The organism is Mucilaginibacter sp. P1_A3, from assembly GCF_056406855.1.
This window is the reverse complement of sequence record NZ_JBFTZJ010000017.1, coordinates 55056-168296: the sequence shown is the minus strand read 5'-3', so window position 1 is coordinate 168296 and position 113241 is coordinate 55056. Positions and strand designations below refer to the sequence as shown.

106 protein-coding genes, 2 tRNA genes and 1 riboswitch (1 of these 109 cut by a window edge) are annotated in these 113241 nt (G+C 41.4%); of the genes, 61 read left to right on the top strand and 47 right to left on the bottom strand.

The annotated features are described in order from the left end of the window. Window positions 1-278 precede the first annotated feature (278 nt). The gene (locus tag AC1D0K_RS29260) at window positions 279-1919 is read right to left on the bottom strand and encodes an FMN-binding glutamate synthase family protein (protein ID WP_477396387.1); all 1641 of its coding nucleotides are present in this window, start codon (window positions 1917-1919) and stop codon (window positions 279-281) included. Window positions 1920-2102: 183 nt separating this feature from the next. Between AC1D0K_RS29260 and AC1D0K_RS29255 the strand changes: the two genes are divergently transcribed. Further along, complete coding sequence (locus tag AC1D0K_RS29255; protein ID WP_295712437.1) at window positions 2103-2645, top strand: YceI family protein; 543 nt, start codon at window positions 2103-2105, stop codon at window positions 2643-2645. A 182-nt stretch (window positions 2646-2827) separates the two neighbouring features. Here the strand turns inward: AC1D0K_RS29255 and AC1D0K_RS29250 are convergent, their stop codons facing one another. The 7 genes from AC1D0K_RS29250 to AC1D0K_RS29220 form a co-directional block, all read right to left on the bottom strand. Then, the gene (locus AC1D0K_RS29250; protein WP_477396389.1) at window positions 2828-3184 is read right to left on the bottom strand and encodes a hypothetical protein; all 357 of its coding nucleotides are present in this window, start codon (window positions 3182-3184) and stop codon (window positions 2828-2830) included. Between the two features lie 225 nt (window positions 3185-3409). Next, the gene (locus AC1D0K_RS29245; RefSeq protein ID WP_295712432.1) at window positions 3410-4099 is read right to left on the bottom strand and encodes a response regulator transcription factor; all 690 of its coding nucleotides are present in this window, start codon (window positions 4097-4099) and stop codon (window positions 3410-3412) included. A 97-nt stretch (window positions 4100-4196) separates the two neighbouring features. Continuing rightward, window positions 4197-5357: a redoxin domain-containing protein gene (locus tag AC1D0K_RS29240; protein ID WP_477396392.1), complete on the bottom strand. Its 1161-nt coding sequence runs from the start codon at window positions 5355-5357 to the stop codon at window positions 4197-4199. 1 nt (window position 5358) lies between these two features. Beyond that, on the bottom strand, window positions 5359-6828 hold the full coding sequence (gene gatB / locus AC1D0K_RS29235) for an Asp-tRNA(Asn)/Glu-tRNA(Gln) amidotransferase subunit GatB (protein ID WP_477396394.1): 1470 nt from the start codon (window positions 6826-6828) through the stop codon (window positions 5359-5361). A 423-nt stretch (window positions 6829-7251) separates the two neighbouring features. Then, entirely contained in the window at window positions 7252-10017 is a 2766-nt protein-coding gene (gene alaS, locus AC1D0K_RS29230) for an alanine--tRNA ligase (protein ID WP_477396396.1), read from the bottom strand. Between the two features lie 578 nt (window positions 10018-10595). Then, window positions 10596-12830, bottom strand: coding sequence for a hypothetical protein (locus AC1D0K_RS29225; RefSeq protein WP_477396398.1), 2235 nt, complete (start codon window positions 12828-12830; stop codon window positions 10596-10598). After that, entirely contained in the window at window positions 12827-14671 is a 1845-nt protein-coding gene (locus AC1D0K_RS29220) for a transglutaminase-like domain-containing protein (protein ID WP_477396400.1), read from the bottom strand. Before AC1D0K_RS29220 ends, AC1D0K_RS29225 begins: the two co-directional genes overlap by 4 nt. Window positions 14672-14888: 217 nt before the next feature. Between AC1D0K_RS29220 and AC1D0K_RS29215 the strand changes: the two genes are divergently transcribed. The 5 genes from AC1D0K_RS29215 (at window position 14889) to AC1D0K_RS29195 (ending at window position 20401) form a co-directional block, all read left to right on the top strand. Beyond that, window positions 14889-15089 carry an addiction module protein gene (locus AC1D0K_RS29215; protein WP_295712419.1) on the top strand — a complete coding sequence of 67 codons (201 nt, stop codon included), beginning with the start codon at window positions 14889-14891 and terminating at the stop codon, window positions 15087-15089. Between the two features lie 162 nt (window positions 15090-15251). After that, window positions 15252-15587 carry a MerR family transcriptional regulator gene (locus tag AC1D0K_RS29210; protein WP_295712416.1) on the top strand — a complete coding sequence of 112 codons (336 nt, stop codon included), beginning with the start codon at window positions 15252-15254 and terminating at the stop codon, window positions 15585-15587. 42 nt (window positions 15588-15629) lie between these two features. After that, window positions 15630-17741 carry a ComEC/Rec2 family competence protein gene (locus tag AC1D0K_RS29205; RefSeq protein WP_477463142.1) on the top strand — a complete coding sequence of 704 codons (2112 nt, stop codon included), beginning with the start codon at window positions 15630-15632 and terminating at the stop codon, window positions 17739-17741. 66 nt (window positions 17742-17807) lie between these two features. Next, window positions 17808-18452 carry a DUF4412 domain-containing protein gene (locus AC1D0K_RS29200; protein ID WP_295712410.1) on the top strand — a complete coding sequence of 215 codons (645 nt, stop codon included), beginning with the start codon at window positions 17808-17810 and terminating at the stop codon, window positions 18450-18452. Between the two features lie 68 nt (window positions 18453-18520). Continuing rightward, entirely contained in the window at window positions 18521-20401 is a 1881-nt protein-coding gene (locus AC1D0K_RS29195; RefSeq protein ID WP_477396408.1) for an LTA synthase family protein, read from the top strand. Window positions 20402-20494: 93 nt separating this feature from the next. Here the strand turns inward: AC1D0K_RS29195 and AC1D0K_RS29190 are convergent, their stop codons facing one another. Genes AC1D0K_RS29190 through AC1D0K_RS29175 form a run of 4 tightly spaced genes read right to left on the bottom strand, consistent with a single transcriptional unit; the run spans window position 20495 to window position 23781 of the window. Then, the gene (locus AC1D0K_RS29190) at window positions 20495-21100 is read right to left on the bottom strand and encodes a hypothetical protein (RefSeq protein WP_477396410.1); all 606 of its coding nucleotides are present in this window, start codon (window positions 21098-21100) and stop codon (window positions 20495-20497) included. 1 nt (window position 21101) lies between these two features. Then, a complete protein-coding gene (bioA, locus tag AC1D0K_RS29185; protein WP_477396412.1) occupies window positions 21102-22367 on the bottom strand; it encodes an adenosylmethionine--8-amino-7-oxononanoate transaminase in 1266 nt (421 codons plus the stop codon). Then, entirely contained in the window at window positions 22364-22807 is a 444-nt protein-coding gene (locus tag AC1D0K_RS29180; RefSeq protein ID WP_477396414.1) for an NUDIX domain-containing protein, read from the bottom strand. Before AC1D0K_RS29180 ends, bioA begins: the two co-directional genes overlap by 4 nt. Further along, window positions 22807-23781, bottom strand: a complete 975-nt coding sequence (locus AC1D0K_RS29175) for a cation diffusion facilitator family transporter (RefSeq protein WP_477396416.1) — start codon at window positions 23779-23781, stop codon at window positions 22807-22809. Before AC1D0K_RS29175 ends, AC1D0K_RS29180 begins: the two co-directional genes overlap by 1 nt. Before the next feature lie 90 nt (window positions 23782-23871). On the opposite strand from AC1D0K_RS29175, the gene AC1D0K_RS29170 reads away from it, so the two are divergent. Continuing rightward, the gene (locus AC1D0K_RS29170; RefSeq protein WP_477396418.1) at window positions 23872-25065 is read left to right on the top strand and encodes a pyridoxal phosphate-dependent aminotransferase; all 1194 of its coding nucleotides are present in this window, start codon (window positions 23872-23874) and stop codon (window positions 25063-25065) included. A gap of 156 nt (window positions 25066-25221) precedes the next feature. Here AC1D0K_RS29170 and AC1D0K_RS29165 read toward each other — a convergent pair whose 3' ends face one another. The 4 genes from AC1D0K_RS29165 to AC1D0K_RS29150 all read right to left on the bottom strand — a co-directional run bounded on the left by AC1D0K_RS29165 (window position 25222) and on the right by AC1D0K_RS29150 (window position 32027). Next, window positions 25222-25794 (bottom strand): hypothetical protein, encoded by a 573-nt coding sequence (locus AC1D0K_RS29165; RefSeq protein WP_295712393.1) that lies wholly within the window; start codon window positions 25792-25794, stop codon window positions 25222-25224. A 409-nt stretch (window positions 25795-26203) separates the two neighbouring features. Continuing rightward, the gene (locus AC1D0K_RS29160; protein WP_295712390.1) at window positions 26204-29383 is read right to left on the bottom strand and encodes an efflux RND transporter permease subunit; all 3180 of its coding nucleotides are present in this window, start codon (window positions 29381-29383) and stop codon (window positions 26204-26206) included. A gap of 70 nt (window positions 29384-29453) precedes the next feature. After that, window positions 29454-30629, bottom strand: coding sequence for an efflux RND transporter periplasmic adaptor subunit (locus AC1D0K_RS29155; RefSeq protein ID WP_477399488.1), 1176 nt, complete (start codon window positions 30627-30629; stop codon window positions 29454-29456). Between the two features lie 51 nt (window positions 30630-30680). Continuing rightward, the gene (locus AC1D0K_RS29150) at window positions 30681-32027 is read right to left on the bottom strand and encodes a TolC family protein (RefSeq protein WP_477399490.1); all 1347 of its coding nucleotides are present in this window, start codon (window positions 32025-32027) and stop codon (window positions 30681-30683) included. A 368-nt stretch (window positions 32028-32395) separates the two neighbouring features. Here AC1D0K_RS29150 and spt point away from each other — a divergent pair, with 368 nt between their 5' ends. The 10 genes from spt (at window position 32396) to AC1D0K_RS29100 (ending at window position 44835) form a co-directional block, all read left to right on the top strand. Then, a complete protein-coding gene (gene spt, locus AC1D0K_RS29145) occupies window positions 32396-33601 on the top strand; it encodes a serine palmitoyltransferase (protein ID WP_295712383.1) in 1206 nt (401 codons plus the stop codon). Window positions 33602-33718: 117 nt separating this feature from the next. After that, window positions 33719-34837 (top strand): GNAT family N-acetyltransferase, encoded by a 1119-nt coding sequence (locus AC1D0K_RS29140; protein WP_295712380.1) that lies wholly within the window; start codon window positions 33719-33721, stop codon window positions 34835-34837. After that, window positions 34834-35820 carry an NAD-dependent epimerase/dehydratase family protein gene (locus tag AC1D0K_RS29135; RefSeq protein WP_477398915.1) on the top strand — a complete coding sequence of 329 codons (987 nt, stop codon included), beginning with the start codon at window positions 34834-34836 and terminating at the stop codon, window positions 35818-35820. Before AC1D0K_RS29140 ends, AC1D0K_RS29135 begins: the two co-directional genes overlap by 4 nt. A gap of 214 nt (window positions 35821-36034) precedes the next feature. Beyond that, on the top strand, window positions 36035-37360 hold the full coding sequence (locus AC1D0K_RS29130; RefSeq protein ID WP_477398917.1) for an inositol-3-phosphate synthase: 1326 nt from the start codon (window positions 36035-36037) through the stop codon (window positions 37358-37360). Window positions 37361-37972: 612 nt separating this feature from the next. Then, window positions 37973-40534: a DUF5686 family protein gene (locus AC1D0K_RS29125; RefSeq protein WP_477398919.1), complete on the top strand. Its 2562-nt coding sequence runs from the start codon at window positions 37973-37975 to the stop codon at window positions 40532-40534. 26 nt (window positions 40535-40560) lie between these two features. Beyond that, the gene (locus tag AC1D0K_RS29120; protein ID WP_295712371.1) at window positions 40561-41286 is read left to right on the top strand and encodes a CDP-alcohol phosphatidyltransferase family protein; all 726 of its coding nucleotides are present in this window, start codon (window positions 40561-40563) and stop codon (window positions 41284-41286) included. A gap of 262 nt (window positions 41287-41548) precedes the next feature. Further along, window positions 41549-42172 carry a sterol desaturase family protein gene (locus tag AC1D0K_RS29115; RefSeq protein WP_477443519.1) on the top strand — a complete coding sequence of 208 codons (624 nt, stop codon included), beginning with the start codon at window positions 41549-41551 and terminating at the stop codon, window positions 42170-42172. Window position 42173: 1 nt separating this feature from the next. Continuing rightward, window positions 42174-43112 (top strand): phosphatase PAP2 family protein, encoded by a 939-nt coding sequence (locus tag AC1D0K_RS29110; protein ID WP_477443521.1) that lies wholly within the window; start codon window positions 42174-42176, stop codon window positions 43110-43112. 236 nt (window positions 43113-43348) lie between these two features. Then, entirely contained in the window at window positions 43349-44119 is a 771-nt protein-coding gene (locus AC1D0K_RS29105; RefSeq protein WP_477443523.1) for a hypothetical protein, read from the top strand. A 167-nt stretch (window positions 44120-44286) separates the two neighbouring features. Continuing rightward, window positions 44287-44835 carry a CAP domain-containing protein gene (locus AC1D0K_RS29100; RefSeq protein WP_477395545.1) on the top strand — a complete coding sequence of 183 codons (549 nt, stop codon included), beginning with the start codon at window positions 44287-44289 and terminating at the stop codon, window positions 44833-44835. Between the two features lie 169 nt (window positions 44836-45004). Here the strand turns inward: AC1D0K_RS29100 and AC1D0K_RS29095 are convergent, their stop codons facing one another. Then, on the bottom strand, window positions 45005-46069 hold the full coding sequence (locus AC1D0K_RS29095) for a polysaccharide deacetylase family protein (RefSeq protein WP_477395547.1): 1065 nt from the start codon (window positions 46067-46069) through the stop codon (window positions 45005-45007). Window positions 46070-46185: 116 nt separating this feature from the next. On the opposite strand from AC1D0K_RS29095, the gene AC1D0K_RS29090 reads away from it, so the two are divergent. Then, a complete protein-coding gene (locus tag AC1D0K_RS29090; RefSeq protein ID WP_295712357.1) occupies window positions 46186-46458 on the top strand; it encodes a hypothetical protein in 273 nt (90 codons plus the stop codon). After that, entirely contained in the window at window positions 46455-47216 is a 762-nt protein-coding gene (locus AC1D0K_RS29085) for an MBL fold metallo-hydrolase (protein ID WP_477395550.1), read from the top strand. Before AC1D0K_RS29090 ends, AC1D0K_RS29085 begins: the two co-directional genes overlap by 4 nt. 19 nt (window positions 47217-47235) lie before the next feature. Here the strand turns inward: AC1D0K_RS29085 and AC1D0K_RS29080 are convergent, their stop codons facing one another. Next, window positions 47236-47658: a hypothetical protein gene (locus tag AC1D0K_RS29080; RefSeq protein ID WP_477435631.1), complete on the bottom strand. Its 423-nt coding sequence runs from the start codon at window positions 47656-47658 to the stop codon at window positions 47236-47238. Window positions 47659-47820: 162 nt separating this feature from the next. Next, window positions 47821-48798 carry a glycoside hydrolase family 5 protein gene (locus AC1D0K_RS29075; protein WP_477395554.1) on the bottom strand — a complete coding sequence of 326 codons (978 nt, stop codon included), beginning with the start codon at window positions 48796-48798 and terminating at the stop codon, window positions 47821-47823. A 193-nt stretch (window positions 48799-48991) separates the two neighbouring features. Here AC1D0K_RS29075 and AC1D0K_RS29070 point away from each other — a divergent pair, with 193 nt between their 5' ends. Both AC1D0K_RS29070 and AC1D0K_RS29065 read left to right on the top strand, forming a co-directional pair. Beyond that, a complete protein-coding gene (locus AC1D0K_RS29070) occupies window positions 48992-50623 on the top strand; it encodes an amidase (RefSeq protein WP_477395556.1) in 1632 nt (543 codons plus the stop codon). A 75-nt stretch (window positions 50624-50698) separates the two neighbouring features. After that, entirely contained in the window at window positions 50699-51613 is a 915-nt protein-coding gene (locus AC1D0K_RS29065; RefSeq protein ID WP_477443145.1) for a DUF72 domain-containing protein, read from the top strand. On the opposite strand, the gene AC1D0K_RS29060 is transcribed toward AC1D0K_RS29065, so the two are convergent. The 4 genes from AC1D0K_RS29060 to argH form a co-directional block, all read right to left on the bottom strand. Then, the gene (locus tag AC1D0K_RS29060) at window positions 51610-52308 is read right to left on the bottom strand and encodes a DUF1345 domain-containing protein (RefSeq protein ID WP_477395560.1); all 699 of its coding nucleotides are present in this window, start codon (window positions 52306-52308) and stop codon (window positions 51610-51612) included. The two genes, AC1D0K_RS29065 and AC1D0K_RS29060, sit on opposite strands and share 4 nt — an antisense overlap. A gap of 74 nt (window positions 52309-52382) precedes the next feature. Beyond that, a complete protein-coding gene (locus AC1D0K_RS29055) occupies window positions 52383-52586 on the bottom strand; it encodes a YwbE family protein (RefSeq protein WP_477395611.1) in 204 nt (67 codons plus the stop codon). Window positions 52587-52621: 35 nt separating this feature from the next. Next, entirely contained in the window at window positions 52622-53071 is a 450-nt protein-coding gene (locus AC1D0K_RS29050) for an HAD domain-containing protein (protein WP_477463141.1), read from the bottom strand. A gap of 14 nt (window positions 53072-53085) precedes the next feature. Continuing rightward, window positions 53086-54420: an argininosuccinate lyase gene (argH, locus tag AC1D0K_RS29045; RefSeq protein ID WP_477395564.1), complete on the bottom strand. Its 1335-nt coding sequence runs from the start codon at window positions 54418-54420 to the stop codon at window positions 53086-53088. A 345-nt stretch (window positions 54421-54765) separates the two neighbouring features. Between argH and AC1D0K_RS29040 the strand changes: the two genes are divergently transcribed. Further along, complete coding sequence (locus AC1D0K_RS29040) at window positions 54766-55140, top strand: hypothetical protein (RefSeq protein WP_477395566.1); 375 nt, start codon at window positions 54766-54768, stop codon at window positions 55138-55140. Window positions 55141-55205: 65 nt separating this feature from the next. Here AC1D0K_RS29040 and AC1D0K_RS29035 read toward each other — a convergent pair whose 3' ends face one another. Then, window positions 55206-55634, bottom strand: coding sequence for a hypothetical protein (locus tag AC1D0K_RS29035; protein WP_477395568.1), 429 nt, complete (start codon window positions 55632-55634; stop codon window positions 55206-55208). Window positions 55635-56006: 372 nt separating this feature from the next. Between AC1D0K_RS29035 and AC1D0K_RS29030 the strand changes: the two genes are divergently transcribed. Continuing rightward, the gene (locus tag AC1D0K_RS29030) at window positions 56007-56873 is read left to right on the top strand and encodes a CHAP domain-containing protein (protein WP_477395570.1); all 867 of its coding nucleotides are present in this window, start codon (window positions 56007-56009) and stop codon (window positions 56871-56873) included. 206 nt (window positions 56874-57079) lie between these two features. Here the strand turns inward: AC1D0K_RS29030 and AC1D0K_RS29025 are convergent, their stop codons facing one another. From AC1D0K_RS29025 to AC1D0K_RS29015, 3 genes are all read right to left on the bottom strand, one after another. Further along, a complete protein-coding gene (locus AC1D0K_RS29025) occupies window positions 57080-58408 on the bottom strand; it encodes a HAMP domain-containing sensor histidine kinase (RefSeq protein WP_477395571.1) in 1329 nt (442 codons plus the stop codon). Window positions 58409-58653: 245 nt separating this feature from the next. Beyond that, the gene (locus AC1D0K_RS29020) at window positions 58654-60021 is read right to left on the bottom strand and encodes an amidohydrolase family protein (protein ID WP_477395573.1); all 1368 of its coding nucleotides are present in this window, start codon (window positions 60019-60021) and stop codon (window positions 58654-58656) included. Beyond that, window positions 59972-60100, bottom strand: a complete 129-nt coding sequence (locus tag AC1D0K_RS29015) for a hypothetical protein (protein ID WP_477395575.1) — start codon at window positions 60098-60100, stop codon at window positions 59972-59974. The genes AC1D0K_RS29020 and AC1D0K_RS29015 overlap by 50 nt, the downstream gene beginning before the upstream one ends. 673 nt (window positions 60101-60773) lie before the next feature. Between AC1D0K_RS29015 and AC1D0K_RS29010 the strand changes: the two genes are divergently transcribed. After that, entirely contained in the window at window positions 60774-61319 is a 546-nt protein-coding gene (locus AC1D0K_RS29010; RefSeq protein WP_477395577.1) for an REP-associated tyrosine transposase, read from the top strand. A 162-nt stretch (window positions 61320-61481) separates the two neighbouring features. Continuing rightward, window positions 61482-62201 carry a tetratricopeptide repeat protein gene (locus tag AC1D0K_RS29005; RefSeq protein ID WP_477395579.1) on the top strand — a complete coding sequence of 240 codons (720 nt, stop codon included), beginning with the start codon at window positions 61482-61484 and terminating at the stop codon, window positions 62199-62201. A 561-nt stretch (window positions 62202-62762) separates the two neighbouring features. On the opposite strand, the gene AC1D0K_RS29000 is transcribed toward AC1D0K_RS29005, so the two are convergent. Continuing rightward, on the bottom strand, window positions 62763-63236 hold the full coding sequence (locus AC1D0K_RS29000; protein WP_477395581.1) for a glycine-rich domain-containing protein: 474 nt from the start codon (window positions 63234-63236) through the stop codon (window positions 62763-62765). Window positions 63237-63421: 185 nt separating this feature from the next. Here AC1D0K_RS29000 and AC1D0K_RS28995 point away from each other — a divergent pair, with 185 nt between their 5' ends. After that, a complete protein-coding gene (locus AC1D0K_RS28995; RefSeq protein ID WP_477395583.1) occupies window positions 63422-63859 on the top strand; it encodes a hypothetical protein in 438 nt (145 codons plus the stop codon). A 1270-nt stretch (window positions 63860-65129) separates the two neighbouring features. On the opposite strand, the gene AC1D0K_RS28990 is transcribed toward AC1D0K_RS28995, so the two are convergent. Then, a complete protein-coding gene (locus AC1D0K_RS28990) occupies window positions 65130-65951 on the bottom strand; it encodes a universal stress protein (RefSeq protein ID WP_477395585.1) in 822 nt (273 codons plus the stop codon). Between the two features lie 312 nt (window positions 65952-66263). Here AC1D0K_RS28990 and AC1D0K_RS28985 point away from each other — a divergent pair, with 312 nt between their 5' ends. From AC1D0K_RS28985 to AC1D0K_RS28970, 4 genes are all read left to right on the top strand, one after another. After that, a complete protein-coding gene (locus AC1D0K_RS28985) occupies window positions 66264-66851 on the top strand; it encodes a TetR/AcrR family transcriptional regulator (RefSeq protein ID WP_477395587.1) in 588 nt (195 codons plus the stop codon). 108 nt (window positions 66852-66959) lie between these two features. Then, window positions 66960-67412, top strand: coding sequence for an organic hydroperoxide resistance protein (locus tag AC1D0K_RS28980; RefSeq protein ID WP_477395589.1), 453 nt, complete (start codon window positions 66960-66962; stop codon window positions 67410-67412). 102 nt (window positions 67413-67514) lie between these two features. Continuing rightward, window positions 67515-68474 (top strand): alpha/beta fold hydrolase, encoded by a 960-nt coding sequence (locus AC1D0K_RS28975; RefSeq protein WP_477395591.1) that lies wholly within the window; start codon window positions 67515-67517, stop codon window positions 68472-68474. Between the two features lie 281 nt (window positions 68475-68755). Continuing rightward, window positions 68756-69640, top strand: a complete 885-nt coding sequence (locus tag AC1D0K_RS28970; RefSeq protein WP_295712302.1) for a cation diffusion facilitator family transporter — start codon at window positions 68756-68758, stop codon at window positions 69638-69640. A gap of 100 nt (window positions 69641-69740) precedes the next feature. On the opposite strand, the gene AC1D0K_RS28965 is transcribed toward AC1D0K_RS28970, so the two are convergent. The 5 genes from AC1D0K_RS28965 to AC1D0K_RS28945 all read right to left on the bottom strand — a co-directional run bounded on the left by AC1D0K_RS28965 (window position 69741) and on the right by AC1D0K_RS28945 (window position 73858). Continuing rightward, complete coding sequence (locus AC1D0K_RS28965) at window positions 69741-70124, bottom strand: nuclear transport factor 2 family protein (protein ID WP_477442652.1); 384 nt, start codon at window positions 70122-70124, stop codon at window positions 69741-69743. Window positions 70125-70136: 12 nt separating this feature from the next. Next, window positions 70137-70889, bottom strand: coding sequence for an SDR family oxidoreductase (locus tag AC1D0K_RS28960; protein ID WP_477395596.1), 753 nt, complete (start codon window positions 70887-70889; stop codon window positions 70137-70139). Window positions 70890-71223: 334 nt separating this feature from the next. Then, window positions 71224-72048, bottom strand: a complete 825-nt coding sequence (locus tag AC1D0K_RS28955; protein WP_477395598.1) for a hypothetical protein — start codon at window positions 72046-72048, stop codon at window positions 71224-71226. Window positions 72049-72191: 143 nt separating this feature from the next. Then, entirely contained in the window at window positions 72192-72638 is a 447-nt protein-coding gene (locus AC1D0K_RS28950) for a tetratricopeptide repeat protein (protein WP_477395601.1), read from the bottom strand. A gap of 95 nt (window positions 72639-72733) precedes the next feature. Continuing rightward, window positions 72734-73858, bottom strand: a complete 1125-nt coding sequence (locus AC1D0K_RS28945; protein ID WP_477395603.1) for a GAF domain-containing protein — start codon at window positions 73856-73858, stop codon at window positions 72734-72736. A 258-nt stretch (window positions 73859-74116) separates the two neighbouring features. On the opposite strand from AC1D0K_RS28945, the gene AC1D0K_RS28940 reads away from it, so the two are divergent. From AC1D0K_RS28940 to AC1D0K_RS28920, 5 genes are all read left to right on the top strand, one after another. Further along, complete coding sequence (locus AC1D0K_RS28940) at window positions 74117-74440, top strand: putative quinol monooxygenase (RefSeq protein WP_477395605.1); 324 nt, start codon at window positions 74117-74119, stop codon at window positions 74438-74440. A gap of 4 nt (window positions 74441-74444) precedes the next feature. Continuing rightward, the gene (locus tag AC1D0K_RS28935) at window positions 74445-74819 is read left to right on the top strand and encodes a nuclear transport factor 2 family protein (protein ID WP_477395607.1); all 375 of its coding nucleotides are present in this window, start codon (window positions 74445-74447) and stop codon (window positions 74817-74819) included. A gap of 47 nt (window positions 74820-74866) precedes the next feature. Then, window positions 74867-75442 (top strand): C40 family peptidase, encoded by a 576-nt coding sequence (locus tag AC1D0K_RS28930; protein ID WP_477442647.1) that lies wholly within the window; start codon window positions 74867-74869, stop codon window positions 75440-75442. 135 nt (window positions 75443-75577) lie between these two features. Further along, a complete protein-coding gene (locus AC1D0K_RS28925; RefSeq protein WP_477391817.1) occupies window positions 75578-75931 on the top strand; it encodes a hypothetical protein in 354 nt (117 codons plus the stop codon). A gap of 2 nt (window positions 75932-75933) precedes the next feature. Then, on the top strand, window positions 75934-76296 hold the full coding sequence (locus AC1D0K_RS28920; protein WP_477391816.1) for a hypothetical protein: 363 nt from the start codon (window positions 75934-75936) through the stop codon (window positions 76294-76296). A 304-nt stretch (window positions 76297-76600) separates the two neighbouring features. On the opposite strand, the gene AC1D0K_RS28915 is transcribed toward AC1D0K_RS28920, so the two are convergent. The 5 genes from AC1D0K_RS28915 to AC1D0K_RS28895 all read right to left on the bottom strand — a co-directional run bounded on the left by AC1D0K_RS28915 (window position 76601) and on the right by AC1D0K_RS28895 (window position 82163). Beyond that, complete coding sequence (locus tag AC1D0K_RS28915; protein ID WP_295712273.1) at window positions 76601-77245, bottom strand: START domain-containing protein; 645 nt, start codon at window positions 77243-77245, stop codon at window positions 76601-76603. A gap of 209 nt (window positions 77246-77454) precedes the next feature. After that, window positions 77455-77589 carry a hypothetical protein gene (locus AC1D0K_RS28910; protein ID WP_477391815.1) on the bottom strand — a complete coding sequence of 45 codons (135 nt, stop codon included), beginning with the start codon at window positions 77587-77589 and terminating at the stop codon, window positions 77455-77457. Then, the gene (locus tag AC1D0K_RS28905; RefSeq protein ID WP_477391814.1) at window positions 77582-81277 is read right to left on the bottom strand and encodes an ABC transporter permease; all 3696 of its coding nucleotides are present in this window, start codon (window positions 81275-81277) and stop codon (window positions 77582-77584) included. The genes AC1D0K_RS28910 and AC1D0K_RS28905 overlap by 8 nt, the downstream gene beginning before the upstream one ends. A gap of 106 nt (window positions 81278-81383) precedes the next feature. After that, window positions 81384-81797 (bottom strand): NAD(+)--rifampin ADP-ribosyltransferase, encoded by a 414-nt coding sequence (gene arr, locus AC1D0K_RS28900; protein ID WP_477391813.1) that lies wholly within the window; start codon window positions 81795-81797, stop codon window positions 81384-81386. 15 nt (window positions 81798-81812) lie between these two features. Beyond that, window positions 81813-82163 carry a DUF2200 domain-containing protein gene (locus AC1D0K_RS28895; protein ID WP_477391812.1) on the bottom strand — a complete coding sequence of 117 codons (351 nt, stop codon included), beginning with the start codon at window positions 82161-82163 and terminating at the stop codon, window positions 81813-81815. 213 nt (window positions 82164-82376) lie between these two features. Between AC1D0K_RS28895 and AC1D0K_RS28890 the strand changes: the two genes are divergently transcribed. Continuing rightward, a complete protein-coding gene (locus tag AC1D0K_RS28890; protein ID WP_477391811.1) occupies window positions 82377-83060 on the top strand; it encodes a hypothetical protein in 684 nt (227 codons plus the stop codon). 160 nt (window positions 83061-83220) lie between these two features. On the opposite strand, the gene AC1D0K_RS28885 is transcribed toward AC1D0K_RS28890, so the two are convergent. From AC1D0K_RS28885 to AC1D0K_RS28875, 3 genes are all read right to left on the bottom strand, one after another. Continuing rightward, the gene (locus tag AC1D0K_RS28885; protein WP_477391810.1) at window positions 83221-85896 is read right to left on the bottom strand and encodes an alpha-L-rhamnosidase; all 2676 of its coding nucleotides are present in this window, start codon (window positions 85894-85896) and stop codon (window positions 83221-83223) included. 394 nt (window positions 85897-86290) lie between these two features. Beyond that, a complete protein-coding gene (locus AC1D0K_RS28880) occupies window positions 86291-86845 on the bottom strand; it encodes an arylesterase (protein WP_477391809.1) in 555 nt (184 codons plus the stop codon). Between the two features lie 24 nt (window positions 86846-86869). Continuing rightward, the gene (locus tag AC1D0K_RS28875; RefSeq protein ID WP_295712247.1) at window positions 86870-87079 is read right to left on the bottom strand and encodes a YtxH domain-containing protein; all 210 of its coding nucleotides are present in this window, start codon (window positions 87077-87079) and stop codon (window positions 86870-86872) included. Window positions 87080-87199: 120 nt separating this feature from the next. Between AC1D0K_RS28875 and AC1D0K_RS28870 the strand changes: the two genes are divergently transcribed. The 9 genes from AC1D0K_RS28870 to AC1D0K_RS28830 all read left to right on the top strand — a co-directional run bounded on the left by AC1D0K_RS28870 (window position 87200) and on the right by AC1D0K_RS28830 (window position 95701). After that, window positions 87200-87955, top strand: a complete 756-nt coding sequence (locus AC1D0K_RS28870) for a YdcF family protein (protein WP_477391808.1) — start codon at window positions 87200-87202, stop codon at window positions 87953-87955. Between the two features lie 177 nt (window positions 87956-88132). Continuing rightward, window positions 88133-88831, top strand: coding sequence for a response regulator transcription factor (locus AC1D0K_RS28865; RefSeq protein ID WP_477391807.1), 699 nt, complete (start codon window positions 88133-88135; stop codon window positions 88829-88831). Next, window positions 88815-90173, top strand: a complete 1359-nt coding sequence (locus AC1D0K_RS28860) for a sensor histidine kinase (protein WP_477391806.1) — start codon at window positions 88815-88817, stop codon at window positions 90171-90173. Before AC1D0K_RS28865 ends, AC1D0K_RS28860 begins: the two co-directional genes overlap by 17 nt. 321 nt (window positions 90174-90494) lie before the next feature. Beyond that, window positions 90495-90974, top strand: a complete 480-nt coding sequence (locus tag AC1D0K_RS28855) for a hypothetical protein (protein ID WP_477391805.1) — start codon at window positions 90495-90497, stop codon at window positions 90972-90974. A gap of 21 nt (window positions 90975-90995) precedes the next feature. After that, entirely contained in the window at window positions 90996-91928 is a 933-nt protein-coding gene (locus AC1D0K_RS28850) for a bestrophin family protein (protein WP_477391804.1), read from the top strand. 418 nt (window positions 91929-92346) lie between these two features. Next, entirely contained in the window at window positions 92347-93084 is a 738-nt protein-coding gene (locus tag AC1D0K_RS28845) for a proteasome-type protease (protein ID WP_295712229.1), read from the top strand. A 4-nt stretch (window positions 93085-93088) separates the two neighbouring features. Then, a complete protein-coding gene (locus tag AC1D0K_RS28840) occupies window positions 93089-93934 on the top strand; it encodes a transglutaminase-like domain-containing protein (protein WP_295712227.1) in 846 nt (281 codons plus the stop codon). Window positions 93935-94150: 216 nt separating this feature from the next. Further along, window positions 94151-94537: a hypothetical protein gene (locus tag AC1D0K_RS28835; protein WP_477391803.1), complete on the top strand. Its 387-nt coding sequence runs from the start codon at window positions 94151-94153 to the stop codon at window positions 94535-94537. A gap of 288 nt (window positions 94538-94825) precedes the next feature. Further along, window positions 94826-95701: a hypothetical protein gene (locus AC1D0K_RS28830; RefSeq protein WP_477391802.1), complete on the top strand. Its 876-nt coding sequence runs from the start codon at window positions 94826-94828 to the stop codon at window positions 95699-95701. Between the two features lie 95 nt (window positions 95702-95796). On the opposite strand, the gene AC1D0K_RS28825 is transcribed toward AC1D0K_RS28830, so the two are convergent. Continuing rightward, window positions 95797-95867: transfer RNA gene (locus tag AC1D0K_RS28825), tRNA-Cys, on the bottom strand. Between the two features lie 50 nt (window positions 95868-95917). Then, a riboswitch (SAM riboswitch) is annotated at window positions 95918-96028 on the bottom strand. A gap of 662 nt (window positions 96029-96690) precedes the next feature. Here AC1D0K_RS28825 and AC1D0K_RS28820 point away from each other — a divergent pair. Genes AC1D0K_RS28820 through AC1D0K_RS28810 form a run of 3 tightly spaced genes read left to right on the top strand, consistent with a single transcriptional unit; the run spans window position 96691 to window position 99403 of the window. Beyond that, window positions 96691-97431 (top strand): (Fe-S)-binding protein, encoded by a 741-nt coding sequence (locus AC1D0K_RS28820; RefSeq protein ID WP_477391801.1) that lies wholly within the window; start codon window positions 96691-96693, stop codon window positions 97429-97431. After that, entirely contained in the window at window positions 97428-98813 is a 1386-nt protein-coding gene (locus tag AC1D0K_RS28815) for a lactate utilization protein B (protein ID WP_477391800.1), read from the top strand. Before AC1D0K_RS28820 ends, AC1D0K_RS28815 begins: the two co-directional genes overlap by 4 nt. Further along, the gene (locus tag AC1D0K_RS28810) at window positions 98810-99403 is read left to right on the top strand and encodes a LutC/YkgG family protein (protein ID WP_477391799.1); all 594 of its coding nucleotides are present in this window, start codon (window positions 98810-98812) and stop codon (window positions 99401-99403) included. The genes AC1D0K_RS28815 and AC1D0K_RS28810 overlap by 4 nt, the downstream gene beginning before the upstream one ends. Before the next feature lie 76 nt (window positions 99404-99479). On the opposite strand, the gene AC1D0K_RS28805 is transcribed toward AC1D0K_RS28810, so the two are convergent. Continuing rightward, entirely contained in the window at window positions 99480-99956 is a 477-nt protein-coding gene (locus tag AC1D0K_RS28805; protein ID WP_477391798.1) for a rhodanese-like domain-containing protein, read from the bottom strand. Window positions 99957-100006: 50 nt separating this feature from the next. On the opposite strand from AC1D0K_RS28805, the gene AC1D0K_RS28800 reads away from it, so the two are divergent. From AC1D0K_RS28800 to AC1D0K_RS28750, 11 genes are all read left to right on the top strand, one after another. Continuing rightward, a complete protein-coding gene (locus AC1D0K_RS28800; RefSeq protein ID WP_477391797.1) occupies window positions 100007-100630 on the top strand; it encodes a class I SAM-dependent methyltransferase in 624 nt (207 codons plus the stop codon). A gap of 105 nt (window positions 100631-100735) precedes the next feature. Further along, window positions 100736-101476: an SDR family oxidoreductase gene (locus tag AC1D0K_RS28795; RefSeq protein WP_477391796.1), complete on the top strand. Its 741-nt coding sequence runs from the start codon at window positions 100736-100738 to the stop codon at window positions 101474-101476. A 71-nt stretch (window positions 101477-101547) separates the two neighbouring features. Beyond that, window positions 101548-103089: a DHA2 family efflux MFS transporter permease subunit gene (locus AC1D0K_RS28790; RefSeq protein ID WP_477391795.1), complete on the top strand. Its 1542-nt coding sequence runs from the start codon at window positions 101548-101550 to the stop codon at window positions 103087-103089. A gap of 168 nt (window positions 103090-103257) precedes the next feature. After that, complete coding sequence (locus AC1D0K_RS28785) at window positions 103258-103863, top strand: TetR/AcrR family transcriptional regulator (protein WP_477442750.1); 606 nt, start codon at window positions 103258-103260, stop codon at window positions 103861-103863. Between the two features lie 94 nt (window positions 103864-103957). After that, window positions 103958-104347, top strand: a complete 390-nt coding sequence (locus AC1D0K_RS28780; protein ID WP_477391793.1) for a response regulator — start codon at window positions 103958-103960, stop codon at window positions 104345-104347. A 387-nt stretch (window positions 104348-104734) separates the two neighbouring features. Continuing rightward, window positions 104735-105070 (top strand): hypothetical protein, encoded by a 336-nt coding sequence (locus tag AC1D0K_RS28775; RefSeq protein WP_477391792.1) that lies wholly within the window; start codon window positions 104735-104737, stop codon window positions 105068-105070. Between the two features lie 10 nt (window positions 105071-105080). Next, complete coding sequence (locus tag AC1D0K_RS28770; RefSeq protein ID WP_477391791.1) at window positions 105081-105437, top strand: DUF1801 domain-containing protein; 357 nt, start codon at window positions 105081-105083, stop codon at window positions 105435-105437. Between the two features lie 5 nt (window positions 105438-105442). After that, window positions 105443-105811, top strand: coding sequence for a DUF1801 domain-containing protein (locus AC1D0K_RS28765; protein WP_477391790.1), 369 nt, complete (start codon window positions 105443-105445; stop codon window positions 105809-105811). Between the two features lie 98 nt (window positions 105812-105909). Further along, entirely contained in the window at window positions 105910-106500 is a 591-nt protein-coding gene (locus tag AC1D0K_RS28760) for an SGNH/GDSL hydrolase family protein (RefSeq protein WP_477442752.1), read from the top strand. Between the two features lie 69 nt (window positions 106501-106569). After that, a complete protein-coding gene (locus AC1D0K_RS28755) occupies window positions 106570-107298 on the top strand; it encodes an esterase family protein (RefSeq protein WP_477391788.1) in 729 nt (242 codons plus the stop codon). Between the two features lie 103 nt (window positions 107299-107401). Further along, window positions 107402-107473: transfer RNA gene (locus AC1D0K_RS28750), tRNA-Arg, on the top strand. Window positions 107474-107879: 406 nt separating this feature from the next. Here the strand turns inward: AC1D0K_RS28750 and ychF are convergent. Beyond that, window positions 107880-108983: a redox-regulated ATPase YchF gene (gene ychF, locus AC1D0K_RS28745; RefSeq protein WP_477391787.1), complete on the bottom strand. Its 1104-nt coding sequence runs from the start codon at window positions 108981-108983 to the stop codon at window positions 107880-107882. Window positions 108984-109210: 227 nt separating this feature from the next. On the opposite strand from ychF, the gene mgtE reads away from it, so the two are divergent. Then, the gene (gene mgtE / locus AC1D0K_RS28740; RefSeq protein WP_477391786.1) at window positions 109211-110584 is read left to right on the top strand and encodes a magnesium transporter; all 1374 of its coding nucleotides are present in this window, start codon (window positions 109211-109213) and stop codon (window positions 110582-110584) included. A gap of 87 nt (window positions 110585-110671) precedes the next feature. Then, entirely contained in the window at window positions 110672-111169 is a 498-nt protein-coding gene (locus AC1D0K_RS28735) for a DUF5362 family protein (protein WP_477391785.1), read from the top strand. A 108-nt stretch (window positions 111170-111277) separates the two neighbouring features. Here AC1D0K_RS28735 and AC1D0K_RS28730 read toward each other — a convergent pair whose 3' ends face one another. Both AC1D0K_RS28730 and AC1D0K_RS28725 read right to left on the bottom strand, forming a co-directional pair. Continuing rightward, complete coding sequence (locus tag AC1D0K_RS28730) at window positions 111278-111610, bottom strand: DUF3276 family protein (protein ID WP_295712463.1); 333 nt, start codon at window positions 111608-111610, stop codon at window positions 111278-111280. Between the two features lie 245 nt (window positions 111611-111855). Then, window positions 111856-113241 carry the 3' portion of an ABC transporter ATP-binding protein gene (locus AC1D0K_RS28725; protein ID WP_477391784.1) on the bottom strand. 402 nt of this gene lie beyond the right edge of the window, so 1386 of the gene's 1788 nt are visible here — the last part of the coding sequence; its start codon lies beyond the right edge, outside the window; the stop codon is at window positions 111856-111858.

The following is a 113241-nucleotide window of genomic DNA, read 5'->3' as shown; positions in this document are numbered from 1 at the left end:
GATCAGTATCATGTGCTGAATAGAAATCCTTGGCAAACCTAAAAATGGAGTGCTCTCCGCGTTTTACCTGCTCATATTCTGTAATTAGAAAACGATACTTATTCAGGTAGTTCCGCTTTAATGTAAGGTCATTGTTAATGTTTCGCATAACATTTAGCTTTATTCCTTAAAGCTAATTCTGTTACCGAATTAGTTGACCTTTACAGCAATGACATAGTTTAGCGGCTCTGCTTAGTTGGGGATTGCTTCGTGCCTCGCAATGACGGGTGGGTGAAATCTCAACTCATATACGAACTCACATTGCTATAATCCACATTAGTGACCACGGTATAATCGGGTACGAAGGTGTTTTCACTGCTGAGGGCCATATCCAGCTCGAAGGTTGATGGGTATGGAGTATTGAGCAAACTTCCTTTAGGGATATATGGAAACAGTTCGCCATAGGTCAGGATCTGACTGTGGTTAATGCGTCGATAGATGAACATACGGTGCAGATCGCAGGGTTTAACCAACCCAGCGGCCCCAATCATCTGGATAGCACTGCCTACAGTAGCCTTATGAAAGTTGGCTACACGTACTTTTTTATCCTCAACCACCAGGCCGCGCATCAGGTTTTTATCTTGGGTGGCTACACCGGTTGGACAGGTATTCATATTACACTCCAGGGCTTGTATACAGCCCAGGGCAAACATCATTCCACGGGCACTGTTACACATATCAGCACCCAAAGCAAAATTCTTCACCAGGTCGAAACCGGTGGCTACCTTGCCCGATGCTATAACCTTGATATACCTTTTAATATTAAAGCCGGTTAAGGCATCGTAAACAAACGCAAGGGCCTCGCGCAGCGGCATACCTACCGAGTTTGAGAACTCCAGCGGAGCGGCACCTGTACCACCCTCGCCCCCGTCGACAGTTATAAAATCAGGATAGATCTGAGTTTTAACCATGGCTTTACAAATAGCTAAAAATTCGCTCTTATGCCCTACGCATAATTTAAAGCCTATAGGTTTACCGCCCGAAAGCTCGCGCAGCTTTTTAATGAACGTGGTAAGTTCCATTGGATTACTGAAAGCGGTATGAAATGGCGGCGAAACTACATCCTGCCCCATCTCCACCAGCCTGATGCGCGCTATCTCGGGTGTTACCTTGGCAGCGGGTAAAATACCGCCATGCCCCGGCTTTGCCCCCTGCGATAGTTTAATTTCAATCATCTTAACCTGCGGCAATGCTGCACGCTCGGCAAAGGCCTCGTAGTCGATAGTTCCATCCTTATGCCTGCAGCTAAAGTAACCCGTACCAATTTGCCAGATGATATCTCCGCCCGGTTCAAGGTGGTGATCGCTTAGGCCGCCTTCACCGGTGTTGTGGGCAAAACCGCCCAGTTTGGCGCCACCGTTAAGGGCAAGTATTGCGTTCTCACTTAACGAGCCAAAACTCATGGCCGATATATTAAACACACTTGCCATATAAGGCTGCTTACAATCCGGACCGCCAACTTTCACCCTCGGCTCCATATTTAATTGATGATGATCAATAGCAGATATACTGTGGTTAAGCCATTCGTAACCGCTTTCGTAAACATCAAGCTCGGTACCAAAGGGGCGGGTATCATCAACCATTTTTGCACGCTGGTAAACTACCGTGCGGTTTTGACGATTAAAGGGAGTTCCATTAGTGTCACTCTCAATAAAGTACTGGTATATTTTGGGCCTTAGATCTTCCATTACAAAGCGCAGGTGCCCAAAAACCGGGAAATTACGAACTATGCTATGTTTTTTTTGCGCCAGGTCATAAAAGCCCACCACATATATGGGTACCATTATAATGAACGACCAGGCCGCTGGTTTCCAAATAATTGTCCACGCAGTGAGCACTGTAAAAATAATAATGAACGACGCTATAAAGAGCTTTCTCATGAGCTGTTAATTTTAAATGAACCGGATATTAATTTTTGATAAAATTAGATTTATAATTAAACAATAAAGCAATTGTAGGGTTTAACTTCTTACTCTATGTCTGCGAATTGTAATTAAAGCAAAATAGATGTTTAAACATCTATTTTTGTATTATCTTTGTATCAACAAAAAAAAATAAAAATCATGTCAACACAAACAGCAACAAAATGGATCATTGATCCAATGCATTCAGAAGTACAATTTAAAGTAAAACATTTGGTTATTTCAACCGTGAGCGGCTTTTTCAAAAGCTTTGCCGGTGAATTAACCACAGATAACGACAATTTTGAAAATGCCGAGATTGATTTCACATTGGATATCAACAGCATCGACACTAATCAAACTCAACGCGATGAGCACTTAAAATCAGCCGAGTTTTTTGACGCTGAAAAATATCCGCAAATCAGCTTCAAATCTACCTCATTTACCTCAACCGGTGATGAAGAGTTTGCTTTGAAAGGTAATTTAACTATTAAAGATGTAACCAAACCAGTAACTCTTGATGTTGAATTTGGTGGTTCAGCAGCAGATTTTTATGGCAACACTAAAGCTGGTTTCGAAATCACCGGTAAAATAAACCGTAAAGAATTTGGTCTTACTTGGGACGGCGTTACCGAAGCCGGTTCAATCGTTGTAGGCGAAGATATAAAACTGTTAATCAACGTTCAGTTTGCTAAACAAGCTTAATTGTTTTAATGCTGTTGCTGTATTTTAATAATTAAAATGCCGCTGTTGTTAAGTATACGTAACAGCACGGCATTATTAAAACCACCGGCACATTTAAAACACCAATAACACAAAAGCCATCCTTAATTGGGGTGGCTTTTGTGTTATATAATAAATTGAGCGATAGTTATAGATTGTGAATATCAATTAACGCGCAAAAGAGTAGCGGCCAGGTGTTGCCCCTGGTAAACAAGGTGCATTTTTATAGAATCGCCGTAGAGTTTGCCGGTATGCGGCGCATTGCCATTTGGCACAGGTACGTTAAAAGAGAAATCATCACCGTTGATCATCCCATCGGTAATAGCTACCTCGCCCGCCGGTGTTAGCGCGGTACCCGTAACCTTACTGCTATCTACCTTTAAATTATAAACCAATTGAAAAATACTATTATCAGGAAGCTTTACAGGACCAGTCCATTTACCGGTAAGGTTACCTGCTGCAACAAAGCCTACCGTGAGTAAAAGTATACATATGGCGGTGATAGAAATTATTTTTTTCATCGGGAGCAAATTTGTTAACTGGAATACAAATTTCAGGAGAATTGGTTTTAATTATTTCCCCCGTCGATCAAAACACAGATTGCCTGACCAGTCCACCTTTACTACAACTCCCCTCTTCATCTGCCCCTCAGCGCGGGCAAAACAAAGCCCCGATCTTGTGTTAAAAGACCGGGGCTTTATTTAAAATATACTATTCAAAATTCCTTATTGCGGAATATTTGATAATTAAGCTTCAAACTTATATCCTACACCTTTTACGGTGGCTACACAATCGTCGCCCAGTTTTTCGCGCAGTTTGCGGATGTGTACATCAATGGTACGGTTGGTTACCACTACCGAGTCTTCCCATATGTTTTTAAGGATCACTTCGCGGGTATACACTTTACCTGGTTTTGAGGCTAGCAGGTACAGCAATTCAAATTCTTTTTTGGCTAATACCACCTTAACACCTTTCTGGTAAACCAGGTATGCTTCGCGGTCGATTATTAAATCGCCAATTTCTAATTTGTTATCAGGTGCTTCTTCGGCAGGTGCATTGCGGCGCAATATGGCGTTTATACGGCTTACCAGTGCACGTGGCTTAATTGGCTTGGCTATATAATCATCAGCGCCTACATTAAAGCCGGCAATTTCTGAATATTCTTCACTGCGGGCGGTTAAAAATACCATAAAGGTGTTTTTAAACTCAGGCATGGTGCGCATAATGCGGCAAGCCTCGATGCCATCCATCTTAGGCATCATAATGTCAAGTACAATAAGATCAGGTAGTGATTTCTTGGCTTCAGCTACAGCTTCCTGGCCGTTGCGTGCCAAAAATACCTGGTAGCCTTCTTTTTTAAGGTTGTATTCAATCAACTCTAAAATATCCGGTTCATCATCAACAATAAGTATTTTCTGTTTTGGAGAGCTGCTCATGATGCGTTAATTTTTTTGTATAAAAGTATACACTTTACAAAAGCTTAAAGTTACCATAATATTAACAAATTGTTAAAGGTTACTTTATGTTAACGATTTATTGAACCTTATTGAACGTTTTGTTTAAAAAGGCCTCCAAATCGGCACCTGTAATATTTTTGGCAACAATATTTCCCTGCGGATCGATGATGAAATTTGATGGAATTGCTTCTATATGGTAAAGTGTTTCGGTAGGGCCTTCAAAACTATTCAGATCAGATCCATGTGCCCATGTCAGCTTATCATCGTTAATTGCCTTTTGCCATGCAGCCTTATCCTTATCAAGCGATATACCCAATATATTAAAACCCTTTGAGTTAAAGGCAGCATATTGTTTTACCACATTAGGGTTTTCCTGCCTGCAAGGCGCACACCATGAAGCCCAAAAATCAAGCATTACGTATTTACCTTTATAATCGGCCAGTTTAATTGGTTTGCCATCAATGCCGGTAACCGTAAAATCTGGCGCTTTGTGACCAATAGACACTGGTTTAATCTTCTCCATCTGCCTTACAAAAGTCTGCACGCCCGGGTTATCCTTAAAATTCGCTTTGATATCATCAGAATAAGCTACCAGCTGCGGTTCAAATTTATATACGTCCAATGATGTTGCCGCATAAAAACCTGCCAGTGATGTTTTATTATCGTTTACAAATTTTAAAACAGCAGCACCGTAATCGGCCAGGTTTTTCTGAAATGTAGGCATGTATACCTTCAGCAATGAATCTGATTGTTTGCCCAGCTTTTGTGATTTCTCCTGGTATTCGGCAACCAGTTTGGAATTTTTTTCTCCGTAAAAATTGCTGATCTTGTTAAACTCCTTTATTTTTTCAGAGTCATCAGAGCCTTTAATGATATATGTATGGGTATTATCGTTATTATCGGTGCTAAACTCAATATCATCACCGTTTTTTGCTATCAGATCAAATACATTGTTTGCCCCTGCAGATTGCTCGCCACCGCCCGCGCTACCAATGCGCAATTTGTACAGGTTAGCATACGGCGCAATATGTTTAAACTGAAATTTGCCGTTCTCGCCCAATGTGGTGGAGTCAACAACTTTTATCTGGGTGCTATCGGCCTCAATTAAATAAACCAGCTTTAAACTGCCTGGATTTTTAATGGTACCGTTGATGGTAAACTGCGAACTATCTTTACATGAATAAACAAACGCTGTTAAAAGCAGCAAACTGTAAACTGCCAAACTCTTTAATTTCATTCTACTTTGATTCTAATTCCTTGATCAATAATTGGTTTGTTTTCTGCGGATCGATCTTTCCTTTTGATAGTTTCATGATCTCGCCCATAAACAAACCTAAAACACCTTTTTTCCCTTTCTGATATTCCTTTACCTTATCGGGGAATTTGGCAATGGCAGCTTTAATAAACTGGCTTACATCGTCATTATCCGCACTAATTAAAAGGTTAAGCTCTTTAGCCAGATCATCAGCCTTTTTGCCTGGTTCTCTGACCATGGCAGGGAATAATTTGTGCGAAGCTACAGAATTATTTATCACCCCTGCGTCAATTAGTTTGATAAGACCGGCCAGTTTTGCCGGGGTAACAGCAAAGTTACCAATAGCCACATCATGATCATTCAGGTATGATTTTACCGCGCCCATCAGCCAGTTTGCAGCGGCTTTATAATGATCGGTTAATTTTATCAGTTCTTCAAAATAATGCGCTACGTCCCTGTCAGCTGTTATTACAGATGCATCATAGGCAGAAAGCCCCAATTGTTCTACATATTTATGGTAAAGCTGGTTGGGTAATTCGGGCAAGCCTGCACGTATTTCTTCTACATACTCTTTGTTCAGCATCAGGGGCATCAGGTCTGGCTCCGGGAAATAGCGGTAATCATTAGCCATTTCCTTTGATCGCAATACTGATGTTTCGCCGGTATCGGCATTAAAATTTAGCGTATTTTGATCTATGTGACCGCCATTTTCGATGACCTCTACCTGGCGGGCAAACTCATGCTCAATAGCGCGCTGTACGTTACGGATAGAGTTCAGGTTTTTAACCTCGCAGCGGTTACCGTACTCGGTAGCGCCTTTTAGCCTAACCGAAATATTAGCATCGCAACGCATGCTGCCCTCTTCCATGTTACCATCACAAATATCAAGGTAACGCAGTATTTTACGGGTTTCGGTTAAAAACTGACCTGCCTCTTCTGCACTGCGCATATCCGGCTGGGTTACTATCTCAATTAATGGAACACCGGCGCGGTTAAGATCTATCAGTGAATCGGCATGATGCTGATCGTGCATGCTTTTACCAGCATCCTCTTCCAGGTGAATATGATGAATAGCCAGTCTTTTTTCGGTGCCATCTGCCAGTCTTACCGGCACATATCCGCCCAGGCAAATGGGCGCATGATCTTGTGTTATCTGGTAACCTTTAGGCAAATCGGCGTAAAAATAATTTTTACGGGCAAAATTATTACTCAGGTTGATGGTACAGTTACAGCCCAGGCCCATTTTAACCGCGTACTCAACCGCCCTTTTATTTAAAAAAGGCAAAGTACCTGGATGCCCAAGCGAAATGGCGCTAATGTGGTGATTAGGTTCGGCACCAAAAGCTGCAGAATCTGGCGAAAACACCTTACTTAAAGTGGATAACTGGGCATGTACTTCAAGGCCAACAACCAATTCGTACTTTTCACCTATCCCGTTTGTGAGTACTGTCATAAAAATAAAATTCAGCTGTGATGTGCTGATTGAATTCCAAATATATAAAAGTTAATACACTATAAACAGGTTTGGCTTTTAAACAAATGCAAAAAATATAATGCAGATGTGTTTGATAGGGTAAAGGAGGGTGGAGAATTTTGATAAGTGATGAAATTTCGCGAAACTCCGAAGGATGAAAATGACGCTCAAAAAAGGGCTGTCTTGCTGAGCCTGTCGAAGCATGTGGGCAAAGGGCTCTGCGCGCGAGTCTTCGACAGGCTCAGACTGACAGGCCCACACGCCTCAAAATCCAATACGTCATTGCGAGGTACGAAGCAATCTCCAAATTCTACAGAGGGCACTATGCAAGTTCGACCTGCCTATGTAGAGATTGCTTCGTTCCTCGCAATGAAGTGTGAGGGATGGTTTTATTTGTCAACCTTACACAAAACTTTTAGCCTTTGCCAAAGCATTATCCAATCCACTTATATCGCTGCCGCCGGCTGTGGCAAAAAACGGCTGACCACCGCCGCCACCTTTTACTTCTTTAGCCAGTTCTTTTACGATGTTACCCGCATGTAAACCTTTTTCTTTCACCAGGTTTTCGGCTATCATTACGGTTAAGCTTGGTTTGCCATCAAAATCGGCGGCAAGCACCAGGAACAGGTTGGGTACAATATCTTTTAACTGGTAAGCCAGGTTTTTAACCGCTTCGGCGTTTGGCAGGGCCACCTTTTGGGCAATGAAGTTGATACCATCTAAAGCTTCCACTTTTTGAGCCAGTTCATTTTTTAAGCCCGATGATTTTTCAAGGATTGATTTCTCAATCTCTTTTTTCAGCTTGCTATTTTCATCAAGCAGGCTTTCAACGCTTTTAGGCAAATCTTTAGGGTTTTTAAGCAGATCCTTTAACTGATTAAACATGCGGCTTTGGTTGGTGATATACACCTCGGCACCTACCCCGGTGATAGCCTCAATACGCCTAACCCCAGCGGCTACTGCACTTTCGGTAATAATTTTAAAGAAGCCGATTTGCCCGGTAGCCTGTACGTGCGTACCGCCACATAGCTCCTTGCTAAACTCATCTTCGAAAGTAATTACGCGGACATACTCGCCATACTTTTCGCCAAACAGGGCGGTAACGCCACTGGAAATAGCCTCGGCATATAATACACTGCGTTCTTCTTTCAGCGGAATATTCTGGCGTACTTTTTGGTTAACTATAGCTTCTATTTGTGCCAGTTCCTCATCGGTAACTTTGGCGAAATGCGAAAAATCAAATCTTAAATAGTCACTATTTACCAATGAACCTTTTTGATTAACGTGGCTGCCCAAAACCTGTTTCATGGCGGCATGCAGTAAATGCGTAGCCGAGTGGTTGGCATTGGTTTGGCCGCGCAAACCAGGATCAACAATAGCGGTTAGGGCATCGTCAATATCCTCGGGCAGTTGATCTACATAATGAACCGTTAGACCGTTCTCTTTTTTAGTATCCGTTACCAAAACAATGGTACCATCCGGGAAAACAAGCTCGCCCCTGTCTCCTACCTGCCCACCACTTTCGGCATAAAAAGGTGTTTTATCCAACACAATCTGGAATTGCTCTTTACCCTTGGCTGTTACCTTGCGGTATTTAACAACATGAGCAATGGTTTCGGTTTCGTCATAGCCGGTGAAAATGGAGCCTTCGTCTTCTCTTAGGGTGATCCAATCGCCGGTATCTATGGCACCAGCAGACCGGGAACGAGTTTTTTGCTCGGCTAAAGCTTTGTTAAAACCATCTTCATCAACATTAAATCCATATTCCGAAGCTATAAGTTTGGTTAAATCAATGGGGAACCCATTCGAATCAAATAGTTCAAACGCGATGTCTCCATCAATAGTTGGTTTAGTCTCTCCATACGTTGCTTCAAGGCCTTTCTTTATTTCATTTGGATTATCAATCAGATAATCCATTAAAGACGCAGCTGACAATTCCGGTTTTTCATCGACCACAGTTAACGCCACATAGCGAACCGAATCTTGCCTTGAGATATAATCTCTAATTTTATTCAAACCCCTTTCCAAAGTACGTAAGAACGACAGCTCTTCTTCCAAAATCACCTTCTGCACAAAATCTTTCTGCGCATACAAATTATCAAATACTCCTTTAAACTGCTCAGCCAATAAAGGCACCAACTGGTTAAAGAAAGGTTCTTTAAAACCTAAGGTTTGATAGCTGTAACGCACTGCCCGGCGTAAAATACGGCGGATTACATAACCTGCTTTATTGCTTGCCGGCAGCTGCCCATCGGCAATGGCAAAACTGATGGCGCGGATATGGTCGGCTAATACACGCATAGCAACGGCTTCGTTCCAATCGGTATCACCAGGTTTGGCTGCACTGTTATATTTCTTACCGCTTTTTTCAGCAATGAACTGGATCATTGGCTGAAAAACATCGCTATCATAATTTGAAGTTTTGCCCTGCAGTACGCGCACCAAACGCTCAAAGCCCATACCTGTATCCACGTGCTTGGCAGGCAATGACTGTAGTGCGCCGCCTTTTAAGCGGTTAAACTGCATAAACACGTTATTCCAGATCTCTATTACCTGGTCGTGATCAGCATTTACAAGGATTGCTCCGCTTACTTCGGCACGCTCGTTGTCGGGGCGGCTGTCGTAATGAATTTCAGAACAGGGTCCGCAGGGACCAGTTTCTCCCATTTCCCAAAAGTTGTCTTTTTTGTTTCCGGGCAGGATATGATCTTCGGCAACCAGTGCTTTCCACAGGTTGTAAGTATCGGTATCTTTTTCAAGGCCTTCCTTTTCATCACCCTCAAAGTAGGTAACATACAGGCGGTCTTTAGGTAATTTATAAACTTCGGTAAGCAGCTCCCAGCTCCAGGCAATGGCTTCTTTCTTAAAATAATCACCAAAACTCCAGTTGCCCAGCATCTCGAACATGGTATGGTGATAGGTATCAATACCCACCTCTTCCAGATCGTTATGCTTGCCGCTTACGCGCAGGCAGCGTTGGGTATCAGCAACACGCGATGCTTTTGCAGGTGCTTCGCCCAAAAATATATCTTTAAACTGGTTCATCCCCGCGTTGGTGAACATCAGGGTTGGATCGTTTTTTATTACAATTGGCGCAGAAGGAACAATCACGTGTCCCTTAGAAACAAAAAAATCAAGAAAAGCCTGGCGTATTTCGGTAGCTGTCATAGTATGCAAATGTAGTTATTAGTCCGAAAGTGGGAAAGAAGGAAAATCACAAATTGGGATACAGATTTTCGGGAGGTTATTTAAAAGTGAAAAAGTGATCGTTATTGACGTTATAAAATCCGGTGGACACTGAAAAGGAAATGTCGTTTTGAAAGATTTGTCATCCTGAGGCACGAAATCCGCGGCCTCTGAAGATGGAAATGACAAAGCAATTTAAACCCAATGTCATGCTGAACTTGTTTCAGCACCCCACTTGCTAAGTATATAACATGTGGGCTACCTGTCCTGTGGGGTCCTGAAACAAGTTCAGGATGACTTCATTTTTGTAACTTGTCATAGGTAACGTGCGAAGAATCTATTCGCAAGACTTACCGGGAGGAGAAGCATGGCGAATAATAGATCCTTCACTGCGTTCAGGATGACAAAAGGTTGTTTTCAAACATGTCATAGGTAGCTGATAAAATTTGGAAAACTCTAAAGGTGGAAATGACAAGCGGCGAAAGACTTACGAAGTTTTTAAAACTTCGTAAGTCTTGGGTTTAATAGCTTGTCGTAGGTAGGGACGAAGCAATCCTTTTTTACTTCTTTTCCAGCAATATCTTTTGGCTCTCAAATCCCGAAGCGGCATCTATCATAGCTACAAGAAGCGGCCAATCGGTAGCTTTTTCAAAATTATGGTAATAGGCACGGTTTACAGTTATGTTTAAAACATTGCCATTTACTGTTGCCACTGATGAAAAAGAACCTGCTTTGTTTTCTTTTTTAATATTCAGCTCTTCCATACCCTTAGCGTTATATCCCGGCGGAACGGTTATGGCAATTGAGTATTTAAAGCTTCGGGCCTCGGGCATATAAACATCAAGCGTACGCTTGCGGTCTTTTTCCTGCAGTTTATAAAAAGTACCGGCCAGTTTGCCAGCATCAATAATAAAGTTATTACCGGCTTTTTTTACCAGGTTATCCAACACAAATGATTCGCTAAACTCAAAAACCGGGCTGCTTTTGTCAAGTGCCGCATTAATGATCTTACAATCTGTTACCTGTAGCGGCTCCTGCTCATACTGCGCTTTTATTTCGGCTGTGAACTTTTTTAATGATTTTTGCTGATCATCTGCAAAAGCGAAATCAAAGGCATCGCGCATTTTTTTCGTTTCGGGATTAGCTGCCAGGCGTTTTTCCAGCGGTTCGCTTTTAGATAGCTCCATCATATTGTTATCAATATCAATAACCGGCAGTAAACTGCGCTGATCATCTACCCTTAACGCGCCGGTTTGCTTAACTAACCTTTGCAGCTTAAGCCTTTGCATATTGCCCGGCAAAAGCGAAACTTTAATATCCTCTTTGATGGAATTATCCGCCGCCACAGAAACCGGTAATACCGTAGTGCCTTCGGTAAATGAATACCTGATAGCGTTTTCCCTTTTTGGTGTAAGCACTATTGCTTTTTCTCCCTGGAAACGGGCTGGTATTTCGTTAAAATGCGTGGTGGCATCATCAAAATACATATACAGCGGCTTGGTATCATTGATACGTATAAACGCATCAAAATCATCATAGGTAAATATGTTATCAAGTGTATTAGCATTACGCGAACATACCAGCAGCACATCATGATCAATTTTCATATCATTAAGCGCCATACTCATTAAAGCCGTGTTAAATTTAGTTTTTATACTCCTGTAATTTACCGCATCTATCTTTTCAACATCATCCTTATCGTAACTGCCCAAGATCATACCTTTCCTGATATTGTAAAGTACTTTCATTAAGCTATCAAGCGGAACGGCTTTCATGTTCTTTTTCCCATCGAAATACTTTTTAAGGCGATCAACCGGCTCGTTAAAAAATGGAAGTGCCCTTTCATTAAAAGTTTTTTCAAATGAGGTTTTATTTGCTTCAAGGCGCTCGGCACTGCTTTCGCCCAGTTGCCCACCACTAAGAAACCGGTTAAAGCCACTGGTATAGGATACGCTTATTTCAACATATGGAAACTGGCGATACTTTGATGTCCATAATTCACTTTGGTATTTGGGCAGGTTGCGCATTTTAAGGCTAAATAGCTGGTCGCCTGCATCGTTAGTGCTTTGTTCAAATTTAGGGGCCCCATTGGCGCTAATATTTTTTACAATATCTTTTTTGCTATACTGAAAATCAAGACTATAATAAAGTATTGGATATTCGCCGGCAAGCACAAATACCTCGTCATTTGCGGCAAAACTATCACCCATTTCTTTATCGCTTATATCAACTGTACTTACGTAATAGTCCAATATATCGCCAACCTGCAAATCGGATATAGCCAGCTTGCTTTTTTGATCGTTCTTTTCATTTTTGATCAGCACTTCCTCACTGGTATTAACAATAACTACCTTCCCATTAGGTTTAATAATTTTTGCACCTATGTAAGTATCATGTGTCATCACAAATTTGGCGCTCAGGATCCTTTCGCTTTCATCAAGTCTTTTTTGGTAAGATATGGTAGAAAAACTTTCTAACGCGGATTTGTCATTGATTTTAACTTTTTCATGAAAGGTGGCAAGCTTGGCTACACGCGTAGTTTTTGTAGCCGTAATGATCATAAATTTAAACTTACTGCTTAATGATCGCTGCATGCTGTATGAACGTGCAAAAACCACTGCACTTTCATTACTTAAATTGGCAGGTACCGTTGAGTTTAAAAACTCAGGCACTTTTGTACCCCAAACTTCCTTTTGAATTTCTGCTGCCTTTTGCGCATAGGTTTCGTTATCGTTTTGTGCAAATACAGCAGTGGTTAATGTTAAAAAAAATAAGAAGAGTAAAGTTTGCTTCATTGTGATATAGGTTTTATAATTAAATTTTCGTTGTAGGCTTTGTTTAACAGTTCAATATCCTGGTTCCATTGAACAAATTTTGCCTTTGCAAGTGTAGTATTCTTAATGATGAGCACTTTCTTGTACACCAGTTTACCCGGCAAGCTCAGGTAACTAATATGAAACTCATAATCCGGTTTAACAATGTTCAGATCGGCGGGGATGCTTGAAGCTTTATAATTGGCAGGTATGGCCAGTTCTATTTCGGTAGTTATATTTTTTTTACTTGAAAACCAATAGTCATGCTTTCTTTCTGCAATCTTGAAAGCCGATTCTGCAAACTCCTTACGGCTATCCAAATCAATATAGTATTCTTTGCTAAAGGTTGATATCCCGCTTTTGCGTTCAACATCATAAGCCGCGGTTAAATCTTTATCGGGGTTGCTTGTGCTGCTTAGTAACAAATTGCTTATTAAATAATCGGCATTATTAGCAGAAAGGTAACGCATGGTAGCCTCATCAACATTTTCGTGCTTAATACTGTTTAAGCCAGTTAGCATACCTTCCTTATCCTCCCCTTTCCATACCCTGTTAACCTTACCAACCAGCGCGTTATTAATAATGCTCAGTTTACTTACCTCCTGATCATTGTTTTGCAATGCCTTTGCTACAGGCACTTTACTTAAAATAAATTTATCGCCTTCTTCCATTAAAACCTCCCTACCCTGAATACGCTCGGCATATTCGTTAATACCCAGGTATGTTTCTGTAGCATCCAGGTAATAGGTTTTGCCTTTATAATTTAAGCCGCATATCATGTGGTTATCCACCGCCATTGATGGTGTTTGGTAATCATAGGCAATGTGCCTGGTGCCCAGCCAGCAAAGGCGGGCATCAAAACCCTGCGATACGAGCAGGGCCTTTGTAAGGTTTGCCATCCCCTTACAATCTCCATATTTTTTGCGCAGCACTTCATCTGCTTTTTCGGGTTTAAAGCCGGCCATACCATCTTCAAAAGCTATGTACCTTATATTGTCCTGCACATAGTAAAATAGCGCCTTTATGCGGTCCATATCATTGGTAAGCCCGGCGTTTAGTTCTTTGGCTTTTGCGCTAATTATGGCTTCATCCCCAACAACATTTTTGGCCAGTTCGCGGTACCAGGCATACTGATCTGCAAGAGTATTAAAATAAGTAAGCTGTTTACCGCCTGCATTAGCAGTTTTACATAAAATAAGCAGGTGTGGATATATATAGGTTGGCCCGGGACTATTGTCTTCGCGCTTCATAGCGGGAATGTTGCTGAAGGTATACGTTACCAGATCGGCATTTTCGGCAGTAATATACTCGCTTGTTTTTTTTATGCTGAAGGAGTTGAAATTAAGTTCTTTAATATCCACCCTCATCCAGCGTGGAATTTTAATACTTACTTCGCCTTGCTGAACAATGGCCGCATCAGAAAAATAGATATTGGTAAAATACCGGGGATCATTAAGCGTTTCTTCAAAAGTTACCGTACCTGTACTTCCCTTTTTTGGCAAAACAAGTGGAAAGTAACAAACCCTGGCATCAGAATAAAAGACATCATCCTGCCCGTAATAGGTGTAAGTAGGTTTAAGCCCACGTTGATTATGACCATCAACCTTACACGATACTGCATCAATGCTAATATTGTTGTTATAAAATTCAGATACTGTGTAATTTACACTATAAGCATTGCTGCTATAGGTGTTACTAAGCTTTTGCTTTACCTCAACCTTTGCCGTTTGGTTGTTCCATTTAAACTCGTACTCGTTTTTTAATGAGGTTATATTTACCAGGGAATCTCCCTGAAATGCAAATGCGCCAAGGGTGCACAACATACAGCAGCTGTATGCAATCAATTGTTTAATTGTCATATAATAATTAGGTGGATGAAAGATATTATTATTTTTTCACTTATTTATCATATTTCCAGAGGTGAAAGATGATAATATTATAAGCTTACCGCAATTTTCCTGACAAGAAAGCACTTTATTTTTTGAGATCATAACTTATTGCTTAATTGGACTTTAATTAAATAAAGATTAAATTTGCAACATGGAGACAGTAAAAATAGAGATTCAAAACGAACAAGAAAAGAAAGTACTTTTAGCTTTTCTTAAAAGTTTAAATTATCGATTCAGCATGGATAATGATGCCCCCATCATTTCAGATGAACATATGCAAGAATTAGCCCGCCGTAAAGCCGATCTGTTAAGTGGCAAAACCTCATCCCTGCCCTGGACAGAAACCAAATAACAGCCCGAAGATATTTGAATGGGATTATTTTCTCTTTTCCGCTATTTGTAATACATCAACCGGGTATTCTGCCGAAGAACCGGGATGATAAATAATTTAGGACCAGACAAAAAATCCGAAATCGAAAATCCCAAATTCGAAATCAAAAGAATACATTTGCATATGCCTTACAAAGACCGCGAGATAAGCAAGATGTATTATACCATGGGCGAAGTTTCGGCCATGTTTGATGTGAATCAGTCGCTGATCCGCTTCTATGAAAAGGAATTTGATGTACTGCAACCCAAAAAAAACAAAAAAGGCAACCGCTATTTTACACCCGAAGACCTTGAAAATTTCAAGATCATCTTTCACCTCATCCGCGATAAAGGATATACACTTAACGGGGCTAAAGATCATCTAAAAAACAACATGGGCGATACCCGCGAGAACCAACGCGTTATTGACTCCCTTGAAAATATAAAAAAATTCCTGCTCGAAGTACGCGACCAGTTGTAGGTACGGGCCTAAAACATATCTTTATTGCTTGCTACCGAATAAATGATCGCAAATCACAAAGGCGAGGTTCCGTTTGTTGTATTACTCCTGCCGTTTTTGCTGGGGATTGGTTTAGGTATCAGCTTTATTGACGCTGCTTACCTGCCTGTGCTTTGGGGTATTTTTATCGGGCTTTCTTTACTCTTTATCTTCCTCAATTTAACCTATCAACATTTTGCTGTTTACAAGGTGCGATGGCTGGGTGGTTTGCTGATGACTTTTGTTTTACTCTCTGCAGGTTGCATCAGCGCCGTTAATTATAACGAACTGGCTAATGAACGTCATTTTTCAAAGTCGGCCGCCCAATATTTTGTGGTAAAGGTCACCAACGAGCCGCAACTTAAAAACGGACTGTTGAGGTTCACAGCATCGGCACAGCAAAACATCAACCATAAAAAAGCTACAGGTACTAATGGCTCCTTGCTTATCACTATAAAAGATAGTGCATCAATAGCGCTGCAATATGGCGATGAGCTGCTGATACCTGCTAAGTATAACGCTATTGACCCACCGTTTAATCCCGGCGAGTTCAACTATAAAAAATACCTGGCACATCAAAATATTTACTACCAGGCATTTTTATACCCGGGCATGTATCGCGTAATAAAACATGATACGGGTAATCCGCTTATTGCCTTTTCACTTAGGTTGCGGCAACAAATGGTGATCAAATTTCGCCGGCAAATGCATAATCAGCAGGCTATTGCCGTGGCATCAACCCTAATACTGGGCTACAAAGCCGATTTAAGCAATGATATTTTGCAGGCTTATTCAAAAACAGGAACCATCCATGTGCTCTCTGTTTCGGGGGCGCATGTGGCTATAATATACCTGTTGCTACAATGGGTGCTGGGCTTTTTAAATACTTACCGTTATGGCAGGCATATCAAAGCCTGTATCATTATCCTGCTTATTTGGTACTACTCTATGCTCAGTGGCTTTTCGCCGGCAGTTTGCCGGGCCGCCGTAATGATCAGTATGGTTATTATAGGTAAAACTTATGCCCGGTACATCAATATGCTTAATATACTGGCTATATCGGCATTTATACTGTTGCTTTATAATCCGCTTTTTATTGTTGATGTAGGGTTTCAGCTCTCATACCTCGCCGTGGCAGGCCTGGTAATTTTGCAGCCTTTGGTGTATAAATGGTTTGAGTTTAAAAACAAATGGGCCGATAAGCTTTGGGCAGCCTGCTCCATATCTATAGCGGCACAGGTGATAACTTTCCCGTTGAGCGCGCTGTATTTTCACCAGTTCCCGGTTTATTTTTTGGTCAGCAATTTGCTTATCATTATCCCCACCACTATTATTATGTATAGTGGGATAGCCTGCCTTATGTTTTCGTGGGTACCGGTGCTATCGGGTGCATTAGCTTATGTATTGGAGCAAACCATCCTGTTCATGAACAAGGCATTGGCCTTAATAGAACATGCCCCATTTGCAGGCATCAGTAAAATATGGCTAACCATACCCGAGTACGTGCTACTTTATATCATTATCATTAGCCTGTTTTACTTTTTGTATGATAAAAAATCATGGCTGATAAAGCTGGCGATAGTTTGCCTGCTGCTGGTTTGTACCAGTATCAGCATAAAAAAATACCGTGCCGAAACCGCCAATTCCGTAGCCTTTTTAAACCTGCGTAAAAACACCGGCATTGTATTTAAAAGCGGCAACAGCGCGGTTATATTAACCAACCTTGCCGATACCGACAGAAACTTCAATTATTCGGTACGGCCACACCTGGATAGCACGCAGGTAAACGATGCTCAAATTATAAAACCGAATCAAAACATCGGTTTGCCTTACTTAAAAAAACAGGGCGCCCTTATCCAGTTTTACGATAAAAGAATAATTATATTTGATAAGCAATTACAAAACCAGCCGTTACAACAAAAATTAAAAACCGATTTTCTTTATATAATGGGCAATCCGCATTCAAGCTTATTTGCAATTAACAAGTACTTTGATTACCAAATGCTTGTAATTGATGGTAGCAACAGCAACCAAACTATTGTTAAGTTTGAAAGCGAAGCAAAACGTTTGCATATAAAGTACCAAATATTAAAACGTAACATTTCATTAATAACAGCATCTAATTACCAACATTAAACTAAACGCCAATAAATTTGTCTTTTAACTAAAAACAAGTAAATTGGTATTAATCAAACTAAAAAAATGAGGATAAAATTTTTAAATGTTGCCCTGGGTTTGGCCCTTACCGCAACCACCATGAGTGCAAGCGCACAAAAAAAATACACCGAAGGCGTAGTTGACTTTACTACATCAATGATGGGGCAACAAATAAACGCTAAAAGCTATTTCAGGGCCGATTCAAATGCGTTTGCTTTTTCAAATGGCCCGGCTAATATCAAGATCATTACCGACGCAAATAGCAAATCGATGGTGATATTAGTTGATGTTGCGGTTGCAAACATTAAAAAGGCAGCGATAGCCAGCCCCGATGATATTGACCAGGCAATAGCGGGTATGCCTAAATTTACCTTTGCACCCAGCACCGAAACTAAAGTAATCTCGGGCTTTAACTGCAAAAAGGTAGTAGCTACAGATTCAAAAACCAGCAAAACTTATGATATATGGGTTACCAATGATGTGGAGATCCCATTGGCAGGTATTGCAAAATATTACGCGGGTGTTGGCGGCTTCCCAGTTCAGTATACTTCATTTAGCGAAGGACGATCAACAGAGGTTACTGTAAAAAGTGTAACCGAGCAGAAAGTACCTGCAGGCACATTTAGCATTCCTGCTGATTTTGAAAAGATCACCATGGATGATTTGAAAGCGATGCGTGGAGGAAGATAATCCACTTCATTAACTATTCATTAAAGGTTTCTTAACATTGGGGTTAAAGTACTACTTTTGTACCCCTTATGTTAAGAAACCTTTTTAGTTTAATCAGATTTTTCGTTTTCTGGATATTGTTCTTTGCAATAACCAGGGTAACATTTGAATTATATTTTCTGCCTAAACTTAAAGTAGCCGGTTTGGGCGAAATACTGCAAACCTTTTACTATGGCCTAAGGCTTGATGCATCGGCAGCGGCATATATCAGCGCCATCCCCCTACTGGTATTTATTGTTAACTGGTGTTTCCCAAAATCATATATAAAACCCATTTGGCTTAAAGTATATGTTTGGTTTTGCCTGTTTTGTATCTCCCTAAATACAGGGCTTAACTTCAATATATTTCGCGAATGGGGCACCAAAGTTGTGTTCAGGGTATTTGCATCACTGTACAATGCCCCCTCAGAAGCACTGGCCTCTTCGGGATCGTCTCCGGTTGGCCGATGTATTATTATTTGCCTGGCATTGTTAGGAGCCGGCATATTGCTATCCAATAAGATAATTGACTACCAGTTTAAAAAGCCTAAGGTTGAACCCCGGCTTAAAGCGGTGCTTATTATCCTGCTGCTGTTCTTCAATTTCCTGCTGATTCGGGGAGGGCTTCAATCCGTACCTGTAAACCAAAACTCGGCCTATTTTTCCGACCATGAGTTTCTGAACCAGGCTGCCCTCAATACCGAGTGGAACCTGTTTAATAATGTGGTCGAAAATTTGCGTACCCCATACAATCCTTTCCTTTTTTTGCAACCGGGTAGTGCAACGCAAGTGGTAGCAGAAGCTTACAACGTTAAAAACGACAGCACCTTAAGGATATTAACCACCAATCATCCCAATGTGGTGATTATCCAGATGGAAAGTTATACCGCAGATGTTATTGAATCATTAGGAGGCGATAAAGGTGTTGCCCCTAACTTTGAAAAATTCATTAAAAACGGCATCCTGTTTAATAACATTTACTCCTCTGCCGATCGTACTGATAAGGGTATTATCTCTATCATGAGTGGCTTCCCCTCGCAAGCTATACGCACCATAGTTTCGGATACATTGAAACAGGCAAAACTGCCGGCTATAGCTACAACTTTAAAAAATGCAGGTTACGCAACATCTTACTTTTATGGTGGTAAAAGCAGCTATATGCACTTTAACACCTTTATGAAAAGCCACCAGGTTGATCAAATTACCGATGAGCTTGCCTTTACCAAAAGCCAGATTAAAACTCAATGGGGTGTATATGATGATGTATTGTTAACCAGGCATCTGCAATATGCGCAACAACAAAAACAGCCTTTTTTTACTTACCTGCAAACTTCAACCAATCACGAACCTTTTATATTACCCGTAAAAGGACATTTCCCTGAAGAAGATAAGGATGGCGACGCAAGCAACAAATTCAGGAGTACCGCTTACTTTACCGACTCATGCCTTAACGCTTATTTTGAGCAGGCCAAACAGCAGGACTGGTATAAAAATACGCTATTCATTTTAGTGGCCGATCATGGCCATCGCCTGCCTCATAATATATCAGAGGCCTACAACCCGGTAAAATACCATATCCCTCTTTTGTTTTTTGGCGATGTGATAAAACCAGCATACCGCGGCAAAAAGATCAGCAAATTAGGCGGCCAAACCGATATTGCCGCCACCCTGTTTGCGCAGTTGGATCTGCCCCATAAACAATTTAAATGGTCGAAAGATTTGCTTAACCCCGGCACGGCCGATTTTGCTTTTTTTAACTGGGATAACGGTTTTTGTTTTATGATGCCTCAGCAAACGGTATCCTATGATAACTCTGGCAAAAGGATAGTTTATACCGGCAATAAAAACGCCGATCAAAAAGACACTGAAAGGGCATTGCTATATGGCAAGGCCTTTTTGCAGGAGGTGTATACGGAGTATATGGGTTATTAACTGTCTGAATCAGAATTTACAGAATTTGAAAATTTACAGAATTTCTTATCATTCTGCTCATTCTAAAATTCTGTAAATTCTGATTCCGGCGCTTTACTTCAGCGAAGTCCCCAACTGCTCTACCCACATATTAAATAACCTGGTTTCAAACGCAACAGCTTTTTTGGCGTGCTTTTCCCAGTCGGGCGAGAATTTGTGCAGTTGGTTCAGCATTTCTTCCAGGTGGCCTTCTTCCTCCAGGATGATTGATTTTACATTCACTTTGCTGCCAGCTTCGTCAAGGGCGGCCTGGTAAATAGGGTAAAGTTCATCAGCACGTACTTCAATGGCGTAAGTTACCAGCAGGTAGGCGGCAAAGCGAAGTTCGGCACCGGTAAGGTTTAATTCGGTTTTAAGGTACCGGCAAACATCAATATCCAACTGGTTTAAATAATATTTGCTTGAACCGGGGGCCAGCAGGTATTCGGCAGCGTAGGTTGGTAATTCAACTCCCGTTTTTTCCAGCTGCTTTTTTAAATAGAAGGCATGGCGATGCTCCTCGGCAGCATGTTTCAGGATGATATAAGTCACCGTCAGCGGATCTTCGCTTGCCGAGATCTTGCGCGCACCGGTATTTTCCATCAGCGACAGCGTGTTTAACCACCGTGAGTGTAACTGATTATCGGCTATTATTTGAGGTAAAAGTTTATTTAACATCATGTTATAGTTCTTGAAGGGCCTGCTCTATTTTATTGTAAACATACTGCAGTTCACCGTCGGTAATGCAATATGGGGGTAAAATGTAAATTACGTTGCCCAGCGGGCGCAGTATAATACCGGCAGCTAAAAAGTAATGATATAGTTTATCGCGCAGCGAATTAAAATACGATGTATTATCCCCGGTTTCCCATTCCATAGCTAAAATGGTGCCTGTTTGCCTTACGGTTTTTATTTTAGGGTGATGTTTGATCTTGTTACCAAACTGAGCATGTGCAGCTACAATGCGTTGAATATTGGCTTCAGTATCCGGCTGCTGAAAAAGATCTAAACTTGCCAAAGCCGAAGCGCAGGCAATAGGGTTAGCTGTAAATGAATGCCCGTGAAACAAGGTTTTTAATCTATCATCCGATAAAAAAGCATCGTAAATCTGCATGGTGCAGGTTGTTAAACCCAGGGCCATTGTTCCGCCGGTTAAGCCTTTGGAAAAACACATAATATCGGGCTTGGTTTTCAGGTAATTACAGGCAAATGCCTTCCCTGTTCGGCCAAAGCCGGTAAATACCTCATCATCTATCATCAGCACACCCTCCTGTTTGCAGTGGGCCATTAGCTCATCCAGATACTCTGCTTCGTACATCAACATGCCGCTTGATCCTTGTACCAATGGCTCAAAAATAAAACAGGCTAATTCTGATTTCAGCTTGGAGATATGAGATTTAAGATCATCTATATTTTCCTTATTTGGCGTATCAATAAACTCTACCTCAAACAGCAGGCTATCAAAAGCTTTGGTAAACGCGCTGCGGCCGCTTACGGCCATAGCGCCAAAGGTATCGCCGTGATAAGCATTATTAAAGGCCAGTATTTTTGTACGCTGATCGCCTTTGTTTAGCCAATATTGCAGGCACATTTTAATGGCCACTTCAATAGCTGTTGAGCCATTATCTGAGTAAAATGCTTTTTGCTGATTATCGGGCAAAATTGCCAGTAAGCGCTCGGCCAGTTCAACGGCGCCTTCATGGGTAAAGCCAGCAAAAATTACATGCTCCAGTTTTTGCAATTGCTCGGCAACTTTTTTAGCGATGTAAGGATGCGCGTGCCCATGGATATTTACCCACCATGATGATACGGCATCTATATATTGTTTCCCCGTTTCATCAAACAACAAAGCCCCTTCGCCCCTCACAATAGGAATGGGCGGCGCGGCAGTTTTCATTTGGGTGTATGGGTGCCATATTATTCTTAAATCCCGTTCCTGTAAAGTCATAATTGTTCTCTTAATAATTCTACCACACGTTTATCAGCCGGGAAGGTTACATGTTCGGGATACAGATCGTCAAGTTTCACCCACCTAAAGGCCTGCAATACGTCACCCTCTCCATCAAAATCATACTCCACCGTTTTTATGGTGAAGTTAATAGGGCTGATACTTTTAACTTTATAATAAACACTGATTATTTGTGAGTTATTAAATGCCGAGAGCACATAAAAATCGGTTGTATAAAAGTGATCGATGATCTCTACCTGCAAATCGCATTCTTCTACAAACTCACGCTTTAATCCGTCTACTAAACCTTCTCCCAACTCCAATCCTCCACCGGGAAATTTGATAAAGCGCATACCGTACTCCTGCTCATCACTCACCAGCACCTCATTATTATCATTAATGAGCAAACCATAAACACGTACATTAAAATAACCTGCCATTACTCAAAGTGTTTTTTATTGCGTACAACAAGATCCAGGGTCCATTCAATAGTTTCTGTTTGCGGCTCTGAGCGTATAGGGCAATTGGGCATGCTGCAATAGTGGCAACAATTTGGTACGCAAGGATCTGTATGGATAAACAGTTCGGTTTTAATACCAACCTCCTGGTTAATCATCTTATCAACCAGCGATACTTCGGTATGCACTGTATTTAAATCAAAATAATTTGGTAGCGTAAGGTGGCAATCTATATGTAATTCGTTACCGTATTTCTGGGCGCGCAGGTTATGTACATCTATCCAGGCATCCCGGCGTTGATGGCCTAAAACTTTAACCACATCCCTCACCACCTGAAAATCGGCCTCATCCATTAATCCCGCTACCGATTTACGGATCAGCTTATAGCTGCTATATATAATATATAAGCCAACTAAAATAGATAAGGCGCTATCCAGCCATAGGATGCTGGTAAAATGAATCAGCATTAAACCAACTACCAAACCACTGCTGGTTACCATATCTGCAAGCAAATGGCGGCCATCAGCATCCAAAGTAATGGAATGCAGCGCCTTGCCTTTATGAATCATATAATAACCCAAAGCGCCGTTTACAACGCCGGTAGCGCCGATGATAGCCGCACCGATGAGCAGATCATGAATAATATTGGGATAAAATACGCTGTAGGCTGATTTAATGATAATGATAACGCCAGCAATGCCTATAAGGGCCCCCTCAATAAAAACCGAAAAATATTCAACCTTACCGTGCCCGTAGGGGTGGTTTTCATCTCGCGGCAGCGAAGAAAGGTAAATACTAAAAAAAGCGAAGGAGCTGGCTATTACATTAACTATGCTTTCGGCGGCATCTGTTAGTACAAAATTGGAGGCGGTTAAAAAGTAGGCGGCAAACTTTGCCATCATCAACACAATACCCGTTATCAACGAAATTAATATGATCCTTTTCTGTTCCTTCAAAGCAAATTGAATAAGGCGACAAATTTATAAATAACAAGCGTAAGTAGCAGTAAAGTTATTTTCTATATTTGCCGCGATAACATAATTTATATGAGCGCATTAAGTAACCGGATAAATAATCTGTCCGAATCACAAACGATTAAAATGGCCAAGATGGGCCGTGAACTTGCCGCAAAAGGCGTGGATGTGATCAGTCTTAGCTTTGGCGAGCCTGATTTTCATACCCCTGAACACATAAAGGAAGCTGCAAAGCAGGCCATGGATAAAAACTTTACCTACTACACCCCGGTAGCAGGTTATCCCGAACTGCGTAAGGCTGTTGTTGCCAAGTTAAAGAACGAAAACAATCTTGATTACGATGTTAGCCAGATAGTAGTTTCCACAGGTGCCAAGCAGGCTATTGCCAACGCGGTATTATGTTTGGTAAATCCGGGCGAAGAAGTGATCATCCCTACTCCTTACTGGGTATCATACAGTGAAGTTGTTAAGCTTGCCGAAGGCGTAAGTGTTTTCATCAACACTACTGTTGAACAAAACTTTAAAATTACTCCTGAGCAATTAGAAGCAGCCATTACGCCGAAAACTAAATTATTTATGTTTTCATCGCCATGTAACCCTACTGGCAGTGTTTACAGCAAAGATGAGTTGGAAGGCCTGGCCAAAGTGTTTGAAAAACATCCTCATGTTTATATCATGAGCGATGAGATTTATGAGCATATCAACTATATTGATAAACACGAATCAATAGCTCAGTTTGATTATATAAAAGATCGCGTGGTTATCATCAACGGATGGTCAAAAGCATTTGCCATGACCGGCTGGAGAATTGGTTACACCGCAAGCAATAAAGAGATTGCTACCGCCTGCGATAAAATGCAGGGACAGATAACCTCCGGAACCTGCTCTATCACCCAACGTGCCGGTATTGCCGCTTATGAAGGTGGTTTGGAATCAGTACTTGAAATGCGTGCCGCCTTTAAAAAACGCCGCGACATTGTGTATAAACTATTGAGCGAAATTGATGGTATTAAATTAAACCTGCCCGATGGCGCGTTTTACTTTTTCCCAAATGTTACCTCGTTCTTCGGTAAAAGCTATAATGGCAAAACAATTAAGGATGCTGATGAACTGAGCATTTTCCTGTTAGAGGAAGCTCATGTAGCCACCGTTGGCGGCGATTCATTTGGCGATCCTACTTCTATCCGGATCTCTTATGCTGCCGCTGAGGATAAACTGATTGAAGCTGTAAGAAGGATTAAAGAAGCGCTTGGGAAACTTTCTTAGATGTGCAGATTTTAAATGTGCAGGTGTGCAGATGAAAAAATCGAACAGATAAAATCCTGTTAATCCTTTAATCTGTTTAATCCAGGTTCAGATAATAACAACAAAGCCCCTCATCATCATGACGAGGGGCTTTGTTATTATTAGTGTTTTGGAATATTATAAACCGAAACCGTAAGCTATACGTAAACCTACCAGGCCGTAGTTATTACCCTGGCCAGAGAAGTTTTCATAACGTGCACCTACATCCCATGATTTGGTTGCATAACCTAAACCAGGAGAAAGAATAAGTTTGGTGTCTTTAGTACCACCGGCTACTGTAGGATGTACCTCAAATCCAGCACCCGCTTCGCCTGAAATATAAAAACCATCAGAAACAAAGGCTTTAATACCAGCCTTAACCGGGATCATCCCAAGTGACCTGCCTTTAAAAGATACGGTTGATGTACCTGTGCTGGTTGTTACAGATTGAGAATAAGTTTTACCAAAGAAATTATAATAACCCGAAGTAAGTGTTAATGCAACATTTTTATTTACACCATATTGCAAACGAGCGGTACCACCAAGTTCAAAATTCGATCCGTCATGGGCATTACCTGTTGGTATACCTGTCTCTAAACCTACACCAAAACGAAGCGCGTTAGCTGGAGTAGTTTGTGCTTTAACATTTGTTCCGATAAATATAGCTGCTGCTGTAAAAGCACTTGCTAAAATTTTTGTCATTGTTTTCATAGTTGTAATTTTTAGATTAACTCTACAATTTTTCCATTGTATTGATACCACCTTTACAAATACTTTGCCATTATGACAATATTTAACGCTTGTGAGATTGGCATGACCATTTGAATACCCTGTTTTGCATCCGTTATTTAAAGCAGGTTTTCAGCTTAAATATTGATTATCAATATTGTTTTTTGTATTAAAAGGATATTTATATACTATTTATTGAAACAAATTTAACATCAAATTAATGTACAGAAAAACAGAATCTACACAGTACAGAGAGTGTACGCAATTGAAGATTATTGTAGGATTTTGGCTAAAAATTATAAAATAAGGGTATCGAGATATGGGCTTATGGTTTGCCAAAAACAAAAAAAGAGAGGCTTTACCTCTCTTTTTTTGTTTTTATAAATTGATATTATAAGTGCGAATCATGTTTTGGATCAGCTTTGTAGTTTTTTTCCATCTCGGCCAGTTTATCTTTACCATAAGCAAATTTGGTAATTACATAATATAAAACAGGCACTATAAATATGGCAAGGGAGGTAGCTCCAAGCATACCGCCAAACACTGTCCACCCAATGGTTTTCCTGGCTTCGGCACCCGCTCCTGATGCTATCATTAATGGCACTACTCCCAATATAAATGCCATCGAGGTCATAATGATGGGGCGCAAACGCAGTCTTACCGCTTCAAGAGTAGCTTTTTCAAGGTTCATACCCTTATCTACACGTTCTTTGGCAAACTCCACTATCAAAATAGCATTCTTTGCCGCCAAACCAATCAACGTTATCAAACCTATCTGCGCGTATACGTTGTTGGTTAAATCGGGCCAGAATGTTAAGAACAGGATAGCTCCAAATGCTCCTAAAGGCACGGCAAGCAGTACTGAAAACGGAACCGACCAGCTTTCATACAGTGCGGCCAGGAAAAGGAATACAAAGCCTATGGAAAGGGCAAAAATGTAAACCGTTTTTGAGCCGGATAATAATTCCTCACGGCTAAGGCCAGAAAACTCATAACCAAAACCCTGTGGTAATGATTTTGCCGCAACCTCTTTCAAAGCTGTAATGGCATCACCGCTACTATAACCGGGTCTTGTGCTTCCATTGATCTCCGCCGACCTGAACAGGTTATAGTGGGCTATCAACGGGGAGTTTTCAATAACTTTATATGAAGTTAAGGTACTTAGCGGCACCATGGTACCAAATTGATTGCGCACAAAGTACTGCCCAATATTGCCGATGTTACTCCGGTAAGCGGTATCAGCCTGCGCAAGCACCCTAAAGTTTCGCCCGTAGATGGTAAAATCATTTATATAGGTACTCCCCATATAAGTTTGCAGTGCGCTGTTAACATCAGCTATAGAAACGCCTAATTTTTTAGCCTTCTCTCTATCAATAGTTAACTGGTAAGCTGGTGTACTCGCGGTAAAAAAGGTGAATGCTCTGGCAATTTCGGGCCGTTTATTAATCTCGCCTACAAACGTTTTCAGTGTTTTTTCAAAAACCTTTATATCGCCTCCCGCTTGTTTTTCTTCTAATATAAACGAAAAACCACCGGTGCTGCCTAAACCAGGTATAGCAGGCGGTTGAATTACAATAACATTAGCCTCTTTAAACCGGGCCAGTTTTTTTGTAAGCTTGGCCACAAGAGCAGTTATTTGTTGCGATTTTTCTTTACGCTCATCCCAGGGTTTAAGCTGAACAAACATGGTAGCACTATTGGCCTTACTGGCAAAACTGATGGCGTTCAACCCGCCTAATGCCGCGTAATGTGCAATTTCTGGAACGCTATCCAGGGTTTTCATCATCTGGTGCAGCACATCAACCGTTCTTACCGTTGATGACGCTTCGGGCAGATCATAGGTGATATAAACACGGCCATCATCCTCCAGCGGAATAAACCCTGATGGTTTACCCCTGAATAAAAGGATAGTACCTATGATAATGACCACCAGTATAATAACGATGAACTTTGAATTTTTTATACCTAAATCAACTGTTTTACGGTACCTGCCGGTTAGGCGGGTAAACCACTCATTAAACACAAAGAAGAATTTGTTGAGTCCTTTTGATTTTTCATCAATTTTATGCGGGCGAAGCAGTAATGTACACAGTGCAGGCGTTAGTGAAAGCGCCACAAAAGCCGAGATCAATACAGATATAGCAATGGTGATAGCAAATTGCTGGTAAAGACGCCCAACTATACCGGGCACAAACCCTACCGGCACAAACACCGCGGCTAATATTAATGCAATGGCAATTACCGGCGCCGATATATCGCGCATGGCGTGTTCCGTGGCTTCACGCGGAGTCATGCCCTCCTCATCCATATAATGCTGTACAGCCTCAACAACCACAATGGCATCATCAACCACAATACCAATGGCCAGTACAAAACCAAATAGCGTAAGCGTATTAATAGTAAAATGGAGTGGGATAAAGAATATAAATGTACCGATAATAGAAACCGGAATGGCTAAAACCGGGATTAGTGTAGAACGCCAGTTTTGTAGAAACAAAAATACCACCACAATAACCAACCCTAATGCTATAACGAGTGTATCAACCACCTCGCTCACGGATACCTTTACAACTGTTACCGCTTCAAAAGGCACTACATAATCAATATCAGCCGGGAAGCTTTTCTTAAGTTCCTCCATAGTGGCATATACATTTTCGGCAGTTTCAAGCGAGTTACTGTTTGGCGCCTGGTATACCAATAAGTAAGAGGCCCTTTTTCCATCAACAAATGAATTACCAGAGTAATTGAATTTACCCAATTCAATACGTGCAACATCTTTTAAATGTACAATTGCACCTGTACTTGGCACCGTTTTCACTATCACATTGCCAAACTCTTCGGGTTTGCTTAAGCGGCCTTTTACCAGTACAGAATATTCAAAGGTTTGCGCTTTTTGCTGGGGTGTGGCGCCAACTGTACCAGGGGCTACCTGGGCGTTTTGCTCTGCCAATGCCGCGGTAACATCACCGGCGGTCATCCCCAACGATGCCAGCTTATCAGGGTTAAGCCATATACGCATACTAAAATCATCGGCTCGGGTAACTACGTCGCCCACCCCTTTGGTACGTAATATGGCATCCTTTATAAAAACGTTGGTATAGTTATCAGTAAAAGTAACATCGTGGCTGCCTTTAGGCGCGTACATGGCCACCAGCATTAATATACTGGGGTTACGTTTACGCACAATCATACCTAAACGCTGCACCTCCTGCGGTAAAGTTGGCAATGCAATACCCACACGGTTTTGCACATCAAGCGCTGCTATATTAATATCGGTACCTACATCAAAGTTCACAGTCATGCTCATTTGGCCGTTACTGCTACTATTACTTTGCAAATAGGTCATTCCCGGCACACCGTTTACCTGCACTTCTACGGGGGTTGCAACAGTTTGCTCCACCGTTAATGCATCGGCACCGGTATAGGTACCGGTAACAGATACTGTTGGCGGAGTAATATCAGGATATTGCCCAATAGGTAAGCTGGTCATTGACAGTATACCCACAATTACAATCACTATGGAGATCACTATTGCGGTAACCGGTCGTCGTATAAAAGTATCTGCGATCATTCTTTTTTAAATTAAGTTTTTCGGGAATTGCCCCCGCTACTCGCTTAAATTCTCTTTTTTTATAACAAACTTATTTTTTAGGTGCAGCGCCTTGCGGTGGCGCGCCAGAACCAAGAGTTATTTTACCCCCATCGCGCAAACGTTGAAAACCATCGGTCACCACCTTGTCGCCAGCGTTAATACCATTCATAACAACAATATCAGTATTAACACGTGGACCAAGCTTTACCTTTATCTGTTTGGCAATGGTATCACGCCTGTCTTTTATAGTTTTATCCTGGGCGGTATCTTTAACTGTAGTATCCTTGGTCACAAAAACAAAAAACTCTCCCATTTGCTCAGTTACCGCCTTGTTAGGTATTTGTACTCTGTTACCAGACTGTTCGTTGAGCACCTGTAAAACGCAGCTCATACCATCCTTCAATACATCACCCTCATTTGGGAATTGGATCCTTACTTTAACACTTCCGGTTCCGCTGCTTACCCCCCTATCGATAGCTAAAACTTTACCTGTTTTATTGTAAGTAGTACCATCCGGCAACCGCAATTTAAAAGTGGTATCGCTACTTGTTTTTTGCAGGCCGTAAAAACGGTTGATGTCCTGCTCATTAATTACTACATCTACACCAATAGGGTGCTCGGCAGATATGGTGTTCATCAAAGTAGTACCCACAGCAACCTGTGTTCCCAGCCTTACCTGCGAAATCCCTATCCGGCCCGTGAACGGAGCCCTGATGGTGGCATAAGAAAGATCGGTAGCAGCCGAAGCAAGCCCCGCTTTGGCTACCGCTACCTGGCTTTTGTTGGTTTCATAAACCGCCGTAGCCTGGTCAACCGTTTGACGGGCAATAGCATCGTTTTTTAACAGCATATTATACCTGTCGATATCTTTTTGCGCTTTTATCAAATTGGCCTGGGCACTTAATACACTGGCCTGGGCCTGTTGGTAAGCTGCATCATATTTACGTTTATCAATTTCATAAAGCACCTTACCCTTTTCAACAACATCACCTTCCTTAAAAAAGATACCCGTTACAAAACCAGGAACCTGGCTGCGCAGTTCAACTGTATTGATGGATACAACTGTTCCCTGGTAACTGTCATAATATACCGCCTGGGCGGTTTTGGCTTCGGCAATTGCAACCGGTGTTGGTGGCAGTATGGCGCCCTTTTTCCCAGGTTTACCACATGACATCCATGTTAATAATACCGCGGGGGCCAACCAATATATATATTTGTGTTTCATTATAGTGATTTGTTTGTTTGAGTTCTTATTAAAAAAAGCGTGATCGTATAGCTATTGTACAGTTAATGTTCCCAATGATTTCTGCAGATCAATTTTACTGGCCAGCAGCTGGAACAAGGCATTATAATAGTTCAGTTCGGCAGTGCGCAGGTCTGATTGTGCTACAATAACATCAAGGTAAGTTTTAACACCTTCGCGGTATTGCAGACTTACTATTTTATATACATCCTTTGCCAGATCAACATTTTCCCTTACCAGCCTGTAACTGGTATAATTGCTTTTATAACTGGCCAAAGCCTGCACATATTCTGTATTGATACTGTTCCTGGTGTTTACTATATCCAGATCGGTACGCTCAACCTGTAACCTTGCTTTGGCTAAATTCTGAAGGCGCTTGCCACCCTGAAAAATGGGCAAACTTAAAGTAAGGCCTGCGTAGCCTGTTGGATAGGCATTACTATAAAGATTGTTAAAATCATGATTAAAGTATGCGTAATTATAACTGCCTACTGCTGATATCGAAGGCAAAAATCCGTAGCGGTAATAATTAATATTTAAATTTTTAAGTGCTTTTGAACTTTGCAGCAACCGATATTCGATGCGGTTATTTACATCCAGCGTTTGATTGGTATCGATAGAAGCTTCCTGTTCATACCGCGTTGAATCATATGCCAGTGTTAGTGGCTTTTCTCCACCAATACCCATGATCTGTTTTAAATAGGCCGTTTTACTTTTTATAGATTCTTCGGTTGCCTTGCGTGTAGCTAATGAATTATTCAGGGCGATGGTGGCTTGCTTATAATCTGTTTTGTCAGATACCCCAGCCTGGTACCGGTTGGTGGCATCCTTTAAGCTGCGTTGTAACCGGGTGATATCCTCGTTGGTTATGTCAAGTTGTTTTTGCGATAACAAAACATCAAAAAAAGCTTTGCTCACATCTGATATAACCGATATCTGCGTGCTCAGTGTGTTCTCCCTATAATACTCGCGCGAGTATCTGGATGCTTTTGAAGCCAGGAATACATCATTATTATATAATACCTGCGATGCGGTAACACCCAGTGTTGAGAGGTTACGGATACTGCCACTGTTTGACGGAATGTTTGCACCAGATGCGCCTGCCTGCGGGTTACCCTTAAAATAGTAGTTATATATACCCGATGAGTTAAGCTGCGGAAGCCAACCTGATAGTCCTATCCTGATATCGCGCTCATTGATTTGCTCATCAATAGAAGCCTGCCGTACTGCTGGCTGATTGCGCAACGCGTAATCAACTGCCTGTTTAAGCGATACCGGCCCACCAATAGTATCAGCACCACCTTGCGCAAAAACCGGCAAATGTAAAATTAATGTTAAATTGATTACTGTTAAGAGGGATAGGTACTTTAGTTTTTTCATGCTGTAGAAAATAGATGTCAATGTAAACCGACATGAACTAAAAAACAAAATCGTTATAGTTTTATACAATTACACAGGGGACGTGCGAATATGTGATTAATATCAACAAAATATTGTGAACCACCAAAATATTACGTAAATTATATAAAAGCGTGGCAAAAACCTATGAATTTCTCGTTTTTACAAAAAAATGAAAATATTAGGTGCGAAATAAACAAAAAAATTAATTAATTTGCCATGTGATATGAGCACAGCTTTACCTGTTAGGTTAAACTAATGATAAGCTATTTTTAAAAAAATTACACTTACCGTATAAGTTATTTGCTTATTCATGGTATTTTTACGCAAAATTTAAGCAGAGTTAATACATGGTTAAAAAACTACATGGGAAGATCGCCGAGTTCCAGGTTGCAAATATGCTCCGGGAAAAGGGATTGTATCCTTATTTCAGGCCTATTGAGTCTGCTCAGGACACTGAAGTTTTAATAGATAACAAAAGAGTGTTAATGTTTGGTTCTAACTCCTACTTAGGCCTTACCAATCACCCTAAAATTAAGGAAGCTTCAAAAAAGGCAATTGATAAATACGGCACAGGATGTGCCGGATCGCGCTTTTTAAATGGTACGCTCGATATCCATATCGAGCTGGAGAACAGGCTTGCCAACTATGTTGGCAAAGAAGCCACCGTACTATTCAGCACTGGTTACCAGGTAAACCTGGGTGTACTATCATGCATTACCGGCCGTAATGATTATATCATTTTAGATGAGTATGATCATGCCTGTATCATTGATGGCAGCAGGCTTTCGTTTTCCAAAGTAATCAAATATGCTCACAACGATATGAATGATCTGCGACGCAAACTGGCCCTATTGCCAGAGGACGCTGTGAAAATCATTGCCGTTGATGGTATATTCAGCATGGAAGGTGATATTGTTAAACTACCGCAAATAGTTGCCCTTGCCGATCAGTTTGGTGCCAACATCATGATTGATGATGCACACAGCCTTGGTGTAATTGGTCACAAAGGTGCCGGTACAGCTTCGCACTTTAACCTTACAGATGATGTTGATCTTATTATGGGTACCTTTAGTAAATCACTGGCATCATTAGGTGGCTTTATTGCCAGCGATAAGGATACTATTGATTACATCAAGCACCGTGCAAGATCACTGATGTTTAGCGCAAGTATGCCGCCGGGATCTGTTGCCAGCGTTATTGCAGCATTGGATATTGTTGAAACGGAGCCGGAAAGAATCCAGAAACTTTGGGATAATACCAATTATGCCATGAAATTGTTACTGGATGAAGGTTTTGACCTTGGCCCTACTGAAAGCCCGATACTACCTATTTACGTACGTGATAACGAAAAAACTTTCCTTGTAACCAAGCAATTACAGGCCGATGGTGTTTTTGTTAACCCGGTAGTTTCACCTGCGGTTCCTTCAGATTCATCATTACTGCGTTTCTCATTAATGGCAACTCATACATTTGCACAAATTGATGAAGCCGTTGAAAAACTTGCAAAAGCATTTAAAGAAGTAGGCGTTACTTCTGTTAAAGAAAAAATATAATAATCTAATAAAATGTCCGTGTGTATATTTGGCTGCTGTTTAACAAAACAAGCCTATACACACGGACTTTTACGTTCATATAGCCCAAGGGCATTCAATTAGTATACACTACTACTCATGATAAAAATTGTAACGGTTAGTTCAAAAAGCGAATTGGCCTCCTTTATTGATTTTCCGCATGATTTGTATGAGGGCGACCCAAATTACGTTCCCGAGCTGTTCATAGCCCAGCGCGATTTGTTAACCAAACACCCTTTTCATAAGCACAATAAAGTACAGCCTCTTTTGGCGTACCGCGATGGTAAGATAGTTGGCAGGATAGCCGCCATCCTTAACAACGCGCACAACCAATACAATAAAAAGAACGATGGCTTTTTTGGTTTTTTTGATTGTGTAGATGATACTGAAGTTTCAAACCTGCTGTTTGATGTGGTTACGGGCTGGCTTAAAGATAAAGGTGTTACCGGCAAATTATTAGGCCCGGTAAACTTTAGCACCAATGAACCCTGTGGCTTACTGATACAAGGTTTTGATAGCCCTCCGTTTTTAATGCAAACCTACAACAAGCCCTATTATGCTAAGCTGATAGAAAGCTATGGTTTGGATAAAGATGTCGACCTGATTGCCTGGCATTGGGATGGGCAGGCTTATGACGATAAATCGGTAAGGTTGTTAAACTCCCTGGAGGAACGCTTAAAACGCAATAACATTATCATCCGCAAGGTTAGCCTTAAAAATTTTAAAGAAGAAACCATTAAACTGCGCGAAGTATACAACTCGGCCTGGGATCAAAATACAGGCTTTGTGCCATTAACAGATGATGAGTTTGATTACCTGGCCAAAGATCTTAAACTGATCCTCGACCCCGATTTCGCATTGGTTGCCGAGCAGGATGGCAAGATAGTTGCCTTTGGTTTAGCACTGCCAAACTATAACGAGATCTTTCAAAAAATAAAACGCGGCCGCTTATTGCCAACAGGTATTTTCAAATTACTATTTGGCAAAAAAAGCATCCAAAGCATTCGCATTTATGCCTTGGGTGTGGTAGATGGTTACCGTAAAATGGGTATCGAAGCTTGTTTATATGGCACCATTATTCGCGAGTACAAAGCTAAAGGCTTTAAGCATGCCGAAGCCGGATGGACTTTGGAACATAATGAAATGGTGAACCGCGCAATTGAAGCTATTAAAGGCGATCCGTACAAAAAATACAGGTTATATCAGAAAGCGATATGAGGGAACGGGTTTTAATAACCGGGGCAAGCGGGTTTGCAGGATTTCACATTATTGAGGAAGCGTTACAAAACAACCTTGAAGTGTATGCCGCGGTGCGCAAGAGCAGCAAGACAGATCATTTAAAACATTTCGACATCAAGTTTATAAATCTTGATTACAACGATCTTTCAGTTCTAAAACAACAATTAACCGATATAAAGCCCGATTATATAATTCATGCGGCGGGTGTTACGGCGGCCAAATCCGAGGCAGCGTACAACCACATTAATGCCACTCATACCTTCAACCTGGCATCGGCAGCCACACAGGCAGATATTAATCTAAAAAAATTCGTACTCATCAGCAGCCTTGCTGCACTTGGCCCGCTTAAAACATTGGTGGGTACCATTAGTGAAAACATAAAGCCCAATCCGGTAACCGCTTACGGCCGCAGCAAGCTATTAGCCGAAGAACAACTTAAAACCGTACAAAACTTAAGTTATACCATTTTACGCCCTACCGCCATTTATGGCCCGCGGGATACTGGCATATTCATATTTTTTAAGCAGCTTACCCGTGGCCTTGAACCTTACATGGGCAGTGCCGAGCAAAAGCTCACCTTTATATATGTTAAAGATGTTGCAAAAGCAGCCATAAAATCATTGTATGACTGGAATGTTACAGCATATAATTTAAGCGATGGCAATTTTTACAGCAAATATGAGTTAGCTAATTTAGCAAAGGAAGCGCTGAGCTTAAAAACCTTCAAATTTCATTTGCCTGTAATATTTATAAAAATAATAGCGTTGGTATCAGAAAAAGTAAGTTATTTGACCAATAAAGCTGCTATCTTAAATTCAGAAAAGCTAAACGAGCTTATGGCCGTAAACTGGTCTGTTGATATTGAAAAGGCAAAATCAGAACTTGGGTTCTATCCTGCCTATAACTTAAAGAAGGGCTTAACTGAAACGCTGAAATGGTATAGAGCCAATGACTGGCTGTAGCACCGTAATTAAATAATCATTACAAAAAAGAATATTTTAAATTGACAAAAACAGAAACTAAAATCATTTACTTAAACGTTTAAGTAACTTTAAAATCAAGCACTTAGCATAAACTAACACAGTTTGTATTTCATATTAAAACGAGCAAGAAAAACCGGTAAAGCCCAGTAGCGGCTTGGCCACCAAACAACAATTAAAACAATAAATAATTACAATGAAAATCAAAATTTCTCCTGCCGAAGGCAAGCTGGGTATACTTATCCCTGGTTTAGGCGCAGTAGCCACCACATTGATTGCCGGCGTTGAAGCTGTAAAAAAAGGCATCTCGCAGCCAATTGGTTCCCTTACACAAATGGGGCACATCCGTTTAGGCAAAAGAACCGAAAACCGCAACCCTAAAATTAATGAGTTTGTTCCGCTTGCGCAATTAAACGATGTTGTTTTTGGCGGATGGGATGTTTATGAGGATAACGTTTTTGAAGCTGCATCAAACGCTAAAGTGCTTGATGCCTCTTTATTAAACGCCGTAAAAACTGAATTGGAAGCCATTGTGCCTATGAAGGCGGCATTTGACCATAACTACGCCAAAAACCTTATCGGCACCCATGTTAAAACCGGTACTCGTTATGAGCTTGCCCAACAGGTAATGGAGGACATTAAAAACTTCAAAGAAAAAAACGGACTTGACAGGGTTGTATTGATCTGGTGTGGATCAACAGAAATTTATTACGAAGCATCGGCTATCCACCAGTCACTTGCAGCTTTTGAACAAGCTTTAAAGGATGATGATAAACTGATAGCACCAAGTATGATATATGCTTATGCTGCTTTAAAATTAGGTGTACCTTTTTCAAACGGCGCCCCTAACTTAACAGTTGATATCCCGGCTTTAATTGAGCTATCTAAACTAACCAAAACCCCTATCGCCGGTAAAGATTTTAAAACCGGTCAAACTTTAATGAAAACAGTTTTAGCTCCCGGCTTAGCTGCACGTTCATTGGGTGTACGCGGATGGTTCTCTACCAACATCCTGGGTAACCGCGATGGCCTGGTATTGGATGATCCGGATAACTTTAAAACCAAAGAAGTATCAAAATTAGGTGTACTGGAAGATATTTTTAAACCAGAAGATAACCCGGAACTTTATGGTAACATTTACCACAAAATCCGTATCGACTACTACCCTCCGCATGGCGATAACAAAGAAAGCTGGGATAACATTGACATTTTTGGCTGGTTAGGTTACAAAATGCAAATCAAGATTAACTTTCTTTGCCGCGATTCAATCCTGGCCGCTCCTATAGCGCTTGACCTTGCTTTATTTAGCGACCTGGCAAAAAGAGCCGGACTGAGTGGCATACAGGAGTGGTTATCCTTCTACCTGAAATCGCCGCAAACTGCACCGGGCTTACATGCTGAAAATGATATATTTAAACAGCTGATTAAGTTAGAAAACACCCTTCGCTATTTAATGGGCGAGGATTTGATAACCCATCTTGGTTTAGATTACTATGATGATATGTTTGCCGAAGAGGCATAATAAAATACCATAAAACAAAAACAGCCGCATTGGGATTTATCACCTGGTGCGGCTGTTTTATTTAAACATACTTTTTAGTTAACAATATCCTTTAAGTTAAGCTGTTAATAATTGTTAAATTACAGCTGTCTATAGCTGTAAAACATATCATTTTACTTAAAATTGCACCCGAACTTAATAATCACATCTAAAAATCAACATTTTACGTAATTTGCATATATTACCTTCAACAAAAGTTATAATATAAATTAATTAGTATCGTTTGCGCATTAGTATAATTTAAAGGTAATTTATTTGAAGGTAAATGGCATTGCAACTGATGTAGGCAATATTTGACTTTTTGACCACATTAGTCTGTAGGGATTTTTTTTACCTTTGAAACGCGGTTACAGGCCATGTTTAAAGGTTGTAAAGGGTGCAGGAAACGTGCTAAAAAGCAGGTGAATCACCAGACAGATCGACTGGATAGAAAAGTGCTAAGCGATTGATCGATCTATAATTTTGGACTGATAATTTACAATATCAGCAATCAAAAGGGGTTTCAGTGTTCAGGTTGCTGGTTACTATTTATCAATCAAAAAAAGTTTGTATCTGCATAATTGCATAAAGTACATGGAGTTTAAAAAATTTTACAAAAGTTTATTCTTTTCAATATTTCTTTTATCTGCTACATCATTATTTGCCCAAACTACTATAATAACGGGAACGGTAACTGATGCAAGCAATAAACAAACCCTCCCATACGTAGTGGTTGGTTTTACCGGCACCACTACAGGTGTTACCACTGATAATAACGGTAAGTACCGCCTTTCAACAAACCAGCTTTCATACAAACAAATAAAAATATCGTTTTTAGGTTATAAAGATGCTTTTTTAGCAGTTGTACCCGGTAAAGAGCAAGTTATTAATGTAAAGCTATTCCCCTCGGCTCAGCAACTGAACGAGGTTAATATTAAAGCCGGCAAAAAGCCAAAATATCGTAACAAGGATAACCCCGCGGTTGAATTGATTCGTAAGGTTATAGAAAATAAAGAGAAAAACCGCCCCGAACACTACGACTATGTAGAGTATAGGGAATATGATAAAATGATGTTTGGGGCTGCCAATGTTTCGGCACAGTTTTCTGACCGTAAGTTTTTCAGAAAGTATAAATTCATTTTAGATAACCGGGACAGCACCTCTGTGCCCGGTAAATCGATACTCCCTATTTTCCTGAACGAGAAAATTTTGCAAAACTATTACCGCAAAAATCCCGAGAAAAACCGCGAGATAATTTTGGGCGAAAAAAATGTAAACTTTGGCCCGGCGGTTGATAACGCTGGTTTAGCGCAATATTTTAAACACCTTTACGGTAAGGTTGATATTTACGACAACAACGTTTTCCTGATTACAAGTCAATTTTTAAGCCCGATATCAAACAACTCCCCTAATTATTATAAGTTTTTTATCACTGATACAATTACTGATAGTAAAAACCAAAAACTGGTTCAATTAAGTTTTACGCCCCGCAATAGCAATGATGTATTATTTGAGGGAAGCATTTATATAACCCTTGATGGTAATTATGCAGTTCAAAAAGCTACTTTATTGGTAAATAAGCACATCAATATCAACTTCATCAGATCGATCCAGGTCGACCTTGATTTTGAACAAAACCCTGATGGCCGTTACCACCTAAGCAAGAGCAATACCACTGCCGATTTTGGCGCATCAAAAAAAGATGCTAAAAGCAGTTTATTTGGCATGCGTACCATAACCTTCGGTAATTACATAGTAAACAAGCCTCGCCCGGATACAGCATATACCAAGCAGTCAGAAGAAGCATCAGATGAAGCACGCAACCGGAGTGAAGCTTTCTGGGCACAAAATCGCCTGGATACTTTAACAACTGCCGAATCAAAGGTTTACAAAAACATCGACAGCTTAAAAAACATGCCATCCTTTAAGCGTACCGTTGATATTGCCACCCTGCTGCTTGCAGGCTACAAGGGCTTTGGTAAGTTTGAAATTGGCCCCGCAAATACTTTTTACAGCTTTAACCCTGTAGAGGGATTAAAATTGAGATTTGGTGGCCGTACAACGCCGGAATTGAGCAAACGTTATTACTTTGAAACGTATGCCGCTTACGGTTTTAAAGATCAACGCTGGAAATATTTCCTGAGCGGTACGTACTCTTTAAACAATAAATCAATTTACAAATTCCCTCAAAATTATATCAGGGCAAGCTTTCAGCGGGATACCAAAATTCCGGGGTTAAACCTGCAATTTGTTCAGGAAGACAATTTATTGCTATCATTTAAACGTGGTGTAAATGATAAATATCTGTACAATGATAACTACAAGATAGATTATGTACATGAGTTTGAAAGTCACTTTTCATATAGTGCCGGTTTCAACAGATGGACACAGGAACCTGCAGGCTCACTCTATTTTAACAATATTTTAAACGGACAGCCAAATTCGGTTCATGACCTTACCACCACGCAGTTTACTGCCGGGTTACGTTATGCACCGCATGAAGAATTTTACCAGGGAAAAATTTACCGTATCCCCATCCCAAATAAATACCCAACTTTTCAATTACAATATACTGCAGCTGTAAAGAGCTTGTTAGGCGGCGAGTACGGTTATCAAAAACTAGATGCACGTATTGATAAGCGTGTTTATGAATCACAGCTGGGCTATGCCGATGTTAATTTAAGCGGCGGTAAAACGTTTGGTTCGGTACCGTATCCATTATTAACTATTCACCAGGCCAACCAAACATATGCGTATGATATTGATTCATACAACTTAATGAACTTTTTGGAGTTTGCGAGTGATAAATACGCGAGCTTCAGGATAGATCAGCACTTTATGGGTTTCTTTTTTAATAAAGTCCCTTTGTTGAAAAAATTAAAGTGGCGCGAAGTATTTTCGGCAAAAGTTTTGTACGGTGGTTTAAGTGATCAAAACAATCCAAACCTACATCCGTCATTATATCAGTTTCCAATTGATGGCAATGGCGTTCCTATTACTTATACGCTTGGTAAAACACCTTACGTGGAAGGTAGCGTTGGTGTTGAAAATATATTTAAATTTATACGAATTGATTTTGTTAAGAGGTTAAATTATTTAGATCATCCGGATATTTCCTCATGGGGCTTCCGTGTAAGGATTAAATTTGATTTTTAATTTTGTAACATAAAACTATTACAAAGATGGAACAGAAAATATCGCTCAGAACAAACCTGCAATTAGGTATTTACAGGGTTATTGATCCCGTTGTAAAAATTCTGATCAAGGTTGGTTTAACACCAAACGCAGTTACATCAATTGGCTTTGTGTTAAACGTAGGCGTAGCCGCAATATTTATTTTAGGTGCCGAAGAAGGTAACCGTGGCGATTTGCGCTACGTGGGCTGGGCAGGTGGCTTAATACTGTTTGCAGGCTTATTTGATATGCTCGACGGGCAGGTAGCGCGTTTGGGTAATATGAAATCAACCTTTGGTGCCTTGTATGATTCTGTTCTTGATCGTTACAGTGAGCTCATCATGTTCCTGGGTATTTGTTATTATTTAGTTGCCCATCACTATTTTTTAAGTTCGATAGCGGCCTTTATTGCCTTAATAGGTTCCATGATGGTAAGCTACGTGAGGGCACGTGCCGAAGGTTTAGGCGTTGAGGTTAAAGGAGGTTTAATGCAAAGGCCAGAGCGTGTAGTCACCATTGGCCTATGTGCTGCGTTAAGCGGAATTGTAGCACAGTATATTGGCGGTAATTATAAGTTATTTGTTCCGGGCATCAAATTCCATGTATTTGAAACCATTTCGATATTTACCATTCCAATTGTTATACTGGCTGTATTAACCAACATTACCGCTTTTAACAGGCTTAGGGAAGCCAAAAGGGCTTTAATAAAACAAGAGGAAGAAGATAGGTTATAAGCTTTTAATAGGGCATAAGTTTAATAGTATCCATAAAGGTTCATCCGAAATTGCGATTTTGGAGCACACTCAAGACTTAGCACTTCAGGCTTCAGAGCTGAGCAAAATATCATATCTTCGCGACAATTAAATAATGGCGTTTACTTTAGGTAAATGTTTATTAAAATTTAACCGGATAAATGATTAGTTCCGGCTAATACATTCAACTAAAAAATAAAATAACAGGCAGACAAATCATTAAACATTTTAAACCTGATATGCTATGAAAAAGAATTATGTATCAAACTCACAAGAGTCTGTGAGGATGTTTAAAAGCGACTTTTTAGAGGGTTTATCAAAGGTGCATTATACTGTACCCCTGTATATTTTTGTGCCCGTTATTATATACTCAACATACCTTTCTTTTGACAAGGGTATTGATGTATTAACATACGTTGCACTATTTATTTTAGGTTTATTTGTGTGGACCATTACGGAGTACATTATGCACCGTTTTGTATTCCATCTTAAACCAAACGAAAACTGGGATTGGGCAAAAAGACTGCATTTTATCATGCACGGTGTGCATCATGATTACCCCAGCGATGCCAAACGCCTGGTATTGCCCCCATCGCTAAGTATCCCTTTAGCTACAGGTTTTTACTTTTTATTTAAGGCGATATTGCCTGTAAACCATGTTTTCGGCTTTTTCCCTGGTTTTATATTAGGCTACCTGTTTTATGATATATCGCACTACGCTATGCATCACTTTAACTTTAAAAGCGGCTTATTTAAAAAAATTAAACAGCACCACATGTTACATCATTACCAGGATCCCGATAGGGGTTACGGTGTAAGCTCACCACTGTGGGATAAAATATTCCGTTCAGGATTCTTAAAAAAATAAGGTGAATAACACGGCACACACTGGTGTAACAATCAATACCAAAACTGTACTTGTTGTTTCGCTGATTTCATTAGGTTATTTAATACTCTCCTACTTTTTAATAGGCTATAAAACCGATGAATTGGTATTGGTTTTAATATTTAATTCCCTTTTTTACGCTTCGGCAGTTACCCGCAAGTTTATCCTTGGCTTTAGTATATTCATTGTATACTGGATCATATTTGATTATATGAAAGCCTTTCCAAACTACAAGTTTAACGCTGTACACATTGCCGATATTTACAATTTCGAGAAGCATTTATTTGGCATTCAATACAAAGGCAACCTGTTAACACCTAACGAATACTGGCGGGTAAATGGCAATACATTTATTGATGTGGCTGCAGGCATATTTTATTTATGCTGGATTCCGGTACCGCTTGCTTTTGCAGCCTTCCTGTTTTTTAAAAACAAAAGGCAGTTTCTTAAATTCTCGCTTACGTTTGTACTGGTAAATTTATTGGGCTTTGTTATATATTATACTTTCCCGGCTGCTCCGCCATGGTATGTGCAATATCACGGTTTGCTTTTTCATCCACTAACACAAGGCAATACTGCCGGCCTGGCAAAGTTTGATGCTTATTTTAACGCGGGTATATTTAAATCTATCTACGCTAAAGGCTCAAATGTTTTTGCGGCAATGCCATCCTTACATTCATCATACCCGGTAATTGTTTTATATTATGGCATTAAAAACCGCCTGGGCATTGTCAATGTTTTCTTTGCAATTGTAATGCTTGGTATTTGGTTTACCGCGGTATATGCAAGTCATCATTATGTGCTTGATGTATTAGCGGGTATCATCTGCGCCAGCGTCGGTATTACGCTGTTCAATTTCATACTTTCAAGGTTTAAGCCACTACAGCATTTCATAAGCCGGTACGAGCAGGTGATTGTTTAGTACTGCTATTGAGTAATAACTGTACTGTTTACTATACTACTTGTAACGCGCAATTGAAGCAGAGTAATTGCACTTTATAATCCTGGCCCTGCATTTACTTTCTAAAAACCGCCGTTTCCACCCCGTATTCGTCATTTCTATCCACCGTGTATTATTTAGTACAAAGTATTTGATAAAACAGGCACACTATTTGACTATTCAATATTCAAAATATATTGGTATTCGATAGCCCCTATATGAAAAAACTTTTTACCTGTCTCATATTCATCCTTTTAGCCGGATCAAAATCATCTGCATCTGCGAGTGACCTTGATAGTTTGAAACAAAAACTACAACTCACCAGCGATTCGTTAAAAGGACCTATATACACCCAGATAGCTGCCCAATATTTAAATTATGATACTGTTTTAAACAGGCACGTAAGGTATTATTACCAGGGCGAAGCTTTAAACTATACCATGCTGGCGCTGCATAGCTATTCACGCTTTAATGATACATTAGGCTTACGTACATGTTATAATAACCTGTCGAAAATTTACCGTTCGCAACGCAAATACAGCCAGGCTAAATGGTTTATTTTGCAATCAAATACCATATCGCGATTAAAGAACGATGTACCTAATATAATTGCCTCGTTAATTGAACTATCGGCTATAAAAACCGACATTAAGGACTATACTCTGGCCATGCGCGATTTGAATGAAGCCCTTAAACTTGCAGTTAAAAATATTGATCCCAAAAATGAATCGACCGTACAGGTAGGTTATGCGGCTTTGTACCGGCATATGAAAGATTATGAAAAAGCCACTATCGCGATAAAAAGGCATGAGTTTTTGGATGATAGCATCTTACACAAGGCCGAGGAAGACCGTCTTGCACTTATAAATAAAAAGGACTCGGTACAGATAAAAAAACAAGATTCAATTATCGTCAAAAAAAAAGTATATACCTCGACTTACAGAAGAGGGCCCAAACTCAGCTCGGCAAGGCATACAGTCTCGTTATAACGCTCATTACCGCCCTTGCCCTAATGGCCATAGCTGTTATGGTTTATTACTGGCGACGTAAAAAACGCAGTCACTGGCGCCTCCGGCTAAGGAAACGCAAACAATAAGTGCAACCCGCCATACTATTGAAAATTAAACCTCGTTTCATTTAATTTGTCATACACCATATGAGGAATTTAATTGCAAAAGTAATTTGCATACTTACTATTTCATTAACGTTTGGAACCGCCTACGGGCAAAGCGAGCCGTTTAAAAGTGAATTTTTAGCCCGTATAAATGCAGCCCGCAGTAAAGGCTGTAATTGCGGCAATACTTACTTTCCGCCGGCCCCTCCCCTCACCTGGAACAATAAACTATTTGATGCCGCTACAGGCCATGCAAAAGATATGGCAAGAAGCAATTATTTTAGTCACACCAGCAAAGATGGCCGAAGCATGGAGGATAGAGTGGTTTCTGCAGGATATAAATTTAAAGGCTTTAAAAGCTTCGCCATAGGCGAAAATATTGCCCAGGGACAGCAAAGTATAGCCGAAGTAATGGATGGATGGCTTAAAAGCGAAGGTCATTGCAAAAACCTCATGAACCGTGACTTTAAGGAGGTTGGTATAGCCGAATATAAAACCTATTGGGTACAGGATTTTGGCGGCCGAACCTCATTCACTGCCGAACAACAAAAGCTCATCAAATCTGGCAGATATAAGTTGATACAGAACTGATGAGTTGATGTGCAGATATGCAGATTTCAGATGTGCAGATTATTTGTCTGAACCGCGATTAAACAGATTCTTCAGATTTCCCTGATTCTTTTGTTAAACCCAATTCAGAAAAATACAAGTTTAAAAATCCGATAATTCAAAAAATCTGTTTAATCCCGGTTCAGATACACTATTCAATATCCCCCGTTTTAATCCTCCGTTCCATTACTTCGCGCCAGGTAGTTAAAATAAATCCTTGTTGTTTTAAAAATGCTTTTAAACGTGGATCGGTCATGGCCAGCAGGTCGCCTTTGCGTTTTTTGCCTGTGTCAGATATATAGTTAAAATTCGGTGTTGGATTGGTGCAATGCATAATCACCATAGTTAATCCCGGCGATAAACGCCCGATGCTTTCAATATAATGATCAGTGTACCATTTTTGAATTTCCTTATCTGTCATTTTATCAATATTGGGCATTTGCCAATCATAGCTTGAATTATGCAGATCATCCAAAACAGGCAAACCACCCTTCCAGATCAAGGCGCCAACGTTTTTAGCTTGCGCTAAGGCAGCAGGCTCGGCAATACCCATCCCTTCAGTGTATTTGCCTTGCTTTTTCAAATCGGCGATGGTAGCGGCTTTTGCTTCTGCGCGATAAAACAGGTCATCTCCACCGGGAAACATAACCGGGATCTGCTTTTCGATACCCAGTTTAATATACTTTTCCATGTAAGATGGCTTGGCGAAGAGTGTCCCCATGTGTGAGTCGAGGTGCGTAGGCACAAAGCCCATACTCAAAGCTCTATCCAGCTGCGCCCTTATCTCTTTATCAACCTCATCTGCCGATGCCTTGAAATACACCTCCACAACAGATGGCCATAAACAACCTTGCTTATCAGTAAGGCCGGGTACCGCGGCTTTACCGGCCAATGGCCCCCAGCGATAGTTATCCCACTCAGATGTTAGAGTTAAATGTAAGCCGGCGTCTGTACCGGGATGTTTATCCAGGTATTTTTTAAAATCGGGTACCCAGGCGCAAGGCATCATCACACTGGTTGATGTTGCTACGCCCTTATCAATCGCTGTCTCTACCCCATCGTTTGATTCGTGCGACATGCCAGCATCATCTACATGCAAAATAATTACGCGTGCTCCTTTGGGCCAACCAAGTTTTTCGGCATAGGTTTTAGTTTGCTGAGCATAACTTGCTAAACATGCAGCCATGGCTACAACAAACAGAATGAGTTTCTTCATTGTGATATAGGGCTTATAATTGGTTAATAAATATAGGGATATTGATTATTGATAACAACCACCGCGATATCTAAAAATGAATCTGCAATTACACTTAATTTACTATTTTTGAAATAATGCTTCCTCCCACTAACCACACCCTCGAAAAACTGGAGATGCTGCTTAAAGCAGCAGGTTACCGGGTGCGGTATGAAAAAGGGAACTTTAAAACAGGCGCCTGCCTGTTACTCAATAGCCGTATGGTAATAGTTAACCGTTTCTCGAACCTGGAAAGCAAAATATTAGCTCTTGTTGAACTTTTGCGCGAGCTGGAAGTAGATTTTAAACTGCTTGACGAAAAACAGATTGCATTTTTGCAAGATATTAAACAAACAAAACTGCAACTGTGACCATAACATTTTTAGGAACCGGAACTTCACAGGGCGTACCTGTTATTGCCTGCGAATGCGAGGTTTGTACCTCTGCAAACCCTTACGATAATCGCCTGCGCACATCTGTTTTAATTGAAGCCGAACGTAAAACCATCGTTATTGATTCCGGACCGGATTTTAGGTACCAAATGCTGCGCGCCGGTGTAAAGCACCTGGATGCTATTGTATTTACGCATGAGCATAAAGACCATATTGCCGGGATGGATGATATCCGTGCCTTCAATTACCGCCAAAATACACCGATTGATGTTTATGCCGACTTCCGTGTGCAGAGAGCTCTTATCCGCGAATTTCCTTATATTTTTGATGGCAATGGTTATCCCGGAGTGCCGCAGGTAACCGTACATCCTATAGGTTTAAATCCATTTTCTATCGGCAGCGTAACATTTACGCCTGTTGAGGTATTGCACTACCTGCTCCCTGTTATGGGCTTCAGGGTAAATGATTTTACCTATATTACTGATGCCAAAACTATATCAGAAGCAGAAAAACAAAAAATAAGAGGAAGTAAAATATTGGTAATAAACGCACTGCAAAAACAAACCCATATCTCGCATTTTACACTTGCCGAAGCTGTTGCCTTTGCACAGGAAATAGGCGCCGAACAAACTTACCTCACACATATTAGTCACCGCCTGGGTAAGCATGAGGATATTACAAAAGAGCTGCCTCCAAACATCCATTTGGCCTATGATGGCTTAAAGCTGACAATTTAATTCTTTAGCTTTTTTAGCATTATAAGGCTATATAACTTATCCTTTCTATAGCCCCCTTGTATTGGTTTAAATGGCCGGTATCATGAGCATCAACCCTCCCCTTTATAGTGACATGCTTGTCATTTATCTGGATAAATTGACCGTCATTATATTGAAACAGGCCTATTCGTGTACCCTCTAAATAAAGCGGGCAATCAGGGTTAAAATCTATCCAGATGGCTTGCGTAATTGAATGATCTGCAAAAAGGCTATCATTAAATAAGGCCGACTGCTCTGGTGCCTCAACATATTTGCCGGTGACCTCCACGTATTGCTTATCGTATTTTTTAAGGTGATTTACCAGCTCTGTAAAAGCAACGCGCTTGTAAACCGGTGAATAATCATCATTACAATCGCTTTTAAAAATCTTTTTACCGGGGTTGCAGCCAAATAACAATGCCATTAAAACAGCGGGGAGCAACATTTTGATCGAACATCTGGGCATCATCATCAATAAAAAAACAAAGTACATTCCTGAGCATGAATATACCCAAAACTAATATGCTTAAGTATTTGTAATGCAATTTATACAAAGCCACCTGCTTTAAATTCATATGATACACCTTTACTTATTCAACTCCCTTAGCACATTCCTGATATACGCGCCGGCAGATGTTAAATTAGCATCGGTCCAGCCGCCATATATGGGAGCATCTTTTTGTAAAATAGCGGTGGTTTCGTGTTTATCTGTAATGTTCCAATTGGCCCAACTGAGCTGGTTATCTTCTATCCATTTTAGCCAGGTTTGAGTTTTTTGCATATTAAATTCACCGTCGCCATTAGCCTCGCCAACACCCCATTCGGTGATGATGAGCGGTAACCCCAGCTTTATAGCTTTATCTGCCTTCGCACGCAATGTTTCCTGGTGATAGTTGTCGCTGGCATAAAAATGAAAGGAGTAAGCAATATTACTAAAACCGGTGATCGGATCGGCAGCGGCTATATCCACATCCTGATCCCAATTGGGGCTGCCCACCACAATTACATTATCTTTATCGTATTTACGAATAATGGGAATTACCTGCACGGCATAATCTTTAACAGTTTTCCAATCGGTTTTTGCCGGCTCGTTCCATATCTCATAAATTACATTGGGTACACCGGCATACTTTTTTGCCATTTGCTTAAAAAACTCTTTTGAATCTCTTAAATGCAGGTTGCCATGATGGTCGTGCCAGTCTATCAGCACATAAATACCCTCCCTTATAGCCTGGTCTACAGCATCTGTCACCAATTTTTGCTGCTCATCGGGCTGCTGCAAGTAACCGCCATCGGGCTCAACCCCCATTGCCACCCGGAGTATAGAGATCTTGAAATCACCGGCAAGCCAGCTAACTACCCCCGGATTATAATATTTACGCCCCTGCCACAAACTCCATGAAAGACTAATACCCCGCAGCTGTGGCGCTATCCCCTGTTGGTTTACCAATTTACCATCCTGCACCTTTAACGCGCCATTACGGGCTACAGGGCTTAAGTTTTGAGCAAATGTTGCCGTAGTAATGGCCAAAACCAATGGAATAATTAAAAGAAACCTCATCATTTTATATTTAGATGAGACAATGTAAATATTGAAAATTTATAAATGCCGATTTGTAATAATCGCATTATAATATGTTAAAATCCGACTCAATCAGCAGTTAATACCGCCATTATATGTTGTAACATTTTCAGGCTTATAGTTTTTAATTAGCTAAATATTTTGTTATTTGTAGAAGCTTTTTCAAAACCCGGTTATGCACAGAAGAAATTTCATTAAAACAGGCTCATTAGCAGGTTTAACCATATCAACTTTGGTTGCTGCATCATGCAGCCAGCCATCTACCGATAATAAAAAAACGGATACTACGGCAACCGACAGTAAAGATGACCTGTTTGAACTTTCGGAGGCTACGATAACGGATCTGCAGGAAAAAATGAAATCCAAACAATACACTTCGCGCCTGTTAACCGAGCTTTACCTGAAACGTATTGATGAAATTGATAAGAATGGCCCCAAACTTAACTCGGTTATCGAGATTAATAAGGATGCCCTCAGCATGGCCGATGCCATGGATAAAGAGCGCTCACAAGGCAAAGTACGCGGCCCGATGCACGGCATACCGGTACTGATAAAAGACAACATCAACACCGGCGATAATATGCATACTACCGCTGGTTCATTAGCACTGGGCGATAATTTTGCCAAACAGGATGCCTTTATAGTACATAAACTGCGCGAAGCCGGTGCCGTGTTATTGGGAAAAACCAATTTGAGCGAATGGGCCAACTTCCGGTCCACCCACTCTACCAGTGCATGGAGCAGTCGGGGAGGGCAAACCAAATGCCCATATATTCTTGATCGTAACCCCAGTGGCTCAAGTGCCGGATCAGGATCGGCGGTTGCAGCCAATTTGTGCACTATAGCCATCGGTACGGAAACAGATGGATCAATAGTATCGCCATCATCTGTGAACGGATTGGTGGGCATTAAACCTACTGTAGGCTTATGGAGCCGGACGGGGATTATCCCCATCTCCAAAACCCAGGACACCGCCGGACCAATGGCCCGCACCGTTAAAGATGCCGCCATATTCCTGGGAGCATTAGCGGGTATAGATGCACAGGATAGCTTTACCATTGGCAACAAGGGAAAAGCTGAAACAGACTACACTAAATTTTTGGATGCCGACGGCCTGCAGGGTAAACGCCTCGGGGTTGAAAAATCGGCATTGGAAGGCAACGCCGGCATGGTAGCTTTACTTAAAGATGCCATTAAAACCCTGGAAAGCAAAGGCGCTACGGTGGTTGAAATAGAGCTGAACAAAGAGTTGAAAGAAATTGGCAAAAATGAGTTTAACGTGTTGTTACATGAATTTAAAGATGGCCTTAACCAATATTTAAGTACAGCCAACGGGAAAGTTAAAACCCTTGCAGATGTAATTGCCTTTAACAAGCAGAACGAGGCCAAAGCCATGCCCTTTTTTAAGCAGGAAACGCTGGAACTTGCACAAGCCAAAGGTGGTTTGAACAGTAAAGAATATCTGGACGCTGTAAAACAAACCAACACTGGTACCCGCAAGGCTATCGATAAAATTCTCACTGATAATAAACTGGATGCCATTATTGGCCCAACCAATGGCCCCGCTGTTTGCATCGATCTGGTGAATGGGGATTATGATAATGGCTTCTCCTTTTCTGGCCCGGCGGCTATGGCGGGCTATCCCCATATCACTGTGCCTATGGGTTTGGTGCAAGGCTTGCCCATTGGTCTGTCATTCTTTAGCACTGCTTACAAAGAGGGGGATATTATTAAATTGGGATACGCTTATGAACAGGCCAGCAAAAAAAGGGTTAAGCCTTTGTTTAAGGTTGATTTATTAGGATAATTTTGAATGAATCAGAATTTTAAAAATTGTCTGTCTTTTTTGCAACTTAGCGCAACATAATTAAACCAACAAACCATGGAATTTGGCCGTGTATCCCCCGAAGAATTAGCTGTAACAGATTTTACATTGCCGCCTGATGCTGAATTAACGCTTAGCACACTTAAAGCTTCCAAAAGCAATGAACCTTTAAAGGTGCATGTGGGTTGTGCCAAGTGGGGCCGTAAAGAATGGGTTGGGCAGATCTATCCACCTAAAACCAAAGAGGCTAATTTTTTGGATGAATATGTAAAGCATTTTGATTGTATTGAACTGAACGCCACATTTTATAATGTTTACGGGGCGGATACTATTGGTAAATGGAAAGCCAAAGCCGATAGCAACCCCGATTTTAAGTTTTGCCCCAAGTTTTCGCAAAGCATCAGCCACATTAAAAGGCTAAAAAATGCGGATGAAATCACCACAAGCTATTATGAAGGCATTATGGCATTTGGCGAAAAACTGGGACCTTTGTTTTTGCAGCTGAGCGATAATTATACGCCTAAAAGCTTCCCGGAATTGAAAGCCTACCTGGAAACTTTACCCAAAGATGTACCTGTTTTTGTTGAGTTACGGCACAAGGAATGGTTTTCTGTTGCTGAAAACCGGGACAAGGTATTTCAACTTCTTCATGATCTTAATATCGGCGCGGTAATAACCGATGCTACCGGACGGCGCGATGTGGTACACATGACCTTGCCTACGCCCCACGCGTTTATCCGCTTTGTAGGTAATGGCCTGCATCCTTCTGATTACGCACGCGTAGATGAATGGGTTTCACGTATCAAAACCTGGCAACAATTGGGTTTAAGATCGGTATGGTTTTTAATGCACCAGCACGAAGAGGAATTTTCACCGAGACTTGCCGATTATGTGGTAGAAAAACTTAACCAAGAATTAGGCATGCAATTGAAACGGCCTCAATTTATTGAAACACAAAGCAGCCTATTTTAATTAGAAACCAGGCCCGATATAACGTTGATGCTTAGCGCCACGATGGCAGTGTTGAACGCAAAGGAGATCATCCCATGAATCCAGGCCAGGCGGCGGATCTGGCGCGACGAGATCTCCACATCAGATACCTGGAACGTCATCCCAATAACAAAGGAAAAATATACAAAATCAAGGTAATCCGGCTCCTTTTCATCGCCGGGAAACTCAAGGCCCCCTAAAGGTTTTTTCTTGTTATCGTCATCAGGATCAGTGGCATAAAACATGTGTGCGTAGCGCAGCGTAAAAATAGTATGCACCAGCACCCATGATACAATTACCGATGCCATACCCAGTAAAACGTGACCTGTTACTACAGCGGGTGACAACTGTTTGGAGGATTTTAGCAGGAAGAAAATAGCCAGCATACTAATCAAGGATGCTATGATAACAAACAAAAATATCAAGGTACGGCTGGAGTCTTCAATCTTCGCTATCCTGCGAATCTCCATAGGGTGAGAGGAAAGGATAATTACCCAGTCCATCAAAATAATCATTAAGGCAAAACCAATCCAGGTAACCAATACCAGGGCTGGCGCGCTAAACCGTCCCCAGGAAAAAAATAATGTACCTGCGCCTACACATAAGGAAACAAGTAAACGGTGATGAGCATCTATCCGTAACCATAACTTCGATTTTTTTTGAAGGCTTGCAGGCATATAGGTTTATACTATGGTAAGTATAAATGTAAATATGGAGATGAATTATGTAGAATTGATGAACTATAGAAAATTTAATCCTCCTCTTCCACAATCCAGGCCACACGGCCAACTTGCCCGTCATCCAGCTGAACCTTAATTCCGCGGGAATGGTAGGTTGCGCTGGTTAACAACCTTTTTACTATTCCCCGGGTAAGGGTGCCGTTACGCTGATCTTTTTTCAGGATAATATCTACTTCAAGCCCCTGGTATATGTCGCTTCTGTTTTGTCCGTTCATATGTTGTGATCTCACATTTAAAGTGATGGTTTCACCTATTTGTTTAAAAGAATATCGAGCGCCTTTTGTTTGGCCTCCTCATCAATTCCTACATAAGGCTTAATAGAGATCCACCTTTGTTTGATTGCATTTGGAAGATTATTTATAGATGGATCGTCATCAATAATAACATAGTTCTCGTAACCATTGTTATCAACCCAATCTTTAATTTCAGTCCCTCGATCCTGCATTTCAGCAAGCGATTGTTTTGTATTTAGTTTAGAGATATTGTTAATTTCTATACCTCTCAAACTAAAAATTTCGAGCCACCGTTCAACACTAAAACTAATTCTGTGGGTAGTAGTCAAAACTACAGCAGCATTTGTTGCCGCTAATATAAACGCCAAATTTTCAGCTGATCGTTTATTAAACAGCATAAAACCGTCAAGCCCCGTCTCCACCTTTTTCCAGGCCGGTTCAGTTACTAAAACGCCGTCTATATCCAACAGAATTACCATTCCTATCCTACCAACCCCTTTATCGCTCCTTCAACCTTTCCAAAATCAAAGTTTGATAACAGCTTGTTAAACGCGGCGGTGATATGTTCATTGCCCAGGTTACCTATACTGCCTTCGTGGGTGTGGTTAACTGTTTTATCGGGGTTAAAGTCGCCTTGCTCAATGGCCAGGCCCACTTGTTTGTAGGCATCACGGAACGGCGTGCCGCTGAGTACCATGCGGTTCACTTCCTCCACACTGAAGAGGTAAGCATACTTAGGATCCTTTAATATATCCACGTTCACCGTGATGTTTTGCAGCATAAAAGTGGCCATATGCAGGCAGCTCTTCAATTCGGCAAAAGCGGGGAACAGAAGTTCTTTAAGCAACTGCAGCTCGCGGTGATAGCCCGATGGCAGGTTGGTAGTCATCATGGCTACATCTGTTGGCAGGGCCTGCAGGCGGTTGCATTTACCACGCATAATTTCCCAAACATCGGGGTTCTTTTTGTGGGGCATAATGCTACTGCCTGTGGTCAGCGTATCGGGATAGCTTACAAAGGCAAAGTTTTGGCTCAGGTACAGCGCCTGGTCCATAGCCATTTTGGCAAGGGTGGCGGCTATAGATGAGAGCGCCTGCGCTATAATACGCTCGGTTTTACCTCTGCCCATCTGGGCGTATACTACATTATAATTAAGACTATCGAAACCCAATAACTCAGTGGTTAGGGTACGGTTAAGGGGGAACGACGAGCCATAACCGGCGGCCGAACCCAGCGGATTCTTATTAGTGATCTTATACGCCGCCAGCACCAGTTCCAGGTCATCGGCGAGGCTTTCGGCATAGGCGCCAAACCAGAGGCCAAATGATGATGGCATAGCTACCTGCAGGTGCGTATAGCCTGGCAACAATACATCCTTATGTTTTTCGCTCAGGGTTATCAGCTGGCGAAACAGGGTTTCGGTTTCTTCAACTACCTGTTGCAGCTGGTGGCGGAAAAACAGTTTCAGATCAACCAGCACCTGGTCGTTACGGGAACGGCCGGAGTGGATCTTTTTACCGGCGTCGCCAATGCGTTGGGTAAGCAGCATTTCTACCTGTGAGTGTACGTCCTCTACCCCATCTTCGATGGTGAAGTTGCCTGCCTCTATATCGGCATAAATGGCTTTCAGTTCGCGCTGTACAAGGTCAAGATCAGCAACATCCATCAGGCCGATGCTTTGCAGCATGCGGGTATGCGCCAGGGAACCCAGCACATCAAAAGCGGCCATTTCCTGGTCGAATTCACGGTCGCGGCCGACGGTAAAACTCTCGACCAGTTGATTAACATTAGTGGTTTTTTGCCATAACTTGCTCATAGTGCAAAGATGTGAAATTTAGTAGCAAGTAGTTAGTATCAAATAGCAAGATTTTAGGAGGGTTTTGTCATGGTAATTGATATTATTACCGGGAGTTCGCTTTTTGATAGGTGTACAGGTGTTGGCGGATTTGGCAAAAATTAGTTTATTGATAGCCAATCAATTAAGCGTTCGGTTATTTTTAGTCAAAATAAAAAACACACTGACTATCAGTGGTTTATAACTTTAAGAAATCAGTAGCCGAACACCTCCGAACAGTCCTATTGTGCTGACCCGAACACCCTAAAAAGTCAGCGCCAGTTGCCTTGGGAGGGCCGTTTGGGGGGCTGAATTTATTTTGTGGGAATGAAAGAGCATTGGCCCGCTCAGTTGCCGCGGGAGGGCTGTTACTTTTGTCTTGATACAAAAGTAACCAAAAAATCAAGTCAGCAGATAGGTTTCTTTGCCGCACAGGCCTCTGCCCTGCAAACCGGGCAGAACCACGGGCTGTTAAACCTTGCCTCCACTTTGTTCGCTTTAGGCCTGCCCTTCGGCAATGTTCACTATGCCCCTCCTGCGCACTATGCCACCAAGTTCTGCCCGCTTTCGCCCGAAACTTATCTGCTGACGGGAAGGGAAACAACAGCAATTCTCATTCTATTAATTCCGGTTCAGACAATTTCCACTGTGGCTGAAAACCTCGTAAAAAAATGTTTTAAACCCTCTTTCCACCGCAGGTGAAGAGAGGGTGGTCCAGCGAAGCGTAGACCGGGTGAGTCGTTGCCGGCATGCAACTACCCTATGCCTTAAAAAAACAGGCTCGACAGCACGTTACTGGCACTTGGCGCTTTAGGTTTAAGGCCTAAAAACTTGGAGTATTGCGCAACGGTAAGTATGGTTTTCAGTTTGCCCGATAAGCTGCTGATTAAACTTGATGATTTGCTGGCATAAGCAGTTTTATCAGTATTGGCCAAAGGCATAATATCGGCTTTGCTTTTCAAATAATCGGTAATGGTTGATGCTACCGAAGGTTTTTCAATCGCGGTGAGTGCCAATGCCGGTGTCAGCTTGCCCATAATGGCATCTTTTACACCGCCTATATTGCTCAGCGATGGTAGCGACGCTGTGCGTATTTTATTTGACGACGCGGCGCTTTGCACCTTTTTTAAAAAGCTTTGCGAAAAAGCTGCGCTGCTGGCAATGGTTAATGTTAGGGCTAAAACTAATTTTTTCATGGTAATGATCTTTTTTGATTGTAAACAAAAATATAAAAAGATGGATGAACGGGGGAAGGTTTTTTGGACTTTCGGATTTTTGGACGGTCGGACGGTCAGACTATCGGATTTTCGGATGTTTAGATGTTCGGACAAAGGACTATCGGACGTTCAGATTTTCGGACAAAAGACTAATAGCGTAAGAATTAACCCGGTTGAAGGTTTCCAAAAACCCTTGCTCCATTAGTCCTTTGTCTGAACGTCCGATAGTCCTTTGTCTGATAGTCCTTTGTCCGAAAGTCCGAACCTCCAATAGTCTGATAATCTGATAGTCCCCTCCTTATTGATGCAGTAAAAATATTTTCATAGCTTAGAACTTATAATCCTAAGCCAATGACTGTAAGATCAAAAAACAGGTTTTTCTTCTGGATAGAAAAAAACATCGCGATAGTGCTCACCACCATCACAACCGTTTTGGTTGCTTACTTAACCCTCCATGGCTCGTCGCTCGAAAAAATGGAAGACTACAAACACCAAACCCTAAAACAACGGCATGACGACTCCTTATTTACCATGGATTATAATTTTAAAAAAGCACAACTCATACAATCCTTCATGCCCTTTATCCTCAGTAAAGATTCAACAACGGTAAAACTGGCGCTGCTGAGTTTTTATACCATGGATACCACCTTTGCCATCAACACCGCAAACACATTAAATACGCAGGGTGCCCAAGGCGCTTTAAACACCATATTTTTGCGCAAATCCAAGGCGGTGGGTAAGTCGGCTGCCACTCCCGGCAATAGTGTGGCAGTGGCATCTCCCGGCAGTATTGCACTTTCCAACGCGTTCATTGAGCTCAACAGCGCCAAATTAAATCCTAATAACAGTCACAATCTGGTAGGCAAATATTTGAACACAGCCGGCGCTCCCACCGGCGCGCAATGGAGCGTGCCTTTTGTTATCTGGTGCTTTCAAACCAATCAAACAAAAATGCCCGATATAAAAACAAGTGATCTCACCACTTTTTACAAACAGCTGAAACAAAAAAATTATATTATCCCCCCTACCGACCATCCCCAACCCGGCGATATTGTTTTCTTTAATTTTCAGGAAAATAAGGGAGCCGAACAATGTGGTATAGTATCAAGCACCGATAACGACTACATCTATACCATTGAGGCTGATGTTAATGGCGAAGCAGTTTCATCACATATCAGGTATAAAGCAGATGCTATGGCCTTTGCCCGAATCAAGTGATTTTTTGGGACTTTTGGACTTTGGGATTTTTGGATGTTCAGACTATCGGACTTTCAGACCTTCGGATAAAGGATTTTTGGATAAAGGAACAAGGACTTTAAAAATCATTGCTCCAAACATGCCGCAAACCCTAAATCTGTTAATCCTTGCTCGGTTAGTCTTTTGTCTAAAAGTCCGAAAGTCCGATAGTCTGAAAATCCCTGTCTTCAGACCGGTAGCGCGGGTATAAAAATAAAAAAACTGGAACCCTGCCCAGAAATACTTTTAAAGCCTATACGGCCACCCTGGCGTTCAATAAATTCTTTGCATAGCAGCAGGCCCAAACCAACCCCTTTCTCGTTATTGGTGCCAAATGTCGGTTTGGCGTTGATAGAAAAAATATTTTCCTGTTTTTGCGGATCAATACCTTTACCATTATCGCTGACGGTTATTTTGCACTCCTGCTGTAGCAACGCTGCGTTTATGTTAATGATGCCACCGCTCGGCGTAAATTTTATGGCATTGCTTACCAAGTTGCGGACCACCAATTGCAGCATGTCTGTATCGGCTACAACCGTTATTCCTGGTTCAATATCATAGTTAAAAGTAATATCTTTTTTCTCTGCCTGGGTTTTCCCCATTTCAAGTGTGCTTGTTATGACCGCAAGCAGGTTTAATTTCAATAAGTTAACAGACGAACCTTCCATTTGCGATCTGGACCATTGCAGCAGGTTGGTTAGCATATCCATAGTGCTATTGGTAGCTTCAAGCAATTCGTTTTCCAGTACCCGGCGATGCTCATGATCCGGCTCATGGTCTTTTAGTAGTTCAAGATAGCCTTGTATGTGTATAAGGGGCGCCCTCACATCGTGCGAGATAATGGACATTAACTTATTCTTTTCGGCATCGCTTTGTTCCAGCTGATTTTTTTGCAATAAGATCTGTTGGTTGCGCACTTCAATGGCTAAGTTCTTTTCTTCGGTAATAGTTTTTTCCTTGTCGTAACTTTTCCTGATAAAATTGATGATAATGTAAATTGTTATCACGGGTAATGGGAATGCCGTAACCCTGTCTATCAGTTCGCCTTTCCCCGCACTAAAAGGATATTTAACCAACAATGGATACTGAAATGCTACCCAGTGCAGCACCAGGAAGGATACTAAATAAACCAGTAGCCAGTATATATGCTGCCGGTAGGGCGAAATGGCAAATACCAGCAGCAGGTAAGCCGGCCAAATTAAATCGGTTGAGCCGTTGATGCCCGAATTGGCAAAATAGTTTACCGAAAATACCAACACACCGGCTAGGCCAAATACAATACTGTTATGCGGCCGACCATGAAAACGGGAATAATAAAACTGGTACGCAAAAAAAAAGGCGAGGGTAAAACTTGATAATGAAGCAATGTACAGCCCTGCAAAAAAGTTATAAGGAACATACACCAGCGCTATTATAATTAACCCGATACTAATGGAGTGGAAGATCCGGCTCTCTAACGGGAAAGCCTGCCGGCTGCCAATCAGGCTAAACCATAGATTGTTTATTTTTTTTAGCATAGAGTACAGCTAATGTAAGGTAGCACTGTATATCGCCAAATATAAGATTTTTGGGATTTTTGGACGTTCGGATTTTTGGATAAAGGATTTTTGGATAAAGGAACAAGGATTTTAACAATACTTGTTCTAAAAATGACGTAAGCCGCCAATCCGGTCAATCCTTGCTCCATTAATCTTTTATCCGAAAGTCCTTTGTCTAAAAATCTGATAGTCCGAAAGTCTGATAGTCCGAACGTCCAAACGTCCTAAAATCCGACGATCCCATCTTTAATCACCGTTCTTTTTGAAAGAAAATTGCGGTAGTTCTGCATCGGGTTTTGGTCATAAATGATTAGGTCGGCCTTTTTACCGGGCTCAATGGCGCCATATTTATTGGCCATTCCTAAAGCAGCGGCGCCGTTGATGGTGGCCATCTGGATGATTGAGGGAATCGTAAAGCCATATTGTGCCAATAATATCTGTTCAGACAGAACGGCCTTACCGCCATTGGGAACATCTGTCCCGATCCTGATCTTGATACCGCTGTCGTATACTTTTTTTACCAACGCCATGAGGCCCTTGAAATTATCGCGGTTACGCTGTACCCGTTCTTTACTTACACCTGTGTCCGGGCGATTACCGGGGTTGGAAAAATAAGTCAGCCCGAATTTTTCACCAGGGAGGTGAATAGTGGTAGAAAATGTGGCATGATGTTTTGCGAGCCTCCCGATCAAAGCATCTATCCTGTCGGGCATATAGTCAACACTCCAGCGGATTTCGTTCAGTGTAACTTCCCAGAAAGGTAAGGTCTGCCCTTTTCCTTTGCCGTAAAACCGGTCCATCCAGGCAACAAACGCTTTATCATCACTTTCCGTCCATGGCAGGCTATGGATTATGGTAAAGATATGCTCATAGTTTATCAAACCAATCCGGAGTGTGGTATCCATATTCATAATACCTTCATCAATATGACCGTACACCCGCATGCCTAAGCTGTCGGCTGTTTTAAAGGCAGCTTCAAATTCCGGCCTCCGTAATCGCCAATAGAGCTTGATATGCCGGATCCCCATCCGGTGATAGGCCAATATCTTTTGCCTCGCCGCCTCAGGAGATGCGACTGTGGTATGGCAGATATAAGGCTTGCGATCCTCCCGTGAGATGAATGCACCGCCTACCGTATAAATATCGGTATAATGAGGCGACGGATGTGTCGACCAATTTAAAACCGGGCCGAGCCATGTTTCGGGCTGCCCCATAATCATCACTGCGGTTACGCCAAAAGGCAGATAGTTATCAGAGAATTTTTTTCTTAAAAAGTTAAGCGAGTCTTTGGCCAGGTATTTTGGCGCGGCATCATAGTCGCCAAAGAAATGGGTTGGGTGAATATGCGCGTCGATCATGCCGGGCGTAACCAGTTTGCCACCCGCATCAATTGTCTTTTTGGCTTTAACAGGGATGTCGCTATCTGTTACTTCGGCTATGATATCTGCGTTAATCAGGATACTTCGATGCGTTATTACAATACCTTTCCCGGTGTCGAACACGCTGGCATTGATGACGGCCAGGTCATATTTCTTTACCGGTTTACAGGCCTGCAGTAACAGCAGCGCCATCAGGGCGAACAGTGTTTTCATCTTCCAGGTTTTGGTGTTCGTTAAAGGGGCGGTATTGTAACGCTTTCTGTATGCTTACATTCAGGGTAAATTTAATCATTCAGTTTTTTACATTCAATAAAAACACTGATTATAAGGGCATTATATCTAAATCTAAAAAAAACAAGCGCTTTGGCGGGTATTAGTTTCAATTCCTAACACATTGTCTGAATCAGAATTGACAGAATTAAAGAATGCACAGAATTCTATCGTAAGCTGAATATTCAACGTTCAAATAATTCTTCACATTCCTAAATGCGTTTAATCCAGGTTCAAACAAAATTGTCCGAACATCCAAAAATCCCGATACTTGATACTAACTACCTGATACTTTCTCCGGGCGTTCCCCTCCTGCGTCGGGTCAGGCTGTACGTTCATACGCCTGCAGGCCTTAAGCGCTTTGGCCGGTATCCACTGCCATCCTTAACGCATTGTCTGAACCGGAATTTTTCAGAATTAAAGAAAGCACAGAATTCTATCCTGAGTTGAATATTCAACGTTCAAATAATTCTGTGCATTCCTTAATTCGTTTAATTCAGGTTCAGACGAAATTGTCAGCACATCCAAAAATCCCGATACTTGATACTAACTACCTAATACTTTCTCCGGGCGTCCCGAATGCTGGCGCACGCGTGTCGCGTGTGCCCCGCTGATAAGTCTACGCAATGTCTTGACGCACATGCACCCCGTTATTTAAAGAAAACATTATAGCTTTATATGCAAACAAATTATTAATGAGCAGAAAATATAAATTTTTGAATAGAGAAGGCTTATACTTTGTAAGTTTTGCTACTGTTAACTGGATAGATGTTTTTACCAGGCCGATTTACAACGAGGTAATTATCGATAGTCTTAATTATTGCAAACAAAATTTAGGTATGGAGTTGTATTGTTGGTGTATAATGCCAAGTCATATCCATTTGATATACCGGGCAAAGGATAATAATCCCGAAATTATATTAGGCAGATTTAAAGAACACACTGCTAAACAATTAATAAAAACAATTACATCAAACATCCAGGAATCACGAAAAGAATGGATGCTATGGATGTTTAAAAGAGCCGCTGCGAAAAGCAGCAACGTCACAAGCTATCAATTTTGGCAGCATCACAACAAACCTATAGAATTATGGAGTGCTGCAGTGATTGAACAAAAGGCCGATTATATACATAACAATCCGGTAGAAGCAGGTCTTGTAATCGAGTCGTGGCATTGGAAATATTCAAGCGCCACAGATTACGCTAACGGTAAGGGTTTGATTGATATTGATTTTTTGTAGATATGAAGATGTGTGATGTAAAGTAACAATCAACCGACCAGGAACGCGGGGCACACGCGACACGCGTGCGCCAGCTTAGGGATTTTAAGACAATTAATGATACTAAGTTTAACGGGCAGATTAAAGCTAGTAAATTGCCCCAAAATACACAAAAACTACCGTATGACCCAAGTACAGGTCGGTTACAAAAACAATATGGAACAGCAACTAGATGTATGGTCACTGATAGTAAATAATGAGTTTGAAAAAGCTTGTGAAAAGGCCGATGAAGAATATAAAAAAAATCCTGTAGATACTTTGGATTTACGAAATAAAGTTTACGCACTACTTCATTTAAAAAGGTATGCGGATGTAATTTCTTTATGTGAGAAACTAATTGAATATGAAAAGGGTGAATCGGAGTCAAGTTTCGTATTTGGGGGTATTGCAAATTGGATTCTTGATAATGTAGACAAAGCAATTGAGGTGTGGGAACTTGCACAAAACAGTATTTATAAAGATGCAGCCGGAGGCGTAGGGACCCAAGTGTTTTTATATTTCGCCGGCATCAAAACCAACCAGGAGAAGTTGAAGGCAACTGCGATAAAAACGATTAAAAAATTACTCAAGTCTAAAAGATCTATTAACTTTCCGGGCCCGCTTGGTCATTATTTGATTGATAATATTTCTGAAAATGAAATGCTTTCAGGTGTATCTAAAGTCCCGATACTTAGAGAAAGGGAGTTGTCCCAAGTTCATTTTGTATCAGCAATAAAAAGGCTTGAGGCAGGTGATACAGTGGGTTATTATAAAAAACTAAGAGAATGTATTAGTTACGGTTCTAGATCATATCTATCACAGATGTATTACTTAGCTAAAGGCGAATTAGAATTGATGCGCTAATTACCAATGCTGGCGCACGCGTATCGCGTGTGCCCCGCTGACAAGTGACCACCATGCGCTATTCGTTTTTGTGTTAGTCTGCATGATTATGACACAAGCGATACGTTTGAGCCAACAACGAGGGTTTGAGTGACATTGATTTTTTGTAGATATGGAGGTGCGTGTTGTAAAATAACAATCAACCGGCCTGGAACGCAGGGCACACGCGACACGCGTGCGCCAGCAATGGCGATCACACAACTTTTGAATTAGTAGAAGAGTCTCCGAAAGGCTCTAGTTATAAATTATCATTTATTCGCTGCGCTGCCTGTGGTTGCGTTGTTGGGGTTACTGAATATTTTAATATCGGAACGCTTTTGAAAAAATTGGCGAAGAAACTTGATATTGATATATAAAGTAATTTATTCCCTATATATTTTTGTTGCGTAAACACCCTCGACTTGGATATCTTCTCAAGTCTACCAAACAGCGAATAAATTACTTGCTGCCCTTATAGACAATAAAGCCTCCCGTTACTAACGAGAGGCAGTTAATTAAATTTCATAAAAATCCCAATAAACCTTACTTACACTTCATTGGCTTACATGCCGTTCTACATTTTGGAGAAGTGCACTTGGGAGCTTCACCAGTAAAACTTTGCCCAAAATGTAAGTGATATAATTCTTTAGTTTCCTCAAAAGCATCAACTAAATTTTGCATATCCTGTTCATCCTTCATTCCGAAATATGGGAAGTGATGCATAAAATAGCCGAAAATCAATTCACAATCCTCAGCATATTTCTTCGTGTCCAATATGTGTTGATGCCAAAACATATCAACCATCTTATTAGGAACAATATCTTTTTCAGGATATGTTCTTTTTAATGCAAGAAATCTTTTGTACTCAAATTCTGCCTCATCACATTGATCAGCAGTCCAACCCAAACCTTCATCCTTGTCTTGAATTTTCAATTTAACCATTGTAAAATCCGTGTTTTCAATGTCAATCATAAACATTGTTAATACCTCATTCTCTTTAACCAATTCAATTTCCATATTTATTTTTTTATAATACAACAAATTTAAATACTAATTTTTTTAGAAACAATATTTAAATTACTAACATAATGTGCATTTTATTAACATATTGTTGAAAACAACAACTTTACTACTCAATTGATTATCAGCTATCAATATATATTTTTACAGATAAAATCTGGCTTTACGAGAAAAAATCATCCATGAACATAAACAATCGCTTAACAGTTAATATTTTAAACACGGAAGCTATAAATATTAATTTCGACAACTATATTAATTTAAATAATAAAGAAAACATTCAAATTGAAAATTTAAGCTTTGGGCTAAGCCCCAAAAATGATGTTGATGATTTAATAACTCATTTTGTAGTTTATATAACTAACAGCATCTTAAATAAGGATGAAATCTTCCCATTATTTAAGACAAGAACAACTTATCAAATCTCAAAGTTTAGCTTGTATCCTAATCAGGCTATTTTGGAAGAATATACTTTTGATGCATTTAATGAGCACCGAAATTTGTTTAATGAAGAAATTAAAAAATATCCAAATATCAAACCCAAAAGACTACAAAATCTTGTCCTTGAAAAGTTTGAGAAAACATTAAAAAAGGAGCTATCTATATACATAAACTCATAGTCCAATGCTATCCCCCTAACGCCCGCTCCCGCAAGCATTTTCGCTGCCGCAAGGGTCTTCCTTTGTGGCACGCTGTACAGAGACACCTCACAGAGCGGCTATACAGAGCCTTTATATTTTTAACCATATTTGGTATAAATATGCAAACCCCGATGTATTAATTTAATAACCCGGTTGTAGCTGGCTTTGTAGAAAACGACTACGAATATTTACATGCAATTCCAATAGTTATATAAAAATCAACAGATTGGTTAATATTACAATTACATAGTGGATTGTCCCAAAGGCATAGCGCAGACCTTGCAAACGGCCCACAAGGGAAGACCCTCAATGCTATTAAGTTAATGAGTTTCTCCCCCAGCGGGGGAATAGCTTTGTAGCAAAAAAGCCAAAATGAAGCTCCGTGCCAGAGGTATGGAACCTTAGGTAGCGTACCTCTGGCACGCAAAAGACAATTTATTCATGTTTTTCTACAAAGCTTTTGCTCCTCTGGAGCAACCCATCACTCTCCTAACTTAATAACATTGAGGGTCTTCCCTTGTGGCACGCTGTACAGAGACACCTCACAGAGCGGCCATACAGAGCCTTTATATTTTTAACCATATTTGGTATAAATATGCAAACCCCGATGTATTAATTTAATAACCCGGTTGTAGCTGTCTTTGTAGAAAACGACTACGAATTTCTACATAGCAACGCCAGTAATTATATGAAAATCAATGGATTGATTAATATTATAATTACATAGTGGATTGTTCCGAAGGCATAGCGCAGACCTTGCAAACGGACCACAAGGGAAGCCCCTCAATGCTATTAAGTTAATGAGTTTCTCCCCCAGCGGGGGAATAGCTTTGTAGCAAAAAAGCAAAAATGAAGCTCCGTGCCAGAGGTACGGAACCTTAGGTAGCGTACCTCTGGCACGCAAAGACAATTTATTTATGTTTTTCTACAAAGCTTTTGCTCCTCTGGAGCAACCCATCACTCTCCTAACTTCATAACATTGGAGAGACCCCTTGCGGTAGCGAAAGATGTTTTTGTAAAACCAAAAGCTTAAAATACCCCACAGCTTCGCGTTAAGGATGGAAGTGGATACCGGCCAAAGCGCATAAGGCCTGCAGGCGCATGAACGTACAGCCTGACCAGACGCAGGAGGGAAACGCCCGGTTAGCTGATAATCGATGTTTTCACCGCTAAATGTTGTTTAACACTTTTTTTCCTGATATGAAAAAAGCCAGGAGTTATCCGATACTCCTGGCAATCATTGTTCTGTTTATGCAGGAATTGAAAACAAGGGGATATTGAGGCCAGATGCCATGATGCGTGTTTTGCTGCGATGTACCATTGAGCCCCAAAATCCGTGCTGTTCGGGCACCATAATTAACAGGTCGGCTGCCATATTTTTAACCTCGTTGGCAATCCCCCCGATGATGGAATCTGATTTCACATTTTTATAATAGTAATCAATCCCTTCCAAACCATCGTCAATCCGGTTTAATGCCGCTGCATCAACGCCCATTTCTTTCAATTCTGCTACGGTTTGGTTAATTAAAAGCACTTCTACTTCGGCCTGAGTAATTAAGGCCACGTTTTTGATCTGTGCCAATATTTGTTCAGAAACTCCATTTAGCACATCACACGCAAAAAGCACCTTTTTGGGAATCTTGAATTTTGCATTGGCCGGCACCGCCAACACCGGCGACCGCAGCTTTTTGATAATGGATGTGGTGGTGTTTCCTAAAAGTTCCTGTTCAAGTGATTTTTCTTCCATTCCCATCACGATCATCTCGGGTTGGTATTCGGAAACCACTTCTTTAATGGCATTATCGATAAAGGAAAAAGTAGTCTTGGCGAGTACTTCAATTCCATATTCATTAGCAAGTAATAAAGCCTTTGATTCCAGGAGTATCCTGTTTTCATCTATTAATTCTTCAACTCCCGCCGCCGAAAGAAGTCCATTTGTAGCATGTACAGAGATGGCGAAATCATTTAACAGGATTAATTTATAATTGTTTAAGCGGGCTACGCCTGCGGCATACCTAACTGCGTTTTCCGCCAGATCTGTATAATCGGTAGCGGCTAATATGGTTTTCATAATATATATGATTAAAATTATAAAGGTCAAAATTACCTGCAATTATTACATCAATTGTTGTAGCAAGGTAATAATGACTTCATGAGCATCGCTGCAGCCAGCCAGTCATAATTAAAGCTAATAATTTCATAGCAAGCGATAACACAACCAGCGCAGCACGAGTATTGATAACCGTTACACCCCACAATAAAGCAAAAACCACTGATTGTCACCACCTTGTAAAGATGCTCCGTTTCCTTGAAAATATTTACTGATAAATTTTATAAATGACCGAAAGGTCATTTATATTTGTTCTGTTATTCAGAAAAGATCATGACCAAGGCAGAAAAAACCAAACAATTTATCATTGAGCAATCCGCACCCATCTTTAACAAAAAAGGTGTGGCCGGAACAGCAATGAGCGATATCATGGAAGCCACAAAGCTTGCCAAAGGCAGTTTGTATGTGCATTTTGAAAGTAAAGATGAACTATCATACGCCGCGGTTGACTATAACCTGAATAGCCTGGCAGAAAAAACCGGGGCCGCTATTAGCAAACAAAAAACAGCAAAAGGTAAACTCTCTGCGTTTCTTGATTTTTATGCCGATCCGTTTAATCCCCCCGTTGTGGGTGGTTGCCCTATGCTGAATTTCGGTATGGAAGCTGACGACACCAATCCCATTATCCAACAAAAAGTAAACAGGCATCTGCAAGCTTCGCCTCAATTACTTGCAGGTATTGTTGAACAGGGAATTAAGGGTGGTGAGTTTAAAAATGGCTGGAATGCAAATGAATTTGGTATAAAAATGTTCGCTATGATTGAGGGAGGTATATTATTCTCGCGTGTATCGGGGAATAAGGAACAGATGGGTATATTAATAAAGCTGATAAAAAAAGAAATCGAAGAAAATAGCATCTAATTTTTTTTAATCAATAAATGACCAATCGGTCATTTATTGATTAAAAACCTAACACCGGACATCACTGACATACAGAGCAATTCAAAAAAATAAAATAAAATAAAAACAATGGAACAGAACAAAACAGGGAATCCACAAGTGGACACCCAAATAGAAAAAGTACTATACACAGGCAAAACCCATACTACAGGTGGTCGCGACGGCGGCTCGTCCCGGAGCGATGACGGACATCTGGACATTAAACTTTCAGTTCCCGGCACCCCGGGTACTGATACCAATCCCGAGCAATTGTTTGCTGCGGGCTGGTCGGCCTGTTTCATCGGCGCAATGAAGATCGCGGCTGCCCAAATGAAGGTAAGGTTTCCTGCCGACGGAGCTGTTGATGCTGAAGTGGACCTGGGCTTAACCGGCGACGCTTACGCGCTGCAAGCCCGCCTTAATATCAGTTTGCCGGGATTGGACCACGAAGTAGCCCGGGCACTGGCCGATGCCGCCCACCAAACATGTCCTTATTCAAAAGCTACACGCGGCAATATAAATGTAGAGATTAACCTGATCTAAACCTGATAGTTTAGGGGATTGACCTGCCCGCATGTATAGGCAGGTTAGCCTCCCGGTACTGATGAAAACTTAAATAAAATTATTACTGCAATAAATAAAAACATGAAGAATAGAAAATTAATTCAGCTAATAAAGAGTGCTGTTACAGTGCTACTACTCGGACTGGGTATTGTATTTGTATCCTGCAAAAAGGATAGCACAGCTGTTAAAACTCCTGTTGGAGTAACTACCAATTACCATCAAACAGCCGTTACGCAATTTGTTACGGCAGATGGAACTAAATTTGCCTACCGTGTTCTGGGCGATAAAGACGGCATTCCCCTGGTGATGCTGCCCCCTTTGGGCAACTCCATGGATGACTGGGACCCGGCGATCACCAATGGCCTCGCCCAAAAATACAATGTAATCATTTTTGATATCCAGGGCACCGGGACATCCGGCGGCGCAACACCTGATAATATCCCCGATATGGCGACCGGGGTGGTCTCCTTTATAAAGGCATTGGGTTACAGCAAGGTTAACTTATTGGGCTTCTCTATGGGGTCATTTATCAGCCAGCAGATAGTACTTACCCAGCCGGCACTGGTTAATAAGATGATCCTGACAGGTACCGGCCCCAAAGGGAGCCAGGGACTTTCCAACCTTCCGAATATATTGGCTTCCGCAGCAGGCTTAAGTCCCGAACAAGTCTTTTTGGCCTCCTTCTTCGCCACTTCTGCTACCAGCCAGAGTGCAGGAAAAATCGCATACGAAAGGGTTCAGGAACGCCAGGCAGACCGGGATGCCCCGCTAAGTGGTGAAAGCTTCACCGCCGAGGTAAAAGCAGTATTGGGCTGGGCACAACCCTACCCTAACGCCCTAAAGGAATTGCAATCAGTAAAGCAACCGGTGCTGATAGCTCAGGGACAGGAAGATATCCTGGTACCGGTGGTGAATGCCATCAACATGTCTAAAAACCTGCCAAATGCCCAACTGATCGTTTACCCGGATGCCGCTCATGCTGCCTTTTTCCAATATCATGACGACTTTGTTCAAAAGGCTCTTCAATTTTTAGGAAAATAACAGTTTATATTATCAGTACCCGGCAGCTTTCTTTATTTTTTTAAAGGAGCTGCAATAACTACAGATCAGGTTTTCAGCCCGTTCAATGTATCTATACTTGAACGGGCTTCAGTATTTTAAACCCTTATGGTATTTACTTAAAAAATAATAAAACGGAAAAATCTGGTTCAGCGATGGAAATCAGCACGAAAAAGTAAAAATGTAAACAATTACATCATAATAAGTAGGATAATTACGGTTTAAGCTTTTACCTTTGCCGGCTAAATTTGAATATTTCAATTATGGCTGCAATTGATGTCCATCCATCGGTAAAAGCGATCAGAACTACCCAAATAGGTATAGGGATCAGTATTATACTGGTTTTTATAAAAGCCATTGCGGGTCATTTAGGGCATTCCTACGCCCTGATTGCAGATGCGACAGAAACAGGTGCAGACGTATTCAGCTCTACCTTATTGTGGATAGGGTTAAAAATTGCCATGAAACCGGCAGATCCCGAACATCCCTACGGGCATGGCAAAGCTGAGCCTATTGTATCAATTATAATCTCTTTTTTCCTGATGGGTGCCGCCGTATGGATTGCCTGGCACGCGATAACATTTGTAGCTACTCCGCATGCTATGCCAAAAAAATTTACTTTGTATATCCTTTTGGCGGTCATCATTATTAAAGAAGGCATGTTTAGATATGTGCTGAACGTAGGAAAGCAAATTGGCAGTAATGCGGTGAAGGCCGATGCCTATCATCATCGGAGCGACGCTATTACATCCATAGCGGCTTTTATTGGCATTGTTATCGCATTGATAGCCGGTAAGGGCTATGAAGGTGCGGATGATTGGGCCGCGCTTCTGGCATCTGGAATTGTATTTTATAATGCCATACAGCTTTTACGCCCCGGCCTGGCCGAAATTATGGACGCCGCTCCATCGGGCGAGATCGTAAACCAGGTGAGGGATTTGGCAGCCGAAGTTAATGAGGTAAAACTTATAGAAAAATGCTATGTTAGAAAGATGGGCTTTGATTATTTTGTCGACCTGCACATCCAGGTAGATCAACATTTGTCGGTTGCAGAAGGGCACCGTATTGCGCATCAGGCAAAAGATAAATTATTAGCAAGCAGTCTTTCCATCAGGGATGTGCTTATCCATATTGAGCCATTCTCCTAAAAAGGCTTATGGCTCAAGCGGCAGCCATGCGCTATCGTTTTTACGTTAAGATAGCTACAGCGTAGCTGCACACCTTCATCAATCTTGCCTGAATGTACCATCAGGCCATCTGCTGAACCCACTGACTTCGCCAGGCCGGCGCCTCGAAAGGATCTGCGAAATACTGAGTTTCGTGTACCACCTTACCGTTACTGAACTCCATTATGCTCACGGTGAATGCTGGTCGCCCCTGGTAGGTAATGGTGTACTCCGTGATCCAGAGATCACCGTTTCCAACAATCCGCCTTACATTGAAGCCTGATGGCTTACCCGGATGATGACTCCGCAAGGCCTGCAAATTGTTTCGCCCGAGGATTCGCTCGCCCGACTGGGGATAATCACAGATGGCATCATCGTTGTAAATATCATGTTCCGCGTTTACATCGCCCGCTGCCGACGCCTGCCAATGCGCATTCAAGGCTTCGCGTATTTGTTCTTCTTCCATATCCCCCTCCATTTATTCGGTTTTCCCGTTCATTGCAAGTACAGCCTGTGGCGATAGCGGGAAAAAGTTGTTAAATATTTCTGCCGTGCGACCTATGTGTATTTCAAATTCGTTGTTCTGCATGGCGGTAAGCAGGTCGTCGGCCACTTGTTTTGGAGGGATACCGTTGGCGGCACCGCCAATTTCTGCCGAAAACTCAGTATCTACCAACGGCGGCATCAGCTCAAATACTTTTACCGGGGTATCTTCCATCATGATGCGCAAACTATTGGTATACGAGTGTAGCGCGGCTTTGCTGGCGCCATAAGTGGGCAGGCTATTGGCCCTTGCAGCAAATGCCACTATGGATGATACATTAACAATGGCTGCTTCGGGCTGTTGTTTAAGCAGGGGCAGCAGCAATTCGTTCAGGCGGATAACAGACAGATAATTGGTTAGTATTTCTTCGCTGGCTTTGCCGAACGCGTTAATGCCAGGTATAGTCATATCGTAATAATTGGCGGTACCTGCGTTGTTGATCAATACGTTGAGCCCGGGAAAATCTTTATTTAGCTGCGCTACCAGTTTTTCTACGTCTTCGGCGTTTGTTACGTCGCTTACTATGGCACTGGTGTTTTTTAGTTTGGAGATGGCTTGTGCCATTCTTTCCTGGTTACGACCAGTGATGATGACCTGGTTGTCGTTTTCTGAAAACAGTTTTGCCATTTCGAATCCGATGCCGGCACTCCCGCCGGTGATGAGGATGGTGTTACTTGTTGTTTTCATTTGTGCATGTTTTATGGTTTTTTATTTGTTGAGTGAGTTGGATTGGTGCCACAATTAACAATCAAACAATATTGTTTGTGTGCAAGTAAATCACATTTACCGGCCAAACATTTATCCAAGAAACCAATTCACATTACCTGTACAAAATTTCGCACTTATGTTACAGTTTAACAATAGTTTATTAATTATCAAATGGTTATCCTGATATTTAGATAAACGATTTAATAATTAGGGTTGGGGAGGTTGATTAAAGGCAGCCTTCCCTTAATTATAAATGTTATCTGCCTGTCCCCCATCCAAAAAAGGATTGATGACCACACTCATAGGCCAAAATTCACTTAACTTCTTCAACAATTTCCGACCGAATAAGTTGCTGATAATATTTCTTTAATACTTTCAAATCGCTCACTGTGGCACCATGCTTTAGTTTCACATTATTAATTAATAACAAGGGCTTATCTCCATGCCCCAAAAAACCGAATTGTATAGCTTCAATGGTATCTTTTCCCCCATCCAAAACAACGTTTTTCATGATATAATAATCTGCCTTTGTCCCCGTATGTTGTGAGGTATCTGGGGTGATGAACAACCCCTTCGCCTTAAGTTTAGCTAAGGCTTGCTCCCCGGATATTTTCATTTTGTAGGATTTACCGATATGAATATCCCCGCCGGGTTGCATATAATAACTTATTGGAGGCGATGTGGCCATGAAAACTACGGCTGCCGGTATTACTATTAAATAGCCGGCAAAACTGCCCGAAATACGGCTTACCTTGTATTGATCAATCCGCCGAATAAGATATCGGGAGAAAGGAAGGATTGATAAGGCAATAAAATCGCTGTAATCAACTGTTCTGATAATGGGGATAAACGCAACTTTATTATAGATATCAATAAAACATGCTGAAACAGGCAATTTCCAAAAAATAAACAACAGCCCTGTAAGCAATACAGATACCCTGGAAAGCCGCGGAAACAGGAATTGCAGAAACATAGGAAAGATGAGTAGTCCGGCGAAATCAGATATTTTCCCTGTAAACCAATTGGAGAATTTCCACTTGAACAAATGGTCATTAAGCACTAATAATAGCAGCCCGGCAATAAAAATCCAATTGAAGATCAGGATGTGGTTTCGTGTTGTTGGATTTTGCTTAACCATTTGACGCCTTGAATGGATAAATTTAACGAAAAAATGGATTGACTTTTTTATCCCTGCATTAAAATTACTTAAATTAAAAAATATCTGGTTATGAAATAGTTTGTATGATGATGACAGGTGCGGTGTGTGTGCCGGCGGCAGGCTTATAATTTATTATAACGTCCACCAGGGAGGAAGTCACGAGTCATAATTTTATAATTTTTTCTTCCGTTAGGTGATCCCAAATTGCCAGATCGCTTGTAAAGCTCTAAAGCCAAATTGAGATTTTTCTCACAGCCTTCGCCTTTCTCGTAGAAACTTGCCAAATTATTGCAAGCCTCGGCGTGTCCTTTCTCAACTGCTTTAGTATACCAGTATACGCATTTTTTAGCATTATACATGGGATTGGGCATACCCAGAAAACCAATATCTTCATATTGTTGCCCCATATCAAATAAAGCCTCCACATGGCCCTGATAGGCAGCTATCCTAATAAATTTCAAATATTCGTCATACTTCCCCCTCCTCTCTTCTTCTGTTACACTACTTGACATTCCAATCAATGTTTCATTTACGAGCAGGGCTAAAGCATATATTTTTTGTCCTTTCATAATTGGATTCCTGGGAAGCCTGCCATTCCAATGCAGGCAAGTGAATACCATACAGTATTCTTTTTAAAATTACCCTACTGACTAAACGAGGCAAATTAATTACCCGTCTCAACTATCTTATTAACGGTATTAATCACTTCGTTTATTTTTCTGTCAAGTTTATTTGCGGCACCGTCTAATAAACTTATTACTTCATCGGGTAAGTTATAAGATTCATCTTTAATTACGTTCACCATCCCCATTATGGACGTTAGAGGCCCACGGTACTCATGTGCCTGGATATAGGCTATATTTATTAATGATTCATTTTGATCTATGATCTTCAATTCCTGTAGTTTTCGCTCGGTAACATTTTGTATTAAATAGGACACGCCTATAATTTTATCATCATTGTTTTTTGCCGGTTCAAAAGTTGCCTCCCAGTAAATTAAGCCGTGCTTATGATAGTCTGTTTTACCTTCTGCTACAGATTTTTTTCCGGATAAGGCTAAATTATACTTTTTTAAAAACGCGTTCTTAAAACCCATATCTATGAAACTGATCATCTGGCAACCAATATTTATTTCGGCATTATGGATTCGTTTAAGAAAATTATAGGCTGTTTTATTAAAGTCCAACACTTCGCCCCTGGCACCCAACAGAACATGAAAGCTGGAAGAGCTTTCAAAAAACGACCGCAACCTGGTTTCGGCATGTTCAATTATTCTTCTCTGCTCTGCTACCTCCGCCGCATGTTTGCTGAGTAAATCGCGGCTTACCTTAAGCTCCATAATGTTGATAGCCTGCCTTGAAAGTATTTCAAGCATTAGCTGTTGATATTTATTTAACTCATGCGGTTGCATGTCAACTACGCACAGTGTTCCCAGACGAAATCCATCACGTGAAATCAATGGCGCTCCGGCATAAAACCGAATATTAGGATCGTTAACAACCAGCGGATTATCAACAAAACGAACATCATTCAACATATCGGGAACTATCATAATCCCGTCATCCTCGATAGCATGGCTGCAAAACGAAAATTCCCGCGGAAGAACTGTTTCATCGGTGCCGAGTCTTACTTTCAGCCATTGCTTATCCTTATCAATAAGCGTAATCAAAGCAACCGGTGTTTCACAAATTTCGGATGCCATTAAGGTGAGCTGTTGTAATTCGTTGTCGAGCTGTAAATTATAATTTACAAATCGTTCAACAGCTAATAATCGGAGAGCTTCACTCATTAAAATACGATGGAGGAATAAAGTGAAAATATCTATAATTATATTGGATAAAAAAATTAAAATCAGCAATTTATGTTTTGCCGAAGATATTAGGGACAATAGTATCTGGTTTAAGTCAATGTCAGCATTCTCGCTATGAGGATGCCTTCCATTTAAATCAGTTCAATTTTTACATTCAATCAATCTCAGTCTTTTTTTGCTACTGTACCTTTATGTCATCAATTAACCGGGCATCTATCAGCTCATAAAAACAAAAAAATGAAACTGCTCACATTATCCATCAAATTTACGGCCACTCCCGAAACTAAAGATGAATTTAAAAGGGTTATAACTGATCTTTTCCACGTCATAAGCAAAGAATCCACCTTTGTAAATGCGACCCTTCATGAAGGGCTTGAAAAACCAGAAGAATTCCTGGTTTACGAAACATGGAATTATAGCATGGAAGATTTTTTAAGTATCCAGATGAAGAAACCCGAGGTTGTGGCTTTTGAAAAAACCCTGGCAAACCTGGGCGTTACACGCGAGCCGACAGCATATACGCCATTTGCTCATTTTGATACACACCAAATAAACAAATAATACAATGGCAACCCTAACAGCAGAACAATTGCTTAAAAAGCATTTGGAAATATGGAGCGAAACCGATGCGGAAAAACGCAAAAGCGGCATAGCGGAAATTTACACCAATGATGTGGAATTTATTGACCCGTTTTCACTCTTTGCCGGCACCCGGGAGCTTGACCATTTTATTGATGAACTGCAAAGCAAAAATCCGGGATTTGTATTTACGCCTGCGGGTGCAGTGAATAGTCACCACCATATTGCCAGCATATTTTGGCATTTTGGGCCTCCGGATAAACCAGATACTGTTACAGGGCAGGATGTGGTAGTGCTTAAGGATGGGCGAATACAAAAGTTATACGCTTTTATTGATGGATTACAACCCCAATCTATATAAAAACGGAAAGCAGAAACATTTAAAGCCATAAGCATGTAGTACCCTGTATGCGGTACCTGGCTTTGTTATTTATTGTTGCTGTGGCATTGAGCGGCTGCCATGGTTGTGGCAAAGAGGCGTTGGTGATTGGTTCGGCGAGCGGATTACGCCGTGATACCCTGCCGCCCCCGCCACCCGACAGCGCCGGTTTTGTAACCCGAGTAGTTACCGGGAGTACAACACCGGCTCAACTAATTGCATTTGCCCAAAGCCTGCAGGGTATCCCTTACCTGTATGCCTCTACTGATCCTGCGCGTGGCTTTGATTGCTCTGGCTATATTACCTATGTTTTTAACCATTTCAATATTGCTGTACCACGGCGCTCGGTTGATTTTACATATGTAAACCGGCAGATTCCCATTGCCCAGGCCAAAACCGGCGACCTGGTGCTTTTCACTGGCCTCGACAGCGCGCTGCGGGTGCCGGGGCATATGGGTATCTTAAAAGTAAGCGCAGATAAAACGCTCACTTTTTTGCATTCCACATCCGGCAAGGCCCAGGGCGTAACCGAAACGCCTTTTAACTCCTACTACAACGGCAGGTATTTAAAAACCATCAGGGTGTTTGCGCAAAATGACCACTAGTTTTTGGTCGCAGGCAACGACTATATATTGAAATAAACCCGAAATCCGTTTTCATTTTGTGGAAAATAAACCTTCTTTCCATTTGCTATTTTGCTAATTTTATTAGCAATTTTGTTTTATTAAATACAAAGGCAAATGGAAGAGTACGCAATAACGATAGAGGACGGGTTAACCATTGTAGAGCGGCTGCATAACCCGTTTAAAATGAGTGTTAAAAAAAACAGGAAGCCGCTGCCGGAAACTAATTCGGCTTTGCTGGAGGCTACGTTATATATTGAAGATGGTGTGTTTGTGAAAGATAGCAGCTACCTTTTTGAGGCTATTGACAATCAAAACCTACCCATAAGCGCGGATGTAAATATTGATCATTTTAAAGCCGCGGTTGATTATTTTTTTACCAGGGTACTTAAAACAGAATACTATTTGCAAACCATACCCCGGTGCAGTACCCTATGTACAAAAGAGTTGAAACTTTTCCTGTTTGAATAGCCATGGCCGAAGCTTATTTAAACGAGATTTTCCCGATTTTGGAGGCCGGACTGGTAGATTGGGTTATGAGCAATCCCAAAACCAACGAAAACATTACGGGCAAAAACGCCAGGCAGCTGTTTAGGCTCAATCTGCATACCGGCCTCACTATTGATCTTACGCGCTTTAATGAGGATTATTATTTTACCGCCTTTGCCTACGTGCAGGGCGAAAAAAATCAACTGCTATTTGTAAAAAAGGCATTGTTGATTATAAAAGATGGCCTGCTAAGAAACGGAAAGGCTACCCTTAAACTCAACGTTATGCTCAAAAACCGTATGCGCACCACCACCAAAAGTTATTTTATTCACGAGGGTTTTCGTTAGGTGAAACAAGGGACGAAGGGCGCAAGCAGAGAAATCGCGTTTTAAATTAATAGTGACTTTCACATTAGCCTGAGGAGTTCGAAAATTAAAAAGCAGACGTCGTGCCGAATTTATTTCGGCATCCCACAGGATATTCAAACCTGCAAGGTCTACGACCTGTCTACAGCATGCCCATCCCGCGCTTACTTGCATGTGGGGTGCCGATCCGTCAGCCGACGGACGGCATGACGCGGTGGTGTTTTTAAAAAGCGATTTTCCAGGGGATGAAAGGGAGAACAACAGAAAAAAATCTACATAACTGCAATTATTCTGCTATAAAAGCAAGCTTCACATTTTTATAGGCCGGCTTTTGTAATTGCAGTTTTAGCTTTTTAAAGCTTTCTGCCGGGCCCTGTGTTACAAACATATTGCTTAACCATGCGGGGATGCTACCTCCCGGATCGGCATGCAGGGTGTATACAATTTTTACCTGGTGCTTGCTTATAGGGGTAATCACCCATTTGCCTTTTGAATCGGCAACGCGTACTGTTTTGGGTTTTACCGGCACCATATCGGCCACGCAAGGGGCATCAATGGTAATTACCTTGGTTTCGGTATCCTGCGATACCTTGATGTGGGCAATAAAATCGCGGTTTTGTACGGGCCAGGGCACTTCAACAACCGAGTAATAATATAACTCCGACGGCGACACCTGCTTTACAATATAGTTTGATGAGGTATGATACAACCAATCCTCACTGTTTTTTACATCCAATAATACCGCTACCAACTGTGAAGGAGTGGCATCAAAAGAGCACTCCACCTTTATGGCCTTAATGCTTGAATTGGCTACTTTACGGGTAAAAATCTTTACGCCATCGTTATTGGTTTTTAATACCCAGTTCTCGTCGCCCTGCGCTAAAGCAACATTTACTATCAGCAGTAATAATAAGGTTAGTTTTTTGTACATGTTTTTCATTGAGTTTCGATATTCAATGTAACAAATCTATATACAAAACAGGCCAAATGCTCATTTTACCTGTCAACACAGGGTCATTTGCTCATTGGGTTAACATAAATGTGAAATTGGCGTGGCAATTGGGTGTGTCGGGGCTGTGAGTTTATTTTGTTGTGATGGCATTGCCCCCTTAGTTGCCACGGTACAGACGTCGAACACTTTTATTGAGATAGTGGCTTTAAAACAGAGCGCAGCCAGCCCCCATGAGGGAAATAAGCCCCCAACTGAATATCCAGGTAATCCACCAAACAGTAAACCGGCAATAGTAGGCCCGATGGCAATATAAATTTATTCATTTCGCAAACTCTTCACCGGGTTCGCCATACCAGCCCTAATGGTTCGGAAACTTAAGGTAAATAATCCTGTTAGCAGCATCCCTGCGCCGCTGATAACGAATACCCACCAGCTAATAGCTACATGGTCAGCAAAGCTTTCCATCCATTTATTTACGGCGTACCATGCAATCGGCGTTACTATGATAAAAGCCAATAAAATAAGCGATATCAATTCAGTTGATAGCAGGGTTACTATTTGAGCAACGCTTGCGCCAAATACTTTGCGTATGCCTATTTCCTTTGTTCGTTGATTGGTGGTGTAAATGGCAAGTCCTAACAGCCCGAGGCAGCTAATCAATATCGAGAGACCCGTTGCCCAGGTAAGCAGGGTTGATGTGTGTTGTTCTTCGTCGTAAAATCTGGCTATCGTGTCATCATAAAAATGGCAATCGAAATCATCGTCGGGATAAGCCTTCTTCCAAACCTTTCCCATATTTGTAATTGCGGTTTTCCACTCACTACCGCCTGCGGTTTCAGGTTTCAAACTAACATGTAAGGTCATCATTGGCCGGGGGATTGGACTTCCTGATGTTATGATTGATGGATAAATGGTGGAATGCAGCGACCGCTGATTAAAATCGGCAACTACGCCAATAATACTAATATTTCGGCCACCAAACCAATTCAACTGCTTCCCGATAGCTTCATGGGGGTTAGTAAAGCCTAATAATTTAGCGAAAGTATTGTTGATGATGATGGCTTTCCCAGTGTCGGCTTCGGTTATGTTTCTGCCGGCAAGCAATTTTAGCTGATATATTTTGATGTAGTTTTCATCACCAGACTTAACTATTATTTCTTCTGTTGTAATTTGTTTTTTTCCATCGTTATAAGTCATACGCGTCCTGTTAAATGCATCAGCCGAAGGTGGGTCATTACCCAAACCCACAAGGGCAACCTGCGGCATCAACCTAAAATCGTTCAGCAATACCAGGTTGGTGCTGGCCTTACTGGTTTGCCAGGGTGTATTAATAACCAGGATGGCATCCTTTTTAAACCCGAGGTTTTTATGCAAGGCGTAATAAATTTGTTGGCTTACCAAAATGGTAGCCATTATAAAAAATTGGGCTACGACAAACTGCGAAACCGTAAGCGACTTACGGAGCCACGCGTTCCGCGTTTTATTACTATTGCCCTGCACCTGGTTTTTTAGCACCGATGCCGGCTTGTAGCCCGATAACACAATTGCGGGATAAAAACCCGACAAAATACTTATCACAATAGTTAATATCAGCAGGAAGAGTATGATATCCGGCTGCAGCATATTCGCATGAATATCCGGGGATATAACGTCGGCAAACATTTTTAAAATAATTGGAGCAAGCAACACCGATATGCAAACCGCAAAGAATGTTATAAAAAATGTTTCGCCTAAAAACTGAACAACTAATTGCATCCGGCTGCTACCCAAAGTTTTGCGGATCCCAATTTCTTTTGCCCTTTGGGCCGCCTGGGCGGTAGTTAAATTCACATAATTGATACATGCCAGCAACAACAAAAAGATAGCGCTGGCCAATAATCCGTAAAGTGTTGTTTTGCTGGCTGGCCATGAGAAATTAAAAATATTGTAGTCGGGATTGAAGTGAATATCATCCAATGGCTGCAAGGCCAGATCCACGATGGGTGCAGGCATTTTTTGTTCGGCACGCGGCGGATTACTTTTCCTGAAAATGGTATTGATCTGCTTTACAACCCCGGGTAACGGGGCGCCAGGCGCCAGCTTTACAAAAACCTCTGATGCCGAAGAGATTCTGTCCCAATTGTTTATATGCAGATCATCAGCTAAATGTTTATTAGTTGTGGCGGTACTAAAGGAAATAAAATCGTGAAAGGTAAAGTCGCTATTTTCGGTAAACGTTTCAACTATACCACTGACTGTTGTCTTAAGGGTATCATATATAACTACTTTACCAATCATTTCATGATAGGATAACGAGGGGAAGTAAAGCCTGGCTTGTTGGGATGTTAACACTACCAGGCCGGGCGCATCAAGCGCGTGTTGCGATGAGCCGGCAAGCCATGCATAATTAAAAATTTTAAAATATTGCTGATCGACAAGTGTTATCCTGTCCGGATCTTTGAACCGTTTTTGTGCGTTTTTATCTTTGTCGATATAGACAAAATGAGGCGACAGTGAATATACCGGCGTAATTTTCTCTATTCCTGTGGCCTGGCTTTTAATCGCATCCGCCAGTGGGCCAGGTCCGCCACTCGAATAAATTTTATGCCCCTGAGATGATATATTCATAACAACGCGGTAAATCCGGTCGCTGTCCTTGTGAAATTTATCAAATGTAAAATCGTAGTGTACAATAAGGTAAATGACCAGGAAAGCGCTTATACCTATGGATAAACCGATAATATTTATCAGTGTAAATAGCTTATGCCTCCAAAATCCGCGGAATGCAATTTTAAAATAAGTTTTAAACATACGACTGCCGGTTAATTTTTCATGTGTCCACCCCGGAGGGTTTACATGGCTCAATATTAGCGGCATATGCTGAGTAAAACCTCTCAAGTTATAATATGGGAGAACTTTTTGAATACGGTTTTTATATTCCAAAGGGGTTTCACCTGTAAATTGCTTAAAAACACGATGGAAACTACTTTGTGAATTAAAGCCCGATTCATAAGCAATACCAAGCAGCGTGATATGATCATAGGATGGGTTCTGCATTTTAAGGGCAACCTCGCGAACACGGTATTCATTGATAAAATCGTTGAAGCTTTTTTTGAAAACTGTGTTAATAATTCGGGATACTTCATGAGTATGCAATCCGAGTTTTTCAGCAAGAGAGCTCAGGCTTAACTCCGCATCCCGGTAGTAGCCTTTTTCCTTTACTTCCATTTTTAACCAGGATCCTTTTAGCTTCAGATCTGCCGGTAATAATAGCTTTACTGTAGTATCCGTCTTCTCAGAAGTTTCTGCTTTTAAATGGCTCTTTGCAGCAATCCAAATGATCAGGGATATGAAAAGAAGGTACAAAGGAAAATAATGCTGTGCTCCTGATTTATCATGGTAATAAAAATAGTCAACCGCTGTAAACGGTATCCATAGTAACCATAGCATGCCGAATACGGTAAGCAAACGATCAATCCATAGTAACTCGTTGCGGTAACGGTCACCCCCATTAAATTTTAACCGCTGGTAAAAGCTTCCTATCTGCCTGTGAGCCAGGTAAATGTAAATCGTGACCGAAACAAACGCCAGCAGTTGCAATACCGGGTTCACTTGCTTAAAGGCCGGCGTTTCATAAGTAGCTGCACCGGTATTTATACTATCCCTGACTTCCAATGCCTGAGCACCCAATTCCAGCAGCAACGGACTAAAATGCAGCAGATCCTTAGACCGGAATTTATATTCCGGCCGGGTTATTTTAAGCACGTAAAAGAAAATAAGGGGGCCAAGGGCAAGCGAAAATTGCAGCGGCAGCAGGCTCCAATTAGTAATATAAGTTGACAGTCCGATGTCGATACCCAATATCCGGGCTATCCACAAAACAATCGTAACCATTGCCAGGGCCAAAAGCCGGTTTGCAGCCCGGTTTATTTTTGGGGTGAACCATAAAAGCAGGACAAAAGTGAGCGCGATAAAGATCGTACCAAAGAGAGCCAGGTCGTAGGTATTAACATGGAAAGTATAGGTATCCATTTGAAATATTATAACTCAATCGCTGTTACAAACTTATAACATCGTAGTTTTAAAAAAATGGTAATGACGAGATAACTAAGTATTTACCTGCCTTATTTCCCTTTTTTTAGTCCTCAATGGCCTCAATACCCTGTTGTTTAAGTTTCTCCAGGTGATCTTTCATCGCATTAAGCTGTTCCGGAAGATGTCCTTGCCAATCCGCGACTTCTCCAATGACCCGAAGTGGACTCTTAGTGCGGTATGACCTGGTGGGATTACCCGGAAACTTCTTATCCGTTAAATTGGGATCGTCTTCAAACAATCCGGTTGGTTCTACTATATAGATTCTGCCAGGTCCTTCACCGGCAGCGAGTTCTGCACCCCAGGTTGCTGCATCTAAGGTGGCCGTCAGGTAAACAAACCTGGCCTTATTTCGTTGCCCATAGTTTGAATTAAAACCGGGTTCAATAAGGTCACCATGTTTTAGATTTGCCTTAGTGCCGTGATAGAGCGTTTCTGAAGTTTGCTTTGATTTGTCCATTCAAATTGTTTTATTTCAATTCTTCCTTAAAATCTTATCCATAGTCCTTCCTTTTGCTAATTCATCAATCAGCTTATCTAAATAACGAATTTTTTGCATGAGTTTGTCCTCAATTTCCTCCACTCGATAGCCGCAAATTACACCTGTAATTTTTGAAACATTTGGATTTATCTGTGCCTGGGCAAAAAAGGTTTCAAAGTCAGTTTTATCGTCGATATGCTTTTGCAGTGTTTGTTTATCATATCCTGTTAGCCAAAAGATGATGTCTTCCACCTCAGCTTTTGTGCGACCTTTTTTCTCGGCTTTTTGGATATAATGCGGATAAACACTTGCAAAAGACATTCTGTATACTCTTGTATTATCCATCTTACTTGTATTAATAATTAAAGTTAAATTTTTTCTCAGCAAGTAGTGAGGGCTGCGAAAACATGATGTTGAAAATTTTGTCTTGCTGGGTCTTTCAGCGGAGGCCCCGCCGGGACAAAAAATACAGATGTCGAACTCTTTTATTGAGGATGTGAAGAAAATTGTAGCTTTAAATAATATACTCCGATAAAATATTAACATTTTCAATCTTCAATGACATTATCCGAAACAAAATATACACCTGATCAAAAGGAATTCCTTAATTATCTTAAAGAAATAGGAGCAGTATTGGATACTGTTATATTTGATACCGGCAAGTTGTCAAATAATATTTATGCAGTTTCAAAAAATGCTGCGAAAAATGGAATTGAAATTTTGGGCAAAGAATTTGAAACCCACTTTAAACTAACCAACCCCAACGTGGATGTTGGTGAATTCTTTAAATTTCGAATCTTACCTGATGAGGAATTACAGGGAGAAGAAATAAGTTTTACAAATTTTATTGGCGAAGGGTACCACTTAGAAACTGGAAAAGTTAATGTGTTTTCTTACGATCGTGAACAAAAAATCATACACCACAAAGTTGAAAATGGACTTGCTAAAGCGCTAATAAATCCACCTTATTCTTTACAATTTAGAAGATCAGAAGATTTTGCGAGTAAAAATTATGAAGAAAACGAAAGCCTTTTTTTTTCTGAAATTATAAAATCCTATTTAAACAAAATTCTACATGTGTATTGGCCCTCGGATTCGAACTTTTTGAAAATAATATCTTGGTCTGATAACTGGACAAACTATTTCGATGATGGGAAAGAATGGTGGGGAACATTTTGCTGGACAATATACGATTCGAGAAAAAACATTATAACATTCATTGCGGCATCTTCAACCGATTAAGTTATTATTTTTCCTTGTTATAAAAACGCCCTTCAGAGATACTGAAAGGCGTTTCCTGCTCAAAAAGTTACAGATACAGAACTTCTTATTGCGGACGCGTAAAAAATCGAAACAACACGCAAATCAAAAGCCCCCTCCTTTTGGAGAAGGTCACGTAATCCTACCTCACTTCAAACACATAGCTTCCTGCTTTTACCAGGTAAACGGTAGCAATCGGCTTGCCACTCAAATAAGCTTTACCTGCCGGCAACTGCACGGTGGCCGTTGAATTGGCCGGGATAGTTACTTTGTAGGTGACACCATTACCGGTTCGCGCCCATGAAGAAATTACCTTTCCATACGGACCATCATGCGTGGCGGTAAACTCGTTTAATCCGGCTACAAAATGCGGCGCCAGGATCACGTTTTTAAAGCCCGGCTGCTTAACATCGGGGTGAATACCGGCGATACCTTTGTATAGCCATGCTCCAATCTCGCCAAACATGATGTGGTTAAGGGAGATATCCGATTTGGCATCTATCTGCCAGTTCTCGTATAGGGTAGTAGCGCCGTTAACCATCCACCAGCCCCATGAAGGGAAGGTTTCCTGCGATGCTATTTTGTAGGCTACATCGGGGTAACCGTTATCGCTCAGCGCGCCTAATATCGCTTTAGCGCCAAGGATACCCACATCCAAGTGGAAATTATCGGTGGCTACACGTTGAGCCAGGTTGGCGGCCACTTTGCTTTTTAAATTTTCCGGCACTACATCCCAATATAGCGGAACGCTCAGTTCTGTTTGCAAACCCTGCCCGTAGATGCCCGTTTGCGTGTTAAGGTATTTGGCGTTAATGGCATTTTTTATTTTAGTGGCCAGGGCCGAGTACTTTACAAAATCGGCCTGTTTGCCTAATATTTTGGCGGCTTTAGCCAGTATGCTGGCATCGGCATAATAATAAACCGAAGAGGTAAGCTCAACCGGCGATACTGATTTTACAGGCACCCAGTCGCCAAGGCCCCAGCTGGTGAGGCCGGTTGGGTACAGTTCATCAATATGGTTCACGTATTTTTCAATGCTGGTATAGCTATCGGCCAGCAGTTTGCTATCGCCATAAAACATATAAACATTCCATGGGATGATAGCGATGGTGCTGGTCCAGTCGGGGCCGTTACCCCATTCGTAGCCCCAGCCGCCGGTTGGGATAATGGATGGCAGCACGCCGTTGGGCTGCTGCTCGTCGCGATGGTCGGCCAGCCATTTTTCGTAAATGGTGATGGCATCAAAGTTATATAAGCCGGTTTCGCTGGCTATGTGGGCATCACCCGTCCAGCCATTCTTTTCGCGCTGCGGGCAGTCGGTAGGGTAACCAAACAGGTTGCTGAGGTAACTATGATTAGTGGCACTCCATATTTGGTTAATGGTTGGGTTTGATGATTTCACATCGCCGATGGGCTGCACATCGCTATGCATAAAAAAAGCTTTCAGGCTCTCTTTGGTAAGCTGAATAGGTTTGCTGCTGCTTACCTCTACATACTGAAAACCCTTGTAGTTAAACTTCGGCATAAAGGTTTCTTCGCCCTTGCCGCCAAGAATAAAAATATCTGTCTGAAAAGGATCTTTATCATCCGTTGGGCGATAATGCAGATCGATATTGGATTGATCTACATGACCGTTCTTGTTGAGGCGTTCTGCATGTTTAAGGCGTATGATGGTGCCCGAATCGCCCTTTACGGTGATCTGGCTTACACCGGAGATATTGCGGCCAATATCAAACACCCATAAATTATTGTCGATTTTGGTGATGGTTTTACTGGCAATCTCCTCCACATTGCGAATCGGCTGCAGGCTTTGCGCAACGATATTAGTAGACGTCGCCGAGCGGTTGATAACCGGTTTCCAGGCGCTATCAATAAAATCGGGCGTGTTCCAACCTGATTGCTCTTTACGGGCGTCGTAATGTTCGGCTGTGTAAATGCTGTTAAACACTACCGGACTTAAAGCTGTTTTCCACTGCGTATTGGATGATACGGTTTCTACCGTACCATCGGTATAAGTGATGCGCAGATCCATACAAAAAGTTGGACGGTTGCGCCACGGTGCCTGGTGAAAATACCACACTGCTGTACTTTGGTGATTATACCAGCCGTTCCCCAATAATACCCCTACGGCATTTTTTCCATTTTGCAGGTTAGCAGTAACATCATAAGCTACGTAAAGGGTGCGCCTGTCAAACCGGGTATACATAGGATCGAGCCGATGGTTGCCTATTTTTTTGCCATTGATATATAGCTCATACAAACCCGCCACCGCGATATAGGCCCTTGCCGATTTGATGGTTTTGCCCACCTTAAATGTATTCCTGAAATACGGGGCCGGATTTACCGCAATACCTTTGTTATCGCTGATCCAGGAGCCTTTCCAGTTGCGCATCTCCATCATACCGGTTTCAAAACTGGTTATTGCCGATGAACTTAGCTTTTTACCCGCCTGATCCCATAACTGAACACGCCAGTAGTATTTGGTAAAAGGCTGTAAAGCCTTACCACCATAGGTAACCAGGTTTGTAGCGGATGTAATTTTAGTGGTTGTCCAGCTATCTCCCCTGCCAGCGCCAACAGCAACAGAATCAGTACCCACAAAAAGTTGGTAGGCCGTTTGGGCAGCTCCTTGCTGTGCATCGGCCATGGACCAGGTTAAACGCGGGTGTTTTGCATCAATACCTATCGCATTGCTAAGATATTCGCACTTTAGGTTAACTGCCTGGGCCGGTTCTGCAGCTTTAGCGGATTGGATTATTAAAATACTGTTGAATAATAACGCGATGTAAAGCATGAGCTTACATAAAGGTTGTTTCATATGGGAACAAGATATATCGGTTTATAAAAGTAGTAAAAGGTTTTAGCAAAAACATTAAAAAATAGTACCCTGAAAGCGGGCTTTCAAAATACGATTGGCAATGTAAAGTGATATTTTTATTTGCGCGTCCTGCACTGTCTTGTGCGGAGAATTGAAATTTTGGGGCCGTTCAAGTTGATAAAAGTGACCATGCTTTGTCCTGAAAATGCTCCGTAGGAGCTACCTGTTTGTAGCCCTCATCCAAAAAAAGCAAATTGCGCCGTAGGTGCTATCCTTAATCAACAGATCTGTCAGAGAAGGGTAGCATCTACGATGCAAAAAAAAGTTATGTTCTATTTCTACAATCAGGTAACTCCTGACGGAGTAACTGGGTATGATGGTAATATTCTCAATTCTACAACAAACCCTTCAGCACCGGCCAAACCTTATCAGCCATAACCCTATACCCCGCCGGGTTGGGGTGTAGCATATCCGGTAAATTAAGGTGCGATTTACCTGCCACACCATCCAAATAAAAGGGCACAAAGACCATCTGGTTAACATCGGCCAGCTTACGAAAAACCGCTTTAAAATCTATAGCGAACGGCCCCGGAATAAACAAGGGGATCTCCATACCCATCATCACCAGTTTTATGCCGGGATACTTGAGTTTTACCTTATCAATAATTTCCTGTAAGTTTTTAGCGGTGGTTTGAGGTGATATCCCCCTTATGATATCGTTAACACCCAACTCCAGCACGAAAATGTGCAATGGGCGGTTCATCCAATACTCCAATCGCCTAAGTCCGCCGGAGGAGGTATCACCGCTGAGGCCGCCATTAATACAATGATATGGCAAGCCATCCGCGTCTATTTTTTGTTGTATTAAGGCAGGGAACGATTCGGTTTTATGATTAGGCAAACCATACCCTGCCGTGAGGCTATCGCCAAAAAAAAGAATATTCTGCATATAGTGAAATGCGCAGATACAAAATTAATACCTGGTGTTATCCTTAAAATTTTGCGCGCGTACAGCTATCTGCTCTAAAGTAAGTTCACCATATTTTTTAGCGCGGTCCAGCCATTCGGGAGCTTCATCCACCAGGTTATCTATGATTGATTTGCCATCTGGTCCTTTTTTGGTAACATAATTTATGCCGTAGGCAACTGCTGCACCAATGGCAAGTGTTTTTATAAAGCCCATATTTTTATTTGTTTATTGAGTAAGTATATGACAATGATGGTGCCAGTTTGTTACGCACCGTAATGATAAGATACAAAGCGTTGTAAAAAGTTTAATGTTTTAACTATTTTTACTTCAACTATGTTTTTTATCCTCTCAAAAGTACTGGCATTTTTACTTATCCCATTACTATATATCTTTGTTTTACTGGCTATTGCCGTTTTTTCAAAAAAGCCTAAAGCTAAGCGTAACTGCCTGTTATCAGGACTTGTTTTACTTTGGATCTTCTCGGCCCCACTATTCTTAAACTTATTCGCCAAAGCCTGGGACGTTGCACCGGGAAAGTTGGATGCGGGCAAAACCTACAGTGCTGTTATTGTATTAGGGGGCTTTGCCGGCGATAACGGCAAAGGCAAGTGGGCATTTAACTGGGCTGCGGACAGGTTTATACAGGGCGTTTTACTGCAACGCACCGGAAAGGCAAAAAAAATTGTGATCTCGGGCGGGAACGGCCACCTTTTCGCCGATGGCTTTAGGGAGGCTGATTGGGCAAAAGAGAAACTAATAGCTTTACAAATACCGGATAGTTGTATACTGGTAGAAAACCAATCGCGCAATACGCTTGAAAACGCATCCTTAACAAAAACATTATTAATTAAAAATAAATTGAAAGGGCCCTATATATTGGTAACATCGGCCTTTCACATGCGCCGGTCACTACAAATATTTAAAAGCAAAGGCTTTGATGTAATTGCTTATCCGTGCAATTATTTTGCAGGAACCGGCAACCTATCTTTTGGAGATCTGATACCAGAAGCGGGTGTACTAACCGGATGGAATACATATATCAAAGAACTCATCGGTTATATGGTTAACCATATAACCGGCAAAGTTTAGCAATAGAATATCCCCAATAGCTCTGCTGTACTATATATATTGCCCTGAGCCTCGCGGTTACGAGCCTTTGCGTTAAATAATGACCCTCGCTATATTTCAACAAATAACCTGATCAACAGATTATTTAATTATTTTGGCAACCGGAGGATTAAACAAATATTAATAAATCGGCCTTTTATGGGTATATTGTTAGTGGAGGATGAACCTAATGTGGTATCGGTTATAAAACGCGGACTTACAACATACGGGTTTGAGGTAAGTGTTGCCGCTAATGGCGTTACAGGCTTGCAAATGGCGCTCGATCATAATTTTGACCTCGTTATCCTGGATGTGATGCTCCCTTTAATGGATGGCATACAGGTATGTAAACGCATCAGGGAGCAAAAAAAATCTGTACCCATTATCATGCTTACAGCGCTCGACTCTACCGAAAATATTGTAGGCGGCTTGGATAGCGGCGCCGACGATTACATGGTAAAACCCTTTAAAATAGCCGAACTTGCCGCCCGCCTGCGTACACTACTGCGCCGCAGCGGTGCCGAAATACAAACAAACAATAGTTTTGCTATTGATAACCTGCACATTGATACCGAATCAAAAATTGCCAAACGTAATAACGAAGTATTAAAACTTACCGCTACAGAATACCGGCTGCTGGAGTATTTTATAAAAAATCAAAGAAAGGTATTATCCCGCATCCAGATCCTGGAAAACGTTTGGGATATTGATTTCAATATGGGCACCAATGTGGTTGATGTTTATGTAAACTACCTGCGTAAAAAGCTGGAGAAAAACGGGGGCATTAAATTGATCCATACCGTTTTTGGCATGGGTTATATCATGAAAGAGGGAGATAGCGATGAAGATACAAAGTAAGATCACCCTGCTGTTTCTCCTATTATCGGGCGGAATACTAATACTGCTCAGTGCATCCATTTTTTACTTTGCTTATAAATTCAGTTTCGATGATTTTTATAAGCGACTGGAAGCCCGGGTGAATATCCTGGCCGAAGTGAATCTTTTCCCCGGTGCCAAAAGCGAAGCCACCCAGGAGGTGCGTAACAAATACCTGGAAAAGCTGGATTCGGAGAAAGGGTATTTTTTAAGTGTAGATAGCAACAATAAAGTAAAAACACCGGCTGGCAGTAATATCCGTAATAAACTTATTCAAAACATATTAAGCAACGGTTCCGCTCAGTATAGAAATAACAACACTTTCTACGCTGGCTCTGTATTTACCAAAGACGGCTCCAGGTATATTGTGATTGTCTCGGCATCAAACCCGGCCGGTTTCCAGGAGATGAAAGATCTGCAGGAGATTCTGATCTATGGCTTCCTGGTAGCTATGATATTGATTTATTTTATTGGGAAGATATTTTCTTTTTACACCTTTCAGCCAGTGCGGCGCATCATCAATAATGTAAAAAACATTACAGCAAACAACCTCCATTTCCGGCTGGATGAATTAAGCGGCAAAGACGAAATTGCCGAGCTATCTTACACTTTTAATGATATGCTTAACCGCCTGGAAACGGCGTTTGAAACACAAAATAATTTTGTAAGCAACGCGTCGCATGAGTTAAGAACCCCGCTTACCATCATCTCATCAGAGGTTGAGCTGGCTTTAAACAAGCAAGACCTGAATCCTCATCAGCGTGAAATTTTAAACACCGTTTATGCCGAATCGGAAAAATTAGGACAAATCCTGAACAGCCTGCTCACCCTTGCACAATCGGGCTTTGATGGTAAAAGGCAAAACTGGGAAAGCATCAGGATGGATGAATTGTTACTTACCGCTTCAGAATCGGTTAAAAGGGTCCACCCGGATAGCAATATATTCATCAACCTTGAAAATTTGCCCGATGATGAAAAGCTACTATATGTTAAAGGTAATAGTAACCTGTTAAGGCTGGCCATCAACAATATCATCAGCAATGCTTGTAAATACTCTGATAACCGTATGGTAACGGTTGCCTTGCTGGCAGAAAACAACAAGATCATCGTATCCATCAAGGATCAGGGTATCGGCATCCCTAAAACCGAGCTTCAGCATATTTTTGAGCCTTTCTTCAGGGCATCAAACGCGCATAATTATGAGGGGCACGGCGTTGGCTTACCGTTAACGCTAAACATCATCCGCCTGCATAAAGGCAGCCTGGGCATCAGTTCGGAAGTAGGCGTTGGTACGGAGATTAAGATTTTTTTGCCGGTGGAGTAGCCTCAGCCCCACGGGAGCTTGTAAAAGACACGTTGTCATTTCGAACGAGGTACGAGGAGAAATCCTGTACGACATGCAGTCAACTATGCAGGGTGTAGAAGATTTCTCGTTCGCTCCCCACTTATTCCTCCCATTGCTCTATCGAAATGACATTTTCTTTTATTAAAAGATGTGTATACACACAGTAGCTCCTTTGGATGGGCCGGGGGCTGCAATTAATTCTAATCAAATTCTAATAAGTTTCTTAAATCATCTTAATTATTGGCTGCTACACTTGTATCAAACAAAACGATACAAGTTTCAACAATAATTAACATGACTATGAAAACGCTATTAATCCCAACCGATTTTACCCAACAATCTATTCAAGGCATCCCGGCATTGGTACATCAATATTACCCCGAAAAGGTAAATATTGTACTGGTGCACATGCTTAAAATTACCGACTCATTAAGCGAGCTGCTGATGTTATCGCGCCGCAGTGTGGAGTACAGGCATATCCCCGATAATTTTTACACCCGCTGTACCGAATTGCAAAATAAGCATAGCCACCTCATTAACCGTATTGCAATTAACTTTTTTTATGGCAGCACTGTAGCTGTATTTAATAATTACCTGGAGGCTAACGAGGTTGATGCTATTGTAAGGCCACATGATAACTACCAGTTGCTTTTTAAAAATAGTATCGCGCCCCAAATGCTGATATCCAAATGCAGCATTAAAATAATCGCGCTGCCCAAAACTCAAGGTATGCCGGCTGATATCCTGGTTACCGAGCCGGAATTAACAGAACATCAATAATAACATCTTAAAAAAACATCTATGCTACTAAAAGAAAATATACCGGTAAGCTACGTATTCGGTAAAATAAAAAAAGAACTCATCCTGGTGGCTGTATACTCTGCGGCAATTTATTTTATCCACCAGTATTATAATTTTAAAGCGGTATCAATCCCTTTAACCGTATCAACCATATTGGGTACTATCATCTCCCTGTTGCTGGCTTTCCGCTCAAACCAGGCTTATGACCGCTGGTGGGAAGCCCGCATTTTGTGGGGCGGCATAGTAAATGATAGCCGCACGTTTGCCCGGCAGGTATTAACCTTTGTTGACAGCAGCCATGATGGCGAACAAAAACGAGCTTTAAAAGAGCGTATCATCAGGCGCCAAATGGCCTGGTGTTACAGTTTAAGCTGCCATTTACGTGGGCAAAACGCCAAAGAAAACCTGGAAGCCTATTTAAGTGATGATGATATAAAAAACATCAAAAACCTGGATCATACCCCGCTTGCTATAAACGAGCTGCAGGGCCATGACCTGCGCACGCTGTACAAACTTGGCTGGATAAACGAATATCAGCAGGTAGCTATGGATAGTACGTTAACAGGTTTCATGAACTCAATGGGTGGCTGCGAGCGGATCAAAAACACGGTTTTTCCATCTACCTATAGCGTGTATATCCATTGGCTGGTGATGTTTTTTGTACTGTTGCTACCCTTTAGCCTTATAGAGTTCTTTGGCATTTTCCAGGTTCCATTAGTAATCGCTATTTCATCAGCCTTTTTCCTCATCGAAAAAATGGCCATACATCTGCAGGATCCGTTCGAGAATAAGCCTACTGATACGCCCACAACTGCCATCAGCCGTACCATTGAAAACAACCTTAAACAAATGATGAAGGATGAGTTGCCAGAGGATATAGGTGCCATGATAAGTAAACAACCTCAAAAACAGGCAGTATTTTATATACTGTAGTGAAGAGAATCAAGAGGTTAGAGTGAAGAATTAAGACGTTTGCCTTTTGACGCAGGGTCGACTCACCCCGACATCGCTGGCTCGTCTGCCCCTCTCTCCGCTTCGCGCATAGAGGGGCTTAAAAAAAATCCGTAAAAAATGCTGTTCCCGCCCCTCTTTCCACCGCAGGTGAAGAGAGGGGCGACCGGCGAAGCCTGGTCGGGGTGAGTCGTTGCCAGCATACAGAGCTTATTGCTTAGTCTGAAATAAACACGTCATTGTTCCATACCTCACAATAACGTTTCTATAAAATGCACCAAAAGTCTTAATCCCCTGCTTCAAAATCCTTGCTCCTTACTCCAAAAATCCTCTGTCTTAATAAAATTCTTTTCCCTATTTTGGCAATCGGGAAATTTATAACAAATCCTGGTTTACTAAAATGACTTATTGCCTCGGAATTAAGGTTAAAGAAGGCTTATTGGCTATTGCCGATACCCGGATAACTTCGGGAACAGATACTACTGTAAAAAAGAAGATCACCATAGAACAAAAAGACAATTTTTCCCTTTTCATCATGACCAGCGGCCTACGGTCGGCAAGGGATAAAGCCATTGTATATTTTAACGAGCTGCTGGAAACCAAAGAGTTTAACAAAATGTACAAGGCCGTAAATGCCTTTGGCGAACAGGTAAGGCGCGTAGCTGTTGAGGATAAAGCATCATTGGAAGCTGCCGGATTTAAGTTTGATTTGAACACCATTATTGGCGGGCAGTTAAAGGACGACGACGAACACAAGCTGTTTTTACTTTATCCCGAAGGTAACTGGGTTGAGCTGGGGCAGGGTGCGCCTTACGTGGTTATAGGTAACTCGGGCCATGGTAAGGCGATTTTAAACCGCATACTTACCGAAGACAGCAGCCTGAAACTGGCACTGAAAACCGGTTTTCTTTCGTTCGATTCAACCAGGGTAAGTTCAAACAATGTTGATTTCCCTATCGATGTCGCCCTTTACAAAAAGGATACTTTCGAGATCATCGAAACACGGTACGAAAAGAAAGACCTGGAATACATATCGGCACAATGGGCCGAAGAATTGAAACTGGCCCTGGAGCATATCTCTGAGGACTGGATGGATACAACATTTAACAGATTAGAAGAAATTAAAACCGGAAGCTAAGCAAATGAAATTCGATGTGTTTACCCAAATGGAATATGTAGTACGGTCGCCGGGCACATTGATATTAAACATACACGCTTTACGCACACCAAACCAAACCGTTTTAAACGAAGAGTTTACGGTTGAACCCTACGTTAAGATAGAGGAAATAATATCTGCACAGGGCGAAAACCGCCTGATGCGTTTTGAAATCAGCGAACCGGGCACCGTTAAAGTTACCTATAAAGCCCTGGTTGATAATTGTTATGAACTAACAGATTACCACGAGCAGCACGAGGTAATGGTAGCCCAGCTGGATGCTACGGTACTCCCCTATCTTAACCCCAGCCGCTATTGCCAGTCGGATAAGTTGTACCGTTTATCGCACAACCTGTTTGGGCATATCACCAACCCATTTGAAAAAGTAGTAACCCTTACCGATTGGATCCATACCAATGTACAATACCTGAGCGGTTACAGCAATGCCCAAACATCGGCATTTGATACCGTTACCGAGCAAGTGGGCGTATGCCGCGATTTTGCTCATTTAGGTATTGCTCTCTGCCGCGCTTTAACCATACCAGCCCGTTACTTTACAGGCTATGCCTACCATTTGAAACCAGCGGATTTCCATGCTTGTTTTGAAGCCTACCTGGGTGGTAAATGGGTTTTGTTTGATGCAACCAAACTGGTGCCGCTTAACGGACTTATTAAAATTGCCACCGGCCGCGATGCCGCCGATACCGCCATAGCCAACATTTTTGGCGATGTTACCTTTACTACCATGCAGGTAAGCTGCGAACTGGCCGAAGATGGTTTTGAGCCGATTTATTATACCAATAGCGGGTATAATGGGCTATCGTATTTGTAAGAAGCAGATGAAGGGTGAAAGAATTAAAGATCAAGGAAAGGGTGTTTATTTTTTTAGGATATAACAGAGGCTTCTTAAGACTTCTGTAGTTTAACTACTTTGCCTATATACCACAAATACATTTATTCAAACGATTTTGTTTTAGGACATTCGTTTCTATCTTTAAAATATAATAAGTCAAATGCGCTATCTTAAATTCTATGGTTATTACCTTTTATGGTTTTTTACTATATTTTTTGCTTTGCCACAATTGCCCTATTAAGGTTACCTGGAGATATTCCTTTATGGATTAAAGTAGTATTGATCATTTTAACCTTAGTTATAATATCTTCTCCATTTATAATGGTTGAATTAATGATAGACAGATTTTATATCTATAACGGCGAAGCGATAGCGTCAAAACAAGATAAAAAGTTGCACGCAAAACAATGGGGATGGAAAATTACAATCCTTACAATTTTAATTATAATCGGAACGGTTGCAACTGACAGAGAATCATTCACAGAAAAACTATCGAATATACCTTTGTATTCATTTAACATATGCTTGGTTATCGCTCTTTTCACAACAAGTTTTAAATCAAAAGATAAATCTTCAATTTAATTCTCCTAAGCGATATAATACAAACACATGTTAGGCAAAAAGCAAAAGCACTGGACTAAACTCCCCTCATATTACTTATTCAATAGTCCCGCTTTTTGAGCAAACCAGAATTGCAAAACAAAAATGCAGATACTCAAAAACTCATAATTGCTGTATAATCGTTAATGCGGTTTTGCAGGAATAAATATAATCGATACACTAAAAATAATTTACATTATTGATTTAATTATGCGAATCTTTTCGCCTACATTTAGATATTAAATATCTATAAATCAAAACCTTATCACAATGAAAAAGAAACTAAAATTAATTTTATGGGGTGCTATCATCAACTTAGGAGTGCACTCATTGGGCATAGCCCAAACTCCAACTATTGGAAAATGGTATATAACTACATCAGAATTAAGTGTTAATTCTGTGCCCGATACGGCAAAAACGCCAATACAGTACACTGTTTTGAGAGGCACTAAATTCACAATCACCAATGTCAAGGGCAATTTATATACTATTTTGTTTGGCTACTATGGCGATAAAAACACTCCCAAAGGAGGGCACCCCCGCTCTTTAAACAGTATTAAATATGACACCGTTACAAAAAAATATTTACTTACCTATCCGTTAGACAAGGCTTATATTCAAAGCTGGGCAAATTTTAAAAAATTTACAATTTCGGCCGAAGACCTTAGCAAAGCGATTTTATATACTACTGGCAATTTTGATTTCACTTATGGTGCGTTAACATTGCCGTTAAAAATCAGATTTGGAAATGGAGGAAATACTTATTCTGCTTTCGAAGAAAATTTAAATTTGGGTTTAACAGCTGGATTAAAATATACGATACCAGGGACAAAAGAACAATCCATAAATCTGTTAGGATTAATAGGATTAACAAGTGCCAACCTTGATAGCGTAGCTTTTAAAAATCCTAAATTTTATAGCTCAAAAATTACAAGCACAAAGGCTGTATCCCTAGGAATTGGCCTAATGTATCAATATTCTAATTTTCAAGTTGGATTATTTGGTGGCATTGACCATATTTCTGGCGAACTCGGCAGACAGTGGAGACATCAAGACAGGCTATGGATGGGTGTAGCAATTGGAGTAGCATTATACTCTAAAGATTCACTAAATAAAAACCCAAGCGGAACAACTAATATCAATTAATAAATTTGATATTAGAGTATTTGTAAGAAAGCTGAAAGTCAAAATTACGCGAAACAATTTTTTTTATTTCGGGTCTGGCTTTCGGCTAAACTTTGATGTCGCGGGCAGATTCGAACTGCCGTTTAGGGTTTTGCAGACCCCCACCTATCCTCTCGGTCACGCGACTTAAAAAAACTATAAAATCACTTATTAGATTGGCAGGGGGCGAAGATGGTATTATTATCTTTCTCCGTTGAATGGAGCAGGAATTAGCACCTTTTACATTATGCGGATGTAGAGGTTGCTAAGACGTCTTTGGGCCTTTCCCTCAGTCTTTCTTGATAAGTTAAATAAAGAACGATTGTCTGTGATGACGATGCAAACATAAAACATTATTTATATAAATCCTATAGGAATAGTAGAATATTTTCAAATAAGTTCGTTATATACTATAAATCAGCTTAATAAATTAAAATACTGTTGCGAAATTTCAGCGCATAATAACAACAACTCATAAAAGTCCTGTTTATATTGAATCTATTTTTTACCGCCATATCAACAGGCAGCTCTTTACATCTCAGAGTATGTCTAAAAATAATAAACAGGCCGTCATTGCACGAAGCAATCCCGAACGCTGCAGATCCGATTTGTAAAGCTGCTCTGTAAGGCGGGGATTGCTTCGTACCTCGCAATGACGCGTGGATATGTGCTTCATTGGAAGTATAAAAAATTAATAAATCAAATTTAGACACCCTCTCAGCTAACAAAAGAAAACAAAGCAATCATATTTAAATTGCACCCATTCACTTTCCCATCCACCTAATGGATTATCCTATTACTCCATTACGCTAATTCCACTCAACCTTTTGCAAAAAAAACTGAATAACAGTTGCCCTCTATATCTGTAATTTCGATACCTTGTATACAACCGTACTTTTGCAGATACACAAGGATAGTTGTTTAAACCATAAGCGTTAATATTGCTTTAACCAATTAATTAAGCACACAAAATGAAGGTAGCTTTATTTGTACCCTGTTATGTTGATCAGTTTTACCCCAACGCGGCAATTGCCACACTGGAGTTACTGGAGAAACTGGGTTGCGAAGTTCATTATCCAAAAAATCAAACCTGCTGCGGGCAGCCCATGGCCAACTCTGGTTATGAGCATCTTACCGGCGGCTGCAATAATTTATTTATAGATAATTTTTCGGGATATGATTATATCGTATGCCCATCTGGAAGTTGCACGCTGCATATTAAGGAACACCTCCACTCCCAGGAAAACGAAGCTATGGCGGGCGACATCCGCAAACGGGTTTTTGAACTGACCGAGTTTTTGGTTGATATATTAAGGATAGAGAGCCTGGATGCCAGCTTCCCATATAAAGTGGGCATGCACCAAAGCTGCCACGGCCTTCGCGGTTTACGCATTTCGCAAATGACAGAGCTGGTTGCCCCCCCATTCAGTAAACCCGCACAATTGCTCAACATGGTAAAAGGACTGGAGCTGGTTCCGTTAAACCGTGCCGACGATTGCTGCGGCTTTGGCGGTACCTTCTGCGTGGTTGAAGAAGCCGTATCATCCAAAATGGGAAAAGATAGGGTTGATGATCATATTGAACATGGCGCGCAGTACATCACCTCGGCCGATCTGAGCTGCCTCATGCACATGGAAGGCATTTTACGCCGGCAGGGAAGCGATGTTAAAGTAATTCACGTTGCCGAAATTTTAAACCACAGCATCAAATGAGCAGCACCGCGACAAAAGATCACCCTCAATTAGCAGCCATATTTAACCGGGACGAACCCCGCGTTGACTGGCACGACGAAACCCTGTGGTGGGTACGTGCCAAAAGGGATATAGCCGCACATAAATTACCCGAATGGGAATTATTGCGCGAAACTGCATCACAGATCAAGAACAACGTATTATCAAACCTGAGCAGCTACCTGGAGCAGTTTGAGGCCAATGCCATCAAAAACGGCGTTATTGTTCATTGGGCAGCCGATGCCCGCGAACATAACCAGATAATCCATAAACTACTAAGTGACAAGGGCATCAACCGTATGGTAAAAAGCAAATCTATGCTTACCGAGGAATGCCACCTTAATGAATACCTTTTACAACAGGGCATTGATGTGATTGACTCAGACCTGGGCGAGCGCATTGTACAGCTGGCAGGCGAACCGCCAAGCCATATTGTATTGCCCTGCATCCACAAAAAAAAAGAAGAAATAGGTGATATTTTCCATGAGCATTTAGGCTCGGCCAAAGGCGAATCGGATCCTAAGATCCTGACCGAAACAGCCCGCCAGCATTTGCGCGAAGTATTTTTAACCCGCCGGGCCGCCCTTACCGGCGTAAACTTTGCCATTGCCGAAACCGGCGAAATTGTAATTTGTACCAACGAGGGCAATGCGGATATGGGTGCCCACCTGGCCGAAATCCACATTGCATCTATGGGGATGGAGAAGATCATCCCCGAACGAAAACATTTGGGTGTTTTTTTACGCCTGCTCACCCGCAGCGCTACCGGCCAGCCTATAACCACTTACTCCAGCCATTTTGCCAAACCGCAGCATGGTAAGGAGATGCATATTGTAATTGTAGATAACGGGCGCAGCATTCAATTGGGCAGGGAAGATTTTCGCAACTCTTTAAAATGTATTCGTTGCGGCGCTTGTATGAATACTTGCCCGGTATACCGCAAAAGCGGTGGCCACAGTTACCATACCGCCGTTGCCGGCCCGATAGGCAGCATTTTGGCACCCAACCTGGATATGGAAAAATATGCCGACCTGCCCTTTGCCTCAACCCTTTGCGGATCATGCAGCAATGTATGCCCCGTTAAAATTGATATTCACGATCAGCTGTATAAGTGGCGGCAGGTTATTGTAAAGGCGGGCTACACACCCAAAGCTAAAACCATAGCCATGAAAGGTATGGCCTTTACGCTGGCCTCCCCTGCCTTGTACCGCGCAGCCGGCAAAATGGGCAGGTGGACATTTAAACATGCACCATTCGCGGTTAATAATGGCGCAAACCCATGGTATAAACACCGCGAAATGCCAAAAGCACCCGAGCAATCATTTGGCGAATGGTATACTAAAAGAAAGGACCAACAGAAATGAGCAGGGAAAAAATATTAGCGGCCGTAAAAGCCAACCAGTTTAGCCATGCCGAGCTGCCCGATCTTGAAATATTAAGTTCGTTAACAAACAATAACGAGAATTTAGTTGAACGATACACCGCCGTAGGGAGCGCCGGCGGCAGCTTTGTTTATGAAGTGGCCAATTATGGTGCCATTAAAGCTATTCTCCAAAAAGAGTTTAAACCCGGCGTAAAGATCATATCGGGAATTAGCGAACTGGGAGATTATACTTTTGTTGATGATGTAAAGCATGAACTCTCGCACAGTTTTGCCGATGTAGAGCTTTGCATCCTGGCATCAAACCTGGGCGTGGCCGAAAATGGCGCGCTATGGCTAACAGAGGAGCAAATGACGGTGAGGGTATTACCATTTATTGCCCAGCACCTGGCCATAGTTATCAGCAAAAACAGCCTTGTACCTACCATGGCACAGGCTTATGAAACAATTGGTGAATCGGGATATAGATATGGTGCATTTATTTCCGGTCCATCAAAAACAGCCGACATCGAGCAGTCCCTGGTTATAGGTGCACACGGACCAAGGAGTTTATCGGTGTTTATACTAACATAGCCCCATTTAAATTTGAGTTATATATTTTTAATTAGGCCTGCCGTTTGATTGACGGCAGGCTTTTTTTGTATACCAATTATTTGGCAGCTAAAGGGTAGCCCTGAGCTATCCAGTTGGTTTTTAAATTGGTTGATATGTTAAGCAGCTTAATATTGGTAAAGCCCTCTTTTTGTAGCTCCAGGAATGCCGGGCGGATATTGGGGCATTTGGCAAAAGGGCAGCAACCGCAATAAATAACCACCGCTGTAGTTTTAGGCAGCAATGTAAGCGCGTTTTTGAATTTTTCCAGATTCTCTGTGTTGTTTACCGCACCAATATGTTTAGCGCCCTTTATATCCTCCACCGCGCCAATATTAAAAATGACGGGAGTTTTCGCATCCCCTGCTTTAATATCGGCAGCCAATTCGGCTGGTTCCAATAATTGACCGGCAGTCCAGGGGTTAGTGGAGCCTAATGTTGGCATGGTGGCCGGCGAGGTTTGTGCATGGGTATTCATAGCAATTAAACCAACAAACATTAAACTTAATATAGCTATCAAACAATTTCTCTTCATAGTTGGGATATTTATCTTGAACTTTAATTTTTTAAAGATGAGCATTATCCATGGAAGAAAATAATAAGCAGCATTGGGAACAGGTATATGAAACTAAAAACCCCGGCCAGGTAAGCTGGACACAGCCCGTTCCGCAAACCTCGCTTGATTTTATTCATAGCTTCCATCTGGCAAAAACAGATAAAATTATTGACATTGGCGGTGGCGACAGCAGGCTGGTTGATTGCCTGTTGCAGGAGGGATTTACCAATGTTACCGTTTTAGATATATCTGCAAAAGCATTAGCAAAAGCTCAAACCAGGCTTGGCGATAAAAGCGATCAGGTAACCTGGATAGTTTGTGACATCAGTGATTTTAAGCCTACAGAAACTTATACTCTTTGGCACGATAGGGCGGCCTTCCACTTTTTAACCCACGAAGATCAAATTACCAATTATTTGAACATCGTATCAAACGCGGTTAGTAATTATGTAGTGATGGGTACTTTCTCTGAAAACGGCCCCGAAAAATGCAGCGGCCTACCCATTAAACAATACTCAGAACTGCAATTGCAAAATCAATTCCATCAACACTTTAAAAAGATAAGGTGTATTACCGAAGATCATATCACGCCATTTGAAACCACGCAAAATTTTCTGTTTTGCAGCTTTAAGAAAATCGAAAACATAGCCTAAAATTCATGCCTGCAATGATGACATAGAAATGAATTTTCCCTATTGCAAAAATATACCGATTGGTATATTTTTGTGGCGTTGAATTTAATCACTCAGCATATCAAAATGAAAACTTCAAAAAACACCATACTCATTACCGGCGGCAGTGCCGGCATAGGTTTTGAGTTAGCCAAAAAACTATCAGGCCAGGATAATCATGTAATCATCATCGGTCGTAATGATGAACGTTTGCAAAAAGCTGCCGGTCAATTAAAAAACGTAACGGCCATTAATGCCGATATATCAAATGCAGAAGATGTAGAAGCGCTGGTTACTAAGTTAACTACCGAATTTCCTGAACTGAATATAGTGATCAACAATGCAGGTGCAGCCAACATCAATAACCTGCTTAGCGGCACCAATACCTTTGAAACAGCAGGTGAAGAAATGCTGACCAACTACCTGTCTGTCATCCGCCTTAACGAAAAACTATTACCATCACTCAAAAAACAAAATGAAGCTGCTATAGTAAATGTATCATCGGTAGTTGCTTTTGCACCAAGCACAAGGTTAGCCACTTATGGCGCAACTAAAGCCGCGCTTCATGCCTATACCCGCGCTTTAAGATTGGTATTGGCAGAAACCAGTGTGAAAGTTTTTGAACTGATGCCTCCATTGGTTGATACCGAATTTTCGGCAGAAATAGGCGGCAAAAATGGGATCTCGCCATCACAGGTTGCTGATGAGTTTTTCACAGCCCTGGAGACCGATACATACGAGATACGGGTAGCTAATACAGAAGATTTTTACCGCTTATACCTATCAAACCCAGATGAAGCTTTAAGAGTGATTAACCTGCCAAGGTAATCCATTTAAAAAATTTATTACTGTAAAATATACCAATCGGTATATTTTACAGTAATAAATTTTATACTCCAATGAAAAAAAACATTCTTATCATAACCGTTATCGCGGCGGCAGTAATGGAACTGATAGATACTTCCATAGTAAACGTAGCCTTATCGCACATGAGCGGTAACTTGGGTGCTACCCTGGAAGATACTTCCTGGGTAATAACAGCCTACGCTATTGCTAACATTATAGTAATACCCATGACCAGCTTTTTAGCCACAAAGCTGGGGCGCCGTAATTATTACATCGGCTCTATTATCGCTTTCACTTTCTTCTCGGCAATGTGCGGTCTGGCATCCAATATCTGGACACTGGTGCTGTTCCGCTTTTTGCAGGGCATGGGCGGCGGGGCTTTGTTATCGGTATCGCAGGCTATTGTATTTGAGGTATTTGGCAAAGCACGTACAGGTATAGCCAGCGCGTTATTTGGAGTAGGTGTATTTTTAGGTCCTACCATCGGGCCAACATTAGGTGGTTTCATTACAGAATACTATTCATGGCCATGGATCTTCTACATCAATATACCTATTGGTATTGCCGTAGCCGTATCAAGCACGATACTGGTTACCGAGCCCGAGATTAAAGTTAAAGCCAAGGCGGTAGACTGGTGGGGAATACTGCTGCTGGTTATTGGCATAGGTTCGCTCCAGACTGTATTGGAGCGCGGCGAAACTGATGATTGGTTTTCGGCCAATTACATTATCGCTTTAACGGTGACCGCGGTATTTAGCATTTTCATGTTTATTTGGTGGGAGCTTACCGTACCAAACCCGGTTATTGATTTAAGGGTACTAAAAAGCAAATCACTGGCCGTTGCGGCTATCCTTACCTTTGTAACCGGCGTTGGCCTGTTCACCTCTGTTTTTTTAACACCGGTACTGGCGCAGCGGGTTCTGGGGTTCCCGCCTACCATTACAGGGCTTACTTTGCTGCCGGGCGCTATACTGGCCATTTTTGGTCTATTATTTTCGGCCACATTGCTCAAAAAAGGAGTATCACCACTAATAATAATTATCACTGGATTTTTTCTGTTCATGATATTTAGTTATAAAATGGCAGGATTGAATTTAGAAGCTACTCCCGGCAATTTGGCTTTAATCCTTATTTACAGGGCTATGGGGCTCGCGTTCCTTACGGTTCCGCTAACGGCGCTTGCAGTTTCGGGACTTGAGGCTAAGGATGTTCCGCAGGGCTCGGCCTTAAACAATATGATGCGGCAGCTGGGCGGCTCATTCGGGATAGCAATGATCAACACCTATGTGGCCAAAAGATTTGGATCGCACAGAAATGATCTTATCTCCAATATCAGCGTTTACAACCCGCAGGCTACCAATCGTATTAATAACTTAACCCAATATTTTACGGGTAAGGGATCGTCTGGTTTTGATGCCCATAATAAAGCCATGGCCGTAGTTAATAATGGTATCGACAAGCAATCGTTCCTGTTAAGTTATTTGGATGCGTACATACTTGTTGGTTTACTGTTTTTAGTGGCTATGCCTTTGTTATTCCTGGTACTTAACCGTAAAAAACAAGCCGGGCCAATAGTGCTGGTGAGTGATCATTAAAAACAACATTAAAGGAGGGGATATGTGTGATTCGTGTGGTTAGTCGCGCGTAGAACACACCCCTCCCATTTCACAGTCCGGTGCGCCCCCTCTCGAGAGGGGAACGGGGAAAAATGCTCTCTATCTCAAAAATTATAACATTCAAATACCAGTTGGTATATTTGTAATATGGAAAAGGAATTATCAAAGGCAGAAAGAACCCGCCTGTTTATTTTAGAAACTACGGCTCCTATCTTTAATAAAAAGGGATATGCCGGCACTTCCATGTCCGATATTACAGAGGCGACGGGCCTCACCAAGGGCAGTATTTATGGTAATTTTGCTAATAAAGAAGAAGTTGCCTTAGCTGCCTTTGATTATAACTCGGCCAAAATAAGAAAACAGGTACAGGAGCGCATTCAAAAAGCCGATACCTACTATGATAAACTACTGGTTTACGCCCAGGTTTACCACAGCTTTACCAGGGCAAGCTTCCCTGCAGGTGGCTGCCCCATATTAAATACTGCTGTAGATGCTGATGATACCAACCCCCTGTTAAAAGATAAAGCCGCACAGGCAGTTCTCCGCTGGAAAAAATCAATAGAGAACCTGGTACAGGCCGGTATTGAAGCCGGGGAATTTAAGGACGATGCCGATATAAGCGGCACTGCCCTATCCATGATAGCACTAATTGAGGGTGGTATAATGATAGCCAAGGTAACCAATACACCTGCCAGCCTCGATAAGGTTTTAAAAACCGTTAACGCGCTGGTTTTGGCACTTAAACGCAGGTAACTGTAATTTAATTATTACAAAATAAATTCATAGAAAAAAAACAAATGGCTCAGGCAATACGTTATTGTCTGTACCAATTATATATACTATGTCTATGTCAAAAAAGATCTTAATACTCGATGATAGCGATGATATCCTTGAGGTGATGAAAGACGTGCTTGAGATGGAAGGCTACGAGATTCAGGCCATTAATTATACCAATGATATCTGCAAGGCGGCCATGACATTTAATGCCGACCTGGTGATACTTGATTATATCCTCTTCGGCATAAACGGGGGCGAACTTTGCCATATGCTTAAAACCAATCCGCTAACTGCCCATATCCCGGTGGTAATGGTTTCGGCCTATCCGCGGGTACTGGAGTCGTTAGGAAACTATGGCTCTGACGCTTTTATTGCCAAACCTTTTGGTCTTACAGATATTGTGAACACCGTAAGAGGTTGTTTATTAAAGACGGGGGATATTGAACATGCTGATTGGTAAGCGGCAGGTTTTAAATAACGGATGCCAACTGGGCTATTGCAACGCGCTAACCACGAACTGCGATAATACTTATACAGCACGTAATTGTTTCGTGCGTACCTTTGGCGTGTTTGTTTTAAGCATATAAAAAAATCCCGTTCCGTAGTTTGCTTCCCCACAAGCTGCTACTACCACATTAGTTGAAACATTACACCACTTATTTTGCATCCTTCCTTTCTGAGCCTCACACCAAAGCAAAATTGAGCTTCTCATCAACCCTGCCCCACCGTTTTATCCGAACCTTTGTTTTGTCTGAATTAAAAATTAGCTTTATCTTATACGCTTAGTATGGTGCTAAAAGATGAACCTAAACGAATTTCCAACATTCTATAACTTAAAGAAACGTTTATGACCGAAGCAGAAAAATACTTTCATGAACTTACCCGGCAGATCCCCGATGTTGAACCGGGCAAAATGTTTGGCGCTTTGTGCTTTAAAACACCTAACGGTAAAGCGGCGGCCATCTTTCGCCGAGATACCCTCGTAGTAAAACTTAATGGCGAAGCCCGCGATGAGGCCTTAAGTTTGGATGGCGCCCAGCTTTTTGATCCTATGGATAACAGACCAATGAAGGAATGGATCCAGATTCCCTATATTTATCATGACCGATGGAAAGAGTTTGCCCTAAGTGCTGCTGAATATGTGCGCACCATCCCGGTTAAAGCAGTATCAAAAAGGAAATAAGTATTTGCTTATGCTAATGGCACTCGATGACTTTTACCTGCAGCAGGACGAACCTTTAAGAAGTTGTTTTTTAGCGCTGCGCCAAATCATCCTGAACCATGATGCCGCTATAACCAACGCCTGGAAATTCAATATGCCATTTTTTTTATACAAGGGCAAAATGTTTTGTTATATATGGATGCATAAAAAACTGCAACAACCTTTTATTGGTTTAAATGAGGGCAAAAGGCTGAACCATCCCAGTCTTATTTTTGAAAACCGTTCGCGTATCAAGATCATGATCCTCGATGCAGGAAAAGAGCTGCCCGTTGAAATTATTGAAGAAGTCTTGAATATGGCCATTGAATTGATAAAACGCGATCTGTAAAACCTATGCCAACACTACTGGATAACTTTTACCTGCAAAAGGACGAACCCATAAGGGGTTGCCTGCTGGCCCTGCGGGAGATCATCCTGAAACAAGATGCAGCTATTACCACCGCCTTGAAATACGGGATGCCATTTTTTTGTTACCGGGGCAAAATGTTTTGCTACCTGTGGGTGCACAAGAAACTACTAAAACCCTATATAGGCATTGTTGAAGGTCGCCGTTTTGATCATCCCTCCCTTATCATCGAAAAACGATCGCGCATGAAAATTATGCTTTTTGACGCAGACGAAAATCTGCCGGTTGAAACCATAACTGATATCCTAAAACAGTGTATTGACCTGTATAAAACAGGGGTCATAAAAGTTAGATGATTTAACATGATACATAAATGATTATATTATCTTGCCAACGAATGAATTTAATAACCATTCATCATATTTTTTTTAATAAAACATAGTAAAATAGTTTCATGTATTGGTACGAAGATGACATTAAACAACTTGAAAAAGTTAGTTTGAATAGGGAATATGAACCTGAAACAATTTTTTATGGCAGCTCATCGGTAAGGTTATGGACAAACCTTAATGAAGATTTTAAAAACGTTAAACCGGTTAATCTGGGCTTTGGCGGTTCTACATTAGCAGCCTGCGTTTGGTTTTTTGAAAGGGTGATGATCAGCTATCACCCTAAACGTTTAATTGTATACGCCGGCGATAATGACCTTGGCGATGGCCGCCACCCCGAGGAAGTATTTATATTTTTTCAGCAACTGGTTACCAAAACGCAGCAGCGCTTTGGCGATCTGCCCTGCTATTATGTTTCATTAAAACCAAGCCTCAGCCGCTGGAACATGATTGATAAATTTAAATACGCCAATAACCTTATCGAAACAGAAATTGTTAAGAAAACCAACAACTGGCATTTTATAAATGTATATAAAGAGATGGTTGATGCTAAAGGTTATCCTAAAAAAGAGTATTTTGTGGGTGATGGTTTGCATTTAAGCCCGGCCGGTTACCAGTTATGGAAACAAGTAATTAATGATCATATTAATCGCTAAGCATTACCATTTATTTAATTTGAAGTAACATCTGTTGTGGAAATTCCGCACCAAAAGACCTAACCTAAAATGAAAAGAGCGTACCATAAATGGTTTAGTGCAAGTTTGCACCGTAATATGGAACTTTTGATATTTGGACATAGCGGCAGGGCGGTGTTATTTTTTCCGACACGGATGGCCCGGTTTTTCGATTATGAGAACTGGGGAATAGTTGAGGCGCTGCAGAACCGCATAGAAAACGGCGAACTGCAGCTTTTTTGTGTAGATAGTATTGATGCCGAAAGTTTTTATAACCCCTGGATACACCCTGTTGATCGTATTGACCGCCATATACAATATGAGCAATACATATTAACTGAGGTTATTCCGTTTATGAAAATCGAAAACGACGGCAACATTTTTGATGTTGCCGGTTGCAGTATGGGAGCATACCATGCTATAAACCTGGCGCTAAGACATCCTACCATCTTTAAAAAGGTAGTATGCATGAGCGGCCGGCAGGATCTTACCCGGCAGATAGAAGAATTCAGGGATCTGTTTGATGGTTATAGAAACGAGGATATTTATTTCAACATGCCATTGCAATATGTAGCCAACCTTGGCGAGGGCTATGATTTGGATGCTATCCGCAAAATAAATATTATCATGGCCATTGGCCAAACAGACCCTTTCATTTCCAGCAACCGCGAGTTTAGCTACGTGCTTTCGTCAAAAGGAATTGAGCATAGGTTATACATTTGGGATAATTACGCCCACAGGCCAAGGTATTGGAAGCAGATGGTGCAGCTGTATTTGTAAAGCCGATTGATAAAACCATTGTTAGCCTGTTGTTTAGCTTTATTATTACCGTTTTTTAAATTTGACCGGATAGGTAATGGCATTTTTATATATTTGCGTCTCTGCTCCCGTAGTTCAACGGATAGAATTATGGTTTCCGGTACCATCGATATGAGTTCGAATCTCGTCGGGAGCACAAAAGGCCTCTAATTATATCAATTAGGGGCTTTTAAACAGATTAGTGAGCGGTTCGTGACCGGATTTTATTCAAGATCTTCTTTTAGCTCATTATTAACCTCATAAAACTGTTTTTTCTTTTCGCCTGTAACTTTATAGGATCTGCTACTGCAGAGATAGCATGAGCGGGCTTACCTGTAGTACGAAAGCAATTTGTATTTATAGAAGCATTATCCACTATGCCTCTGTTTTTAAGTCTTCTTTTAAACCTTAGCATTTTCAATTCATGTCTGCGTGCTTTATTCATAGTCAATTCTTTAATTTATAATTATATGAATATAAAAGAAAAAATTATAGCAATAAAAAAAGCCCGGTTTCACCAGGCTTTTTTTATTAAATTATCATTAAGCTCCCGCACCGTTCCCTTACACGTTAAACCTAAAGTGCATAATGTCGCCATCCTGCACAATATAAGTTTTGCCTTCAACGCCAAGTTTGCCATTCTCTTTAATGGTAGCTTCAACACCGTTATATTTTACAAAATCATCGTACTTAATAACCTCGGCACGGATAAAGCCTTTTTCAAAGTCGGTGTGGATCACACCTGCAGCCTGTGGCGCGGTAAAACCCTGTGTAATTGTCCAGGCGCGTACTTCCTGTACACCTGCAGTAAAGTAAGTGGCCAGGTTAAGCAAACGGTATGCTGCCTTAATCAGTTTATTAACTCCAGACTCGGTTAAGCCAAGGTCGTTCAAAAACATCTGGCGTTCCTCAAATGATTCCAGCTCGGCTATTTCCGCTTCAATTTGTGCTGAAATGATCAGTACTTCTGCTTTTTCTTCTGCTACTGCAGCTTTCACTTTTTCAACATAAGCGTTGCCGGTACTTACAGATCCCTCATCAACATTACAAACATACATTACCGGTTTGGCGGTAAGCAGCCATATATCAGCAATGTATTCTTTATCCTCTTCGGCCACCGGCGCGGTGCGGGCAGATTTACCCTGCAGCAGGTGGTTTTTATAAACGGTTAAAACATCAAAGGTTTTTTTTGCCTCTTTGTCGCCACCGGTTTTAGCCATTTTTTCAACCTTCTGGATCTTTTTTTCTATCGAATCAAGATCTTTAAGCTGCAATTCGGTATCGATGATCTCTTTATCGCGGATGGGATCAACAGAACCATCAACGTGGATCACGTTATCATTATCAAAACAACGTAAAACGTGGATAATAGCATTTGTAGCACGAATATTGGCCAAAAACTGGTTACCCAGACCCTCGCCCTTGCTGGCGCCTTTTACCAGGCCGGCAATATCAACAATTTCGATAACGTTGGGCACAATGGCCTTTGGCTGAACTATTTCGGTAAGCTTTGTTAAGCGCTCATCCGGCACCGTAATTACACCTACGTTTGGCTCAATAGTGCAAAACGGAAAGTTGGCCGCCTGCGCCTTGGCATTTGATAAGCAATTAAAAAGTGTTGATTTGCCCACATTTGGTAAACCCACTATTCCACATTGTAAACCCATTTTGTTAAAAAGTTAAATAAGCCCCCTCTAAATCTCCCCCGGAAGGGGAGACTTCCTGTATTATTTGTGTTAAATAGCCCTCCCTTCCGGGGAGGGTTGGGTGGGGCTTAAAGGCTGCAAAGATAACAGAAATTTTTGCCTAATAATTTGAAAAAATAAACGACTTTTGCCATCGTCAAAAAAACAGAAAACAGTTTATAATAAGATGTAAAAAACGAGGGCGTTTTATGGAAGAGATGGTTGAGCAAATAGAATTGTTGCTGGAAACGAAAGACAATACCGGGTTACAGGAATATTTGAACAACCTTAACATATCGGATGTTGAAGAACTGATTGATGAACTTCCTGAACATGGTGCCCTGTTTATTGAGATCCTTTCTATTAACCGCGCCGTTAATGTGTTCCGCATATTGGATTTCCCAACGCAGGAGCGGATTATCAAAAAACTTTCGGGTCAAAAAGTTGAAGAGCTTATTAATGAGCTGCCGCCAGATGACCGTACATCGCTTTTTAGTGAGCTACACGGCGATGCCGTTCAAAAACTGATCCTGCACCTATCGCCGGAAAACCGTAAGGAAGCCTTATCCCTTTTAGGTTACGAAGAGGATAGCGTTGGCCGTTTGATGACGCCTGATTACATTGCCGTAAAACGAACCTGGGACGTTACCCGCGTATTATCACACATTCGCCGTTACGGTAAAAACTCCGAAACGATTGACGTAATATATGTTATAGACGAGAATGGCCAGTTGCTGGATGATATCCGTATCCGCGAAATATTGCTGGTGAAACCCGAAACAAAGGTAAGCGACCTGATGGATGGCCGCCTGATTTCGCTGAGTGCAAGTGATCCGCAGGAAGAAGCCATCAATATTTTCAGGATGAACAACCGCACCGCATTGCCTGTGGTTGATAGCGAAAATATTTTGCTTGGGATAGTAACCGTTGATGACATTTTATGGATAGCCAACGAAGAGTATACCGAAGATATTCAAAAAATAGGTGGTACCGAAGCGCTGGACGAGCCCTATCTGGATATTAACCTTTTTAAACTGGTAAAAAAACGTGTTGGCTGGCTTATCATTTTGTTTTTAGGCGAAATGCTAACGGCTACTGCTATGGGCTTTTTTGAAAAGTCGATTGAAAAGGCGGTTGTGCTGGCGCTGTTTATCCCGCTTATTATATCAAGCGGTGGTAATGGCGGCTCGCAGGCTTCAACCTTAATTATACAGGCAATGGCGCTTGGCGAAGTTACCGTAACCGACTGGTGGCGTGTTATGCGTCGCGAGTTACTCTCGGGCCTGATGCTGGGTGCTACTTTAGGTATCATCGGTTTCTTCCGAATTTTTGCTTTTGCCATGCTTTGGCCTCACCTTTACGGTCCGTATTGGATGCTGGTTGGGTTAACGGTAGGTTGCGCCCTGGTGGGTGTGGTTTTGTGGGGGTCGTTAGCAGGATCCATGCTGCCGCTCATCCTCAAAAAATTAGGTGCCGACCCTGCTACGTCGTCTGCGCCGTTTGTTGCTACGCTGGTTGATGTTACCGGGCTTATTATTTACTTTTCGATAGCGTTGCTGTTTATGAAGGGTACGTTGCTTTAACATAAATCCGGCATCCTATTATTGTTTAGTTTAAATATTTATATCTTTAGTACTAACTATATAAATATTTAAACCCTAAACTAAAAAATGGAAACCGAAGAAATCTACGTTGCTCCTTTAGAACCAAACAACAATCTTATTTTAACACCCGAGGCTCAAAGCTATCTGTTATCTGCCGGTAAATGGGCTACCTTTTTAGGTATTCTTGGCCTTATATTTTGTGCCTTATTTTCACTTGTAGCTATATCAATAGGTACTATTTTTACAAAAATGGCCGAAATGATGCCCTATAATCCGGGGCTAAAAATGATGGCGGGTTTTGGCGGCGGCGTTACTATTTTTTATCTGCTGATTGATTTGCTTTATTTTTTCTTTGCACTGTACATATATCAGTTTGCAACAAAAATTAAAAAAGGCATCAACTTTGGCGATAGCACTCACATCACTGCCGGCCTGGGCAAACTAAAGTCCTTTTTTAAATTATGGGGAATTGTAACCATAGTTATCATATGTATATATGTGTTAGCTATTATTGGCTTTATAGCATTTGCGGCAGTTATGAAAAATTCTATGGTTGGTGTTTAAAAAGGCACCTATGTGAATCAGGAACTGGTATTACTTATTATACAAAATGAAAAACCCCGCCAAAAGCAGGGTTTTCTTGTAATAATATAGTTTAGTGGTTGTTCGGCCTTATATCTCGAATGAGAAATCCTCATCAGCAGATGTTTTTGCAACTTCAGAGTTCTCGCTGTATTCGTAACGTTTTTCAACAACGTCCTGGTTAGCCTTTATATAGTCAACTGTATCTTTTAAGCCTTCGGCAAATTTTTCAAAATCCTCTTTGTATAAAAAAATCTTGTGTTTAATAAACACACCGTCCTCCAAACGTTTCTTGCTCTCTGTTATAGTAACATAGTAATCGTTTGATCTGGTTGCCTTTACATCAAAAAAATATGTTCTCTTCCCGGCTCTCACCTTCTTTGAAAATACCTCTTCCCGCTCTCTATTGTCAAAATCTCCCATATGAATATACCCGTAATTAGTTTTGGTTGGCATAAATATAAATAAAAATTCAAACAGCAAGTATTTTATTCAACTTTATTACACATTTTAAAACAAAATGGCACTTTACTTGTGTTGAAGTTAAATTTATTACAGTTTGCAGATTCATTTTACCCGATTTTTAAACACTTTTGCACCGAATCTTTTCGCAAATAAGTGTTAAGAAATAGGGCAAAATAGCGCTTTTTTTTAGCGATTTCCCTGGTTTACGCGTCCTGCTCTTCTTCAAGCAATTGCTTTTCGTACAGGTCAAAATAGGTGCCTTTAAGCTGCATCAGGTATTCATGGTTGCCATGCTCAACAATTTGGCCGTTGTCCATTACCAGTATCTTATCGGCGTTTTTTATGGTCGATATCCGGTGCGAGATGATGATACTGGTTTTACCCTGCATCACCCGGCCCAGGTTATTCAAAATCTCCTCCTCGGTACGGGTATCAACTGCCGAGAGGCAGTCATCAAAAATCAATATCTGCGGATGCTTAAAAATTGCTCGTGCTATAGATACCCGCTGCTTTTGCCCGCCGGATAGTGTAACACCACGCTCGCCTATCAGGGTGGTAAAGCCATGCTCAAGCTCTATAATATTGTTATAAACAGCGGCATCTTTCGCGGCCTGCTCCACAACCGGCAAATCAAGTACATCGGCACTAAAGGCAATATTATTGGCAATGGTATCCGAGAACAGGAAAACCTCCTGCGGCACAAAACCAATTTGCGACCGGTAACCTTCCAGGTTAAATTGTTTCAGGGGGATATTATCAGCTGTGATTTCGCCGCCTGTAGTATCATACATGCGCATTACCAAATTGGCAATGGTTGATTTGCCCGAACCTGTACGGCCAATAATGGCCACCATTTGCCCCGGATCAACTTTAAACGAAACATTTTTTAAGGCCTGTATCCCGGTATCCGGGTAAGTAAATGATACATTATTAAACTCAAGTGCGCCTTTAATGGTATGCACCACCCCATCGGCAGACATGATCTCTGGCTCCTGTTGCAAAAACTCATTGATTCGTTTTTGTGAAGCCGCCGCGCGTTGGATAAGTGAGGTTACCCAACCAAGTGAGATAACCGGGAAGGTAAGCATGTTTAAATACACAATAAACTCGGCAATATTACCCGATGTAATATTCCCTTTCATTACCTCAACCCCGCCAACGTACATGGTAATTACGTTGCTTAAACCTACCAGCAGTAACATAATAGGATAAAACATAGCCTGCACCCTGGCCAAAGCCATGGAATGAGTTTTATAGTTTTCGCTTTCGGCAGCGAAGTTTTTGCGCACAAAGCCTTCGCGCACGTATGATTTGATGACCCTGATGCCCGAAATATTTTCCTGTACAAAGCTGGACAGACCCGATAACCGCTCCTGGATTTGCTCGCTGCGGTAATTGATTATATTATTTACATAGTAAATAATACCCGCCAGTATAGGCAATGGCAATACCGAAAAAATGGCCAGCCTTATATTTACCGTAAGCATGGCGTATATCACCAAAATAAACAACACCACCGTGTTAATGGTGTACATAATACCCGGGCCCAGGTACATGCGTACCCGGCTTACATCTTCGGTAACACGGTT

What these genes read in the sequence shown, in the direction of transcription:
- AC1D0K_RS29260 (WP_477396387.1), bottom strand. Translation starts at nt 1,919, where the DNA reads ATGAGAAAGCTCTTTATAGCGTCGTTCATTATTATTTTTACAGTGCTC.
- AC1D0K_RS29255 (WP_295712437.1), top strand. Translation starts at nt 2,103, where the DNA reads ATGTCAACACAAACAGCAACAAAATGGATCATTGATCCAATGCATTCA.
- AC1D0K_RS29250 (WP_477396389.1), bottom strand. Translation starts at nt 3,184, where the DNA reads ATGAAAAAAATAATTTCTATCACCGCCATATGTATACTTTTACTCACG.
- AC1D0K_RS29245 (WP_295712432.1), bottom strand. Translation starts at nt 4,099, where the DNA reads ATGAGCAGCTCTCCAAAACAGAAAATACTTATTGTTGATGATGAACCG.
- AC1D0K_RS29240 (WP_477396392.1), bottom strand. Translation starts at nt 5,357, where the DNA reads ATGAAATTAAAGAGTTTGGCAGTTTACAGTTTGCTGCTTTTAACAGCG.
- gatB (WP_477396394.1), bottom strand. Translation starts at nt 6,828, where the DNA reads ATGACAGTACTCACAAACGGGATAGGTGAAAAGTACGAATTGGTTGTT.
- alaS (WP_477396396.1), bottom strand. Translation starts at nt 10,017, where the DNA reads ATGACAGCTACCGAAATACGCCAGGCTTTTCTTGATTTTTTTGTTTCT.
- AC1D0K_RS29225 (WP_477396398.1), bottom strand. Translation starts at nt 12,830, where the DNA reads ATGAAGCAAACTTTACTCTTCTTATTTTTTTTAACATTAACCACTGCT.
- AC1D0K_RS29220 (WP_477396400.1), bottom strand. Translation starts at nt 14,671, where the DNA reads ATGTTGTGCACCCTTGGCGCATTTGCATTTCAGGGAGATTCCCTGGTA.
- AC1D0K_RS29215 (WP_295712419.1), top strand. Translation starts at nt 14,889, where the DNA reads ATGGAGACAGTAAAAATAGAGATTCAAAACGAACAAGAAAAGAAAGTA.
- AC1D0K_RS29210 (WP_295712416.1), top strand. Translation starts at nt 15,252, where the DNA reads ATGCCTTACAAAGACCGCGAGATAAGCAAGATGTATTATACCATGGGC.
- AC1D0K_RS29205 (WP_477463142.1), top strand. Translation starts at nt 15,630, where the DNA reads ATGATCGCAAATCACAAAGGCGAGGTTCCGTTTGTTGTATTACTCCTG.
- AC1D0K_RS29200 (WP_295712410.1), top strand. Translation starts at nt 17,808, where the DNA reads ATGAGGATAAAATTTTTAAATGTTGCCCTGGGTTTGGCCCTTACCGCA.
- AC1D0K_RS29195 (WP_477396408.1), top strand. Translation starts at nt 18,521, where the DNA reads ATGTTAAGAAACCTTTTTAGTTTAATCAGATTTTTCGTTTTCTGGATA.
- AC1D0K_RS29190 (WP_477396410.1), bottom strand. Translation starts at nt 21,100, where the DNA reads ATGATGTTAAATAAACTTTTACCTCAAATAATAGCCGATAATCAGTTA.
- bioA (WP_477396412.1), bottom strand. Translation starts at nt 22,367, where the DNA reads ATGACTTTACAGGAACGGGATTTAAGAATAATATGGCACCCATACACC.
- AC1D0K_RS29180 (WP_477396414.1), bottom strand. Translation starts at nt 22,807, where the DNA reads ATGGCAGGTTATTTTAATGTACGTGTTTATGGTTTGCTCATTAATGAT.
- AC1D0K_RS29170 (WP_477396418.1), top strand. Translation starts at nt 23,872, where the DNA reads ATGAGCGCATTAAGTAACCGGATAAATAATCTGTCCGAATCACAAACG.
- AC1D0K_RS29165 (WP_295712393.1), bottom strand. Translation starts at nt 25,794, where the DNA reads ATGAAAACAATGACAAAAATTTTAGCAAGTGCTTTTACAGCAGCAGCT.
- AC1D0K_RS29160 (WP_295712390.1), bottom strand. Translation starts at nt 29,383, where the DNA reads ATGATCGCAGATACTTTTATACGACGACCGGTTACCGCAATAGTGATC.
- AC1D0K_RS29155 (WP_477399488.1), bottom strand. Translation starts at nt 30,629, where the DNA reads ATGAAACACAAATATATATATTGGTTGGCCCCCGCGGTATTATTAACA.
- AC1D0K_RS29150 (WP_477399490.1), bottom strand. Translation starts at nt 32,027, where the DNA reads ATGAAAAAACTAAAGTACCTATCCCTCTTAACAGTAATCAATTTAACA.
- spt (WP_295712383.1), top strand. Translation starts at nt 32,396, where the DNA reads ATGGTTAAAAAACTACATGGGAAGATCGCCGAGTTCCAGGTTGCAAAT.
- AC1D0K_RS29140 (WP_295712380.1), top strand. Translation starts at nt 33,719, where the DNA reads ATGATAAAAATTGTAACGGTTAGTTCAAAAAGCGAATTGGCCTCCTTT.
- AC1D0K_RS29135 (WP_477398915.1), top strand. Translation starts at nt 34,834, where the DNA reads ATGAGGGAACGGGTTTTAATAACCGGGGCAAGCGGGTTTGCAGGATTT.
- AC1D0K_RS29130 (WP_477398917.1), top strand. Translation starts at nt 36,035, where the DNA reads ATGAAAATCAAAATTTCTCCTGCCGAAGGCAAGCTGGGTATACTTATC.
- AC1D0K_RS29125 (WP_477398919.1), top strand. Translation starts at nt 37,973, where the DNA reads ATGGAGTTTAAAAAATTTTACAAAAGTTTATTCTTTTCAATATTTCTT.
- AC1D0K_RS29120 (WP_295712371.1), top strand. Translation starts at nt 40,561, where the DNA reads ATGGAACAGAAAATATCGCTCAGAACAAACCTGCAATTAGGTATTTAC.
- AC1D0K_RS29115 (WP_477443519.1), top strand. Translation starts at nt 41,549, where the DNA reads ATGAAAAAGAATTATGTATCAAACTCACAAGAGTCTGTGAGGATGTTT.
- AC1D0K_RS29105 (WP_477443523.1), top strand. Translation starts at nt 43,349, where the DNA reads ATGAAAAAACTTTTTACCTGTCTCATATTCATCCTTTTAGCCGGATCA.
- AC1D0K_RS29100 (WP_477395545.1), top strand. Translation starts at nt 44,287, where the DNA reads ATGAGGAATTTAATTGCAAAAGTAATTTGCATACTTACTATTTCATTA.
- AC1D0K_RS29095 (WP_477395547.1), bottom strand. Translation starts at nt 46,069, where the DNA reads ATGAAGAAACTCATTCTGTTTGTTGTAGCCATGGCTGCATGTTTAGCA.
- AC1D0K_RS29090 (WP_295712357.1), top strand. Translation starts at nt 46,186, where the DNA reads ATGCTTCCTCCCACTAACCACACCCTCGAAAAACTGGAGATGCTGCTT.
- AC1D0K_RS29080 (WP_477435631.1), bottom strand. Translation starts at nt 47,658, where the DNA reads ATGGCATTGTTATTTGGCTGCAACCCCGGTAAAAAGATTTTTAAAAGC.
- AC1D0K_RS29075 (WP_477395554.1), bottom strand. Translation starts at nt 48,798, where the DNA reads ATGATGAGGTTTCTTTTAATTATTCCATTGGTTTTGGCCATTACTACG.
- AC1D0K_RS29070 (WP_477395556.1), top strand. Translation starts at nt 48,992, where the DNA reads ATGCACAGAAGAAATTTCATTAAAACAGGCTCATTAGCAGGTTTAACC.
- AC1D0K_RS29065 (WP_477443145.1), top strand. Translation starts at nt 50,699, where the DNA reads ATGGAATTTGGCCGTGTATCCCCCGAAGAATTAGCTGTAACAGATTTT.
- AC1D0K_RS29060 (WP_477395560.1), bottom strand. Translation starts at nt 52,308, where the DNA reads ATGCCTGCAAGCCTTCAAAAAAAATCGAAGTTATGGTTACGGATAGAT.
- AC1D0K_RS29055 (WP_477395611.1), bottom strand. Translation starts at nt 52,586, where the DNA reads ATGAACGGACAAAACAGAAGCGACATATACCAGGGGCTTGAAGTAGAT.
- argH (WP_477395564.1), bottom strand. Translation starts at nt 54,420, where the DNA reads ATGAGCAAGTTATGGCAAAAAACCACTAATGTTAATCAACTGGTCGAG.
- AC1D0K_RS29040 (WP_477395566.1), top strand. Translation starts at nt 54,766, where the DNA reads ATGAAAGAGCATTGGCCCGCTCAGTTGCCGCGGGAGGGCTGTTACTTT.
- AC1D0K_RS29035 (WP_477395568.1), bottom strand. Translation starts at nt 55,634, where the DNA reads ATGAAAAAATTAGTTTTAGCCCTAACATTAACCATTGCCAGCAGCGCA.
- AC1D0K_RS29030 (WP_477395570.1), top strand. Translation starts at nt 56,007, where the DNA reads ATGACTGTAAGATCAAAAAACAGGTTTTTCTTCTGGATAGAAAAAAAC.
- AC1D0K_RS29025 (WP_477395571.1), bottom strand. Translation starts at nt 58,408, where the DNA reads ATGCTAAAAAAAATAAACAATCTATGGTTTAGCCTGATTGGCAGCCGG.
- AC1D0K_RS29020 (WP_477395573.1), bottom strand. Translation starts at nt 60,021, where the DNA reads ATGAAAACACTGTTCGCCCTGATGGCGCTGCTGTTACTGCAGGCCTGT.
- AC1D0K_RS29015 (WP_477395575.1), bottom strand. Translation starts at nt 60,100, where the DNA reads ATGATTAAATTTACCCTGAATGTAAGCATACAGAAAGCGTTACAATAC.
- AC1D0K_RS29010 (WP_477395577.1), top strand. Translation starts at nt 60,774, where the DNA reads ATGAGCAGAAAATATAAATTTTTGAATAGAGAAGGCTTATACTTTGTA.
- AC1D0K_RS29005 (WP_477395579.1), top strand. Translation starts at nt 61,482, where the DNA reads ATGACCCAAGTACAGGTCGGTTACAAAAACAATATGGAACAGCAACTA.
- AC1D0K_RS29000 (WP_477395581.1), bottom strand. Translation starts at nt 63,236, where the DNA reads ATGGAAATTGAATTGGTTAAAGAGAATGAGGTATTAACAATGTTTATG.
- AC1D0K_RS28995 (WP_477395583.1), top strand. Translation starts at nt 63,422, where the DNA reads ATGAACATAAACAATCGCTTAACAGTTAATATTTTAAACACGGAAGCT.
- AC1D0K_RS28990 (WP_477395585.1), bottom strand. Translation starts at nt 65,951, where the DNA reads ATGAAAACCATATTAGCCGCTACCGATTATACAGATCTGGCGGAAAAC.
- AC1D0K_RS28985 (WP_477395587.1), top strand. Translation starts at nt 66,264, where the DNA reads ATGACCAAGGCAGAAAAAACCAAACAATTTATCATTGAGCAATCCGCA.
- AC1D0K_RS28980 (WP_477395589.1), top strand. Translation starts at nt 66,960, where the DNA reads ATGGAACAGAACAAAACAGGGAATCCACAAGTGGACACCCAAATAGAA.
- AC1D0K_RS28975 (WP_477395591.1), top strand. Translation starts at nt 67,515, where the DNA reads ATGAAGAATAGAAAATTAATTCAGCTAATAAAGAGTGCTGTTACAGTG.
- AC1D0K_RS28970 (WP_295712302.1), top strand. Translation starts at nt 68,756, where the DNA reads ATGGCTGCAATTGATGTCCATCCATCGGTAAAAGCGATCAGAACTACC.
- AC1D0K_RS28965 (WP_477442652.1), bottom strand. Translation starts at nt 70,124, where the DNA reads ATGGAAGAAGAACAAATACGCGAAGCCTTGAATGCGCATTGGCAGGCG.
- AC1D0K_RS28960 (WP_477395596.1), bottom strand. Translation starts at nt 70,889, where the DNA reads ATGAAAACAACAAGTAACACCATCCTCATCACCGGCGGGAGTGCCGGC.
- AC1D0K_RS28955 (WP_477395598.1), bottom strand. Translation starts at nt 72,048, where the DNA reads ATGGTTAAGCAAAATCCAACAACACGAAACCACATCCTGATCTTCAAT.
- AC1D0K_RS28950 (WP_477395601.1), bottom strand. Translation starts at nt 72,638, where the DNA reads ATGAAAGGACAAAAAATATATGCTTTAGCCCTGCTCGTAAATGAAACA.
- AC1D0K_RS28945 (WP_477395603.1), bottom strand. Translation starts at nt 73,858, where the DNA reads ATGAGTGAAGCTCTCCGATTATTAGCTGTTGAACGATTTGTAAATTAT.
- AC1D0K_RS28940 (WP_477395605.1), top strand. Translation starts at nt 74,117, where the DNA reads ATGAAACTGCTCACATTATCCATCAAATTTACGGCCACTCCCGAAACT.
- AC1D0K_RS28935 (WP_477395607.1), top strand. Translation starts at nt 74,445, where the DNA reads ATGGCAACCCTAACAGCAGAACAATTGCTTAAAAAGCATTTGGAAATA.
- AC1D0K_RS28930 (WP_477442647.1), top strand. Translation starts at nt 74,867, where the DNA reads ATGCGGTACCTGGCTTTGTTATTTATTGTTGCTGTGGCATTGAGCGGC.
- AC1D0K_RS28925 (WP_477391817.1), top strand. Translation starts at nt 75,578, where the DNA reads ATGGAAGAGTACGCAATAACGATAGAGGACGGGTTAACCATTGTAGAG.
- AC1D0K_RS28920 (WP_477391816.1), top strand. Translation starts at nt 75,934, where the DNA reads ATGGCCGAAGCTTATTTAAACGAGATTTTCCCGATTTTGGAGGCCGGA.
- AC1D0K_RS28915 (WP_295712273.1), bottom strand. Translation starts at nt 77,245, where the DNA reads ATGTACAAAAAACTAACCTTATTATTACTGCTGATAGTAAATGTTGCT.
- AC1D0K_RS28910 (WP_477391815.1), bottom strand. Translation starts at nt 77,589, where the DNA reads ATGAATAAATTTATATTGCCATCGGGCCTACTATTGCCGGTTTACTGT.
- AC1D0K_RS28905 (WP_477391814.1), bottom strand. Translation starts at nt 81,277, where the DNA reads ATGGATACCTATACTTTCCATGTTAATACCTACGACCTGGCTCTCTTT.
- arr (WP_477391813.1), bottom strand. Translation starts at nt 81,797, where the DNA reads ATGGACAAATCAAAGCAAACTTCAGAAACGCTCTATCACGGCACTAAG.
- AC1D0K_RS28895 (WP_477391812.1), bottom strand. Translation starts at nt 82,163, where the DNA reads ATGGATAATACAAGAGTATACAGAATGTCTTTTGCAAGTGTTTATCCG.
- AC1D0K_RS28890 (WP_477391811.1), top strand. Translation starts at nt 82,377, where the DNA reads ATGACATTATCCGAAACAAAATATACACCTGATCAAAAGGAATTCCTT.
- AC1D0K_RS28885 (WP_477391810.1), bottom strand. Translation starts at nt 85,896, where the DNA reads ATGAAACAACCTTTATGTAAGCTCATGCTTTACATCGCGTTATTATTC.
- AC1D0K_RS28880 (WP_477391809.1), bottom strand. Translation starts at nt 86,845, where the DNA reads ATGCAGAATATTCTTTTTTTTGGCGATAGCCTCACGGCAGGGTATGGT.
- AC1D0K_RS28875 (WP_295712247.1), bottom strand. Translation starts at nt 87,079, where the DNA reads ATGGGCTTTATAAAAACACTTGCCATTGGTGCAGCAGTTGCCTACGGC.
- AC1D0K_RS28870 (WP_477391808.1), top strand. Translation starts at nt 87,200, where the DNA reads ATGTTTTTTATCCTCTCAAAAGTACTGGCATTTTTACTTATCCCATTA.
- AC1D0K_RS28865 (WP_477391807.1), top strand. Translation starts at nt 88,133, where the DNA reads ATGGGTATATTGTTAGTGGAGGATGAACCTAATGTGGTATCGGTTATA.
- AC1D0K_RS28860 (WP_477391806.1), top strand. Translation starts at nt 88,815, where the DNA reads ATGAAGATACAAAGTAAGATCACCCTGCTGTTTCTCCTATTATCGGGC.
- AC1D0K_RS28855 (WP_477391805.1), top strand. Translation starts at nt 90,495, where the DNA reads ATGAAAACGCTATTAATCCCAACCGATTTTACCCAACAATCTATTCAA.
- AC1D0K_RS28850 (WP_477391804.1), top strand. Translation starts at nt 90,996, where the DNA reads ATGCTACTAAAAGAAAATATACCGGTAAGCTACGTATTCGGTAAAATA.
- AC1D0K_RS28845 (WP_295712229.1), top strand. Translation starts at nt 92,347, where the DNA reads ATGACTTATTGCCTCGGAATTAAGGTTAAAGAAGGCTTATTGGCTATT.
- AC1D0K_RS28840 (WP_295712227.1), top strand. Translation starts at nt 93,089, where the DNA reads ATGAAATTCGATGTGTTTACCCAAATGGAATATGTAGTACGGTCGCCG.
- AC1D0K_RS28835 (WP_477391803.1), top strand. Translation starts at nt 94,151, where the DNA reads ATGGTTTTTTACTATATTTTTTGCTTTGCCACAATTGCCCTATTAAGG.
- AC1D0K_RS28830 (WP_477391802.1), top strand. Translation starts at nt 94,826, where the DNA reads ATGAAAAAGAAACTAAAATTAATTTTATGGGGTGCTATCATCAACTTA.
- AC1D0K_RS28820 (WP_477391801.1), top strand. Translation starts at nt 96,691, where the DNA reads ATGAAGGTAGCTTTATTTGTACCCTGTTATGTTGATCAGTTTTACCCC.
- AC1D0K_RS28815 (WP_477391800.1), top strand. Translation starts at nt 97,428, where the DNA reads ATGAGCAGCACCGCGACAAAAGATCACCCTCAATTAGCAGCCATATTT.
- AC1D0K_RS28810 (WP_477391799.1), top strand. Translation starts at nt 98,810, where the DNA reads ATGAGCAGGGAAAAAATATTAGCGGCCGTAAAAGCCAACCAGTTTAGC.
- AC1D0K_RS28805 (WP_477391798.1), bottom strand. Translation starts at nt 99,956, where the DNA reads ATGAAGAGAAATTGTTTGATAGCTATATTAAGTTTAATGTTTGTTGGT.
- AC1D0K_RS28800 (WP_477391797.1), top strand. Translation starts at nt 100,007, where the DNA reads ATGGAAGAAAATAATAAGCAGCATTGGGAACAGGTATATGAAACTAAA.
- AC1D0K_RS28795 (WP_477391796.1), top strand. Translation starts at nt 100,736, where the DNA reads ATGAAAACTTCAAAAAACACCATACTCATTACCGGCGGCAGTGCCGGC.
- AC1D0K_RS28790 (WP_477391795.1), top strand. Translation starts at nt 101,548, where the DNA reads ATGAAAAAAAACATTCTTATCATAACCGTTATCGCGGCGGCAGTAATG.
- AC1D0K_RS28785 (WP_477442750.1), top strand. Translation starts at nt 103,258, where the DNA reads ATGGAAAAGGAATTATCAAAGGCAGAAAGAACCCGCCTGTTTATTTTA.
- AC1D0K_RS28780 (WP_477391793.1), top strand. Translation starts at nt 103,958, where the DNA reads ATGTCAAAAAAGATCTTAATACTCGATGATAGCGATGATATCCTTGAG.
- AC1D0K_RS28775 (WP_477391792.1), top strand. Translation starts at nt 104,735, where the DNA reads ATGACCGAAGCAGAAAAATACTTTCATGAACTTACCCGGCAGATCCCC.
- AC1D0K_RS28770 (WP_477391791.1), top strand. Translation starts at nt 105,081, where the DNA reads ATGCTAATGGCACTCGATGACTTTTACCTGCAGCAGGACGAACCTTTA.
- AC1D0K_RS28765 (WP_477391790.1), top strand. Translation starts at nt 105,443, where the DNA reads ATGCCAACACTACTGGATAACTTTTACCTGCAAAAGGACGAACCCATA.
- AC1D0K_RS28760 (WP_477442752.1), top strand. Translation starts at nt 105,910, where the DNA reads ATGTATTGGTACGAAGATGACATTAAACAACTTGAAAAAGTTAGTTTG.
- AC1D0K_RS28755 (WP_477391788.1), top strand. Translation starts at nt 106,570, where the DNA reads ATGAAAAGAGCGTACCATAAATGGTTTAGTGCAAGTTTGCACCGTAAT.
- ychF (WP_477391787.1), bottom strand. Translation starts at nt 108,983, where the DNA reads ATGGGTTTACAATGTGGAATAGTGGGTTTACCAAATGTGGGCAAATCA.
- mgtE (WP_477391786.1), top strand. Translation starts at nt 109,211, where the DNA reads ATGGAAGAGATGGTTGAGCAAATAGAATTGTTGCTGGAAACGAAAGAC.
- AC1D0K_RS28735 (WP_477391785.1), top strand. Translation starts at nt 110,672, where the DNA reads ATGGAAACCGAAGAAATCTACGTTGCTCCTTTAGAACCAAACAACAAT.
- AC1D0K_RS28730 (WP_295712463.1), bottom strand. Translation starts at nt 111,610, where the DNA reads ATGGGAGATTTTGACAATAGAGAGCGGGAAGAGGTATTTTCAAAGAAG.